Annotated in this window: 107 protein-coding genes, 3 pseudogenes and 1 riboswitch (1 of these 111 running past the window's edge); of the genes and pseudogenes, 59 read left to right on the forward strand and 51 right to left on the reverse strand. The window is 61.8% G+C overall.

Annotated features, from left to right (window positions below):
- Positions 1-452: 452 nt before the first annotated feature.
- The gene (locus tag HV770_RS30070; RefSeq protein ID WP_175165181.1) at positions 453-2144 is read left to right on the forward strand and encodes a Na/Pi cotransporter family protein; all 1692 of its coding nucleotides are present in this window, start codon (positions 453-455) and stop codon (positions 2142-2144) included.
- A gap of 290 nt (positions 2145-2434) precedes the next feature.
- Positions 2435-2671: a hypothetical protein gene (locus HV770_RS30075; protein ID WP_175165182.1), complete on the forward strand. Its 237-nt coding sequence runs from the start codon at positions 2435-2437 to the stop codon at positions 2669-2671.
- Between the two features lie 94 nt (positions 2672-2765).
- Here the strand turns inward: HV770_RS30075 and HV770_RS30080 are convergent, their stop codons facing one another.
- The 4 genes from HV770_RS30080 to HV770_RS30095 all read right to left on the reverse strand — a co-directional run bounded on the left by HV770_RS30080 (position 2766) and on the right by HV770_RS30095 (position 7169).
- The gene (locus tag HV770_RS30080) at positions 2766-3722 is read right to left on the reverse strand and encodes an AraC family transcriptional regulator (RefSeq protein WP_175165294.1); all 957 of its coding nucleotides are present in this window, start codon (positions 3720-3722) and stop codon (positions 2766-2768) included.
- 70 nt (positions 3723-3792) lie between these two features.
- On the reverse strand, positions 3793-4908 hold the full coding sequence (locus tag HV770_RS30085) for a porin (RefSeq protein WP_175165183.1): 1116 nt from the start codon (positions 4906-4908) through the stop codon (positions 3793-3795).
- Between the two features lie 329 nt (positions 4909-5237).
- A complete protein-coding gene (locus tag HV770_RS30090) occupies positions 5238-6023 on the reverse strand; it encodes an IclR family transcriptional regulator (protein ID WP_175165184.1) in 786 nt (261 codons plus the stop codon).
- A 27-nt stretch (positions 6024-6050) separates the two neighbouring features.
- Positions 6051-7169 (reverse strand): FAD-dependent monooxygenase, encoded by a 1119-nt coding sequence (locus tag HV770_RS30095; RefSeq protein WP_175165185.1) that lies wholly within the window; start codon positions 7167-7169, stop codon positions 6051-6053.
- A gap of 277 nt (positions 7170-7446) precedes the next feature.
- Here HV770_RS30095 and HV770_RS30100 point away from each other — a divergent pair, with 277 nt between their 5' ends.
- From HV770_RS30100 to HV770_RS30110, 3 genes are all read left to right on the forward strand, one after another.
- A complete protein-coding gene (locus HV770_RS30100) occupies positions 7447-8769 on the forward strand; it encodes an aromatic ring-hydroxylating oxygenase subunit alpha (protein WP_175165186.1) in 1323 nt (440 codons plus the stop codon).
- Between the two features lie 47 nt (positions 8770-8816).
- The gene (locus HV770_RS30105; protein WP_175165187.1) at positions 8817-9809 is read left to right on the forward strand and encodes a PDR/VanB family oxidoreductase; all 993 of its coding nucleotides are present in this window, start codon (positions 8817-8819) and stop codon (positions 9807-9809) included.
- Positions 9810-9906: 97 nt separating this feature from the next.
- Positions 9907-11346 carry an MFS transporter gene (locus tag HV770_RS30110; protein ID WP_175165188.1) on the forward strand — a complete coding sequence of 480 codons (1440 nt, stop codon included), beginning with the start codon at positions 9907-9909 and terminating at the stop codon, positions 11344-11346.
- Positions 11347-11375: 29 nt separating this feature from the next.
- Here HV770_RS30110 and HV770_RS30115 read toward each other — a convergent pair whose 3' ends face one another.
- The 9 genes and pseudogenes from HV770_RS30115 to HV770_RS38975 form a co-directional block, all read right to left on the reverse strand.
- Entirely contained in the window at positions 11376-14471 is a 3096-nt protein-coding gene (locus HV770_RS30115; protein WP_175165189.1) for a complex I subunit 5 family protein, read from the reverse strand.
- Entirely contained in the window at positions 14465-14839 is a 375-nt protein-coding gene (locus HV770_RS30120) for a sodium:proton antiporter (RefSeq protein WP_175165190.1), read from the reverse strand. The genes HV770_RS30115 and HV770_RS30120 overlap by 7 nt, the downstream gene beginning before the upstream one ends.
- Before the next feature lie 16 nt (positions 14840-14855).
- Positions 14856-15575, reverse strand: a complete 720-nt coding sequence (locus HV770_RS30125; RefSeq protein WP_175165191.1) for a Na(+)/H(+) antiporter subunit B — start codon at positions 15573-15575, stop codon at positions 14856-14858.
- A complete protein-coding gene (mnhG, locus tag HV770_RS30130) occupies positions 15575-15919 on the reverse strand; it encodes a monovalent cation/H(+) antiporter subunit G (protein WP_175165192.1) in 345 nt (114 codons plus the stop codon). Before mnhG ends, HV770_RS30125 begins: the two co-directional genes overlap by 1 nt.
- Positions 15920-15922: 3 nt before the next feature.
- The gene (locus tag HV770_RS30135; RefSeq protein ID WP_121324550.1) at positions 15923-16165 is read right to left on the reverse strand and encodes a hydrogenase subunit MbhD domain-containing protein; all 243 of its coding nucleotides are present in this window, start codon (positions 16163-16165) and stop codon (positions 15923-15925) included.
- 3 nt (positions 16166-16168) lie between these two features.
- Positions 16169-16429, reverse strand: coding sequence for an MrpF/PhaF family protein (locus tag HV770_RS30140; RefSeq protein ID WP_121324549.1), 261 nt, complete (start codon positions 16427-16429; stop codon positions 16169-16171).
- Entirely contained in the window at positions 16422-16949 is a 528-nt protein-coding gene (locus HV770_RS30145) for a Na+/H+ antiporter subunit E (protein WP_175165193.1), read from the reverse strand. The genes HV770_RS30140 and HV770_RS30145 overlap by 8 nt, the downstream gene beginning before the upstream one ends.
- Before the next feature lie 224 nt (positions 16950-17173).
- Positions 17174-18082 carry a cation diffusion facilitator family transporter gene (locus tag HV770_RS30150; RefSeq protein ID WP_281366242.1) on the reverse strand — a complete coding sequence of 303 codons (909 nt, stop codon included), beginning with the start codon at positions 18080-18082 and terminating at the stop codon, positions 17174-17176.
- Positions 18083-18213: 131 nt separating this feature from the next.
- Positions 18214-18390: pseudogene (locus HV770_RS38975) on the reverse strand (type VI secretion system baseplate subunit TssE); the annotation flags it as partial.
- Between the two features lie 48 nt (positions 18391-18438).
- Between HV770_RS38975 and HV770_RS30155 the strand changes: the two are divergent.
- Positions 18439-18789: a type VI secretion system baseplate subunit TssG gene (locus HV770_RS30155; protein ID WP_343048350.1), complete on the forward strand. Its 351-nt coding sequence runs from the start codon at positions 18439-18441 to the stop codon at positions 18787-18789.
- Positions 18790-18995: 206 nt separating this feature from the next.
- Here HV770_RS30155 and HV770_RS30160 read toward each other — a convergent pair whose 3' ends face one another.
- Complete coding sequence (locus HV770_RS30160; protein WP_121324547.1) at positions 18996-20096, reverse strand: NAD(P)-dependent alcohol dehydrogenase; 1101 nt, start codon at positions 20094-20096, stop codon at positions 18996-18998.
- An 873-nt stretch (positions 20097-20969) separates the two neighbouring features.
- Between HV770_RS30160 and HV770_RS30165 the strand changes: the two genes are divergently transcribed.
- Complete coding sequence (locus HV770_RS30165; protein WP_175165195.1) at positions 20970-21443, forward strand: hypothetical protein; 474 nt, start codon at positions 20970-20972, stop codon at positions 21441-21443.
- Positions 21444-21540: 97 nt separating this feature from the next.
- Here the strand turns inward: HV770_RS30165 and HV770_RS30170 are convergent, their stop codons facing one another.
- Positions 21541-22242 (reverse strand): protein-L-isoaspartate(D-aspartate) O-methyltransferase, encoded by a 702-nt coding sequence (locus tag HV770_RS30170; protein WP_175165196.1) that lies wholly within the window; start codon positions 22240-22242, stop codon positions 21541-21543.
- Between the two features lie 196 nt (positions 22243-22438).
- Here HV770_RS30170 and HV770_RS30175 point away from each other — a divergent pair, with 196 nt between their 5' ends.
- The 4 genes from HV770_RS30175 (at position 22439) to HV770_RS30190 (ending at position 26201) form a co-directional block, all read left to right on the forward strand.
- Positions 22439-22732 (forward strand): GYD domain-containing protein, encoded by a 294-nt coding sequence (locus HV770_RS30175; protein ID WP_121324544.1) that lies wholly within the window; start codon positions 22439-22441, stop codon positions 22730-22732.
- A 69-nt stretch (positions 22733-22801) separates the two neighbouring features.
- Entirely contained in the window at positions 22802-23005 is a 204-nt protein-coding gene (locus tag HV770_RS30180) for a hypothetical protein (protein WP_175165197.1), read from the forward strand.
- Between the two features lie 90 nt (positions 23006-23095).
- Complete coding sequence (locus tag HV770_RS30185) at positions 23096-24250, forward strand: FUSC family protein (RefSeq protein ID WP_425497495.1); 1155 nt, start codon at positions 23096-23098, stop codon at positions 24248-24250.
- A 298-nt stretch (positions 24251-24548) separates the two neighbouring features.
- On the forward strand, positions 24549-26201 hold the full coding sequence (locus HV770_RS30190) for an FAD-dependent oxidoreductase (protein WP_175165199.1): 1653 nt from the start codon (positions 24549-24551) through the stop codon (positions 26199-26201).
- A 57-nt stretch (positions 26202-26258) separates the two neighbouring features.
- Here the strand turns inward: HV770_RS30190 and HV770_RS30195 are convergent, their stop codons facing one another.
- A complete protein-coding gene (locus tag HV770_RS30195; RefSeq protein ID WP_175165200.1) occupies positions 26259-26528 on the reverse strand; it encodes a hypothetical protein in 270 nt (89 codons plus the stop codon).
- Positions 26529-26904: 376 nt separating this feature from the next.
- On the opposite strand from HV770_RS30195, the gene HV770_RS30200 reads away from it, so the two are divergent.
- Both HV770_RS30200 and HV770_RS30205 read left to right on the forward strand, forming a co-directional pair.
- Positions 26905-27324, forward strand: a complete 420-nt coding sequence (locus HV770_RS30200; RefSeq protein WP_246291319.1) for an SHOCT domain-containing protein — start codon at positions 26905-26907, stop codon at positions 27322-27324.
- Between the two features lie 200 nt (positions 27325-27524).
- Positions 27525-28028: a hypothetical protein gene (locus tag HV770_RS30205; RefSeq protein WP_175165201.1), complete on the forward strand. Its 504-nt coding sequence runs from the start codon at positions 27525-27527 to the stop codon at positions 28026-28028.
- A 68-nt stretch (positions 28029-28096) separates the two neighbouring features.
- Here the strand turns inward: HV770_RS30205 and HV770_RS30210 are convergent, their stop codons facing one another.
- Positions 28097-29563: a metal-dependent hydrolase family protein gene (locus tag HV770_RS30210; RefSeq protein WP_175165202.1), complete on the reverse strand. Its 1467-nt coding sequence runs from the start codon at positions 29561-29563 to the stop codon at positions 28097-28099.
- A gap of 206 nt (positions 29564-29769) precedes the next feature.
- Positions 29770-31356: a phospholipase D family protein gene (locus tag HV770_RS30215; protein ID WP_175165203.1), complete on the reverse strand. Its 1587-nt coding sequence runs from the start codon at positions 31354-31356 to the stop codon at positions 29770-29772.
- A gap of 356 nt (positions 31357-31712) precedes the next feature.
- Here HV770_RS30215 and HV770_RS30220 point away from each other — a divergent pair, with 356 nt between their 5' ends.
- Positions 31713-32468: a hypothetical protein gene (locus HV770_RS30220; protein WP_175165204.1), complete on the forward strand. Its 756-nt coding sequence runs from the start codon at positions 31713-31715 to the stop codon at positions 32466-32468.
- A gap of 358 nt (positions 32469-32826) precedes the next feature.
- Here the strand turns inward: HV770_RS30220 and HV770_RS30225 are convergent, their stop codons facing one another.
- The 3 genes from HV770_RS30225 to HV770_RS39460 all read right to left on the reverse strand — a co-directional run bounded on the left by HV770_RS30225 (position 32827) and on the right by HV770_RS39460 (position 36282).
- A complete protein-coding gene (locus HV770_RS30225; protein ID WP_175165205.1) occupies positions 32827-34380 on the reverse strand; it encodes a phospholipase D family protein in 1554 nt (517 codons plus the stop codon).
- Positions 34381-34404: 24 nt separating this feature from the next.
- Positions 34405-35817: a DUF2252 domain-containing protein gene (locus HV770_RS30230; protein ID WP_175165206.1), complete on the reverse strand. Its 1413-nt coding sequence runs from the start codon at positions 35815-35817 to the stop codon at positions 34405-34407.
- Between the two features lie 339 nt (positions 35818-36156).
- A complete protein-coding gene (locus tag HV770_RS39460; RefSeq protein WP_281366240.1) occupies positions 36157-36282 on the reverse strand; it encodes a hypothetical protein in 126 nt (41 codons plus the stop codon).
- A gap of 26 nt (positions 36283-36308) precedes the next feature.
- On the opposite strand from HV770_RS39460, the gene HV770_RS30235 reads away from it, so the two are divergent.
- Complete coding sequence (locus tag HV770_RS30235) at positions 36309-36692, forward strand: hypothetical protein (RefSeq protein ID WP_246291321.1); 384 nt, start codon at positions 36309-36311, stop codon at positions 36690-36692.
- Positions 36693-36963: 271 nt separating this feature from the next.
- Here HV770_RS30235 and HV770_RS30240 read toward each other — a convergent pair whose 3' ends face one another.
- The 3 genes from HV770_RS30240 to HV770_RS30250 form a co-directional block, all read right to left on the reverse strand.
- On the reverse strand, positions 36964-37329 hold the full coding sequence (locus tag HV770_RS30240) for a BON domain-containing protein (RefSeq protein ID WP_175165207.1): 366 nt from the start codon (positions 37327-37329) through the stop codon (positions 36964-36966).
- A 148-nt stretch (positions 37330-37477) separates the two neighbouring features.
- Positions 37478-38662, reverse strand: a complete 1185-nt coding sequence (locus HV770_RS30245; protein WP_175165208.1) for a porin — start codon at positions 38660-38662, stop codon at positions 37478-37480.
- A gap of 399 nt (positions 38663-39061) precedes the next feature.
- On the reverse strand, positions 39062-39496 hold the full coding sequence (locus HV770_RS30250) for a low affinity iron permease family protein (protein WP_175165209.1): 435 nt from the start codon (positions 39494-39496) through the stop codon (positions 39062-39064).
- 359 nt (positions 39497-39855) lie between these two features.
- On the opposite strand from HV770_RS30250, the gene HV770_RS30255 reads away from it, so the two are divergent.
- Positions 39856-40470, forward strand: coding sequence for a uracil-DNA glycosylase family protein (locus HV770_RS30255; protein ID WP_425497496.1), 615 nt, complete (start codon positions 39856-39858; stop codon positions 40468-40470).
- Between the two features lie 34 nt (positions 40471-40504).
- The gene (locus HV770_RS30260) at positions 40505-40891 is read left to right on the forward strand and encodes a DUF488 domain-containing protein (protein WP_175165210.1); all 387 of its coding nucleotides are present in this window, start codon (positions 40505-40507) and stop codon (positions 40889-40891) included.
- Positions 40892-41082: 191 nt separating this feature from the next.
- On the opposite strand, the gene HV770_RS30265 is transcribed toward HV770_RS30260, so the two are convergent.
- The 3 genes and pseudogenes from HV770_RS30265 to HV770_RS39855 all read right to left on the reverse strand — a co-directional run.
- A complete protein-coding gene (locus HV770_RS30265) occupies positions 41083-41505 on the reverse strand; it encodes an RcnB family protein (RefSeq protein ID WP_175165211.1) in 423 nt (140 codons plus the stop codon).
- A 193-nt stretch (positions 41506-41698) separates the two neighbouring features.
- Complete coding sequence (locus tag HV770_RS38980; RefSeq protein ID WP_246291323.1) at positions 41699-42115, reverse strand: OmpA family protein; 417 nt, start codon at positions 42113-42115, stop codon at positions 41699-41701.
- A gap of 66 nt (positions 42116-42181) precedes the next feature.
- A pseudogene (locus HV770_RS39855) lies at positions 42182-42436 on the reverse strand (YXWGXW repeat-containing protein); the annotation flags it as partial.
- Positions 42437-42605: 169 nt separating this feature from the next.
- Here HV770_RS39855 and HV770_RS30275 point away from each other — a divergent pair.
- Positions 42606-42755 (forward strand): hypothetical protein, encoded by a 150-nt coding sequence (locus HV770_RS30275; RefSeq protein ID WP_175165213.1) that lies wholly within the window; start codon positions 42606-42608, stop codon positions 42753-42755.
- 59 nt (positions 42756-42814) lie between these two features.
- On the opposite strand, the gene HV770_RS30280 is transcribed toward HV770_RS30275, so the two are convergent.
- The gene (locus tag HV770_RS30280; protein ID WP_175165179.1) at positions 42815-42979 is read right to left on the reverse strand and encodes a hypothetical protein; all 165 of its coding nucleotides are present in this window, start codon (positions 42977-42979) and stop codon (positions 42815-42817) included.
- 444 nt (positions 42980-43423) lie between these two features.
- Between HV770_RS30280 and HV770_RS30285 the strand changes: the two genes are divergently transcribed.
- The 3 genes from HV770_RS30285 (at position 43424) to HV770_RS30295 (ending at position 46474) form a co-directional block, all read left to right on the forward strand.
- A complete protein-coding gene (locus HV770_RS30285; protein WP_175165214.1) occupies positions 43424-44434 on the forward strand; it encodes an AraC family transcriptional regulator in 1011 nt (336 codons plus the stop codon).
- 377 nt (positions 44435-44811) lie between these two features.
- A complete protein-coding gene (locus HV770_RS30290; RefSeq protein WP_175165215.1) occupies positions 44812-45807 on the forward strand; it encodes an aldo/keto reductase in 996 nt (331 codons plus the stop codon).
- Positions 45808-46141: 334 nt separating this feature from the next.
- Positions 46142-46474, forward strand: a complete 333-nt coding sequence (locus HV770_RS30295) for a hypothetical protein (protein ID WP_175165216.1) — start codon at positions 46142-46144, stop codon at positions 46472-46474.
- 179 nt (positions 46475-46653) lie between these two features.
- On the opposite strand, the gene HV770_RS30300 is transcribed toward HV770_RS30295, so the two are convergent.
- Both HV770_RS30300 and HV770_RS30305 read right to left on the reverse strand, forming a co-directional pair.
- Positions 46654-47391, reverse strand: a complete 738-nt coding sequence (locus HV770_RS30300; protein ID WP_246291325.1) for an FkbM family methyltransferase — start codon at positions 47389-47391, stop codon at positions 46654-46656.
- An 80-nt stretch (positions 47392-47471) separates the two neighbouring features.
- Positions 47472-48383, reverse strand: a complete 912-nt coding sequence (locus tag HV770_RS30305; protein WP_175165298.1) for an AraC family transcriptional regulator — start codon at positions 48381-48383, stop codon at positions 47472-47474.
- 167 nt (positions 48384-48550) lie between these two features.
- Here HV770_RS30305 and HV770_RS30310 point away from each other — a divergent pair, with 167 nt between their 5' ends.
- The 10 genes from HV770_RS30310 to HV770_RS30355 all read left to right on the forward strand — a co-directional run bounded on the left by HV770_RS30310 (position 48551) and on the right by HV770_RS30355 (position 59319).
- Positions 48551-49384 carry an oxidoreductase gene (locus HV770_RS30310; protein ID WP_175165217.1) on the forward strand — a complete coding sequence of 278 codons (834 nt, stop codon included), beginning with the start codon at positions 48551-48553 and terminating at the stop codon, positions 49382-49384.
- A 345-nt stretch (positions 49385-49729) separates the two neighbouring features.
- On the forward strand, positions 49730-50662 hold the full coding sequence (locus tag HV770_RS30315) for a hypothetical protein (protein ID WP_175165218.1): 933 nt from the start codon (positions 49730-49732) through the stop codon (positions 50660-50662).
- A 78-nt stretch (positions 50663-50740) separates the two neighbouring features.
- Entirely contained in the window at positions 50741-51070 is a 330-nt protein-coding gene (locus tag HV770_RS30320; protein WP_175165219.1) for a DUF190 domain-containing protein, read from the forward strand.
- Positions 51071-51308: 238 nt separating this feature from the next.
- On the forward strand, positions 51309-51677 hold the full coding sequence (locus tag HV770_RS30325; RefSeq protein WP_175165220.1) for a DUF190 domain-containing protein: 369 nt from the start codon (positions 51309-51311) through the stop codon (positions 51675-51677).
- A 300-nt stretch (positions 51678-51977) separates the two neighbouring features.
- Complete coding sequence (locus HV770_RS30330) at positions 51978-52376, forward strand: hypothetical protein (protein ID WP_175165221.1); 399 nt, start codon at positions 51978-51980, stop codon at positions 52374-52376.
- Positions 52377-52872: 496 nt separating this feature from the next.
- Complete coding sequence (locus HV770_RS30335; protein WP_175165222.1) at positions 52873-54387, forward strand: sugar ABC transporter ATP-binding protein; 1515 nt, start codon at positions 52873-52875, stop codon at positions 54385-54387.
- Positions 54388-54404: 17 nt separating this feature from the next.
- Entirely contained in the window at positions 54405-55430 is a 1026-nt protein-coding gene (locus tag HV770_RS30340; RefSeq protein ID WP_175165223.1) for an ABC transporter permease, read from the forward strand.
- A gap of 90 nt (positions 55431-55520) precedes the next feature.
- A complete protein-coding gene (locus HV770_RS30345; protein WP_175165224.1) occupies positions 55521-56459 on the forward strand; it encodes an ABC transporter substrate-binding protein in 939 nt (312 codons plus the stop codon).
- A 204-nt stretch (positions 56460-56663) separates the two neighbouring features.
- Entirely contained in the window at positions 56664-57965 is a 1302-nt protein-coding gene (locus HV770_RS30350; protein WP_175165225.1) for an L-fuconate dehydratase, read from the forward strand.
- Positions 57966-58302: 337 nt separating this feature from the next.
- On the forward strand, positions 58303-59319 hold the full coding sequence (locus tag HV770_RS30355) for an alcohol dehydrogenase (RefSeq protein WP_175165226.1): 1017 nt from the start codon (positions 58303-58305) through the stop codon (positions 59317-59319).
- A gap of 86 nt (positions 59320-59405) precedes the next feature.
- Here the strand turns inward: HV770_RS30355 and HV770_RS30360 are convergent, their stop codons facing one another.
- Entirely contained in the window at positions 59406-60110 is a 705-nt protein-coding gene (locus HV770_RS30360) for a GNAT family N-acetyltransferase (protein ID WP_175165227.1), read from the reverse strand.
- 413 nt (positions 60111-60523) lie between these two features.
- Here HV770_RS30360 and HV770_RS30365 point away from each other — a divergent pair, with 413 nt between their 5' ends.
- The 6 genes from HV770_RS30365 (at position 60524) to HV770_RS30390 (ending at position 67345) form a co-directional block, all read left to right on the forward strand.
- The gene (locus HV770_RS30365; RefSeq protein WP_175165228.1) at positions 60524-60808 is read left to right on the forward strand and encodes a hypothetical protein; all 285 of its coding nucleotides are present in this window, start codon (positions 60524-60526) and stop codon (positions 60806-60808) included.
- A 25-nt stretch (positions 60809-60833) separates the two neighbouring features.
- Complete coding sequence (locus HV770_RS30370) at positions 60834-61163, forward strand: hypothetical protein (RefSeq protein ID WP_175165229.1); 330 nt, start codon at positions 60834-60836, stop codon at positions 61161-61163.
- 146 nt (positions 61164-61309) lie between these two features.
- Positions 61310-61510: a hypothetical protein gene (locus tag HV770_RS30375; protein WP_121325089.1), complete on the forward strand. Its 201-nt coding sequence runs from the start codon at positions 61310-61312 to the stop codon at positions 61508-61510.
- Between the two features lie 294 nt (positions 61511-61804).
- Positions 61805-64474, forward strand: a complete 2670-nt coding sequence (locus HV770_RS30380) for an excinuclease ABC subunit UvrA (RefSeq protein WP_175165230.1) — start codon at positions 61805-61807, stop codon at positions 64472-64474.
- Between the two features lie 400 nt (positions 64475-64874).
- A complete protein-coding gene (locus HV770_RS30385; RefSeq protein ID WP_175165299.1) occupies positions 64875-65795 on the forward strand; it encodes a LysR substrate-binding domain-containing protein in 921 nt (306 codons plus the stop codon).
- Between the two features lie 557 nt (positions 65796-66352).
- Positions 66353-67345 (forward strand): TRAP transporter substrate-binding protein, encoded by a 993-nt coding sequence (locus HV770_RS30390; RefSeq protein WP_175165300.1) that lies wholly within the window; start codon positions 66353-66355, stop codon positions 67343-67345.
- Between the two features lie 273 nt (positions 67346-67618).
- On the opposite strand, the gene HV770_RS30395 is transcribed toward HV770_RS30390, so the two are convergent.
- Positions 67619-67828: a hypothetical protein gene (locus tag HV770_RS30395; protein WP_175165231.1), complete on the reverse strand. Its 210-nt coding sequence runs from the start codon at positions 67826-67828 to the stop codon at positions 67619-67621.
- 34 nt (positions 67829-67862) lie between these two features.
- Between HV770_RS30395 and HV770_RS30400 the strand changes: the two genes are divergently transcribed.
- Complete coding sequence (locus HV770_RS30400) at positions 67863-69125, forward strand: multidrug effflux MFS transporter (protein ID WP_175165232.1); 1263 nt, start codon at positions 67863-67865, stop codon at positions 69123-69125.
- A 111-nt stretch (positions 69126-69236) separates the two neighbouring features.
- Here the strand turns inward: HV770_RS30400 and HV770_RS39860 are convergent.
- A pseudogene (locus tag HV770_RS39860) lies at positions 69237-69329 on the reverse strand (SAM-dependent methyltransferase); the annotation flags it as partial.
- A gap of 557 nt (positions 69330-69886) precedes the next feature.
- Between HV770_RS39860 and HV770_RS30405 the strand changes: the two are divergent.
- The 6 genes from HV770_RS30405 to katG all read left to right on the forward strand — a co-directional run bounded on the left by HV770_RS30405 (position 69887) and on the right by katG (position 77921).
- On the forward strand, positions 69887-70429 hold the full coding sequence (locus HV770_RS30405) for a (2Fe-2S)-binding protein (protein ID WP_175165233.1): 543 nt from the start codon (positions 69887-69889) through the stop codon (positions 70427-70429).
- 11 nt (positions 70430-70440) lie between these two features.
- A complete protein-coding gene (locus HV770_RS30410) occupies positions 70441-71445 on the forward strand; it encodes an FAD binding domain-containing protein (RefSeq protein ID WP_175165234.1) in 1005 nt (334 codons plus the stop codon).
- Positions 71446-71469: 24 nt separating this feature from the next.
- Positions 71470-73707 (forward strand): xanthine dehydrogenase family protein molybdopterin-binding subunit, encoded by a 2238-nt coding sequence (locus HV770_RS30415; RefSeq protein WP_175165235.1) that lies wholly within the window; start codon positions 71470-71472, stop codon positions 73705-73707.
- A 72-nt stretch (positions 73708-73779) separates the two neighbouring features.
- Positions 73780-74583 carry a hypothetical protein gene (locus HV770_RS30420; protein WP_175165236.1) on the forward strand — a complete coding sequence of 268 codons (804 nt, stop codon included), beginning with the start codon at positions 73780-73782 and terminating at the stop codon, positions 74581-74583.
- Between the two features lie 75 nt (positions 74584-74658).
- Positions 74659-75156 (forward strand): MFS transporter, encoded by a 498-nt coding sequence (locus tag HV770_RS30425; protein ID WP_246291328.1) that lies wholly within the window; start codon positions 74659-74661, stop codon positions 75154-75156.
- Between the two features lie 494 nt (positions 75157-75650).
- Positions 75651-77921, forward strand: coding sequence for a catalase/peroxidase HPI (gene katG / locus HV770_RS30430; RefSeq protein ID WP_175165237.1), 2271 nt, complete (start codon positions 75651-75653; stop codon positions 77919-77921).
- A gap of 355 nt (positions 77922-78276) precedes the next feature.
- Here katG and HV770_RS30435 read toward each other — a convergent pair whose 3' ends face one another.
- The gene (locus HV770_RS30435) at positions 78277-79056 is read right to left on the reverse strand and encodes a SapC family protein (protein ID WP_175165238.1); all 780 of its coding nucleotides are present in this window, start codon (positions 79054-79056) and stop codon (positions 78277-78279) included.
- 930 nt (positions 79057-79986) lie between these two features.
- Here HV770_RS30435 and HV770_RS30440 point away from each other — a divergent pair.
- Positions 79987-80874, forward strand: coding sequence for a response regulator transcription factor (locus HV770_RS30440; RefSeq protein ID WP_175165239.1), 888 nt, complete (start codon positions 79987-79989; stop codon positions 80872-80874).
- On the opposite strand, the gene HV770_RS30445 is transcribed toward HV770_RS30440, so the two are convergent.
- The 3 genes from HV770_RS30445 to HV770_RS30455 all read right to left on the reverse strand — a co-directional run bounded on the left by HV770_RS30445 (position 80852) and on the right by HV770_RS30455 (position 83339).
- Positions 80852-81511: a hypothetical protein gene (locus HV770_RS30445; RefSeq protein ID WP_175165180.1), complete on the reverse strand. Its 660-nt coding sequence runs from the start codon at positions 81509-81511 to the stop codon at positions 80852-80854. The two genes, HV770_RS30440 and HV770_RS30445, sit on opposite strands and share 23 nt — an antisense overlap.
- Positions 81427-82002, reverse strand: coding sequence for a response regulator transcription factor (locus HV770_RS30450; protein ID WP_175165240.1), 576 nt, complete (start codon positions 82000-82002; stop codon positions 81427-81429). The genes HV770_RS30445 and HV770_RS30450 overlap by 85 nt, the downstream gene beginning before the upstream one ends.
- 494 nt (positions 82003-82496) lie before the next feature.
- On the reverse strand, positions 82497-83339 hold the full coding sequence (locus tag HV770_RS30455) for a helix-turn-helix transcriptional regulator (protein ID WP_175165241.1): 843 nt from the start codon (positions 83337-83339) through the stop codon (positions 82497-82499).
- A gap of 99 nt (positions 83340-83438) precedes the next feature.
- Here HV770_RS30455 and HV770_RS30460 point away from each other — a divergent pair, with 99 nt between their 5' ends.
- From HV770_RS30460 to HV770_RS30470, 3 genes are all read left to right on the forward strand, one after another.
- The gene (locus tag HV770_RS30460) at positions 83439-84338 is read left to right on the forward strand and encodes an SDR family oxidoreductase (protein WP_175165242.1); all 900 of its coding nucleotides are present in this window, start codon (positions 83439-83441) and stop codon (positions 84336-84338) included.
- An 825-nt stretch (positions 84339-85163) separates the two neighbouring features.
- Complete coding sequence (locus tag HV770_RS30465) at positions 85164-85619, forward strand: ribonuclease (protein WP_175165243.1); 456 nt, start codon at positions 85164-85166, stop codon at positions 85617-85619.
- Between the two features lie 289 nt (positions 85620-85908).
- Positions 85909-86373 (forward strand): VOC family protein, encoded by a 465-nt coding sequence (locus HV770_RS30470; RefSeq protein WP_175165244.1) that lies wholly within the window; start codon positions 85909-85911, stop codon positions 86371-86373.
- Between the two features lie 310 nt (positions 86374-86683).
- On the opposite strand, the gene hydA is transcribed toward HV770_RS30470, so the two are convergent.
- From hydA to HV770_RS30505, 7 genes are all read right to left on the reverse strand, one after another.
- Complete coding sequence (gene hydA, locus HV770_RS30475) at positions 86684-88123, reverse strand: dihydropyrimidinase (protein ID WP_175165245.1); 1440 nt, start codon at positions 88121-88123, stop codon at positions 86684-86686.
- A 1-nt stretch (position 88124) separates the two neighbouring features.
- On the reverse strand, positions 88125-88850 hold the full coding sequence (locus tag HV770_RS30480) for a maleate cis-trans isomerase family protein (RefSeq protein WP_175165246.1): 726 nt from the start codon (positions 88848-88850) through the stop codon (positions 88125-88127).
- On the reverse strand, positions 88847-89398 hold the full coding sequence (locus HV770_RS30485; RefSeq protein WP_246291329.1) for an SDR family NAD(P)-dependent oxidoreductase: 552 nt from the start codon (positions 89396-89398) through the stop codon (positions 88847-88849). Before HV770_RS30485 ends, HV770_RS30480 begins: the two co-directional genes overlap by 4 nt.
- A 31-nt stretch (positions 89399-89429) precedes the next feature.
- Positions 89430-90407, reverse strand: a complete 978-nt coding sequence (locus tag HV770_RS30490) for an NAD-dependent epimerase/dehydratase family protein (protein ID WP_175165247.1) — start codon at positions 90405-90407, stop codon at positions 89430-89432.
- A 1-nt stretch (position 90408) separates the two neighbouring features.
- Positions 90409-91179: an ABC transporter ATP-binding protein gene (locus HV770_RS30495; protein ID WP_175165248.1), complete on the reverse strand. Its 771-nt coding sequence runs from the start codon at positions 91177-91179 to the stop codon at positions 90409-90411.
- A 4-nt stretch (positions 91180-91183) separates the two neighbouring features.
- On the reverse strand, positions 91184-91954 hold the full coding sequence (locus tag HV770_RS30500) for an ABC transporter permease (protein ID WP_246291331.1): 771 nt from the start codon (positions 91952-91954) through the stop codon (positions 91184-91186).
- A gap of 130 nt (positions 91955-92084) precedes the next feature.
- Entirely contained in the window at positions 92085-93059 is a 975-nt protein-coding gene (locus HV770_RS30505) for an ABC transporter substrate-binding protein (protein WP_246291333.1), read from the reverse strand.
- A 363-nt stretch (positions 93060-93422) separates the two neighbouring features.
- On the opposite strand from HV770_RS30505, the gene HV770_RS30510 reads away from it, so the two are divergent.
- The 5 genes from HV770_RS30510 (at position 93423) to HV770_RS30530 (ending at position 98302) form a co-directional block, all read left to right on the forward strand.
- The gene (locus HV770_RS30510) at positions 93423-94151 is read left to right on the forward strand and encodes a GntR family transcriptional regulator (RefSeq protein ID WP_175165249.1); all 729 of its coding nucleotides are present in this window, start codon (positions 93423-93425) and stop codon (positions 94149-94151) included.
- 97 nt (positions 94152-94248) lie between these two features.
- Positions 94249-94992 carry an aspartate/glutamate racemase family protein gene (locus HV770_RS30515; protein WP_175165250.1) on the forward strand — a complete coding sequence of 248 codons (744 nt, stop codon included), beginning with the start codon at positions 94249-94251 and terminating at the stop codon, positions 94990-94992.
- A gap of 112 nt (positions 94993-95104) precedes the next feature.
- A riboswitch (glycine riboswitch) is annotated at positions 95105-95198 on the forward strand.
- A 167-nt stretch (positions 95199-95365) separates the two neighbouring features.
- Entirely contained in the window at positions 95366-96574 is a 1209-nt protein-coding gene (locus HV770_RS30520; RefSeq protein WP_175165251.1) for a D-amino acid dehydrogenase, read from the forward strand.
- Positions 96575-97336: 762 nt separating this feature from the next.
- Complete coding sequence (locus HV770_RS30525; protein WP_175165252.1) at positions 97337-97786, forward strand: hypothetical protein; 450 nt, start codon at positions 97337-97339, stop codon at positions 97784-97786.
- Positions 97787-98080: 294 nt separating this feature from the next.
- On the forward strand, positions 98081-98302 hold the full coding sequence (locus tag HV770_RS30530; RefSeq protein ID WP_175165253.1) for a hypothetical protein: 222 nt from the start codon (positions 98081-98083) through the stop codon (positions 98300-98302).
- 165 nt (positions 98303-98467) lie between these two features.
- Here HV770_RS30530 and HV770_RS30535 read toward each other — a convergent pair whose 3' ends face one another.
- The gene (locus tag HV770_RS30535) at positions 98468-100678 is read right to left on the reverse strand and encodes a xanthine dehydrogenase family protein molybdopterin-binding subunit (protein WP_175165254.1); all 2211 of its coding nucleotides are present in this window, start codon (positions 100676-100678) and stop codon (positions 98468-98470) included.
- 2 nt (positions 100679-100680) lie between these two features.
- Positions 100681-101142, reverse strand: coding sequence for a (2Fe-2S)-binding protein (locus tag HV770_RS30540; RefSeq protein WP_175165255.1), 462 nt, complete (start codon positions 101140-101142; stop codon positions 100681-100683).
- Between the two features lie 179 nt (positions 101143-101321).
- Between HV770_RS30540 and HV770_RS30545 the strand changes: the two genes are divergently transcribed.
- Positions 101322-102272 (forward strand): AraC family transcriptional regulator, encoded by a 951-nt coding sequence (locus HV770_RS30545; RefSeq protein ID WP_425497498.1) that lies wholly within the window; start codon positions 101322-101324, stop codon positions 102270-102272.
- Positions 102273-102565: 293 nt separating this feature from the next.
- On the opposite strand, the gene HV770_RS30550 is transcribed toward HV770_RS30545, so the two are convergent.
- Positions 102566-103507, reverse strand: a complete 942-nt coding sequence (locus tag HV770_RS30550; RefSeq protein ID WP_175165257.1) for a LysR substrate-binding domain-containing protein — start codon at positions 103505-103507, stop codon at positions 102566-102568.
- Positions 103508-103532: 25 nt separating this feature from the next.
- Positions 103533-104861: an MFS transporter gene (locus HV770_RS30555; protein ID WP_175165258.1), complete on the reverse strand. Its 1329-nt coding sequence runs from the start codon at positions 104859-104861 to the stop codon at positions 103533-103535.
- A 243-nt stretch (positions 104862-105104) separates the two neighbouring features.
- On the opposite strand from HV770_RS30555, the gene HV770_RS30560 reads away from it, so the two are divergent.
- On the forward strand, positions 105105-105923 hold the full coding sequence (locus tag HV770_RS30560) for a class II aldolase/adducin family protein (RefSeq protein ID WP_175165259.1): 819 nt from the start codon (positions 105105-105107) through the stop codon (positions 105921-105923).
- Between the two features lie 95 nt (positions 105924-106018).
- On the opposite strand, the gene HV770_RS30565 is transcribed toward HV770_RS30560, so the two are convergent.
- From HV770_RS30565 to pcaB, 3 genes are all read right to left on the reverse strand, one after another.
- Positions 106019-107425, reverse strand: coding sequence for a class II fumarate hydratase (locus HV770_RS30565; RefSeq protein ID WP_175165260.1), 1407 nt, complete (start codon positions 107423-107425; stop codon positions 106019-106021).
- Between the two features lie 72 nt (positions 107426-107497).
- On the reverse strand, positions 107498-108910 hold the full coding sequence (locus tag HV770_RS30570; RefSeq protein WP_175165261.1) for a cation:dicarboxylate symporter family transporter: 1413 nt from the start codon (positions 108908-108910) through the stop codon (positions 107498-107500).
- 27 nt (positions 108911-108937) lie between these two features.
- Positions 108938-110308, reverse strand: a complete 1371-nt coding sequence (gene pcaB / locus HV770_RS30575) for a 3-carboxy-cis,cis-muconate cycloisomerase (protein ID WP_175165262.1) — start codon at positions 110306-110308, stop codon at positions 108938-108940.
- Positions 110309-110465: 157 nt separating this feature from the next.
- Here pcaB and HV770_RS30580 point away from each other — a divergent pair, with 157 nt between their 5' ends.
- The 4 genes from HV770_RS30580 to HV770_RS30595 form a co-directional block, all read left to right on the forward strand.
- A complete protein-coding gene (locus HV770_RS30580) occupies positions 110466-111197 on the forward strand; it encodes a GntR family transcriptional regulator (protein WP_175165303.1) in 732 nt (243 codons plus the stop codon).
- Between the two features lie 736 nt (positions 111198-111933).
- Entirely contained in the window at positions 111934-113436 is a 1503-nt protein-coding gene (locus tag HV770_RS30585) for an amidase (protein ID WP_175165263.1), read from the forward strand.
- A gap of 69 nt (positions 113437-113505) precedes the next feature.
- Positions 113506-114828, forward strand: a complete 1323-nt coding sequence (locus HV770_RS30590) for an MFS transporter (protein WP_175165264.1) — start codon at positions 113506-113508, stop codon at positions 114826-114828.
- 168 nt (positions 114829-114996) lie between these two features.
- Positions 114997-115343, forward strand: the 5' end (the start) of a protein-coding gene (locus HV770_RS30595; RefSeq protein WP_175165265.1) for a porin. It continues 748 nt past the right edge of the window; only the first 347 of its 1095 coding nucleotides appear in the window; its start codon is at positions 114997-114999; its stop codon lies off the right edge, out of view.

Genomic DNA, 115343 nt, shown 5'->3' on the forward strand with positions numbered 1-115343 from the left:
AGGTGGGGTTTCTGCGTTTACGGGCCTTAATCTGACTTGAACGAACAAGCGGGCTCCATCGCGAAGCGCGAGGGCCTCATATCGCTGACCTGTACTGCGATACGCATCTCAAAGTCCTTCAGCGACTCTCATCACCGCACATCCGATCGCACCCATTCGACCTGGTGCCTCAGGCGCAAGCAAGCCGGAATAAGCGCATCCCCTCGGGGGTGTGTGAAAATGCCCCTGCAACTCGCGAACGCTTCGTTGCGCGGCATCGCTTTACCGGGTTGGGACCGAATCCATCCACTTACCAGGTAAGTCCGCCTCGTCCGTGCTCTTGCGCCTTTGGCAAAACGCCTGGAACCGCAAGCAACGATCCTGTCGTGTAAGCCGAAAGTCAGGACGGACAGGGAAGCCGTCCGCCAGTGGTTCTTTGCATGAATGTGCGTCATGGCAAAAGGAACAGCAAGATGACTCCTTACACTGCGGGAATGGATTCCAATAGCCTGAATCTCGTGCAGATATTCGGACTGTTGATCGGAGGTCTTGCTCTTTTCCTTCTCGGTCTCGAGTTCATGACGGGCGGCCTGAAAGCGATCGCCGGATCGAGACTGCAGGCGCTGCTGGGTATGCTGACCGCGAGCCGCATTCGCGGCGTGCTGGCCGGCGCCGTCGTCACCGCGCTGCTGAATTCGTCGACCATCACCACGGTCCTCATGGTCGGCTTCGTTTCTTCCGGCCTGATGACGCTGACCCAATCCGTGCCGATGATCATGGGCGCCAATATCGGCTCGACAGTCACCGCGCAGATCATCGCTTTCGACGTATCGAAGCTAACGTCGTTCATGCTCGCGATCGGCTTTGTCCTGCATGCATTCGGCCAGCGTGAACTGCTGCGCCAGATTGGCCGCGTGGTCCTCGGACTGGGCCTGCTGTTCCTTGGGATCCAGTTGATGGGTGACGCGACGCGTCCGCTGCGCACGTTCCAGCCATTCATCGACGCGATGCAGGACATGGAGAACCCGCTGGTCGGCATTCTTGTGGGCGCGATCTTTACCGCGATCGTTCAAAGCTCCGCAGCAACCCTCGCTATCGTGATCGCTCTGGGAGCCCAAGGGCTGATGCCGCTCGAAGTTGGCATCGCGGTGATTCTGGGCGCAAAAGTGGGCACATGCGGAACGGCGCTGCTCGCATCGATCGGAAAAAATCCCGAGGCGGTCCAGGTCGGCATGGTGCATCTGATCTTCAATATTCTGGGCGTGCTGATCTGGGTTTTCTTCATCCCCCAGATGGCGGACATGGTGCGGCACGTGTCACCGTCCTATCCCGAGTTGCAGGGCGTGGCGAGACTGGCCGCCGAGACGCCGCGTCAGGTTGCCAACGCTCATACGATATTCAGTGTGGCAAGCACGTTGATCCTGATCTGGTTCACCGGCCCGATTGCGCGGCTTGCCGAGTTCCTCGTGCCGAAGCGGGCGCAGGAGGTCAAACGGGCAGGGGACCCGCTTTATCTCGACAAATCGTCGCTGACGGTGCCGTCGGTCGGCTTGCAACGGGTGCGCATCGAATTGACGCGGTTGGGGCAGGAGGTGCTGGACATCGTTCGACGCGGCACCCAGGTCGTCTCGAACGGGACGATCGAAGAGATCAACCTTCTGCTGGACCGGGACAAGGAAGCCGACCGGTTGGCATCGGAGATTCTTCACTATATTGGCCACCTGTCGCAGGTGGAACACTCGGAGGACGAAGGTCAGCGGATGGTCGCATTCACGCAGATCGTGTCCACTCTGGAAAGCATCAGTGGGATTGTCGGGACCAATCTGGTGTCGGTCAGCCAGCAAAGGTTGACGCATCAGATCGACCTCACGCGTTTGCGCGATCCGGCCACGACGCAATTTACCGACACCGTGATGCACCATCTCGTCCAAGCGGTCCGCTCGATCGACGAGTCCTACACGAGCGAAGCAGCGGAGGTCATCGCGGCGAGGGCCGAGATCGAACAGATGGCAGCAGCGGCGCGCCAGGTCGTGCTTGCCAAGCTGCAACTGGCGGACAAAACCGATGTACTGGCGTTCCGGCTGGCGATGGACCTGATCGAACACGGCAGACAGATTGCGCAGTTCGCAAGAGCGTTGGCGAAGAGCGCAGAAGAGTGCAGGTAGCGTGTCGGGAGATAGAGTCGCGCCCAACTAGGGCGCAAACTCTTGCCATACACTCTTGGTGGGCTAAGCGAGAGCCGATTGTGATGCAGAAAACGACACCGCTATCGCTGCGCTAAAGCGCATCTTGGCCTGAGGTCCAATTTTATTCGGCATCCTATTGATTGCTCGCGATTTGGGGACCGTCCGCGATTGAAATTGCGCGCCCGTCAGCGTCAACGCGTCGCGTGCGCTTCGCAGGCAGTTGCGCGCAAGACAGCAGAAAAGGCCGCCGGATCTTCCGCGCAGGACGTATGCCCTGGATCCAGTACGTGCAGCGTGGCATCGGAAATGCCGCTAGCCATTTCCCGCGCATGAGCCAGCGTACGTGCGGCGTCGTGCCGTCCATGAACAATGGCGACCGGTACGCTCGGCAGCGTCGACAAAACGGAAACGAAATCCATCGAGTGCTGGCTGCGAAGCGCTTCGACCACCGCACTTTGCCGCAACCGGGCAGGATAGCCGCGTACGTGTTCCAGCAGGAAAATTGAAAGACGAGACGCCGCGCGCGAAATTCAGCGCGCCGCGATCACGCAGACTATCAACGAAAGCACGGAACAGAGAGCTAAAACGCTCGGCATCATCCTATTCTTCAAGACTATGAAGTTCGCGCGGACAGCGTGCATAACGCCGTGGCGCCATTCCCGACCAGCGATGAAACGCGCGCGAAAATGCCTTCTCCGACGAATAGCCGACCCGTTCGGCAATCTCGATCAGCTTGCGTTTGCCCTCCGTCAATTCACCGCTCGCGAGGTACATGCGATACGCGGTCAAGTGACCTATCGGCGTATCGCCGACCAGTTCGACGAAACGCGCGCTGAATCGCGAGCGCGACATGCCGGCCGCCGTCGCGAGACTCGCGACGCTCCATTCACGACGCGGATCGCGATGGATCAGCGCCATGGCACGGCCGATCTGTGGATCGGCAAGGCCGCGTAACCAGCCCGTATGATTCGCCGTCGATTGCAGATGCGCGCGCAGCAGTTGCACGAACAGCACGTCCGCGAGGCGAGCGGCGGCGATCGCCCAGCCGGGTTGGCAGATCATCGATTCCTGAATGAAGCTTTGCAGTGTGCTCGCTAGCCACGGCGCGACGGCAGGATCATTCGCGCGAACGTGGATCAACGGCGGCAACACCGAAAACAACGGGCTACGCATGATGTCCCGATACACGACGATGCCGGTGTACAGGTCGCTGGTCTCGCCGCCGCCGCCCGCGGTGAATTCGAGCGGCGTGTCGAAGCGCGGATGGATGCCCTTGTCGGCCATCAGCGAATCGAACGGTACCGGCCGCTCATCGAGCGACGAAGCCATCACATGCTCATGGCCGTGCGGCAACAGGACGAAGTCACCCGGTTCGACATACACGGCGGGTGCCCCCGCGACGCACAGGTAGAACGGGCTGCCCGAGCCCATCCGGAAGGGCGCGCCAGACACGGCGGGTTTGCGAATCGCCCACGGCGCGCTCAAGGTGAAACGGCCGGTAACGACCGCGTCCGCGCGTAAGTCGGCCAGGATGTCGCTGAGAAGATCGGTCGCCATCATGTGACTCCGTGAATCGTGGGGTGGATTGATCGGCGAACCGCGTTCTCGCGTCCGGCACTGCGCTGCCTCAGAAACGCTGCTGGATGCCGGCCATTACGCCAAGCTGGTTTTGTCCAACGCCGACCGATCCGCCGGCCGCAACCGCCGCCGCGCCGCGTGAACTGTTTTCCATGAATCCGACCGACGTATACACCGTCGTGCGTTTTGACAGCAGGTAATTCACGCGGCCGACGAACAGCGTCGAACTCGACGTCTCGCGCAGCAGATAGCGCAGCACCTGTGTATCGAATGATAGCGCCGGGCTCGCGTGATACGTCGCGCCGACAAAATAGATGTCGGACTGGCTATGCACGGCGGCCGAGGTATTGCGGCGAATCCAGCCGCCGCCGATTTTCGTCGGACCGAAGATCGCATACGCGTCGACGATGGTGCGCGTGTCGGTGTACCCGGGATTCGACAGCGGCGCCGACGCGCCGACACCGCCGCGCATCACGTCGTACGAAGCGGCCACGCCGAATTGCGACGCGTCGTACGCGAGCATCATCGTGTATTGACGGCACGCAACCGGATCGCCCGCGACGTTGCCGCCGCAATTGGTCGCCGACGGCCCGGCCGGGCCCGCCGCGTCGCGTCCGCTGCTATACGTGCCGCCGACCGTGACGCCGTTGAACTTGCCGAGATAGCCCGCCGCATTATCGCTGCGCGCATTCGGCAGATAGCCGTCAAAACTCGCCATGGAGTGGATCGACGGGCCGATCACGTCAGCGTTGAGCAGCACGTACATCGACATGTTCATCTGCCGCCCGAGCGTGAGCGACCCGTACGGCGAACTTACGCCGACATTGGCCTGGCGGCCGAACAGACGTCCACCGTAATTGAGCGCACCGCTATTCATCGCAAACCCGTTCTCGAGGACGAAGAACGTCTTGAAGCCGCCGCCGAGATCTTCGCTGCCACGCAGCCCGAAACGCGACGGCACTTCGCCGGTCAGCGTCGGCATGCCGACCACCGAGCCGCCACCCGCCGCATTGTTGTAGTACTGCACGCCCGTATCGACGATGCCGTATAGCGTCACGCTGCTCTGTGCGCGGGCGTCGACGGTGGCGAGCGCCGTGGTGGCGCCGATCACGGCGAGAAGCGCGGTGGAGGCAGCCGTTCGTTTGACGTTCCGTTTGACCTTCATGTTTCTCCAAGCCTTGTATGCAGCACTGCTTTTTTTGTGGGTTCGGAGTCGGTCATGGCGACCGGGCTCCCCAGGCGGCGTGCGGCGAACGGTTCTGATGCCGTCTCGCACGGTGCGCATCGCCCCTCGCAATTCAGCGAATTCAGCGGAATAGAGCGGGCGAATAGGGAGATTCTTGGTGACGCAAAAAACGCCGCCAAGGACCGTAGGTCTCTGAAAAGTAGCCGATCGTCCCGTTGTCGCGCGGCGCGAGCCACCGGCGAAACAACGGCAAAACAACGGCGATTTGCGGAAGGAAAGGTCTATCGCAAGGCAACTGGCGGCGAGATCTACAGGCTGGAACGCGACAGTTCCCCAGCGGCCGCTTTGACACTGGCTTCGACAGTAGCGCGCAGCGTGCCGTCGTTCGTGAACGCGGTATTCGGCCCGGCCACGCTCAACGCCGCGAGCACGTTGCCGCGGCTATCGATCACAGCGGCCGCGCACGAATCGATGCCTGCTTCGAGACCTGAAAAGCTCCACGCGCAACCGTTCGCGCGCGCGGTATCGAGCGCGGCTTTCAACGTGTCCCAATCCGGCTGGTCGTCATTCGTGTCGGCGTTCGGCTGGTTTGCGTATAGCGCGGCCAGTTCCGACGGGTCGAGCTGCGCCAGCATCGCGAGTCCCGGCGTCGCGCGATGCGCGGGAATGCGGCTGCCGACGCGAATGCGGCTGACGAGCGGCGTGTCCGGCGTCTCGCACAGCAGATAGATCAGCTCGGTTCCTTCGCGCACCGCCAGATACGCGGACAAGCCGGTTTGACTGACCAGTCCCGGCAACACCTGACGCGCGCGCGAGGTCAGATCGGACGAGCCGAGCGCGCTTGCGGCCAGCGTCAGAAACGGCATGCCGAGCCGATGCGAGCCGCCTGGCGCAATGACTTCGATCAGCCCAACGGATTTCAGCGATTCGAGCAGGCGCATCACCGTCACGCGATTCACGTCGATCCGTCGTGCGACGTCGCTGAGGTTCGCCGTCGAGCCGCCGTCCGCGATAAAACGCAGCAGGCGGAACGCACGTTCCACCGGTGAGGCCGACGCGTCGGCGGCCTTCGAATTGTCGGGTGTGTCGGTCATCTTCAAGGTGTTCCGGTTAGACGAGGATCACGCCAGCGGCACGGTCCACGCATCGTAAGCGTAGACCCAGTCGGCATTGCCGCCGGTTTTCAGCCAGTTGTTGCCACGCGAGCCGATCTGTATTTTGGCGGTGCGTTCCTGGCGCGCGCGTCCGTATTGCGCCAGCGCCGCGCCGAGCGTGTCCGCTTCGACGCCGGTCAGCGCACGCGACAACACGATCGCATCTTCGATGGCCATGCCCGCGCCTTGCGCCATGAACGGCATCATCGGATGGCAGGCGTCGCCGAGCAGCGCCATGCGCGTGCCAGTCCACTTCGGCAACGGATCGCGAATATACAACGCCGACGCGAGCACGGTGTCGCACGCCTCGAGCAACTTGCGCGCTTCTGGATGGAAGCTCGCATACGCGCGGCGCAAGGCATCCGGATCGCCGGGCGTGGTCCAGGACTCGTGCGTCCAGTCGCTCTGCGACGTCGTCGCGAAGATGAACACGTCACGGCCACGATTCAGCGGGAAGGTGACGATCTGCAGGTCGTCGGTCGGCCCCCACCATTTGACGAACGCGCCGAGGTCGCCACCGCTCAGCCGCTCGGCCGGCACCACCGCGCGATACGACACGATGCCGGTGAACTGAGGCCGCTCGTCGCCGAACAGATATTTGCGCACGCCGGAGTGAATGCCGTCCGCGCCGAGCAGCAGATCGAACGCGTGCGTCGAACCGTCGGCCAGGGTGAGCGTCGCCTGATCGTCCGTTTGATGGAATTCGACGGTGCATTTGCCGAGTTGCAGTTCGTCGGGACGAAGCGCCTGTTCCAGCGCGGTCATCACGTCCGCGCGGTGCATCGTCAACTGCGGTGCACCGTATTTGCGTTCCGCATCGTCCGACATGGCGAGACGTGAGGTTTCCTCGCCGGTGTCCCACATCCGGCTGATGCGCGCATTCGGGCGAGCCGCCGTTTCACGCAACTGCGCGCCGACGCCAAGGCCGTCGAGCGCGCGAACCGCGTTCGGCGTCAGGTTGATATCCGCGCCCACGCGCCCGAAGCGCTCCGCCTGCTCGAACACGGTGACGCGATGCCCCGCCTCGCGCAGCGCAATTGCTGCCGCCAATCCGCCAATCCCACCACCGACAATCCCGACTTTCATGCTTTCCCCGCGTTGGGTCTGTATTGTTCAAAAATGAACACATAGAACATAAATGAACAATCATTTTGGGTCGGATTATTTTTGACGGCAAGGGAAAACCGCTTCGGTTAAACCCTGGTTCGCGCGCCCGCAATGCTAATGGCCGTGAGACGAACGGCAACCTTTCTGGATTTTGGAGAGGTTGTGCGGCCCGGCCACGTCGCCAAGAATTCGCTCATCGCTCGCGCTGCGCGCTGGCCGCGGCGGGCGGCGTTTCCATTATTCGAGGACACAAAACATGCTGAGTCAGGAAAAGAACCGGCTGCTCACCGAAGTGGGTCCGGGCACGCCGATGGGCAACTATCTTCGCCGCTATTGGCATCCGGTGGCGGGTGTCGCCGAGTTCGACCAGAAGTCCGTGCGCCCGATCCGCCTGTTCGGTGAAGACCTGGTGCTGTTCAAGGATCTGGGTGGCAAGTTCGGGCTCGTGCAGCGACGTTGTCCGCATCGGAACGCGGACCTCGCGTTCGGCTTCGTCGAACAATGCGGTTTGCGCTGCGCATATCACGGCTGGGAATTCGATGCGAGTGGGCAGTGCACGCATCAGCCGTTTGAAGAGATCGTGGATACGGAAGCACGCCTGCGCCAGAAAACAAAAATCACCGCGTATGAAGTGCGCGCGAAGGCCGGCATGGTGTGGGCCTATATGGGACCGTCGCCCGCGCCGGAATTGCCCGACTGGGAACCGTTCAACTACACGAACGGTTTCGCGCAGGTCGTGATGGCCGAGATTCCGTGCAACTGGTTTCAATGCCAGGAAAACTCGATCGATCCAATTCATTTCGAGTGGACGCATAACAACTGGACAGAACGTCAACAGGACAGCCAATCCGAACACGTGCCGACGCATCTGAGCACGAAGTACGAAGAGTTCGATTTCGGCTTCGTCTACAAGCGATTGCGGGCCCACGAAACCGAGCAGAACCCGATGTGGACGACGGGCCGCGTGACGCTGTGGCCGAACGGCTTTTATCTCGGGCATCACTTCGAATGGCGCGTTCCTATCGACGATGAAAACACGCTCAGTCTGCTGTGGGTGTTCAACAAGGTGCCGAAGGAACAGGAGCCCTACGTGCAGGAGCACATTCCGGCCTGGTACGGTCCGCTGCGCGATGAAAACGGCGACTGGATCACCACTCACGTTGCCAATCAGGACTTCGCCGCATGGGTCGGGCAAGGTGCGATCACCGATCGCACGCGCGAAACCCTGGGGGCAAGCGATCGCGGCATCGTGATGCTGCGCCGGCGCTTTTTCGAGGAACTCGACGCGGTGGCTGCTGGCGCACAACCGAAAGGCCTGATTACGGATAGCGTCCGCAACCACAACGTATTTCTGCCATCGGCATGCCGTGACGAAATGCTCAACGGCATGACGCGCGCCGAACTGGCCGCGCATCCATTGCTCGGCGCGTACCTGCGCGATTTCATCGGTCAGTACGGACAGCCCGACAGCGTGCGCGACGCTTACGAAGCGGCAATCGGCCAGAAGGTGAATCGTGCGCGTTTCTTCTCGGTGCACGGCGTGCGTCAATCGGATGCGGAAGTGGCCGAGTCGTCGTAAGCGCGCACGTTGTCAGTGTGTCGTCAATTCATGGAGAGTCGGGAAACATGCACGAGCAAACAGGCGGCGAAGTCGTGAACCGCGCACAGACACGCATCCGCGCGCGGGTCCGGACGATTCGCCACGAAGCGGAGCGTGTGTTGAGCGTGGAACTCGTTCCGGTGGACAGTGGCGGGTTTCCGCGTTTCACGGCGGGCGCGCATATCGACTTGCATCTTCCGAACGGCATCACGCGCAGCTATTCGCTAGTGAATTCGCCGGATGACGCAAGGCGCTATGTGGTCGCCATTCTCGACGACGTCAATAGCCGTGGCGGCTCGCGCTTCGTGCACGAGCAGCTTCGTTGTGGCGCGGTTCTGTCGATCGGCGTACCGCGGAACAATTTCGCACTCGACGAAGACGCGATGTCGACGGTGCTGATTGCCGGTGGCATCGGCATTACGCCGATGTTGTGCATGTACCGCCGATTGCGCGAAAAAGGCCGTGACGTGCGCCTGATTTACTGCTCGCGCGACCGCTCGCAAGCCGCGTTTCTCGACGAACTCGGCGCTTTCGGAGGCGGCGTGCATCTGCATTTCGACGCCGAGAACGACGGTCGCCCGCTTGATCTCGCCGCGTTGCTCTCCCGACAACCCGCTGACGTTCACGCCTACTGCTGTGGTCCGAACGCGATGCTGAACGCGTTCGAAACCGCCTGTGAAAAAGCAGGTATCGGCAACGTCCATATCGAACGCTTCGCCGCCGACGCGACGGCAGTCGATGCGCAAGCGAGCGGCTATACCGTGGAACTCGCAAAGAGCGGCCGCCGTCTTGCCGTTCCAGCCGGCGCGAGGTTGCTCGACGTGCTGCTCGAAGCAGGTGTCGATGTCGACTACAGCTGTCGCGAAGGCCTGTGCGGCGCGTGCGAGACGCGCGTGCTCGGTGGCTGTCCGGATCACCGCGACGCCGTGCTGACGCAGTCCGACAAGGCCGCCAACAACGTAATGATGATCTGCGTATCCGGCGCAAAAAGCGAAACGCTGGTCCTCGATCTCGCGTGACCCCGGTTTTCATGCATTGAAGCTGCTCACTTCGAAGCAGCGCATTTGCCTTCCGGACGGCCAGTTTCGCGTCCCCCGCAATCACCCCTTTGAGGACATGATGGATCTCTCGAGCACAGTGAAACATGGCGACGCCCGCGCCGTTGCGCCCGCAGGCAATCTGCACGACGCGGCGACGATTTCCGCGCGCATCGAGCGCTTGCCGTTCACGCGCTGGCACGCGCGCGTGTTGAGCGTGGTCGGCGTCGTTCATATGACCGACGCTTTCGACGCGTTGACGATTGCCTACGTGCTGCCGGTGCTGATCGGCTTGTGGCACCTGTCGCCGGGCGAAGCGGGCTTGCTCGTGTCGGGTGGCTACGTCGGGCAGACGATCGGCGCATTGCTATTCAGCGCGGCCGCCGAACGTTTCGGACGACTACGCGTGTTGCGCTGGCTTCTCGTGATTCTCGCGCTGGGTAGTCTCGCCTCGGCCTATGCGCCGAGCTATGCGGTGTTTATCGCGTTGCGCCTGTTTCAGGGTATTGGCCTTGGCGGTGAATCGCCAGTGTCGGCCACCTACATGAACGAACTGTGTCCCGCGAAGATTCGCGGCCGGCTGATTTTCGTGCTGCAATCGACCTTCGCGGTCGGCAACCTGATTGCCGCGATTGCGGCGATGTGGCTGATTCCCACGTACGGCTGGCAGGTGATGTTCCTGGTGGGCGCGCTGCCGATCGTGCTCGCCGCGATCTTGCCGCGTACCGCGCCGGAGTCGCCGCGCTGGCTGGCGATCAACGGACGCGCCGCTGAAGCAAACCGGATCGTCGAGAAGATCGAGCAATCGGTGCCGCGCGATCAATACGCGCAGTTGCCCGCACCGCGCGTCGTGCAGACGCCTGCGGATCACAAGAAGGAATCGTTTGGTGCGCTATTTCAGCGGGGCTTCGCCGCGCGTACGCTGGTGGTCTGGTTGATGGCCTGTTGCGGCAGCCTGACCACGTACGGCATTCTGGTGTGGCTACCCTCTCTCTATCGGACCGTGTATCACTTGCCGTTGAACGTCGCATTGCGCTACGGGATGCTGAGCATGATCGCGACGCTGATCGGCACGCTCGTGGGCATCTTCGTGATTGACCGGCTCGGCCGCAAGAAGACCTTTGCGATTGCGTTTCTGGGCGCCGCGATTCCGATGCTGTATCTCGCGTTCGCCGGCACGCGCGTGCCGGCTGAACAGGTGTCGGTGCTGGCATCGATCAGCGTCGCGCTGATCGCGATCGTGCAATGCGGGATCTATGTCTATGCGCCCGAGGTCTATCCGACCCGGATCCGCGCCCGGGGGGCCGGTGCGGCTTCGGCGGTGACGCGGGTCTCGTCGGTGATCGGGCCGATGGTTATCGGCGCGCTGCTGACGTATCTGAGTGTCGAGGCGGTGTTCGGCTACTTCGCGTTCGTCTCGTTGGCCGGCTCGATAGTGATCGCCGCATTCGCGATGGAAACGGGCGGCAAAACGCTCGACGAGATTGCGACCGAAACGACAGCCACCGCCGACGCGTGAGCCGCGACGCGCGCGGTACGTCACCACCGCTACCGCGCCAACCCCGCCCCGAACCCCGTACTCGCGAAATAAAGCACGAGAAAATACCCAAGCACATAGAGCGCGTAAGTCTGCCCGTTGCCGGTATAGACCCGCCGTATCCTTCCCGCTGCCGCGAGCGCGACATGCGAGACGCCGCGCCAGAACATCATCGCGAACGGCGGCACCGTGCGTGCGAGTATCGGCCGATAGAACCTGAAGAACCCTGGGACGTTGTCGTTCGCCCGCTGCCGGCTGCGATAGAACAGCACGAAAAGCGCGAACAGCACGGCGGCCACGGCGAGCACCACGAGGACGACGGGCGTCGGGTTCCAGAAGCCGTAGATGCTCTCCAACGACATGCCTTCCCACACCAGCGTCGACGCGAACTGTGGATCGATCGCCGCCGACACGGGTTCGATCAGGAGCTTCGGGAAGAAGGACAGCACCACGATGCCGATCACCAGAACGAACTGCGGCACGAGCAGCATGAGCGGCGCTTCGCTGACGCTCGCCTGCTCCGAGCGTCGCGGCCCGAGGAACAGGCCGCTGACGAAGCGGATCATGTAGAGAAAGCCGACGAACGTCGCCATCAGCCCGCAGATGGCCAGTCCGTACCAGCCCTTGTCCGTCATCGCGCTCAGCAGCAACCATTTGCCGCCGAAGCCCATCAGCGGCGGCAAGCCCGACATCGAGACCAGCGCGATCACCACCATCGTGAACGTGAACGGCATCGCGCGGGCGAGACCGCCCGCCTCGGCGAAGTTGTGCGTGTCGATGCGCAGGATGACGCCCGCCAGCGCGAGGAACAGAATGCCCTTCACCAGCATGTGGTTGGCGACCAGATAGAGCGCCGTGACCCAGCCGAGGTGGCTCATCAACGCAATCGCGGTGACGATATAGCCGAGCTGGCTCATGCTGGAAAACGCGAGCAGGCGCTTGAAATCATTCTGGCGCAGCGCCATCAGCGCGCCCGCGAGCGTCGTCAGCATGCCGATCCACGCCATCACGTGCGCGAGTTCCAGTCCGACCTCAGAGCGTATCGTCAGATAGGTGCCGACCAGCAGGCCGAACATCGCCACCTTGCTGACGACGGCCGACAGCATCGCGGTGACGTCGTCCTCGGCTTCCGTGTATGCGCCCGGCAGCCACACATGCACGCCGAGCGCGCCCGCCTTGATGAGAAAGCCGGTTGCCAGCAGCACGAACGCGCGGCTTGCGTCCGGGCCCGATCTGACGAGCGCGGCGAGTTCAATACTGCCGTCGAGCGCGGCAACGGCGGCGAAACCGGCCAGCAGAAAGAACGCCGACAGCAGCGAAAACAGCAGGAAGGCCAGCACATGCGGTCCTGCGCTGCGGCATTTCGCGATCAGGAAGCAGGACGACAGCGTCACGATCTCCCAGCTATAAAAGAATTCGAGCGTCGTCGTGGCGCGCAGCAGCGCCGGAATCGACAGCAGCAGCACCACCAGCATCGGATAGAAGCCGGCGCGCACATCGCTGCGATAGAGGCTCGCGGCCGCGATGACCAGGCTGCCGCCCAGCAGCAGCCATGCAAACAGCGCCGCAATGCCGTGCGCGTCTTCGGCGAGCCACGAGCCCACCAGCGCAACGGCAATCAGCGTCAACACGCCCTTGAGCCGGCCCGGCAGACGATCGCCGGCATAGAACAACGCGCCCGTAAGCAACGGCGAGAACAGCCATGCCGATCCAGCGCCCGCGAACGAAGCGCCGGCGTAACCCGCGGCAATCAGCAGAACGGCAACGCCGAACAGGGGCAGCAGCGCGACCAGATCGGGGCCGTCCGCGGTCTCGACTTCGGATGGGCGCAACGCACGTACGAACCAGTGAAACATGTAGGCCGCTTCGAGCAGCGAGCCGGTCAGGATCAGCACGATCCAGTAGGGCTTGCCGGCGATGGTCAACTGCATGACCAGTTCCCATTTCGCCCAGCAGCCGGGGAAGGGCGGCAGGCCGGCGATCGCCACCATGAAGAGGCCGAGCAGACCGATCAGCAGCGGACTGCGCGAGAGGATCGCGCGTGCGTCGGTGCCGTGCCGCCGGAGAATGCCGATGAGCCAGAACAATCCCGCCTTGGCGAACAGATGATTGATGAACAGGCCGCCGACCACCAGCGGGATCGACCTGTCGGCGCCGACCTGGCGCAGCAGCGCGAGTGCGAGCATCAACAGTCCCATCTGTCCGATCGACGAATAGCCGAGCACCCGCTGCGGCTTCTTCTGTCTGAGCGCCAGCAGATTGGAAAACAGGAACGTGACGCCGCCGGACACGGCAATCAGGTCGATCTGCTTTTCGAAGAGCGGCAATAGTTTGAGCAGCGCGAAGAACACGCCGGCCGAGACGCCGACCGAAATCATCGCGGCGATGCCGCTTGGCGCGGTCTCGTAGACGTCGAGCCCCCAGCCGTTCGCCGGAAACGGCTTGAGTTCGATGATGAGGCAGGCGAACACGAGCAGCAACGCCGCGACGGCGATCGGGCCGTTGAGATCGGCGCGCAGCGCGATCAGGTCGTCGATGTTCAGCGTGCCGGCGACGTAGTAGAGCAGCACCGTACCGAGCAGGAAGAAGGTCGATGCGATGACCGTCGCGATGATGTACTTGAACGCGGCGGCCAGCGCGACGGGCGTACGCTCGAGTCCGAGCAGCCCGTAGGTGGCTATGGAAACGATCTCGAGAAATACGAAGAGATTGAACAGGTCGCGGGTCATCACCATGCCGTCGATGCCCATCACGAGGATCAGATATAGCAGCAGCGCCGCGTAGTCGCCGCGCAGACGATCCCACAACTGCAGCGCGCCGAGCAGCGCCACCACGTTGACGCTGAGCGTGAAGAAGCCTTCCCATACACCGAAGCGCAGGTTGATCGACACCGGCGGCAATGCGCCCGCCGTGAGCACATCGATCGTCTGGCCGCCGTCGAGCAGGCCGAAGAACGACACGCCGCTCACCAACACGATGCCGCCGAGCGCGACGAAGAAGCCGCCGCTCAACCACGGCTTGCCGAGCCGGTAGAGCAACGGAATGACGAAGCCGCCGCCCAGGCCGAGAATGAAGATGTGCAGCGGATGAAACAGCGCGGCTACCATTTCGACTCGGTGAAGGCGTCGATGGAGAGCGTCTTTTTGGCTGCGTAGAGGCGGATCGCGAACGCCAGCATGATGGCCGTGACAGACAGGCCGATCACGATCGCGGTGACCACGAGCGCCGACGGAATCGGATCGATCGCGCGCCGTGCGGCGTCGGCCTTGCTCAACGCCGCGTCGATGATCGGCGCGGTGCCGCCCGTGACATAGCCGGTCGCGACCATCACGATGTGCAGACCCGTGTCGATCAGCGCGAAGCCGATGATGATGCGCAAAATGTTGCGCTGGGTCAGCATCCCCCACATGCCGATCAGCGAGAGACAGAATCCCGTGATCAGCAGGATGGTCGAAACCGGTAGGCCGGTGGTCATGTGCTGCTCTCCTTGCTCAGCTTCTGAACCGGTCGATGATGACGCTCAGCTCCGCGCCGACCTTGACGCCGAGCAACGCGGAGATCAGCGGAATGGCGCCGGCGCTGAAGAAGGCGCCGAACTCGCCGCGCGGCAGGAAGCGGGGGTCGAGAAAACCGCCCGCCAGCATCAGACCCAGAATACCGATGAACACGTAGATCACGCCCGCAAACGACTCGACGACGCTCAGCAGCGCGACATTCAGCGCGGCGCCCGGCCGCGCGAGCAGCATGAGCATGACGCCGGACGCGACGATGGCGCCGCCCTGAAAGCCGCCGCCGGCGGAAAGGTGGCCATTGACGATGACGTAGGCGCCGAAAGTGAGGATCATCGGCAGCAGGACCTGGGTGCCGGTGCGCACGATCTCGCCGGCTGGCCGGCGCGGGGCGTCGTGCTCTTCATCGGATGCGGGTCCGGGTTCTGCGGCGGCTTGCGCGTGAGTGCTTTCGCCTTTCAGAAGCAAGCCGACGCTTGCCGCGACCATGAACAGTACGGCCACTTCGCCGAGCGTATCGAAGCCGCGGTACGTGATCAGAATGCCAGTGACGATGTTCGGCGCGCCGAGTTCGATCGGCCCCTGCACGACATAGTGTTCGGCCAGCGGCCGAAGCGCCTGCAACTCGCTATAGCCGCCGACGATGCGCCAGAAGATCAGCGCGAACAGCGCGACCGTCAACAGGGCGAACACGCGGCGCATCACGCTTCCTTTTCCCCGCCGTCGCGCTGTTCATCTGCGGCGAGCGCGTCGGTTATCGTGGACGAACTCATCGGCGTGCGAATCAGCCACGCCGCGCGCGACAACGCGTGCGAAGACACCGGGTTGGTCACCAGCACGAAATAGGCGACGAGGATCAGCCTGAAGGTCCAGCCTGGGTGATAGAAGGCGAGCCCGAGCAGCACCAGCATGTTGCCGAGCGTCGATGCCTTGGTGCCGGCCTGGATGCGGGTATAGGCATCCGGCATGCGCAGCAGGCCGAGACCGGCGGAGAACAGGAAGACAGCGCCCGCCAGAATGAGCGCGCTGCCGATCAGTTCGATCATGCGTCAGCCCTTCTCATAGCCGGTTTTGCGAATCGCGTAGAGGAAGATGAACGTCGCGAGCCCCGAGCCGATCGCGGCTTCGGCCATCGCCACGTCGGGCGCGGCGAGCAGCAGGAAGGCCACCGCGGCGAACAGGCTCGCCAGTCCCGAGCTCACCATCGCGGCCATGAGATTCTTCAGGCAGACAGCCAGCACACCGCTTACGAGAATGCTCGCGCATACCAGCAGGACGAGCAGTTCGAGCACGGTTCACAGCCCCCTTTCCAGAAAGCGAGCAATCGCGAGAACGGCCAGAAAGCTCAGCAACCCGTAGACGAGCGCGACATCGATATAGACGAAACGGCCGGACACCTGCGCATATAGCGCGATCAGCGAGATCGAGATGACGGTGAGCATGTCGATGGCGACGACCCGGTCGACGAGCGTCTTGCCCAGCACGAGGCGAATCACGCCGAACAGGATCGCGAAGAAGATCAGTACCGTGGCGATCTGGAGCATGATCTCAGCCAAAGACCTTCTCCAGATGCTTTTCGAAAGGCGTGACCAGTGCCTGAGTGGCCTCGTCGATATCGGTGGTCTTGACGTCGAGCCAGTGGACGAACAGTACGTCGTCCCGAATATCCATGACGAGCGAACCGGGCGTGAGCGCGATCGAATTGGTCAGCGCGAGGCGGCCCAACGGCGTTTGCAGACGGGTGCGAACCTTGACGATGCCGGGCTTGATGTCGATATGCTGGGAGTACACATACGCCATCATGTTGAGATTGGCGCGCACCAGTTCGACGAAGAAGGTGCCGCTATACGCGAGAAAGTGATAGAGCGCGCGAGGTGTCAGGCGCAGCCGGCTCCAGGCTTCGCTGGATGAGGCAAAGGCGTGGGCCACGACGAAGGTGATCGCGGCGCCGACGAGTGCCGGCTCGACGGCAAGCGACGCATTGGCGATCATCCAGATGACGAACAGGACGACCCACAGGCCGACCGTGCCCTGAGGAACAAACGACGACACCGGTTTTCCGCTGTTCGAAGCCACGTCTTCAGGTTCCAAAGAGGGCGCTAGCAAAAATTCTAGGTGACAACCTGGGGCAAAGCAACTGGGGTGCGCGCCGCGCCCGGGTTTTTGGCCTGGGTGGCATGGTTTCGATGTGGGATGGGCAAGTCTAGCGCTCCAAAAAGACGGTTTGACGTCTTTAGGGGCGCGCCCACGGAGCAGATGGGCGCTTTCACGCCGTCGATGAAAAGCGCGCGGGCGAGCGCTTAAAGCCAGCGTGGGTCGCGGGTGAACGCCACGGTCGGCCAGCGGTCGGGGCCCGATTCGCCGATCGCGTGCGAGATACTGTCCCGGATACGGTCGAGTTGACGGATGGCCGCGTGTTCCATGGTCTCGGGCAGCACGACGTGAACCTCGACGAACTGGCCTCGGCCAACGCGCGTCGCATAGTGCGAGTACGACACGAAGCCATAGCCCGACGTTAGTTTTTGCATCAGCTCCCGCAGCGTGAGGTCCAGGTCTTGCGGGGTAATGAGCAGTACTTCCTTGACCGCGCCGATTACCGTAACGATAGGCATGGGTATCAGGATCAGCGTCAGGAGAGCCAGCACACCCGTGTCGGTATACGGCGTGATATGCCGGTAACGCGTGCCTTCGAGAATCCATGCAATCGAGAAGGCGAGCAACAGCGCGGCGCTGATGCTCGCCGACATCAGCCAGCTCTTGGTGTCGAGGCCGATCGGTTCGGATTCGATGGTGCGGTTCAGGCGGCGCTGTCTGAAGAACATGAAGAAGCAGAAGATGCTGACCACTACGGCGTAGAACATGCCCCACCCGAACTCCAGCTCATGGCCGCCTTCGAGCATGCCCTTGAGCGCATTGAAGAACGCGTAAAAGCACAGGACCGCTAACAGGCTGCCGTTGAAGGTCAGCGCCAGCGGTTCGATATGCCAGAAGCCGTGCCGGAAACGCCGGCTGGCCTGCTGCGTGAGCAGGCGGGTCACGAGCAGGGAGAGACTGCACATGGCCGCGTCGAGTGCGGAGAACATCCCGTCGAAGATGATCGACAGGGAGCCGCTGAGGATGCCGACCGCGATGCCGAGGCCCGCAATCATCGCGGTGCAAAGCAGCGATCGTTTGAGTATGCGCTGTTCGAGGTCCGGGGGTGGGTGCAGGGTCCGGGTCTCCTGTGGGTGAGAGACGAGGAGGGGACGGCATGGCAAGTATTACGGCGTGTGATGTCGTCCTTGTTGGATGCCGCGTTGCCTGGGGGCACCTGTCCTGTTTGCGGGTAGTCCATTAGCCCTCAATCCCGATTCAATCGCCCCTTAGGCCTATCGAGCCGCGTCCGTCCATCAGGCGTGAAGTGCGTACCGAACCTCACCAACCCCTCCCGATGCAGATAGCAAACCATCGTGAAACTCACCAGCATGCGCGGCTCCGTATTCCTGATGTCGATCTCGGTTCTTCTCACGCGGGGCTCGGCTTCCGCGCGCCGGAGATCGCGCGGGCGGTCGGCTCGCGCAAGCTGCTGTCGATGCTCGGGCTCGCGGGCCAGAAAACGCGCCCGGCGGAAGGACTGACAATCATACTTCAGCACGCGATGCAGGACGCACGGGTCGCGGTCGGGGAGTTCCATCCGGTCTGGATCACCGCTGACGGCTGCACGCCGGGCGCGCCAGGCGAAGGCTGCCTGCTTGGCCGCGGTTTCTACGATGGGGCGAATACGGTGCGCGTAGTCATCACGCCGCACGCGCGTGAAGCGGTGCTCGGGCTGATGCCCGGGCACGGCCATCATCGCGAACTGATGGGGCGTTGCTGCGCTTTTACCTCGGCTACGAAGCGCGCGCGCATCTGGAAATGCACGTTAGCCCGGAACTGATGCCGGCACAGCAATTGAATTCCGCTCAGGTCAGTCTGGGTTTTACGACGCAGTTACCGCGCCGAAGCCGAAGCCCGCGGCGGTCATGGGGTATGGGACGCAGGCGGGCTGAGCGGGGCGGATCGCTCGAGTGCGGATTGCGCAGCGGGTCGTGACGTGGCTCCCTGCCGCGCGGCGCCACAACCCTGCATGCGCCCGCGCTCCGCTCAATGCGGCTTGATAGCCACCTTCAGCACCCCGTCCCGCTGATTCGCAAACAGATCGTACGCCGCGACGATATCGTCCAGCTTGTAGTGGTGGGTGACCAGCGGGCCGAGCTCGACACGTCCGGACTCCACCACGTTCATCAGACGTCTCATGCGCTCTTTTCCGCCAGGGCAAAGCGCGGTGTTGATCTTGTGGTCGCCGAGACCGGCCGCGAAGGCGCCGAGCGGAATCGTCAGGTCGGATGAGTACACGCCAAGACTCGACAGCGTACCGCCCGGCTTGAGAATACGCAGCGAAGATTCGAACGTGCCCTGCGTCCCCAGTGCTTCGATCGACGAATCGACGCCGCGCCCGCCCGTGAGCTTCATGATCTCGTCCACCACATCGCAATTCTTGAAGTTCAGCGTGACGTCGGCGCCCATCCTGCGGGCCATGTCGAGACGGTGATCGTTGCCGTCCACCGCGATGATGGTGGTGGCACCGAGTAGCCGCGCGCCCGCCGTGGCGCACAGGCCGATGGGACCCTGCGCGAATACGGCCACCGTATCGCCGATCCGAATGTTGGCGTTCTCCGCGCCCTTGAAGCCGGTGGACATGATGTCGGGACACATCAACACCTGCTCGTCGGTCAAGCCGTCGGGGATCGGCGCGAGGTTGGCTTGCGCGTCGGGCACGAGCACGTATTCGGCTTGGGTGCCGTCGATCATGTTGCCAAAACGCCACCCCGCCGTCGCCTTGTAACCGTGGCAACCGCACAGGCCTGCGGCGATCAGGTAGCTGCCGTCTTGCGATGCGACGCCGTCTTGCGCCGCGTATGAGTTGAAGTTGGGGCAAATGGCGCCGGCAATCACGCGCTGGCCTTCCTGATAGCCCCGCACCGCACTGCCGAGTTTTTCGATCACGCCGACTGGCTCGTGGCCGACCGTCAGCCCCTTGGCGACCGGATATTCGCCCTTCAGAATGTGCACGTCGGTGCCGCAGATCGTGGTGGTGGTGATGCGCACGAGCGCGTCGTTGGCGCCCACGTCGGGCATGGGTTTGTCGGCGAGTTCGATACGGCCCGGTTCGACGAATACGGCGGCTTTCATCATGGCAGTCATGAATGTCTCCTTCCGGTTGGGGCAACAGCATCTCAAGGGTGCTCGCACTTTGGCACTTGTTTGAACGCATGGATGCGACTTGCGAACACGGCGCAGCTATTCGGTACTTTTCCATCGACGTAGCCGCGATTGCATCTTACTCCGGCAGGAATAGTGCCTGCTTTGCGTGGCGAAGAGCACGACGAAGAGTGAAATGCTTGCGCCAGATCAAGGGACGCGTGAACGCATTGTCTGGTGCTTCTTTCGTTCGCCGGTGCGCTGATCGAGCGTCGGCAGCGGGCATCGGCACGCGATCGGAGAAACAGGAATCCACTTGGCATGATCACCCATTGACGTCGATAAAGCATAACTGGTGACCTCGATTCTTTTGCCTATCCTTCATGCGGCACGGCGGAATCGCACGCACGATGGTCCGCTGTCCTGAATGTCAATGCCCCGAATTGTCGAGACGACGGAACGGCTTTCGCGATCTCGGAGAAGCCGTATTCCCTTTATGCCAAAGAGATAATTCTTTGCCCATGGCCCTCCCGACGACGCAATATCACCTCGACGATACGAGTGAACGCCGCCGCGTCGGCCTTGAGCGCGGCGCACTGAAACGCTCCAGTGAGGAGGCGCCAGATGATCGAGTTCGACGCAGGTCCACCGACCGCCCTTGCGCAGCAATTCGCCGCCTGTCCCGATCTGGGCGAGGCTCCCAACACTTCTGGCACGACTGGGGGCGGATTTTCTACCGGGGCCGGCTGGACGGATCGGCGAAAGTGCTATGCATCGCGTCCGACCCAGGTCCGACCGAGCGCATCGCCGGTCATACGCTCGTCGTAGACGCCGGGCAGCGCGTGCAGGGTTTTCTCGCGAAACTCGGCATCATGCGTGCCTATCGAACTGGTCGTGATCGACGGCGTGCGCTGCTGCGGCGCGTCTTCACTGATGTCGGATAAAACCGGTACGCTGGCGTCGTGGAAGGTTGCCGGCGAGACACGGCTGCTCGATCTGTCCGGCACGGATGTCGACCCGCTCGTCGCGGGACTGATGCTGCGCGATGCAGCCGATCGTCTCGCGGAAGGTCTCAAGAACTTGATCGTCTCGCGAAGACGTTGGAGCAACCGCATCGTGTCACGCACGGCGTGGCGGCGGCAGCCGAAACCGAATGGTTTCTCGCGCTGGATCAACGAGGAACCGGCGGGCATGTCGATCAGGCCGCGGTTCGACGAAGAGCCGGATGCGCCCGCGCGGATTCAAAGTCTGCTTGCCGCTGCGGCCGCCGCACCGCCGTTGTCGCAATTTCCGGGGCCGCTGAAGCTCGACCCGATAACCGCCGTGGACGACGCGAACTTCCTAAGGTGAAAGCCGTCGAGAAGGGTTTTCTGGAGGCCGGAATTGTTTGACCGGTCGGGCTGGGAGCGTCATTGCGGGACAGGAATCCGCGGTAGCTGACGCCGGGTCATCTATTTTTCCCTGGCAGTATTTCGTCCCCCGCACGCGCCCCGCAATCGTCCACTGGCCACCCATCCTCACCGACCAGCGGCACGAACCTGACTTCGCCGAGCCAGCTTCTTTCATAGTCCTGTTCACTGCGCCGCACGACTTTGATCAGCCGCTGACAATGCGGATCGCGCCCGACAGGCATGACGATCCGTCCGCCGACCGCAAGTTGCCCGCACCACGCCTGAGGGACATGCGGGCCGCCCGCCGCCGCAATGATCGCGTCATACGGTGCATATTCGGCGAGTCCCATCGTGCCGTCGCCCTGATGCACGGTCACATTCGAAATCCCCAGTCTGCGCAGGATTTCCCGAGCCGATTCGACCAGTCCGGCATGGCGTTCGATCGAGTACACCTGGCCGGCGATCACCGCGGCGACCGCGGCGGCATAGCCCGAACCGGTGCCGACATCGAGAACCCGCTCGCCGGGGCGCAGGTCGACGGCCTCGATCATCGCCGCGACGATGGCCGGCTGCGAGATGGTCTGCTCGTTGCCGATGGGCAGCGGCGTGTCTTCGTACGCGAATTCCCGCAACTCGGCGGCGACGAATTCTTCGCGAGGCACACGCCGCATCGCCGCCAGGACACGGGGATTGCAAATGCCGCGGCGGGCGATCTGCCATTCGACCATCCGCTCGCGGGCCTCGTTGAAGTCGGTCATAGCCACCTCCGTATTGCAGCAGGCGCGCATCGCATGCCGGCACCTCGTCGAATACAGACAAATGGCGCGTGGCAGGCAACGGGATTGCCTAGAATCAGTTTACGCGCAGAACGGCACGACAAAAACCGAACGTGGCGTTTGCGGTGCCGCTCGCGCGTCCGAGTCCCAGCACGTGTCAATCGTAAGGGGAATCATCATGCTGAAATACGTGGTTCTGGCGCAGTTTACGGATCAAGGCATCCGCGCGATCAAGAACAGCCCGCAGCGGGCTGCGCAGGTGGCGGAAATGGCGAAAGGCTTTGGCTGCGAAATGAAAGAGATCTACTGGACGTTGGGCGAATATGACATTGTCACGGTCATCGATGCCGCCGACGAACAGGGCTTCACCGCTTTCGGCCTGGCGTTGGGCTCGGCGGGCAATGTCCGCACGCAGACAATGCGCGCCTTCACCAAAGACGAAATCGGTTCGATTATTGGTAGGCTCCCATAATTAGCCGGCTGGCACAGGGATTGGCGTTCTGTGCAATCTGTTCTCGCGTGACCCTCTTCGGAGATCAAGATGAATGCGGACAACAAAAGCGACGTGCAGGCTTTCGTACAAACAGCCGAGCAGACTGGCGCGTATGTGTGGGTGATTACACTGGTCGACTTCAAGAGCCGTGAGGTGAAACGCTCGCTCGTATCGGACGGCACATACGAAACGCGGGCCGCCGCGAAAGACGCGGGCGAGGCCCGGCTGAAAGCGCTGGCTGTGGATCATTAGGCTCGCGAGCCGCTTTCGCCTGACGGCTGAAGCGCGTATCACGCGGACGGCGGGCCGCGCGAGTCCTTCCATTCGATGCACACGCCTGCCGTGAGTCAAAAATTGATCCCCGAGGATAACGAACGACCGGGCAGCGCCGACCACCCCAACAGCACGTCGTGCGATTGCATCCCGGCCGAACCGGCTCATACCGGCCGCAAATTCACGGCCTTCGGATCGGCCGTCACGTGGCTGGAACAGATCGATCCCGGTACGCATCGCCGGATCAAGGGGCTGCGGCTCGTCACCGCCTACGGCATTGCGGCGGCGCTCGGGACGTTACAGGACATCATGCACAATCTGCCCGGCGCGATGTCCGTCGGTTCGCTGGCCGCCGGTTTCGCGTTGTGGGCAAGCGTGTCGGAGGCGAGGGTCACGCGGCCTGAATCGAGCAGGGATCTGACGCTTCTGTGCGCCGCGGCCGCACTGGGCGCGGCAATGTTCATCGGCTTTGCGCCGCTCCTGCAGGCCATCGCGAGCGCGGGCCCCGAACTGACGCTCGTGACGGGAGCGTTCCTCGTCGGTTATCTGAAGCGTTTCGGCATTCTCGGCGCGGGAATCGGCTCGCAGATCTACATCGGGCAGTTGCTTGCCTACGGTGCGCAACTGACACCCGCCGACCTGCCGGCGGTCTTCGTCGCTGCACTGATCGCGATGCTGGCATCGATCGTTCCGCGCATGCTCAGCGGCCCGGCCGAGCGTCCGGTGACCACCGTGCTGTCACCCGTCGATATACCGAGCCGTTGGGGACTCGCGCCCGAACTCATCATGGGCTTGCAGGCGGCAAGCGGCGCGCTGATCGTGGTGGCCTTGAACGAGGCGATCGGCCTCAAGGAATCGGCGTGGGCGATCACCGCGTGCACCTATGTCGTTGCGGGCTCGGCGAGCGGCACGGCGGCGCGGGTACGTCGGCGGATCATCGGCACCTTGATTGGCGTTCCGCTAGGTCTGGTGTGTCTGCCGCTCGTCGAACACGCGCCGTTGCTGGCCTGGGCCGCCGCCGCGCTCGCGATGATCGTCTACGCGATGGCGCTGCCCGAGCGCTACGACATCGCCTCCGGCGCATTCGCCTTCACGCTGATCGTGACGTTGGCGATCGGCGGTGAGCATTCGATTCCGCTGCTTGCCGCACGCGCATGGGAGACGCTCCTTGGCGGCGCGCTCGGGCTGGCAGCGGCGAAACTGATCTTTCCTTTGCGATCCTGACGAGTTGGCGCGAAGGTAGCGATGGTTTGTGGCGATCGGCCAGGGTCTGTCGCGCCGTCGGACACGCGGTGAATCTCGAAATCCCGCGTGCATTGAAAAATACCGGCAACGCTATTGCGTGGCGGACGATGCTCGTTCGAACGTTCTATACTGCGCCGGTCTGCCGCGCGACGTTGCTTGCGGTGTGCGGTCACACAATGAGTCCAGCAGTATCGGTAGGGGAGTTTTACGGCGTCGTGCCCGCTGCGGACCCATCACCAGGTCCGGGCTTCACTTCACTTGCCCGTTGGACGAAACCATGCTGACCCTCGACGACATCCGCACCGTGCCTCTGTTCGCCACCCTCGACGACGAAGAACTGGCGCATCTCGCGCACACGTGCGCCGATCTCCATCTGTGCGCGGGCGAGTTCGCGGTTCATGAAGGCGGCGAGCGCGCGCTGTATGTCGTTCTCGCGGGCAAGATGGAAGTCATCAAGACTTTCGACGGCGTCGAGCGCACGCTCGGCTGGCGCTTGCCGGGCACCCTCTTCGGCGAAGTGCCGCTCGCGCTGAGTTCGCCGTTTCCGGGCGCCTATCGGGCAGCGGAGCCCTCGCGTGTGATGCGTGTGGACGCGCAGCGCTACTATCAGCTAGCCGCCGCGTCGCCCGACGTTGCGCTGAAGATGGGCGCGCTCGCGCGCGAGCGCATCGGCGGTTTGCAGGGTCTTTCGGCCGAACCGCCCAAGATCCGCGTGACGATGGTCGGCAGCCGCTGGGACGGCACCTGCACGGCGCTGCGTCAGTTTCTTGCCCGCAACCAGATCAGCTACGACTGGATCGCGATGGACGCGCCCGAGCTGGCGGCGCGCTGGCCGGGGCCCATTCCGGCAGAAGAGGACAGTCCTGCGCTGCGGCTGGTCGACGGAACCGTGCTGAAGCGGCCCGCTACGCGCGAGCTGGCGGAGTTGCTGGGCCTGCAAACGCAGCCCCGCCTCGCCGAATACGACACGATGATCATCGGCGGCGGGCCGGCCGGTCTTGCCGCGGCGGTGTACGGCGCGTCCGAGGGCCTGCGCACGGTGGTGCTGGAGCGCGAAGCGCCGGGCGGGCAGGCGGGGACGTCGTCGCGTATCGAGAATTACCTGGGTTTTCCGAATGGCGTGTCCGGCGACGAACTCGCAAGCCGTGCATTGCAGCAGGCGAGGCGTCTCGGCGCCGAGATTCTGGTGACGCGCTCGGTGGCCCGAATCGATGTCGACAATCGACACGTTCATCTCGACGGCGGCGACGTGATTCGCGCGAAGACGATCATTCTCGCGACCGGCGTGACGTGGCGGCGTCTGATGATCGATGGCTTTGACCGTTTCATCGGCAAAGGCATTTACTACGGTGCGTCACGCAGCGAAGCGAGCGCTACGCACGGGCTCCACGTTTATCTGATTGGCGGGGGCAACTCGGCCGGCCAGGCCGCTTTGTATTTCGCCAATCACGCGCGCATGGTGACGCTGGTCCTGCGCGGCGATTCGCTCGAGAAGAGCATGTCGCGCTACCTTGTCGAGCAGCTTCGCGGCAAGTCCAACGTGAAGGTGCAATTGCGGTCGGAAGTTGTCGGCGCGTACGGCGATACGCATCTGGCGGCGATCGATGTGCGCGATGCGCTCAGCACAGAAGTGAGCCGGCACGATTGCGGCGGGCTGTTCGTGTTCATCGGCGCAGATGCGCAGACCGATTGGTTGCCCGACGGAATCGCACGCGATGCGCGCGGCTATGTGCTCACCGGCGACGATGTCGTGAAGGCCGGACGCTGGACTCAAAGCCGCGATCCCTATTTGCTCGAATCGAGTGTGCCGGGTGTGTTTGCCTGCGGCGACGTGCGGCTGAGTCCGGTTAAACGCGTTGCGTCCGCGGTGGGTGAGGGCAGTATGGCGATTGCGTTCGCTCATAAGTATCTGCAGAACGACGCTGGATAGTGGCGAGTCGGCATTTTCAGTGCAACGGCTATGCGCTACGAGCCTGTTTGCTGTGTGTTATTCCGAACGCCGATTAAACGCCCGGGCCGATGAGCGCTTTTTCGACGTTGTCATCTCAGACAGCAACGGCCATTCGAACTCCTGATTTACTTGCCCAAAATTCTCGCTGCTGAGATCGTCGATCGCCTGAGCCGACACGCTCGCGTCCACGATCACGCCGAAAAACAGGTTCGATGAGCAGTAGGCGGTGTCGCTTCGATAGGGAAAACGTACGCGATCGAAGATATGATTACGACAGTCGACCTTCTGTACATCGAAGATGTTCATTGATAGCGGCTCGCAGGGTGACCCAATGTATTCGTGCCTCTGAAAAAATTATCGCGTCATCATACCGATATAAGTTATAAAGTTTAAACGGGTAGGCATCAAACCGAGAGAACCGGAGGACGAATATGAAACGCGCATATCGTTACGCCGCGTCGACCCAGTGCGCCGTAATGCTTCCCGGCTGTTCCCGCTCCATCTCCATGGAATACCTGCTGAAAGACCAGCGAGAGGCTTCCACCTGTTGTCCCCCCCGCAGTTCATACCCACTCGTCGAGAAAGACCTGAACAATTGACCTGCTCTCATGGTAAATTGCCAGCGCTACTGTGCCGACCGCGTAAGCCGTCCATAGGGAGCGACCATACGTGGATAGCTGTTATGCCTTTCAATCGTAATCGAATGACTGGAGAACGCGAAATGCTCTTTAACGGTGGTTTTACATTCCCGAATTTTCTGGCCGACGTCTTTTCCGTTTTCATGTTTATCCTGTGGTTCTGGTTGCTCATCACGGTATCGGGCGATCTGTTCCGCCGCAGTGATGTCTCCGGTTTAGGGAAAGTCGGCTGGGTCATCCTGCTTATCATCTTGCCTTATATCGGCATATTCGCTTATCTGTTGACACAAGGCCGGGGCATGGCCGAGCGCGATCAGGCGCGGGCCAAACAGGCTCGCGAAGACCTGCGTCAGGTGGTGGGTTTCAGCGCCGCGGACGAACTGGAAAAACTCGACCGGCTGAAAGTGGCGGGATCGATTTCGGCAGAGGAGCACGCGCGCCTGCGAGCGCGGCTGGTGCAGTAATCGGCGATACCCCAGGCTTCGAGCTTTGCCAATGGCGCCACCTCGAAACACGAGTACGGCGTGAAGGTGACGTGCGAATGAAATCGGCGACGCTGAGATTTCAGGTGCATTCAATGCACTACGCGACGTAACTGGAGGAATCCATGCTCACACGCTCAGCTCGCGTTGTCGATTGCGTCGCCCTGACGGCGCGGCGATCCATGCCCTTGCGTCGCGCGGCGGTGATCTGCGCCGCCGCGCTGACGTTGACGCTGGCAGGGTGCGTACAGCCGTGGCGGCAATTTCATGCGGGCCAGGATCAGTCTGCGATCATTGCCCGCATGGGACCGCCGCGCGAAATCCATCAATTGCCGGACGGCGGCCGCCGTCTCATGTGGCCGACCCAACCGATGGGTACGACGACAGTCGCTGCCGACATCGATTCAGCCGGCCAGATCGTGAACGTGCGCCAGGTACTGCAGATCAGTGAATTCAATCGCGCAGTGATCGGCAAATGGACACGTGAAGACGTACTGATCAATTTCGGCCAGCCCGCGCAGACCGCATTTTTCCGTCTGTCACAACGGGAAGTGTGGTCGTATCGCTACGTGGAGAACAACATCACGCATCTGATGTTCAACTTCTCGTTCGACACCGGCGGCGTGTTGCGTGAAACGCTACGCACGCCAGATCCTTTGCGTGACCGGGACTTCCGGCGGTTCTGATCACTGATTGCTTCGGTAAAGCAGATCTCGCCAATTACGCCAAAGACTGCCGCGCAATTGGCGAGTTCTCACGCGTTGAGGGTGTTCTTATAGATTTTCCCGTCCTTCATGATGACGAGCAGGTTCCTGGCCGGATCGGCGACGAGCGCCAGGTTCTCGACCGGATTGCCGTCGACCAGCAGCAGATCGGCAAACGCGCCTTCTTCGATCACCCCCAGCTTGCCCGGATACGGATTGCGTGGACCGGAGAGTTCGAGCAACTGGCCATTGGCCCCCGTGGCCATTTTCAACGCTTCCGCGGCGCTGTACCAGCGCAGCAGGTGCGTCAACATCGTGCCCTGACGCGTGGCGAGTGCCGCTGAGAACAGCAGGTCCGAGCCGAATGCCGTTTTGATTCCGTGCTTCTTGGCAAGCGTATAGGCATTGTTCGTGCCTGCGAAAACGGCGAGCATCTTCTCCCGGCTAGGACCGCTCAGAGGCACCGTGTCTTCTTCGCTGACGAATGGCTGAATGCTCAACCAGGTGCCGTTCTTCGCCATCAGACTCGCCGTCGCATCGTCCATCAGATGGGCGTGCTCGATACACTGGGCACCCGCCGCGATTGCTCGTTGGACTGCATGCGACACATACGCATGCACCATCACATAGGTGCCCCAATCCGCGGCGGTCTCCACGGCCGCGCGCAATTGAGGCTCCGTGAAAGTGAGCATGTCCAGCGGACTGCGAGGGGTGGAGACGCCGCCACTGCCCACCAGCTTGATCTGCGATGCGCCTTGCAGGAACTGCTCGCGCACGCGCAGGCGAACTTCATCGGCGCTATCTGCGACGATGCTGCCCCCCGTCTGCTCGGAGCTGCTGATCCTGGCGCCCGATCTCGGCAGGTCCGTGAGCGAGCGGAAATCGCCGTGACCGCCGGTGGTGGTGATCATCGCGCCGGAAGGATAAATGCGCGGACCCGAGATGAGGCCCTCGTCGATGGCCTGTTTCAACGCAAACGCCGGGCCGCCCGCATCGCGCACCGTGGTGAAGCCGCGCATCAGCGTACGCTCGGCTTCGGCGCTTGCGGCGAGATGCACGTAGGCGATATCGGCGGTCAGCACGACCGGCAGCGGCAATGCGGCGATGATCGTATGCCAGTGCATGTCGATCAGGCCCGGCATCACGACCCGGCCGCCGCAGTCGATCACCTGGGTGCCGTCGGGAACGGCAGGTTTGCTCTGAGTCAGCGTGCGAATGCGATTGCCGTCCACGAGCAGAAAGAGCCCCTCACGCAATGTGGCGGATTTTCCGTCGAATAGCCGGAAATTCGTGAAGAGAATAGGGTGTGTTGGATTGGCAGGTGGAGGCGCGGTCTGCGCACTCGCGAGTTTCGGCAAAATGAGCATCAGCGCGGAGGCGGCCATGCCGGTGACAAAGCCACGCCGCGTAAGACCTGCGCTGATGCGGTTATTCAGAAATTCAATCTCCGACTTTTGACAGAAGCAGGCAAACGGATGATTCGCGCCTTCTTTATCGCCAGGTTTGCGAGAGAACATCGATCCCCCTTCAGAAAGTTTTAATTTCTGTACGTCGGCCAGTGGGCAGTATAGACAGAGGGGATCAAAAGAGAAATGCAAGTTTTGCCCCCCGGGGTAACGTCGAACGCCCGCTGCCATTTGCAAGGCATCCAGATGCTAACTGAAAGCCCGATCATCAGAACCCATTATTGGAGGCCCCCCCATTGCCCCCTACCATTAAAGGCTTATAGAAGCGACTCGATTGGAAGAATCGACAGCATCCAGATACCCATCCGCCCGTACCATGTCGTATTGGGTTCGGTGTCGTGCCGGATTTCCGTGTCGCCGTTTCGCTCGATCCAGAAGATCTTGCCATTCGGATCGAGCTGCACCGAATAGGCAACTTGCGGGACATACGCGAGGAAAGTCGCCTCGATCTGGCTGGCCAGTTCCGGACTGTCGATCACGAGGCCCAATTCCGTGTTCAGATAGGCGGAGCGCGGGTCGAAGTTGAACGACCCCACGAACACCCGCTGCGCGTCCACCACGAAAGTCTTCGCGTGCAGACTCGACCCGGAACTGCCGAACGGACCCGGCGACTGCTCCTTCTTGTGATGACTGCCCGGCAAACGACGCAATTCATACAGGCGAACCCCGCCTTTAAGCAACTCGACGCGCCGCTTCACGTAGCCGGAGTGAACCGCGGCGACGTCGGTCGCTTCGAGCGCATTCGTCAGCACGCGCACGGTGATGCCCTTCTCGGCGAGGCCGGTCAGGTACTGCGTGCCGGTCGTGGCCGGCACGAAATAGGGCGACACGACGTCGATTTCCCGGGTGGGATCGCCGAGCACTTCCCGCATCTGATGCGAAATGAGCGCTTCCGGCGGCGCGTTGCGCAGGCCTTTCGCCGGGTCGTCGCTGATCATGTGCGTCGTGGCCCAGTCGAACGGCAACGTGTTGTCCAGCATCTTCTGTATGACGTGCGGACCGCGCAACGCTTCCATATAGGCTTCGGCCGCGGGGTCTCGCTCGATGGCCTGCGCTTTGCTCGCGAGCACGTCGAGCTGATCGCCGCCGGCCCGCGGCAGAATCCGCTCGACGGGATAGGATGAGCCGCTGGCCCAATAGCGGTCGAAGTCCCGCGCGACGTCGGCGGCGGCGGGTCCGACCGCCAATACGTCGAGGTCGGAGAAGACGATGCCGTCGGTGGCATCGAAGTACTCGTCGCCGATATTGCGGCCGCCGAGTATCGTCGCCGTACTGTCCGCGGTCAGTGACTTGTTGTGCATGCGTCGATTGGCGCGCGGAAAATCCGTCAGGAAGCCGATGAATTTGGGCTTGCGCACGACGAACGGATTGAACAGGCGGACCTCGATGTTCGGGTGCGCTTCGAGCGCCGCGAGCGTCGGGTCGAGCGAAGAGGCAATGCCGAGATCATCGAGCAGCAGCCGCACGCGCACGCCACGGTCGGCGGCCCCGTGGATTTCTTCGAGCAGCAGTGTGCCGGTCAGGTCATTGCGCCAGATGTAGTACTGAATATCCAGCGTGCGTTGTGCCGAACGGATGAGGTCCATACGCGCGGCAAACGCCACATGCGCATCGGAGAGTGGGTAGATGCCCGCCAGGCCGGCGTGTGTCGCGAGCGCGGGCCCGACCGCGCGGCCGAGATCGGTGGAGGCGGCCTGCGCGGGCGTCAACGAAGTCGACTCGGTACGGTTCTCGAGCGATGGCAACGCGCAGCCGGTCAGCAGGCTTGCGCATAGCAGCAACGCTGAAATCCCGCCAATCGATCGACGAATTGCGTGAAACGGGTGGTGTCTCAGCGCTCGCATACGATCCATAGTGTCCTTCAGGCCATTGTCGTCCGTCTGGTCTTACAATCAGGCAAGCCATTACGTGAGCCGTGCAAACATGGCAATATCGTAACGACGATTTACCGCTGATCACCGGCCGATGCGGGGACGGTTATGAAGGCTCGAGGCGAACCCCGTGCGTTGCATTGTGCAATCAGAATACTATGTCTGGAAGATTACCGACATTCGCGCGGCAGTCTTCCGGTTGCGGAAATCGGTTTGCCTGATGGTATCGGCGGGTCACGAAAATTCGAACGGGGAGCAACCCTGGCTCCGCCCGGGCGCCGCGTGGCGGGAGATCAATCGAGCGGTTTGCACAATCAGGAGTCGCGCAAGTGAAGGTATCCCGATTGCTGTTTGGCAGTGTTCTGCTGTTCGCGATTGGCACGGCGCTGCAGGCCGTGTGGCCTCTGTCGCAGCCGGCTTCTTACCATCACTTCGCCGACGAGCGCTCGATAGGCGTGCTTCACAACGCGTCGGACGTGCTGTCGAACCTCGTCATTCTGGTAGCCGGTCTGCTCAATCTTCTCTGGGTGATCCGGCATGCGTCGCGTCAGCCCGCGCAATTTCCCGGAATGCTGGTGGCGTCCCTCGGGCTGATCCTGACGGCATTCGGCTCGGCCTATTATCACGAGATGCCGACGGACGCGACCCTCGTGTGGGATCGTTTTCCGATGACGATCGTCTTCGCCGGCATTCTGGCGATGCTGTGGACGTCGGCCACCAAACAGCGCGTGGGCTGGGTGCAGATGCTGATACTCGTCGCCGTCTCGGTGGGCACGGTGGTTTACTGGCAGGCATTCGACAGCCTGTGGCCCTATGCGATCTTGCAGTTCGGCGGACTCGCCCTCGTCATCGGCATGACCCTCACACGGAAAGTCGATGCGCTGTCCGGCTGGTGGCTGGTGATCATTTTTTACGCGATCGCGAAGGTCTTTGAAACACTCGACTGGCAGGTGTGGGCGCTATCCGATCATCTGGTCGCCGGACATGCGCTCAAGCATGTCGCAAGCGGCTTTGCGGGCGCGGCACTGCTGCTGATCGCAAACGCGTCGCTGCGATCCGGCGGCTGGCGTGCCGGATCGTGGTGACCGTGGTGACGCGCGGCGCCGGAGATCGACCCCGCACCGTCTGGTCGTCGAACGGCCGGTAGATCGGATGGCCGAGCCATTGCCGCGTTTCGTGCATCACCTTGCGGGCAGCTACCACCTTGTTGCACGGCGAATTGACAACCCACGTGCCGTAGCCGACGAAATCAATCCTTCAGATGCAGCCGCGCGGCATGATGGCCGCGCAGGCGTTCGTTTTACCGTTAAGGTCGGTGTGCTTGCGGCGACGCATTGGTATCGCCGCGTTCGGGCGCGATTCAACCGCGCCGGTTATCTACGCGAGCGCGGCCTCCAGCCTCGGGCGCTCGCACCGTCCCCGGCAATAGCCCATAAACGTTCCTCAAAGCTGCGATTCGATCGGCAATAGCCCAAGGAACCAGATCTCCACGCGTTTCAAACCCGACACGCCCGGCTCGTCGCCCTCCGTCTGCGTACCGTCCGCCTTCGTGTCGATCCAGACGATCCGCACCGTGCCATTGGCGTTGGTGCGCGCTTCGAGCCGCCACGCAATCTGATTGAGCTTTGGTTCGACTCCGTTCACCACCTCCGAGGCGAGCGCATCGCTTTCGCAATAGAGTCCGATCTCCGTATTCAGCGTGATCGAGCGCGGATCGAGATTCATCGAGCCGATGAAGATGCTGGACTTGTCGAACACATAGGTCTTGGCATGCAGCGAGGCTTTCGACGACCCAAGCATCGACTTCTTTTTATGCCGCGGGTCTTCGGACGCCGCGGGCTTCAACTCGTAGAGATGCACGCCCGCCTCGAGCAAGTCCTTGCGATAGCGCTGATATCCGGCGTGAACGGCGGCGACGTCCGTGGCCGCCAGCGAATTGGTGAGGACGGTCACGCGAACGCCGCGGCCGGCCTCCTTGCGCAGCCACGCGACGCCTTTCTTTCCAGGCACGAAGTACGGCGAAATGATGAGCATCTCCTTCTGCGGTTCAATGCTCAGGGTCCTGAACTGCGACAGCAGATGCCCGGTCGGATCGTTCGGTGAGCGGGTGATTTTCGCCGGATCGTCGTAGAGCAGGGTCGCCTTGCCCCAGGACACGTCGATTTCGCGCATGGCGATAATTTCGGCGTAGCGGCGCGTGGCCTGGGTCACGTAGGGCGTGTCGCGTTGCGAAGCGACGAACGCCGCCAGCTTCGCGCGATACGCGGCGAGCGCGCTGGGGTCGGCCGGATGACCCGTCAGCCGCTCGATCGGATACGCCGCGTCCGAGTTCCAGAACTGGTCGAACGCGCTGGAGATGTCGCGGACCACGACGCCATACGTCAGCACGTCGAGGTCGCCGAACGAGACGTCGCTCGACGCGCCGAAGTACTCGTCGCCGATGTTGCGGCCGCCGACGATCGCAGCTTCGTTGTCGGCGATGATCGACTTGTTGTGCATGCGCCGGTTCACCCGGCTGAATTCCATGGCGGAGCCGAGCATCTTGAAGCGGCGGTTTGCGACCGGATTGAACAGCCGTACATGGATGTTCGGATGGGACGCGATGGCGAGCAGCACCTGGTCGTCCGCGCCGGTGCCTAGATCGTCCAGCAGCACTCTCACTCTGACGCCGCGATCCGCCGCGCGCAGCACCGCGTTCGCCAGATGCCGGCCAGTCAGGTCGTCGTGCCAGATGTAGTACTGCAGATCGAGCGTGCGGTCAGCCGCATCGGCGAGCGCGACGCGGCTGAGCAACGCGTCGACGCCATCGGGGAGCAGATGGAACGCCGTCTGGTCCGGATGCTGGCGCTCCTGAGGCAGGAAGGCCGCGCCAAGACGCGTGCTGTCCGACGGTTCGATCGCATGCGTTTCGACGCGCCCGCTTTGCGGCGGCAGACTCGCGCAAGCCGACAGCAGCGCCAGAAGCAGAACCGCGAGGGCGGCGCGAAACGTTGCCATGGCTAGACCTCCGGGTCCTGGGCTTTATGCTGCGAAATCGGCGGCCATGTCGGCATCGGTACGCGCTTGAAGCTGGCCGTTGCGGCACGCGTCGCGGAATTTCTCGTAGTCCTGCTCGACCTGATCGGCATAAGCACGTGAATAGCAGACGAGCGCTTCCGCCATCTGGTCGCCGTTGCCGAGGTAGCCGGCTACCTCGGTCGCCTGGCCGCCGGCTTTCGCGTGGGCTCGTGCGAGCACCCAGCCGCACAGGCTCGCATACTCGCGAAACGTCTCCTTCGAAAACAGTTCGAGCGTGGCCGAGACCTTCATGTCGCGCAACTGTCGTCCGTAGATGTGCCGTCCGTACGGGCCCGACGTCCAGCCGAGAAACGGATCGCTCGCGCCCTGCATGAGGCGCTGGCCGTTGACCACCCGCTCGCCGTGGTGCCGTGGAGAGCGGGCGTCGAAATACCGCGAGACGACGGAAGTGGAGGCTTCCTTGAACTGGATGAACAGCGGCTTCTCGTGCGGATCGACCATCAGCAGGATCAGGCATCGCGTGCCCACGCTGCCGACGCCGACCACCTTGAACGCCACGTCCTGCATCGAGAAGTGCGCGAGCAGATTGCCGCGCACCACGCCGAGGGACTTCAGGTAATGCCGGTAGATCGGCGCCATCAGACTGCGCCAGTCGCCGAGCCCGAGCCAGTCGTCGTCGTGGGTGAAAAGCGTGGTCTTGCCGTGCACGTGGAACACGCCAGGCGGTGCGTCGCGAATCTGCCAGACGCCGTCGCGGTGGCTGGCGAGTTTGGGAAGCATGGTTTCGTGCGTGCGGCGCGATGCGCGTTCGACGCTGTTGCGAACGTGCTGGCGTGCATCGTCCGAGGTCACGGTCCGTTCGAGACGATCGAACGTGATGAGTTCGTACCAGAGTTCGAGCGGGCTCAGCGCCGAATAATTTTCGGTCCATCGCTGATAGCTTTGCACGACGAGTGCGACGACTTCGTCGGCCAGTTTGTCACCGTGCCCGAGATGCCTCACCGCGATGTAGAAGCTGGCGGTCAAGCGTTTGAGGTCCCACTCCCAGGGCCCGGGCGCGGTTTCGTCGAAATCGTTGATGTCGAAAGCCAGCGCTCGCTCTGGCGTCGCGAAACCGCCGAAGTTCATCAGGTGGCAGTCGCCGCAGATCTGGAAGTGAAAGCCGCTGTTGGCGGTGGCGTGGAGATCATGCGCCTGAATGATCGCGCTGCCTCGATAGAACGTGAACGGCGAGGCGAGCATGCGGCCATAGCGCAGTGGAATGAGTGCCTCGACGCGTCCCTCGCTGCTCTCGCGCAACAACGCGACCGGATCGCGATCGGTGTCGCCAATCTTCGTGTGCGCACTGCGTGGGGTGTTCTTGCGCGCCTGGCGGCCGAGCGCGCGGCGTTCCGCGAGCGAGTCGAATAGCGTCATCGTTTTCTCCTTCGGTAGCGCAAATCGGATCGGCGTGTCGAGTTCTTGTCGGGATGCGCCGCGACGGCCAGGGCGGGCGGGAGGGCGATCGTCCCGGTGACTGTTTGCACAGCCACGCGCTGTCTTGCCCGGAAAACCAGTCAGTTGCTTGGGCCTCCGTGCCGCGGCGTAGGCGTGCCGCCGGTTGGTGAAATGCGATTGACGAGTGCCACGAGAAAGCGGACTGATAAAAGACGGCGTAACGGACGAGTCCGTTTGCCTGTTCAAACTCTAACTGGTCTATCCGATTATTTCCATAGTGCCCGCCCCGCGTGCCGCGTCTGTCTTGCGCCGGCTGTCTCAATCCGCGCCGTCGAGCACGTCGTCCCGCCCGGAAGATTGCTGATCGGCAGCGTCCTTGCGCGCGCTTTCCTCACGCGGCAAGCGCGCGCCGATGGCGCCACGTCTCTCTACCGACAACGACAACTATGGCTTCCATCACACCGACCACCGTGAGCACCGCCTCCAAAGCGCAGAACCGCTGGCTGCTCGTCTTCATCCTCGGCTACATGGCGCTATTGGCCGATGGCGCCGGCGTGATGATGGACGGCTTGACGCTCACGCGAATCAAAAACGAATTCGGACTCACCAATGTCGAGTCCGGCGCGTTGGGAAGTTTGACGCTGGTGGGGATGACGATCGGCGGGATTCTGAGGGGCTGGGCGAGCGATCGGCTGGGCCGCGTGCGGGTCGTGGCGTGGGCCTGGCGCTCTTTTCGCTGGGCGCGGGGCTGCTGGGGCTCACCCATAACTTCCTGTAATCCGCTGCTATGCGGTTTATCAGTTCGCTCTGCCGGCCATCATCTTCTGGCATACACGGGAGAACATTGTTTCTGATGCTGCTCTTCGGCTTTCTGGTGGTTGGCCGGGGTTTTCTTTTTGAGCGGCATCACGGCGCTGTTCGTTCCCGATCGCCTGTATGACGCGCAACACTAGAAGGCTGCGGCGCGCATAACGGGCGCAACGTTGCACGCCGCGGTTGAAAAGCCGCGTCACGCTCAACTTGATGATCTCTAGCGCGGGATGCCTTAGCGCTCGTTATGGCAAGCGCCAACGCATCCCCGGCTTAAATCACGGTCACTCAAAGCAAAGCGTCTGCCGATGGCGATTACGTCCCCGCAGGGCGAATCGACAGCGCGTTCTTGACCGACTCGACGCCCGCCACACCCTTCGCAATCTCTTCCGCTTTTTGACTGTCGGCCGCTTCGGGCACCGTGCCCTGCAGCGTGATCGCGCCGCCGGCTGAGCGAACAGTGATGTGAGACGCGCTAACACCCATCGCCTTCGACAATGCGTTGCGCACCTTGCGTCCCAGTGAACGGTTGGCGGCGCGGTCTGCCTTGTGCTGACTCTTGGCGCTCTGCGCGCTCGTGTCGGCGGGAGGCGCCGCGTCGCTCGTCTGCGCGTTGGCCTGGAACGAAACCGCCACGAACAGCGCTGTGCCTGCCAGCTTGATTGCGTGAATTGCGTTCATTGCATTTCTCCTTTCATCACCATTCGCGACGGCCCCGGAGGGGACCTTGCACCGAGTCACTGAGATGTTGCTGGAACTGAATGAAACGTTACCGGGGGGCAGCCAAGGCTTCTGGCGCTGCAGCAGGCCTGCGTATCGTAATGCTTGGTCAGAACCGGTGACGGATACCGAGCGCCACGATCGCTTGCGAGTTGGTGTTCGACTGGTTGCCGTACGAGCCGATCGAGGCGGTCGCTTCGCCAAGACCGCCGTTGGTGCCGTCGGCGTTGGTGTCGCGCTGATCGCCCCTCGCATGCTGGTAAGCCGCGACGAGATAGAAGTCTGTGCGCTTCGACACCGCGTAGTCGGCGCCTAACGAAAACTGATTGTACGTCGCGGAGGCGTCGCCGGTTCCCCGCGTGTATGCATAGCCCGCACCTAGCATCGTCGCCGACGTGAGTTGATAGCCGAGATAGACGCGCCCCACGTTATATTTCTGGGTCGTCAGGAAAGCCGATGCGGCGTCGGGCTTGTATTGCGCATTGCTGTAGCTGAGATTGATCGTGAACAATGCGATTTGATACTGCGCGGCGACCGAAGCGATACCAACCGATTTCGCCGTGCGATACGCGTTGTTGATCGACAGGCCGGTCGCTCCGCCGTCGAACATGCCATCGGACGTGCTGGTCCAGCCGGTGCGCAGTACGTCGGATGCCTGATTGTCCATGTGGATGTAGCCCGCTGCGATGTCGAACGATCCCGCGCTGTAGCTGGCGGCAGCCGCCCATGTCTGGCCCGACCCCGTCGCACCCGCGACCCCGCCCAGCGCGTACATCCCTGCGAACTGGAAGCCGGCGAACACCGGCGAGAGGTATTTGATCGAGCTGTTCGTGCGCGAGCTGTTGTCGTTGTTGTCGACGTCGCCCGGGGTGGCAAATGTGCTGCCCCAGTAGCCACCGCCGGTCAGCGGCTGGACCATGTCGACGACCGGGTCGAATTGACGGCCCGCCGTAACGGTACCCCATGAGTCGCCGGTCAGGCCGACGAAGGCCTGACGACCGAACATGCGGCCGCCTTGCCCCAGGCGCCCATTATTGATGTCGAAGCCGTTTTCCAACGTGAAGATCGCTTTCAGGCCGCCGCCCAGATCTTCGGCGCCTCTCAAACCGAAGCGGTTACCTTGAAGATTACCGCCGAACATGCGCCATAGATTGCCGCCTTCGGGAGTGGCGTTGTGCACGAACTGAATCGACTGATCGAGCAAACCATACAGTGTCACGCTACTTTCGGCGTGAGCGGTGCCGGCTGCCCCAAGAAGTGCCAGGGAGAAAGCAGAAAGCGCAAATCGTTTCATTGTGCCTCCACGCAGCAACTCGTTTGTGGTGGTTGCGACATGGAGAGTAGTTCACAGGCGCCGAATGGGGAAACTGAAAGCGATGAGTGTGTGAAAAAAGTAACGGGAAGGGACTGGGATGCAAAATACGACGCAACGCTATTGCCAGATTTTAGGAGTTGGCGTATTACGTCGACACATTTGACTTAATGAATGATTCCGGATTTTAATTGTTCTCTACGGGCGTCACTGGCTGACGCGCTGCACAATTGCACTGGCGCAAACTGCCAGTGCTCCTGGTCGGCCGTGTACGCTCGTATCGCGCCTTCGTTGAAAAACTTAAATAAGACATGCGTTACGTATTGCGGGGGAGTACCCAGCGCTAACGCTCTATATCGGCGACGAAAGTTCGCAAAAAGATCATTTTCTATCTCCTTCATCGCGATTATCGACAAACGGCGAATCGGTGTCGCTGCCGCCGGCGCGCAACGCCGTGCGCGCTTCTTCGGCCAATTTTTCATAATGTTTGCGAAACCGGCTCAGGTCTTTTTCCTCGAGTTCTTCGAGATCGAGCAGTGCATTGTGTGCGCCTTCGATGGCGCGAATCAGCTCGTCGAGCTTGATCTGCATCGCGGCAGTATCGCGATTTTGAGTGTTCTGGATCAGGAACACCATCAGGAATGTGACGATCGTGGTCGACGTATTAATCACGAGTTGCCACGTGTCGCTGTAATGAAAGAGTGGGCCCGTAATCGCCCACAGAAGCACTAGAGCGGCCGCCAGCACGAAAGTGGAAGGCCTGCCCGCCATCGTGGAAAGGTAGCTGGAGAAGCGCGAGAACCATTTGCCGGTCATGATGATCTCCTGTATTCAGGGCGATGTTCGGGACGATCTTGCGCCGGTATGGCGCGGCATTTTTCACTACTTTGCGATGGCAGTCGGTCTGCGTGCTGCCACGCATGAGATGTGCCTTGCACATTTCGGGCCCGGTGGCTTCTTAGGCATATAACTGGTGCTCGTTAGTCGCGGTTGTAGAATGAGTGATGGCGCGGTGAGCGCAGGGCGGCACATTCCGGACAATGCCCGGGGGCGATGTCCTTTGCCCCGCAACTGGTCTTCCGCGAGAACTGGCCGCGAGCCGCAATGCATCGCTCGTCAGGACTTTGCGCGGCATGGCCGCGACCCGCATGCCTCGTCACAACCCGATACCCCGAGTGAACAAGTCCGCACCACTTACCCTTGAAGCCCTTCTCGCCGATGTGCGTGCCTGTCGCGTCTGCCAGCACGATCTGCCGCTGGGTCCGCGGCCCATCGTGCGCGCCGCGGTCGACTCCCGCATTCTGATTGTCGGCCAGGCGCCCGGTGCGAAAGTTCATACCTCAGGCATTCCCTGGAACGATGCCAGCGGTGAGCGCCTGCGTAGGTGGCTCGGCGTCGATGCCGCGTCGTTTTACGACGAGACGCGGTTCGCCATCATTCCCATGGGTTTCTGCTATCCCGGGCGAGGAACCAGCGGCGACAAGCCGCCGCGTCGCGAATGCGCGCAGTTGTGGCTGGATAGCCTGCTGGAGAGGTTGAATAAAATCGAGCTGACGTTGTTGATCGGCCAATACGCGCAACGTCATTTTCTCGGTGAACGCCGCAAGCCGTCGCTAACGGAAACAGTGAGGGCATGGGCGGACTATGCACCGGCTTTCATTCCGTTGCCTCATCCGTCGCCGCGCAATCAGGCGTGGTTCAAGCATCATCCGTGGTTCGACAACGAAGTGGTGCCGATGCTTCGTACAACGGTGGCAGCGCTTACGGCTGAAGCAAATCAGGTGATATAAGCCTTATAGAACATTCTGTTGAGCGGAGATGCAAATGCCGCATGCGAGCACCAGGAATCTGAAGATTGTCATCCAGCGCGCCTATGAAGATCCGGGCCCGGCGGACGGTTATCGTGTTCTCGTCGACCGGGTATGGCCGCGCGGACGCAGCAAGGGGACGCTCAAACTGAACCAGTGGGCGCGTGAACTCGCCCCGAGTTCGGCGTTGCGCGAATGGTTCGGGCATGATCCGAAACGATGGAGCGTCTTTCAGCAACGCTATCGCGACGAACTTGGCAGTGACGAGATGTGCGAGCGGATGCGGCAACTTCTAAGCGATTCTGCTGGTCAGCAAATCACGCTCGTCTATGGCGCCAAAGATGAGGAACATAATCAGGCGATTGTTTTGCGGGACGTGCTTTTGCAACTGCACGACAAGTAAGCTCGACGGTTCGGTGGCGAGCGCCGACGGAATTAGATGGCGGTTCCATTCGCGGCGAAAAAGACAAGAAGAAGCGGAGCCGGCTTTCGAATCGGGCTATTCGGAACTAAAACCGGCGCGGTTGCATCCGCGCCGATCGTGGCGGACGCGCCGACCGGAGCGCGTTCCCATTTCTCCATCGAATCAACGACTCAGCGGCTAAGAACGATCTGTGCAATCACGCCGGTTGCGACGGCGGCAAGGACATAGTCCCCGTTGATACCCACCCAGCGATAGCCGCGCGGCGGCGCCTGCAGGTTATGTTCATGCCAGTTGTCGATGACGTACTGGTGGTCGCGGTAATCGGATGGCAGATGATCGCCACGATGCCATCCGCGCGGGCCACCGTGATCGTCGAAACGGTCGTTGTTTGCGTGCGGAGGTTGCCGGTCGGGACCCGGACGATGGTCTGGTCCGCCATGATTGGCGTTGTCGAAGTGCCGGGTGTTTTGTTGTTGAGCGGCATACGGACCGTGATTATCGGGGCCGCCTCGCGAGTTGTTTTGTGCGAACGCGCCGGACGAAATGCCCGTGGCTGCGCAGAGCGTGAGGATAACGAATTGCTTTGCTTTCATAGGAGGTAGTGTGCTGGTTTATTGACCGGATTGAAGATGCGCGGCTGAAGCGAGAGTCGAGCAGTGTATCGAATCCGTCGCCACGCAGGAGTAAATAATTGTTAATTGCGCCGTGTCGACGGCAACAGTGTTGACGACAAACAGACGTTGGCCGCAGGTTCATCCGGCGAGTGACCGAACATTGATGCGCGAATTACTGGTATCGGTCGGCCCAGCGCCGATCGTCCGCAACGAAGCTCACCAATTCGACGCGCCGATTCGGTTGCAGACATTGCACGAGGCCGGGCCCCGATGGACGAGTGCACTGGACGATCGGATCCTGCGCGCCCAAACCAACGGCTCTGATCTTTGCTGCGGGAACGCCTTGAGCGACCAGCGCCGACTTGACAGCGTTCGCGCGTTGCTGCGAAAGATTCATGTTGTAGCTATCCGAGCCCAATCTGTCCGTGTATCCGCGAACCTCGACGTGGCTCGCACGGCTGCTGCGCAGACGAGCCGCGATCTGGGGGAGATCGGAACGCCCGGACGCGCTGATGTCGCCGACATTGCCCCGGTCGAACGGAAACAGAGCGTCAGCCGAGAGACGTTCCACGCGCGGCGCAGGCGCCATCGATGCACGCTCGATTCGGCCCGGGTATCCATGGCGCACGTGCACGTCCGCCGCAGTCCAACTGCCGGGTATCCACGCGTATCTGCCATGTTCCCATTGCCAGTAGCCTTGCTGCCACTCAAAGCCGGGCCGTGGCGCGGGTGCCTGCTCGTAGCGTGGCGCAGGCGCGGGAACGAGCACGACCTGGGCGAACGCGGCGGGCGCAATTGCGCCAAAGAGCAATACGGGGGCGAGGAATCGAATCACGCTCTGCCGACGCGATATCGATGTCCGCGAAAGGGGCGTTTGTTTTGCGCGTTCAGATGAGGTCCTGTTTGTCATGTGCGTATTCCAGTGATTGGATGAAGGGGCTCGTGTCGTATGCCCTTCTCTGCACTGTATGGGTATTGGATATGACAAGCCTTATCGGAGTGTAACGAGAGATGTGTCTCGTAATGATGGCGTGGTGGTCGCGTAGTCCCTCGATGAGGTTCGCGCGCTGCACGCGCAAATGCTCGCCGCGGGCGTCGTGATGAGAACCGACGTGTTCAAGCATGAGCGCGGCTCGCGATTTTTCTGTGAAGTGCCCGATGCGGTGCTCGTTGAGATCAAAACCCGAGTGGATGCCGATAAAAAGTATCGCGGTACATTCGACCTGTGACGGCGTCGCGGCAGAAGCGCAGTTGACTATGCTAAGGCATCCGGAAGATCGGCGCGGCGCTATCCCTTGTTGAACAGACTCAATAGACGGGACGTCGATTTCGCTGCCAGAACGAGCAATGCGCCGGACAGGCTGTAGTCGACGTTGCACATCAGGTTGGTCAAATAGAACACGGACAGGGCGACGAACGGGTGGTACATCGCGAGGCTGATCAGACGTTTCATCGGCATCTCACACTATCTCGTTTGCGCGGATCCTGTAGGTCATCGCGTGAAGCGGTCAGCACAAATCGGGTGACACAGCAGCAAAAGAATCGCTGCGAAGGGACTGACGCTGATCCGTCCCGTCCTGCGATGAACTTTGCCTTTCGCAAGGAGCTGCCGTCCTGCCTGCGCGTCGATGTTTTTTGCCCGAACGTCCATGTATTGCTGGCGTTCTGCCCAGTCGTTGCCGGACGTCCGGAATCGTTGTCCGATCCTCTTATGCAAGCGTGTGATTTATATGAGCAAGCAAGGGCATCGAGCGCCATCCGGGAGGTGTAGTGAAAACCCCGTAAGGGATGTGTCGGCGACGCCGCCGGGTATAGTATTGGCACCTCGACCAGGTTGAAAAAACGACCACCTGTCCTGGTCTCCTGTTCGGGGAACCGCACTTCACGCGAGCTACTTATGGATGCAGTTTCTGACGTGCTGCGCGTCGTTCGCCTGAGCGGCGCGGTGTACCTGAACGGCACTTTCACATCTCCGTGGTGCGTGCTAGGCCGCACCGATGCTGCGCTCTGCGCGGCCTATCTGCCCCGCTCCGAGCGAGTCATCTCGTATCACCTGATCACCGAGGGAAGCTGCTGGGCGCAGTTGCCGGGCGTGCCTGCGTCGGCCCTTCATCTGAATGCCGGCGAACTGCTGGTCGTGCCGCAAGGCGAAGCGCACCTGCTGGGCAGCGCGCTGGATCTTCCGCCGACGCAGGCTGACACGCTGCTGGGCGGGCAAATGGAAGCCGCGCCCGGCGACGTGATGACGCTGTCCCACGGCGGGGGCGGCGCGCCCACCCGCATCGTTTGCGGCTTCCTCGCTTGCGACGATACGCTCTCTAACCCCTTGCTCTCGTCGCTGCCGCGGCTCTTCAAGATCGACATGCGCAATGACCCTCGCGGCGCGTGGCTCGAGTCGTCGCTCAGGTTCGCGGCGGCCGAGGCGGCGGATTCGCGGGCGGGCGGGACGATCGTCCTTGCGAGACTGTCGGAGCTGTTGTTTGTCGAAGCGGTACGAAGCTGTATTGAAGCACTTCCTGCTGACCAGAAAGGATGGCTGGCCGGCGTGCGCGATCGCTTCGTGGGGCGTGCGCTTGCGTTGCTCCATGCTCAGCCGGTCCGCCCCTGGACCGTCGACGAACTCGCGCGCAAGGTCGGGCTGTCGCGTTCCGCGCTGGCGCAACGCTTCACGGATCTGCTCGGACAACCGCCCATGCAATACCTCGCGCGGTGGCGGATGCAGATTGCCGCGCAGGAATTGCTGAGCGGCGGCAAATCGCTCGCGGCCGTGGCGGAGCAGATTGGCTACGAATCGGAGGCGGCCTTCAGCCGGGCTTTCAAGCGAGAGTTTGGTATGCCGCCGGCGGGCTGGCGCAAACACCAGGGGAAGATGGACGGCGCTGCCCACTATGCGGGGCAATCATCTTGAAGATCGGCTATCCAAACTACATGGGGCTGCTGCCAACGAAGTGCCTTGGCGTTGCTTCGTCGAGACTCCGCGCAGCCGCTGTGGAATGGAGTCGCGCGCTCCCTACAGTCCTGGCTCGCCGATCTCATCTTGACGGGGCATGAGCGACTCAATGATCTCTGACGCCGACTTCGCACTGTCTTGCGGAAGTCCCCAACGAGCCCCTTCCCGTTTGTTTGACAGATCCAGTCAGCGCGACCTGAATTCGAACGATACACCGCGCCTGCATCTTGCCCTTGCTTGCTACACTACGAATAAATAAGCCGCCGGTATGAATACAGCGCGGCGCATTGAAATGCCAACGACGTAACTTCGCAAAACACAGGACGAGCACTGACATGACGCTTTCGAAAAGAAAATTTGGTCGTACCGGTTGGAATGTTTCGGAAATCGGTTTTGGGGCATGGGCGATTGGCGGCTCGTGGGGCGGTGTCGCCGAAGATGACGCCAAGGCCGCGCTAAACGCCGCGCTCGATAGCGGTGTGACTTTCATCGATACGGCGGACGTCTACGGCGACGGCCGGTCGGAACGGATCATCCGTGACGTGTTGCGGCAACGCGGCGGCGAACGTCCCATCGTGGCCACCAAGCTTGGCCGCCGGCTCGACCCGCATGTGACGGCTGGCTATACGAATAAGCGTGAACTTGAGGGTTTCATCGACCGGAGCCTGTCGAACCTGGGTGTCGATACGCTCGACCTGGTGCAATTGCATTGTCCGCCGACGGAGGTTTACTACCATCCCGAGGTGTTCGCCGCGATGGATGACTTTGTCGCTGCCGGCAAGATCCGCTTCTATGGCGTATCGGTCGAGAAGGTCGAGGAAGCGTTGAAGGCGATCGAGTATCCCAACGTGGTGTCGGTGCAGATCATCTACAACATGTTCCGGCAACGCCCAGCCGAACTGTTTTTCAGGCAGGCGCAAAAGAAGAACGTTGCGGTCATCGCGCGGGTGCCTCTGGCGAGCGGCATGCTGACGGGCAAGCTGTCCGCGGATTCTGTTTTCCCGTCGGATGACCATCGAGCTTTCAATCGCCATGGTGAGGCGTTCGACCTCGGTGAAACGTTCTCCGGCGTGCCTTATGACATCGCGTTGAAAGCGGTCGACGAGTTGCGCGGACTTGTACCGGTGGACGCATCGATGGCGCAACTGGCCCTTCGCTGGATTCTCATGGAAGAGGCCGTTTCCGTCATCATCCCAGGCAGTAAGAACGCGGCGCAGGCGGCGTCGAACGTTTCGGCTGCGAACCTCGCACCGCTGTCCGGTGAGGCAATGCAACGTGTGCGTGAAGTCTATGAGCGCTATATAGCGCCTGAGGTCCACCAGCGCTGGTAACAAGACTCGAACCTGTGGGCGGGCGCCGCGCAGTAAGAGGAGGCGGCGCTCCGACTGCTCCGGCAGCACCACCGACGTTGACCACGCTATCGCCGCGCGGTTCAGTGAAATCCAGCATGGCGATCGAATAGAGCTTTTGCGATGCCGGTGGCGAGAGCTGTTTTGGGAAGCGAAGTACAGCCCGTCAGCAGTGCGGTGACAACGATAACGCCCGTGAGTGCGGATTTGAAACTGTTTTGTTAAGTACGGGCGGCACAGGGTTTGCTGCACTTTTGGTCAAGCAGACGGTGATCGTCTGCGTCTCTATTCCATTTCGATCAAGGAGGGACGGATCATGAGAAAGGCAAGCAGCGCAGTACTCGCGGCCGTCGCCGCACTCACCCTGTCGGGCGGCGTTTATGCACAGACCGCCGGCGGTTCGAGCGGCAGCGGCTCGGCAGGCAGCACGGCTGGCCCGGCGAACCAGACAAACCAGGTGAATCCCATGAACGGTGCAACAGGCGGCTACGGCACGCCAGGTGCCACCAACTCGGACAGTGGCATGTCCGCCCGGTCGCCGAATTCGGGCCTGCCGAGTGGCACGAACAGCGACTCGACGTCCAGCGCTCCAAAGAGCAACAATACGCTGGCGACCCCGAGCGTCGTGTCGCCTGCCGCTGGCAAGTAACAGCGGGTAAAGATGACAACCAGCCGCGAATATGCGCAAAGCGAGCAGGTACTTCAAGCGCGTGGGCAGCCGGAATCATTGCGACCGGCCCCCCGTTTCGCGGCTGGCAGGCGCTAGTCAATGCGTTCCACCTGCATGGTCACAGAGCGCGAGGACTAGTAAGGACTCAAAATCCGGATCTATAACCGATGCCGGAATATCGCGGATTGGTTCACCCTGAAAATCAGCGAAAGATGGGTCCAGCTGACTAGCCGGTAGCCCTGCTGCTCAAGATAGTTATAGGTCGCTGATTCTATGACGTCTCTTATCGAGCGTGACGATGATTCGATGACAATGATTTTTGGTTTGTATTTGAACAGATCAAGCGATTTCAATACATGATAATCGTGGCCTTCCGCGTCGATCGACAACAAATCAATCTCATGGTCCGAATAACGACTACGTCCGAGGACATCGTCCAACGTCGTAGTTTCGACACTACGAATCGATGTCGGAGCCATAGCTCCGGCAGCTGCTACGTCTGGGTCGAGCGTGGAAGTCAGTCCATAAGTGGAAAAATTGTAGATCTGTTTGACGGCCTTTTCATTTGAAATTGCCGCGCACACATTAATATCGGAAGCCCGGGCAAGCTTGAATGCTTCGATTTTGACCGGATCCATATCGATATTGATGCCTCGCCATCCGCGCTTATATAGCGCGTATGTGTTCGAAAATTTTATCGGGTGATAGGCGCCCACATCGACATAAACACCCTTGGCACATGTCGGGCTGATTATCTCGCGCAGTACGGCGTCTTCGCCAAACTGTGAATAATACAGGCGCGCCCCTCTGGTCAGCCAGGTTTTACGCACGAGCCAGAGAAAGTGGCCAAAATTCTTTAGCGAATTCATAATAATTCTCGCCTTGAAGGTCTTCACGATTTCGAAAGGCTACTCAATATCAATCGACTTGCAAGGACATTATCAAGAATCGTATCGATGGGCCGCCGCCCCTGCTCTCAATGCGACGAGACGAACTTTGACTCTGGAAAGGCTGGAGGCAGCGCGAAGCTTTCGCGAAGACGTTTCGTCTCTGCAGCCGGCGTGCGGCCAAAAAGTCGCTTGAATTCCCGATTGAATTGCGAGGGGCTGGCATAGCCGACAGCATGACATGCCGTCTCAGCCGTCATGCCTTGGCGCACCATTAGCAGGCGAGCCTGATGCAATCGGGTGGATTTCACGTACTGCATCGGCGACGTACTCGTGATCGCCTTGAAGTGGCTATGGAACGTAGGCACGCTCATCCCGGCCTGCCTGGCCAGACCAGGAAGGTCGAGCGGTTCTGCATAGGTCGCATGGATACGCTCCAGCGCTTTGCCGATCTTGCCGAATTGCCCTTGCATCGCTAAAGCCGCGCGCATGGCGTTGCCTTGCGCGCCGGTGAGAACTCGGAAGTACAGTTCACGTACCAGTCCCGGGCCGAGGATCGCGGCTTCAAGTGGCTGGTTCATTGCCTCCAGGAAGCGCAGTACGGACGCTCGCATCGACGCATCCATTGGACTGGACATCATGGTTTGCGGCACGTCGCCCGAGCCCGGCAAGCCATGTTGATCTATCTGGATCATGAGTTCGGCCGCCACCTGAAAGTCCAGATGGAGGTACAGGGCCAGAAGGGGACACTCGGGCGTCGCGTCGGTCTCCATCGTGAAGGGGACCGGCACCGCGACGGCGAGATAGTGCTGTTCGTCGTACACATAGACCTGATCACCCAGAAATCCCCGCTTCCTGCCCTGGCAGACGATCACGATGCCGGGATCGTATAGCACCGGTGTGCGCGACAGCGCCCGGTCCGACCGCAGGATACGCACATCGCGCAACGCAGTCAGGTTGTAGCCTTCCTGCGGGGCCAGCGCGGTCAGCAGGGTTACCATCCGGCGTTGTTCACGTGCGCTGGTCGAGGAAACAGATCGGCTAATGCTCTTCTTGGGGGCCGCCTTGCTCATAGGAATAGGCAATAAAAGTAGAGAAATGGATCTGATTTTCCAAGAAGTGTCAGAATAACATGCAACCTTCCAAACCAGTTCAGGGAGTGTTCGCAATGTCATCAAGCAGAACCATGCTCATCACGGGTGTCAGCAGCGGTTTCGGACGCGCGCTGGCCCAGGAAGCGCTCGCCGCAGGGTATCGGGTCGTTGGCACGGTACGCAGCGAGCAGGCAAAGCAGAGCTTCGAGGCGCTTAACGCCGCAAGCGCGTTCGGCCGGATACTTGACGTAACCGACTTCGATTCAATCGGAAATGTCGTCAACGAAATCGAGGCAAACGTGGGCCCACTAGACGTGCTGGTGAACAACGCCGGTTACGGCCATGAAGGCGTCATGGAAGAGTCGTCGCTAGTTGAAATGCGTCGGCAGTTCGACGTCAACGTGTTCGGCGCGGTTGCCGTCATGAAGAGTGTGTTGCCGTTTATGCGTGAGCGACGACGCGGTCATATTCTCAACATCACATCGATGGGCGGCTTTATCACCATGCCGGGCATCGCCTATTACTGCGGCAGTAAATTCGCATTGGAGGGGATTTCCGAGGTCCTCGGTAAAGAAGTCAAACCGTTCGGCATCCGCGTGACCGCAGTGGCGCCTGGTTCTTTCCGTACTGAATGGGCGGGTCGATCGATGGTGCGAACGCCGCGCTCAATCCCGGACTACGATTCCCTGTTCGATCCGATCAGAAAGGGACGCGAAGAGAAAAGCGGCAGGCAGCTCGGCGACCCCGCGAAAGCTGCACGTGCCATGCTGTCCATTATCGAGAGCGACGCGCCGCCATCGCATCTTCTGCTGGGAAGTGACGCACTCGGTTTAGTCCGGGAAAAGCTCTCGTCGCTCAGTGCAGAATTCGACACGTGGGAAAGCATCACCAGATCGACCGACGGATGAGCACACGTGACGTGTGAGAGGCGCCGGCGGATTGGCCGCCATAGGAGAAGTCTGTGTCATCGCGGGCGAGATGCTTGCTGTGCCAAACAGAATGTTCAGCACGGCCATCGTAAAGTTCTTTGACGGCTCCTCCCAGGAAGTGGAGCGGTTCCTTACTGATCCTAGACTTCATTTTTTCTATTCTTCCACCCCAGTGACTTTCCTACGTGGTACGGGTTTGCAGGTCGGCGGTGATTACGGATGTACAAACCACGCCGCCGCCTGCAAGAATAGAAGCGAAGACGACAACGCGCCATGATCCGCGCCCGGCGCCCCGCGATCCGAGCCAAAAAGAGGAGAACGTCCATGAGCAGGCTTGCCAGATCTTCAGCAGGCACACGGAGCGTGCGGCAGTGGCTGACGGCCGCGATGCTGGCGGTGTTCTGCTGCCTGTGCCAAAGCGCCTTCGCGCAAGCGGCCGACCGAGCGGCGAGCCTGCGCGAAAAATACGAGAGTCTGACGCAGCAGCTTGCACACAATCAGTTTCAGCGACCGCTGTACCTCGAATCGCAGGAGTTGCCTTCGGCACTCAAGGGCGAGATTTACGGTGTGCTCGACCATCCTTTCGCGACGCTCAACGCTACGCTCAACGACCCGGCTCAGGGTCCGGCCAACTGGTGCGACGTGCTGATCCTGCACCTCAACACGAAGTACTGCCATGCATCGACGGGCGCCAACGGGACGGTCCTCGCGGTGAACATCGGCAAGAAAACGGCGGAGTCGCTTTCCTCGTCCTACCGCGTGCAATTCAACTACCGCTCGGCAGCGAGCAGTCCCGATTATCTTCGCGTGGAGCTCAGTGCCGCTACGGGTCCGCTGAGCACGAAAGACTATCGTATCGTGCTGGAGGCGATACCCGTGGGCGATAGCCGGACCTTCATCCACCTGACCTACGCCTACGGTTACGGCACGGCGGGACGGCTTGCGATGAAAACCTACCTGGCGACGATCGGCAGCGACAAGGTCGGCTTTTCCGCCGCGCCCGATTCGTCGGCGGGCGAGACGCGCTACGTCGGCGGCGTGCGCGGTCTGGTGGAGCGCAATACCATGCGCTATTACCTCGCCATCGATGCCTATCTGGATGCGCTTTCCAGCCCGCCCAACGCGCGCCTCGACAAGCGCCTCGCCGGCTGGTTCGATGCGACCGAACAGTATCCGCGGCAATTGCACGAAGTCAGCCGCACTGACTACATGCAAATGAAGCACGACGAGTATCAACGTCAACAGACCGCCCAGTAGGCCGCGCTGCACGCGCACCGCGTCGTGTTCCGGAAAGTGTATTCATGGCGAGAGTCGCGCGGACCGCGGGAAGGGATCATGACTGGTAGCCAACTGACAATCTATGCAACCGACCAGCGGCAACGGATCAGGCACATGTCGATCGTCGAATGGATTCTCGATGAGGCGAGGCGCATAGGCATCCAGGGCGCGACGGTCGTCGAAGTTGCCGAAAGCGTCGACGCGAAGGGCAAGTATCACGCGGCCCGCTTTTTCGAGCTCGCAGAACAGTCGGTCGCCGTGACGATCATTGCCGTCGATGCCGACATCGATGCGCTGCTCGCGAAACTCGACGACGGCGGCGTGCGCCTCTTCTACACGCGCGCGCCGGTCGAGTACGGCGCGCTCGGAACGGACGGAGCGAGTTGATCGACTTCAGCACCATCCCGCCACAGACGACATCCCGCTCGAAGCAGGCGCAATCAAGCCGGTGTAATGGCACGCGCACAAGCAACACGGCATCCCGCGAATGGCGCAACGCAACATGCAACGATGCCTGGTCGACGCACTAAAATGACTGATAGGCTCCGTTGGTCGTGAACCGACCAGTCCTGCCTCGCCGCAACGGCCATGCGGCGGCCCGGAGCCGAGTATGGCGGAGGAAGATATGAACGGTTACCAACTGACGTTCTATACGGAACAGAACCGCCATCACGGCCACCGCACGGTGTGCGAATGGCTTCTTCATGAAGCGAAGCAGCTCGGCATTCACGGCGCGACCGTCATCAATTGCGCGGAAGGCACGGGCCATGCGGGTGCGCATCATGCCGCCCATATGCTCAAGCTCGCAGATCAGCCCCTGCAGGTCATCCTCGCTGTCACCGAAGATGAGGCGCAGCGCATGCTCGACACCGTCAAGACCGGGCGAGTGCACGTGTTCTATACGCGCTCGCCCATCGAGTTCGGGGTGCTGGGTGAAAAAGCGCAGCCTGGCGAGCAGCGTCACTGCTCACTATTCGGATGCAAGCCACGTTAAGCGGCTCCTGTCGCCCAGACCGGATCGCAATGAGATGCTTCGGCTGCAGGGTGATTGATTTCGATGCGTATCCGTCGGCGGAATTCGAGGCGCTCGGTCTGATCCATGCAAAGCTGGGCGAGATTGGGGAGGATGCCGGCATCATTTCACTGCATTGTCCGCTCACCCGGAGTAAATTGTGTTTGCACCAGATATCGCCGCTCAGTGGTCGTCGCAGTGATGGCCGGCGTTGCGTTCGGTTTGTTCGACGACGCGGCCGCCACAGTTCGCTAACCAGTCACCTCGACTCCGGAGAACTTCATGACAGATATCGCACTTGCACGCAAAGATGCTTGCCTCGCAGTGGTTCACGCGGTATTGACGGACCTGATTGACGACAGCAATCTGATCGACGCGGCTCTACAGATTGCGGACTACGACGCAGATGATCTCGAAGGCAAGATCACCGAGACGGATGCCGTACTGCTTGCTGTCGCGGCGCTCACCAAAATCAATCGCGCGATTCGTGAGTGGTCCGACGTGGACGGCAATTCGATGGACGCGATGAGAGTCGCGGACTTTGTCATCGATGAACAAATGAACGGGTACGACCGCGCAGCCAATCCGCATAAAACGACTTCGTCCGCGGCAAGAATCCAGGCGCGAGAGGCTGCAGTGATTCGGCCAGTCGGGTCCCCGGCACGGCCCGTTCACCACTGACGCGCAAGCCTTGCCGATGTGGGCAGGCGTTTCGCGGCTGGAAACCTATACAGTATTTGCAGCACGAAATTGCGTCATCGCGGTGACGGATAGTCGAATGTTTAAAGAATTTATCACGCAGCGAAACGCGTTCGGCGGCGGGCAATAGAAAAAACAAGGGGAGGAACCGGGAGCCGAAAAGGGAGGATACCTGACGGGACACTTTCATTTTCGGATTCTATTGGATAGCCTCGTCACGCTATTCCCGGAGTCTATCGCCGATTTCTTCGAGTCCATTGGGCAGGGACAAAGCCCCCCGACACTGGGGAATGCCTGGGCTTGAGCCCCCGATCTGCCGCGTCGTAAAATCGTGGCACATCGGTTCCGGGGGCCCAGCAATGTGTCTGGCTTCTCTTTGCTATTTCATTCATGTAAGCGGGGAGCGCCCGGCGCTCCGGCCGTCGGGCCTTCGCATTGAGGCACGCGGCCGCAGTGGAATTGTCGTCCGATCCGCGCCGTGACCCCGCTGATTTCAGTCAAAAGGCTCAACAAGAGCTTCCCCGGCGTGAGGGCGCTTCACGAAGTTCAGTTCGAGCTCATGGCGGGGGAAGTCCATGCGCTGATGGGCGAGAACGGCGCCGGCAAGTCGACGCTGATGAAAATCCTCGCCGGCGTCTACACCCGCGATTCGGGTGAAATCCTCTATGACGGCCGGCCGGTCGAGTTCCAGAGCCCGCGCGACGCGCAGGCCGTGGGCGTCGGCATCATTCATCAGGAACTGCAACTGATGAATCACCTGAGCGTCGCGCAGAACATGTTCGTCGGCCGCGAGCCGCGCGGGCGTCTCGGCCTGTTTCTCGACGAAGACAAGCTCAATGCGCAGGCGCGCGACATCCTTGCCCGCATGCATGTGAATCTCGACCCGCGCGCCGTGGTCGGCACCCTCACGGTCGCCCGTCAGCAGATGGTCGAGATCGCCAAGGCCTTGTCCTTCGATTCACGTGTCCTGATCATGGACGAGCCCACCTCGGCGCTCAACGACGCCGAGATTGCCGAACTGTTTCGCATCATCCGCGAGCTGAAGAGCCGGGGCGTCGGCATCATCTACATCTCGCACAAGATGGATGAATTGAAGCAGATCGCCGATCGCGTCACCGTGATGCGCGACGGCGAATACGTGGCCACCGTCGCCGCCCAGGACACCAGCGTCGAAGCGATTATCGGCATGATGGTCGGGCGCACCTTGACCGATATCGAACCGTCGCACAGTACCGGGGAGAAGGGCGAGCTTGCACTCGAAGTCAAAAACCTCAACGCCGGTCCGTTGGTCAGGGACGTGAGCTTCACGCTGCGCAAGGGCGAGATTTTAGGCTTTGCCGGATTGATGGGCGCGGGCCGCACCGAAGTCGCCCGCGCGGTGTTCGGCGCCGATCCGATCGAATCCGGCGAGATCGTCGTGAAAGGCGCCAGGGCAATCATCCGTAGTCCACGCGACGCGGTGAAGCGCGGCATCGGCTATCTGTCGGAAGACCGCAAGCGCTTCGGCCTCGCGACCGGCATGGATGTCGAATCGAACATCGTCATGTCGAATTTGAGCAAATTTCTGACGTTCAACTTTTTTCTGCGGCGCGCGCAGATACGCAGGACAGCCAGCCATTTCATCAATCTGCTTGCGATACGCACGCCCTCCGCGGCGCAGGAAGTGCGGCTGCTGTCGGGCGGCAATCAGCAGAAGATCGTGATTGCGAAATGGCTGGAGCGCGACTGCGACGTGCTCTTTTTCGACGAGCCGACACGGGGTATCGACGTCGGCGCGAAGAATGAAATCTACAAGCTGCTGCGTGCGCTCGCCAGCGAAGGCAAGGCGGTCGTGATGATCTCGTCGGAGCTGCCGGAAATCTTGCGCATGAGCGACCGCGTCATCGTGATGTGCGAGGGCCGCATTACCGGCGAGCTCTGCGCCGCGGAGGCTACGCAGGAGCGCATCATGCATCTGGCGACGCAGCGCGAAACCCTGAAAACGGCGGCATGAACCGCCAGAGGCCCCCTATGACATTGCCATCGGACACATCGGCGCTCGCGAGAGAAGGACGTTATTCCGGCCTGCGTGCCCGCGTCTTTTCGCCGACTGCGCTACAGAAGCTGCTCGCGTTCGCGAGTCTGATCCTGATGCTGGTTTTCTTCAGCTTCGCTTCGCCGGCGTTCATGCAGATGGACAACATGCTCGGCATTCTGCAGGCGACGGCGGTCAACGGCGTGCTGGCGATTGCCTGCACGTTCGTGATCATTACGGGCGGCATCGATTTGTCGGTCGGCACGTTGATGACTTTCACGGCGGTCATCTGCGGCGTATTTCTCACCTACTGGCATCTGCCGATGGGGGTCGGCGTTCTCGCCGCGATCTTCACCGGCGCAATCTGCGGCACCGTTTCGGGGACGCTCACGGCGAAGATGAAAATCCCGCCGTTCATCGCGACGTTGGGCATGATGATGCTGTTGAAAGGCCTCTCCCTCGTCGTCTCGGCCGACAAGCCGATCTATTTCACCGACACCGAAAACTTCTACCGCATCTCGCAGGATTCGTTCATCGGCTATCTGCTGCCGAGCCTGCCCATTCCGAACGCGGTGCTGATCCTGTTTTTTCTTGCGATCGCCAGTTCGATCACGCTCAATCGCACGGCGCTTGGCCGCTACACGTTTGCGCTCGGCAGCAACGAAGAAGCGGTGCGTCTTTCCGGCGTGAACGTCGATCGCTGGAAAATCGCCATTTATGGGCTGAGCGGAGCGATCTGCGGCATTGCCGGGTTGCTCATCGCGTCGCGCCTGAATTCGGCGCAGCCGGCGCTCGGCCAAGGCTATGAACTCGAAGCGATCGCCGCGGTGGTGATCGGCGGCACGTCGCTGAGCGGCGGCTCGGGCACGATTCTCGGCACGATCATCGGGGCGTTCATCATGAGCGTGCTGACCAACGGCCTGCGCATCATGTCGGTCGCTCAGGAATGGCAGATCGTCGTGACAGGCCTCATCATCATTCTCGCGGTCTATGCCGACATCCTGCGTCGCAGGAAGAGCTGACGCTGAGCCGGACAATTTCAAAGAAGGGAAGCGCAAAAAGGCTTCCTCAGCGGCTGAAGGTTGATGGTCCACCTTAGGAGGAGAAATTCCATGTTGAATCGAAAAATATTCGGGGTCGTGGTCGGCCTGGGCACTTTGCTTGGCGGGGCGAATATCGCGTATGCGGATGACGTCTATATCCCGCTAATTTCGAAGGGCTTCCAGCATCAGTTCTGGCAGGCCGTCAAATCCGGCGCCGAGCAATCGGCGAAGGAGCACAAAGTCAGGATCACGTTCGAGGGCCCGGAAACCGAAGCGATGGTGGACAAGCAGATCGACATGCTCTCGGCGGCGCTCGCGAAGAAGCCGCAGGCGCTCGGCATCGCCGCGCTCGACAGCAAGGCGGCCATTCCGCTGCTCAAGCGCGCACAGGCCGCGAAAATACCGGTGATCGCGTTCGACTCCGGCGTAGACAGCGACATTCCGCTGACCACCTGCGCGACGGACAACGTGGCCGCAGCCGCGCTCGCGGCCGACAAGATGGCCGAGGCGATCGGCAATGCCGGCGAAGTCGGCGTGATCGTGCACGACCAGACCAGCCGCACGGGGGTCGATCGGCGCGACGGTTTCCTGAATCAGATGAAAAAGCATCCGAACGTCAAGATCGTCTCCGTGCAGTATGGCGGCGGCGACCATTTGAAGTCGGCGGAAATCGCCAAGGCGATGATTCAGGCCAATCCGAATCTGAAGGGCATTTTCGGCGCGAATGAAGGCTCGGCGGAAGGCGCGGCGATTGGCATCAAGGAAGCGGGCAAGAAGCTCGTGCTGATCGGCTTCGACTCCGGCAAGGAGCAGAAAGCGAACATCACCTCGGGCCTGATGCTCGGCGCGATCACACAGAACCCGGTCGGCATCGGCAAGTGCACGGTCGACTCCGCGGTGAAGGCGCTCAAGGGCGAGAAGCTGCCGCCGAAGATCGATACGGGCTTCTTCTGGTACGACAAGACCAATATGAGCGATCCGAAGATCGCCGCCGTGCTCTACGATTGAGCGCGGTGCGTTGACGCGCGCCGATGCGCGATGCGCGATGAGCGGGGGAGGGCGTGCCGTCCTTCTTCCCTTCTGGCCTTCGTGGCCCGCGCATCGCGCGCAAAAAGACCGTACGTTGACCTTGCAGCGCACCCATTCGTGCCGCTTGCGCTCATAGAAGGTGTATGGGCGAAGCCGATCGCAGTGACCCAGGAGCGTGTTCAGATGACGACGATCACCAAGCTGTCCGTGCGGGACATCCGCTTTCCGACCTCGCGTTCGCTCGACGGCTCCGATGCGATGAACGCCGCGCCGGACTACTCCGCGACCTACGTGACGCTCGAAACGGATTCGCCGGCCTCGCTCACCGGCCATGGCCTCACGTTCACGATCGGACGCGGCAACGAAATCTGCGTGAGCGCGGTACAGGCACTGGCGCCGCTGATCGTCGGCAAAACGCTCGAAGATATCGCCGCGAACATGGGCGCGTTCTGGCGTGAGCTGACCTCCGATAGCCAATTGCGCTGGATCGGCCCGGACAAGGGCGCGATTCACCTCGCGACGGCAGGCGTCGTGAACGCGACCTGGGACCTCTGGGCAAAAGCGGAAGGCAAGCCGGTGTGGAAGCTGCTCGTCGACATGAGTCCGGAAGAACTCGTACGCTGCCTCGACTTCCGCTATGTGACCGATGCGATCACGCCGCAGGAAGCCATCGCGATGTTGCATCGTCATGCGAAAACGCGCGGCGAACGCGAAAAGGAGATGCGCGCGCACGGCTATCCCGCCTACACGACGTCGGCCGGCTGGCTCGGCTACGACGACGACAAGATTCGCCGGCTCGCGCGTGAAGGCGTCGCGCAGGGCTGGACCCATTTCAAGCAGAAGGTGGGCGGCAACCTCGAAGAAGACATGCGCCGGGCGCGCATTCTGCGCGAAGAAATCGGCGAAAAGCGGAAACTGATGATGGACGCCAACCAGGTGTGGGACGTCGATGAAGCGGTCTCGAACATGCGGCGGCTCGCGCAATTCGATCCGTGGTGGATCGAGGAGCCCACGAGTCCCGACGACATTCTCGGGCACGCGGCGATCCGCCGGCGGTTAAAGCCGATGATCGGCGTGGCGACCGGCGAACACTGCCATAACCGCGTGATGTTCAAGCAACTGCTGCAGGCGCAGGCCATCGACTTCTGCCAGGTGGACAGCTGCCGCCTTGGCGGTCTGAACGAAGTGATCGTCGTGCTACTGATGGCGGCGAAATTCGGGGTGCCGGTGTGTCCGCACGCGGGCGGCGTCGGTTTGTGCGAGTACGTCCAGCATATTTCGCTGTTCGACTATATCTGCGTGTCGGCGTCGCTGGAAAACCGGGTGCTCGAATACGTGGATCACCTGCACGAGCATTTCGTCGATCCCGTTGTGATTCGCAACGGCCGCTACATGCCGCCGGAACGGCCCGGCTACAGCATCGAGATGCACGCGGCGTCGCTCGATCAGCATGATTTTCCTGCGGGAGCGGCCTGGCAGGCGTGACGGCGAACGCATCGGGTGGTGAATTTTGACTCGGCGTCTGATTCACTGGACGCGCTCGCTTCAGTCTTGCCGGACGGCCTCGTGTCCTCTCAATGTCGGCGGCTCCGCATTTCGCGATCATGCTCATGGAGCGACGCCGCGAGGGGGACCATATGGCCCGGCAAGTTGGATTCCGCAGGATTTTCAACTATGGTCAATGAGTTCATGCTCTCGCGCCGAGGGCAGTGATCCCGCGCCTCACGCCGGGAGAACGCAGAGTGTTCATTTGACGCCGAGGGCTGTCAAAGCAGACCGCCCCTCGGCATGCCGACACATCGATGACACCGAGGTGAAGCTCATGTCCAGAATGAAGGCTGTACAAGTGGAAACAGCAGGCGGCCCATTGAAGCTTGTGGAGCTGGATGTTCGTGAACCGGCCGAGGGCCAGGTCCGCATCAAGGTCCAGGCGTGCGGAATTTGCCACAGTGATTCGTTGACCAAGGAGGGCCAGTGGCCGGGTCTGCAATTTCCACGGGTTCCAGGCCATGAAATAGCCGGCGTGATCGACGCCGTCGGAAGCGGCGTGGACGGATGGCGCGTCGGGCAGCGGGTCGGCGTGGGTTGGCATGGCGGCCATTGCGGCCGATGCACCCGTTGCCGCCAGGGCGACTTCGTCCTGTGCGAAAAAGCGCAGGTGCCGGGCATCAGCTACGACGGTGGTTATGCCGAATTCGTCGTAGCGCCGGTGGAAGCACTCGCGAGCATTCCGGACGACCTGTCCGATGCGGATGCCGCGCCGTTGCTCTGCGCGGGCATTACGACTTTCAATGCATTGCGCAATAGCGGCGCGCGGGCCGGCGATGTGGTCGCCATTCTCGGTATCGGCGGGCTGGGACATCTCGGCGTGCAGTTCGCCCGGAAGATGGGCTTCAACACGGTGGCCATCGCTCGCGGACAGGACAAGGCCGCATTGGCGAAAGAACTCGGGGCGCACCACTACATCGACAGCACGACGCAGAGCATTCCGGAAAAGCTCAACGAACTCGGCGGCGCGAAGGTCATTCTTGCGACGGTCACGAGCGGAAAAGCAATGAGCGCGGCGATCGGCGGGCTGGGGCTGAACGGCAAGATGATCATGGTCGGCATTTCGGAGGAGCCCGTCGAGGTCCCCGTCGCCCAGTTCATCATGGGCCGCCATTCGGTTCAGGGTTGGCCCTCGGGCACGTCCGCCGACTCGCAGGATACGCTCGCTTTCAGCGCGCTCTCCGGCGTCAAGCCGATGATCGAGGTGTTTCCGCTCGAACGTGCGGCCGAAGCGTATGACCGGATGATGAGCGGCGCGGCGCGCTTCAGGGTGGTGCTGAAGGTCGCTTGATGTCCGGCGTGTTGCGTACGCTCATGCCACACCTGCCCTGCGATGCGGGCAGGGCAGGTGTGAGCGAACGCTGTTCCGCCTTCCCCTCACGCCGCGACCGGATCGCTGCCTTTGATCCGGTAGAGGAGGAACGTCTGCCGCGTCTCGAATCCGAGGCGCTCGTACAAGGCGATCGCCGGGTGGTTGTCGTCGAACACATGCAGGAACGGAATGTCCCCGCGTTGCCTGATTTCCCGACGCAGGATGTTCATGAGGCGAGCGGCGAGACCCTTGCCGCGATATTCGTCATCCACGCAAACCGCGCTTATCTCGATGTAGCCATCGAGCCGCATGCGTTCGCCCGCCATCGCAATCAGACGGCCGCCGTCGCGAATCCCGATGTAATGGCCCATCTGATGGGTTCGTTTGCCGAATGGACCTGGCTTGGTCTTTTGAACCAGCTCGAGCATGTCCGCGGCATCGAGGTCGGTGAGGCGGATCACCTGATCGTTGGTGCCGCCGGCCGGATCGCCGGTCGCCACCATCTGACGCACGACGCCGATGCGCTCGGATCGCATGGCCTCCATGTGCGGCAAAGGGGCGAGGCTCAACAGGGCCACCTGTTCCGGCGGCGGCAGCAGCGCGCCGAGTTCATGAAAAGCCGCTTCGGTTTCGCTTTCGACGCCTGCAAACGGCGCGATATCCGGGTGGTAGCGGCAAGCGGGCCGGTTGCCCTCGCGCAGATGCGCCTGTTTGGTCGTCAGGGCAGACCAGACGGGGTTGTCGAGGATAAGTTGCGTTGGGCGATTCATGTCTATCCTTGTGCTTGTGCGACCAGGCTGTGGTGCCGTCAGGCGGCGTTCATCAGCATGCGGGTACCCGTTGCCGTCCCTTTCATGGTTTGCGCCTGCGATAAGCGCGCATGACGTTCGGACTGACGTCACTGTAGACGGAAGGCGGGCTCTGCGTTAGTGTCGTAAATGACAAATTTGGCATCATTTGCGCCATTAAGCCTGACGGTCCTCGTTGTTGGTGGCGTGTTCGATGCTGCGCTTTCGGTCCAGCTCGACACGTTCACACCGCGACTCAGTGGGCGATGTGCCAGCAGCCCGGCACCGGCCACCCGGTGCCCGCGCAGTTCCCATTTGCGAAAATACCTGTATGGATGTACAGTATCTTGCGCAGAGCGTCGAGACGGCGAATCAGCTTTTTTCGGGGGCAACGAATGGATATGCGTGTGCGGATGCCGGTTGACCATCCAATGCCGGAGATAGCTGCGTTCGTTGCCGAGATGAAATCCGCGTTTGGCGAGCCGGAGATCGACGAAGCGATTCGTCGCGGGAAAGCCGGCGAGCAGACGTTTTATGCCAGCGAAAACGGGCACTCGGTGGGAACGCCCACGGCGGCCGCAACGAATAACTGGCCGGTGGACCGGGCGGTGCGCGACCGGCATTACTGCGATGGGTGTGATGGCTCGTGCATTGGCGCCGCGAAGTCGTGCCATCCTTAATCGCACGCAAACTGACGGAGAAGACATGTTTCGATTGCTCGGTGCCGGTGTACTTCTGCTGACTATCGCGTCGACCGTAACAGCGGGCGAGCGTTACGTGGAAATCTGGAATCCGCCTGAGGCGCGTATGGGTGGTGCGGGCGCTGCCGCCAGCAAGTGCTCGCCGAAATCTCACAGTGCCGCCAGCTCCCGCCGCAACGCGACAAAGGTTCTGCCGCGGCGCGTGGCTGATCCGATGCCGCGATCCGCTCCGTCCAAACGCACGCCGGTCGTCACGGTGAAGAAGCCGGCCGCCCCGCCTTCCCTCGACATACCCAGACTGATTACGCCGGAAGGCAACGTGCTGCGCGTCTGAAGCGACAGCAGCTGTCATCGCTGATTAAAGATCACGCGCGACGTAGCTGCTGCAATTGGCTGCACGTGGTTGAAAAGCCCACTCCACGTCGCCGCGTTGCGGTACCTGGTGAATGAAGCGACCGCTCGTCAATGCAGAGACCGAAAGTGGAACCTGAAATCTACAAGGGCTATTCCGTCTGGGGCCATGCCATTCTTCAGGATGGCGGATATGCGGCGGGCGGCACTATCATGCGCGCAGGCAAGCTGGTCGAAGGTTCGGGCGTGCTCGGCACGTTTGAAACCGACGAGGGAGCGCGCCTCGCTGGGCTCGAGTGGTGCCGGGCATGGATCGATAGCCATGGTTGAACGGGTTTTGCAAGCTGCGTTACACCGCCTTGCCCGCTCAAGGTGACTTTGGCTGGCTCCGCTGGCAGTGCCGCTGAATATTGCTGGCGAGCAACACGGACCGCACTTCACGCATACCGAAGCAGGGCGCCGAAAACCAGCGCTCAAGCGACTGAGCCATGGCGTGTCCGTGATTCACTTCGGCTACCTCTGCTGTCCCATCCCACCCTCTCGCGCCGGATCTGGCATGCTCCGTGCAATCTCACCTGCGTTCGCACAGCCAGCAGGCACCTCGCTCATCCGCTATCGATCGACATGGACGCCATCCGCGGCAAACCCGGTTCGCCCCGCACGCCCTCCGGCGCCCCGACCGGCTTCGTCCGTGTGCGGGGCGCTCGCGAGCACAATCTGAAAAACGTCGACGTGCAGATTCCGCGCGACGCACTCGTCGTGTTCACCGGCGTGTCGGGCTCGGGGAAATCCTCGCTCGCGTTCGGGACGTTGTACGCGGAGGCGCAGCGGCGCTACTTCGAATCGGTTGCGCCGTACGCGAGGCGCCTGATCGAACAGGTCGGCGTGCCCGAAGTCGACGCGATCGAAGGGCTGCCGCCCGCAGTCGCCTTGCAACAGCAGCGCGGCACGCCGAGCGCGCGCTCATCGGTGGGCAGTGTCACCACGCTGTCGAGCCTCGTACGCATGCTCTATTCGCGTACGGGCGACTATCCGCCGAAGCAGCCGATGCTGTTCGCCGAGGACTTCTCGCCGAACACGGTGCAAGGCGCCTGTCCGACATGCCATGGGCTTGGGCGCGTGTACGAAGTCACCGAAAAATCGATGGTGCCCGACGACTCACTGACCATCCGCGAGCGCGCGATTGCCGCGTGGCCGCCTGCGTGGCACGGCCAGAATCTGCGCGACATACTGGTGACGCTCGGCTACGACGTCGATACACCATGGCGCGACTTGCCGAAAAAAGATCGCGACTGGATTCTCTTCACCGACGAACAGCCGACCGTGCCCGTCTACGCCGGCTTGACGCCGAAGGAAACCCGCGCCGCGCTCAGACGCAAGGACGAGCCGAGCTATCAAGGCACGTTCACCGGCGCACGCCGGTACGTGCTGCACACCTTTGCGAACACCCAAAGCGCGCTGATGAAAAAGCGCGTGTCGCAGTACATGGTCGGCAGCGGCTGTCCGAGTTGCCACGGCAAACGGCTCAAGAAAGAAGCGCTCTCGGTGAAATTCGCCGGGCTCGATATCGGCGAATTGTCGCAGTTGCCGCTCGCGGGGCTGGCCGCGCTTCTGGAACCGATCGCACGCGGCGAATGGCCGGAGCCCGCCACGGTGACCACGGTTAAAGGCGGCGTGCTCAGCAAAAGCGCGATGCGCGAGGCCGTCGACAAGCGGGTGGCGGCGGGCGGTTCCGCGCACAAAGCTTCACCCGACGTGCGGCGCACGCCGAACCTTTCGGAAGAAAAACGCGTGGCCGCGCAGCGCATTGCCGCCGAATTGCTGGAACGTCTGAGGACGCTGGTCGACCTCGGTCTCGGCTACCTTGCGCTGGAGCGCAGCACACCCACGCTGTCGTCGGGTGAATTGCAGCGCTTGCGGCTGGCCACGCAACTGTCGTCGCAACTCTTCGGGGTCGTGTATGTGCTCGACGAGCCATCGGCCGGCCTGCATCCCGCCGACGGCGAAGCGCTCTTCAGCGCGTTGCAAGGACTCAAAGCCGCAGGCAATTCGCTGTTCGTCGTCGAGCACGATCTGCAGATGATGCGGCGCGCCGACTGGCTGGTCGACGTTGGGCCGGCGGCGGGCGAGGCGGGCGGTCATGTGGTCTATAGCGGGCCGCCCGAGGGACTCGCGAAGGTCGAAGCATCGCAGACGCGCCGCCATCTTTTCGCGCCGCCCGCCCCCGTCGAGCGCACACCGCGCGACGCGGCGGGCTGGCTGCAACTCGTCAATATCACGCGCAATAATCTGCGCGGGCTGAATGTCGCGTTCCCGCTCGGCTGCCTGACGACCGTCACCGGGGTGTCGGGCTCGGGCAAATCTAGCCTCGTGAGCCAGGCGCTGCCCGAACTGGTCGCGAGCCGCTTGGGACGGATCATCGAAAGCCCGGACGAAGACGAACAGGACCCGCTGCTCGCCAGCGCGACGCTGCCCACGAGCGGACACATCGCCGACGGCATGGACGCGCTGCGGCGACTCGTGCGTGTCGACCAGAAGCCGATCGGGCGCACGCCGCGCTCCAATCTCGCCACCTACACGGGCTTGTTCGACCACGTGCGCAGGCTGTTCGCGGACACCCCCACTGCCCGCAAGCGCCGCTACAGCGCGGGGCGCTTCTCGTTCAACGTCGCGCAGGGCCGTTGCCCGACGTGCGAAGGCGAAGGCTTCGTCAGCGTCGAGTTGCTGTTTCTGCCGAGCGTGTATGCGCCTTGCTCGACCTGCCATGGCACCCGCTACAACACGTCGACGTTGGAAATCACGTGGCGCGATAAAAATATTGCGGAGGTGCTGGACCTGACGGTCGATGCCGCGTGCAGATTCTTTGCCGAGCAAGCGAGCGCGATGCGCGCGCTAAAAGTACTGCGCGACATCGGGCTCGGCTATCTGCGCCTCGGTCAGCCGGCCACAGAGCTATCGGGCGGCGAGGCACAGCGCATCAAGCTCGCGACCGAACTGCAGCGGGCGCAGCGCGGTGACACGTTGTACATCCTCGACGAGCCGACTACCGGCCTGCATCCCGCCGACGTCGACCGGCTCATGGTGCAGTTGCAGGGCCTCGTCGACGCGGGCAATACCGTGGTGGTGGTCGAGCACGATATGCGGGTGGCCGCGCAAAGCGACTGGTTGATCGACGTCGGTCCGGGAGCCGGCGACGCCGGCGGGACGATCGTGGCGAGCGGCATCCCGGCTGACGTCGCGCGCGCGAAGGAGAGCCGCACGGCTGCGTATCTGCAGCCGCTGGTTGTGGCGTGAACCTGGGTGGAGCGCGTTGACGCTGGCGGGAGTTCCATCAAGGACACCGGCATTTGCTGGAGCCGGAAAGCCCTGAAGATTTGAGAAGGGCGAGGACTTAAGCAGAGGTGCCTTCGATCGATGCGCGGCATTCATGGCTTGCGCACGATCGAGTGCCTTTTCAGCGACCGCTCTGAAAGACGATGCCTGCAAGAACGAACCGATACGCGGCGAAAATCAGCTTCGACGGAATGTCGATTTGCGTGATACCCAGCAAAGCGTAGCCAATTTTGATAGTCGACTGCCGCCGACTGCGTGGAGCACCAGTCGTCCATTCTGGCGAGCTGAGGCGACGTGTGCTTTGTTTACTTTTGCGGAGAAACTGGTCTATAAACGAAACACTTTTGATTTCAAATCAAAGATGAAAGTTACCCTCGACGAATTGCAGACCTTTGCCACCGTGGTAGACACCGGTTCGATCACCGCCGCGGCCGAGCAGTTGAACCAGACCGTGTCGGGCGCGAGCCGGACGCTGGGAAGGCTCGAAGAAAAGCTGAAAACCACGCTGTTGCGCCGGACGACGCGGCGCCTGGAGTTGACTGAAGAGGGCAAGGCTTTCCTGCAGAATGCCCGCGAGATCATCGATGCCGTGGAGAGTGCTGAAGAACAACTCGCGGTTCGCCGGGAGCGGCCTTCCGGGCGGCTGCGCGTCGATGCTGCGACGCCGTTCATGCTCCATGTGATCGTGCCGCTGGTGGCGGGCTACCGCGCGCTGTATCCGCAGATCGAACTCGAATTGAACAGCAACGAAGGCATCATCGATCTGCTTGAACGCCGTACCGATGTCGCCATCCGTATCGGCAAGCTGAAGGATTCGACGCTGCACAGCCGCCCAGTCGGCAGCAGCCGGATACGGGTCCTGGCAGCGCCGGACTATCTGAAGAAGCACGCACACCCGAAACGTGTCGACGAACTCGCCGGGCATTCGCTGCTAGGGTTTACTCAACCCGAATCGCTTAACGTCTGGCCGATCGTCGGGGCCGACAACGAGCTTTACCGGATCGAGCCGGGCATCGCGTCGTCCAGCGGCGAAACGCTGCGGCAGCTGGCGCTGGAGGGCGCGGGCATCGTCTGCCTGTCCGACTTCATGACGGGACGGGACCGTCGCGAGGGCAAGCTCGTCCAGCTTTTCGCGCGGCAGACCCAGGAAGTCCGGCAACCCATCCACGCCGTCTACTATCGCAACACCGCGATATCGGCGCGGATCGCGTCCTTCGTCGACTATCTGGCCGAAGCCGTGAAGGAAACGGAGTTCGCTCGCACGCCGGTGGCCCGATCGTGATAAAGGTTAGCTTCGCTCTTTGGCAGTGAAGCTTCGGCGCGAACCCGAAGAGCGCCGATGTAATCGAACACGGTATTTGCATAGCCGCTAATGCCTGTTATCGCGGCTTTGGCCGCGTTGAAATCTATGGTTATCCTCTCCCGCGAATCTTGCCGCTTCTGGTTTGCCGCCTATCCATTACCGCGTAGACGGGGATAAATTGGCTCGGCGAATTGCTCCATTTACCCGCCCCCGAATTTCGATGCGTTACCGCTTTTCAGTAGAGCGCAGTCATCGTATAACTTGAGCGAGGTGGCTTGGATCTCAGTCTATGTGGGCCCGGAGGCATCGAGGTGACAAACGATCACCCGTCCACGGCTATTCGCGTCTTTCAACGGGTAAACACGGTCTGTACAAGCGAAACCGCGCTTTATAGACTTTGTAAGTTGTCGTACAACATGCAGGCCGTTCAAGGATGCGATTGAAAAAATCTCGCGTCTTTTCCGCCGTGCGGCGTCTTAAAACCATGTCGTCGAATTCGCAATCCGTTGGCTGATCTATTTTAAGAAAATGTCATGATGAAAATGAAATTTGTCTCTTCCCGTTTCCCGATGATTATCGCGGCCTCTTTACTGGCATTCAGCACCGGTTCGGCACAAGCACGGGTCTTTCGCGTAGCGGATGTCCATAGCGACACCTATCCGACCAACATGGCCGTGAAGTACATGGGCGAGCAGATCAGCAAGGCGACGGGCGGCAAGGATTCCGTGAAGGTCTTCGGCAACAGCGCGCTGGGTTCGGAAAACGACACGATCGATCAGGTGCGCATCGGCGCGCTCGACATGACCCGCGCCAATGGCGCGGCGTTCAACGAGATCGTCCCCGAGTCGATGATCCCGTCGCTGCCGTTCCTGTTCCGCGACATCGACCATTTCCGCAAAGTGATGTACGGCCCGGAAGGCCAGAAGATTCTCGACGCCTTCAAGGCGAAAGGCATGATCGCGCTGACGTTCTACGAGAGCGGTGCACGTTCGATGTACGCCAAGCGCGCCATCCATTCGCCGGCTGACATGAAGGGCCTGAAGGTGCGCGTGCAGCCGTCCGATCTGATGGTCGACGAAATCCGCGCGATGGGCGGCACGCCCACGCCGATGCCGACCGCCGAGGTGTACACGGGCCTGAAGACGGGTCTGGTGGATGCCGCGGAAAACAACCTGCCGACTTATGAAGAGGGCAAGCACTTCGAAGTCGCACAGGTCTATTCCGAAACCCAGCACTCGATGACGCCGGAAGTGCTGGTGTTCTCGAAGAAGATCTGGGATACGTTGTCGCCGCAGGAACAGGACATCATCAAGAAGGCCGCGGCTGACTCGGTGCCTTACTACCAGAAGCTGTGGACCGCGCGCGAGGCCGACGCGGGCAAGCTGGTGACCAAGGGCGGGGCGACGATCGTCACCGCATCGCAGATCGACCGGCCGGCTTTCGTGAAGGCGATGCAGCCGGTATGGGCGAAATACGAAAAGACCCCGCAAATGAAGCAACTCGCCGACGAAATCCAGGCAGTCAAGTAAGTTCAAAGGCGGCGTAGCGCACGCGGCGCGGCGGCGCAAGTCTTGCAGGAAGGTCTGCGGGCTTGCGCCGCCGCGCCGTTTTTTTGGTCCGCACCTCTTGCTCGATCACAATCCAATCGAATCGAAATAAGAGAAGTGTCGACCCGGGTCCGGGCGTCTTGCTCTGCCATGGTGTCTCCTGATTTGAATATGTACTCTGAACCGGTAGCCGCGATAAACGGCACCGGCCTCTGAGCCGGTTATTCACATTCTGGTCACCCAGCGGCGAAGCATCTATGCCTTGCCAAATAGATCGATTGGATTTTTGGAAGAATGCCGGGCATGCGCTGGTTGATGACCGTGTCCGAGCGCGATATCAACCACCTCGCGCCATCCAGCATCCCATTCCCCCACCAGGGAAATCCCGTGTCTGAACGCAACCACAGGCACAATAGCGGGCAATAACACCGCGCGCACGTCGGTTCGGGTTTCGAACCAGCCCATGCCGCGCCATCGGCATTGCCCCCTTGATGCAGTCATGACCCACGATAACGCCAACCACGCCGGCACTTCCGTCCCGGCACCGAATTCGCCGCGCTTCCTGCTGATTCTGATCTGCCTGTTCGCTTCCGCCGGACAACTCGCGATCGATATCTACGTGCCTGCGCTGCCCGCCATGGCGCGTTTCTTCGCCACGTCGCCGCAGGCCATCCAGACGAGCGTGACCGGCTATATGGTCGCCTACGCGCTCGGCCAGCTGATCTTCGGACCAGTCGCCGATGCATATGGCCGCAAGCCTGTGCTGGCGTTCGGACTCGTCATCTACACGATCGGCTGCCTGCTGTCGCTGGCAGCGCCGAACCTGGAGACGTTCATCCTTGCACGCTGCCTGCAGGGCTTCGGCATCGCCACCACCAACCTGCTTGCGAAGGCGATCATCACCGATTCGTTCAAGGGACAGGCGCTGATGCACGCGTTCACCTACATGTCGATTGCGTGGGGGCTCGCGCCGATCGTTGCGCCGGTGATCGGCGCCCATCTGCAGACGTGGTTCGGCTGGCGGGCCTGTCTTGTCTTCCTGCTGGTCTATTCGCTCGTGATGTGGGCGCTGTTGTGGCGCTATCGGGAAACATTGCCGCGGCCCGTGCACCTCGAACCGCGCACGCTGGTCACGAATGCGCGCAAGGTGCTCGCGAGTCCGGTGTTCCAGAGCTGCTTTCTTGCGCAGGGTCTGTGCTACAGCATCCTGCTCGTGTTCAACATCATCGGACCGTTCATGGTGCAGAACACGCTGCATAAGCCACCGACTTTCTTCGGCTATCTCGCGCTCGGCATCGGCATGATGTATTTTCTCGGCGGCCTCTCGAACCGCTTGCATGGTCCGCGTCTGCCGAGCGCGGAAGAGCGGCTGCGCATCGGTGCGCGCCTGATGGCGGCCGCTGCGGTAGCGATGCTCGTGCTTGCGCTGACGATCGGCCTGCGCGTGTGGACGCTCGCTACGCCGGTGCTCGTGATGGGCTTGTGCGCCGGCGCGATGTATCCGACGCTGATGGCCAAGGGCAATTCGCTGTTTCCGCACATCGCGGGGCTGACGAGCGCAATTCTCGGGTGCGCGCTGCTGCTCGTCTCGTCGGCGATGATGGGGCTGGCCGGCTTCGTGTCGGTGCAAATCCTGACGCCGCTCGCGGTGTTTTTCGTGATCCTCGCGGGCATCGTGGTCGTGATGGTGACCAAGCTGCTGCGCCATCTGGCGCTGGCGCAGCCTGTCGCGGTGGCGCCCGCGGCGGGTGAGGTGGTGTAAGAAACATGGAGTCGGAGAGTTTGCGGCTTCGAACTTCGGGTCGTTGACACGCCGATCGGCGCGCTGACTTCGCCGTGCTCGCGGACGCGGCGAAGCACCTGACTTATCTCATCACCGCTCGATCACGACTTCGAGGTACTCGCTCGGCAGGACGAGCGTCGAGTCACCCGACCGGTTGCGGCTGCGGATCAATGTCATCAGGTTGATCTGCGAAATACGCGGGCAATCAGCCGCCGCAGTCTCCTTGCGATGCCGGCACGTTCGGCGGTTCGTTGTGGAATTTCGTGAGTGCTAGTATTGGGAGGCAAAGCGTATTAATGAATGACCAGGCGTCCGGATGTTTTTGCGCAGGACGCCGAAATTGATCGGCGCTGCAGGGATGCCTTTTCGGGTGTGCTTCGCCGCGTGACTCTGCGGACGGCGGTTATCTAAACGCCGAATTCACTGTCCGTGTGGGGCGCCGGCCAGGTGACCCGTGAGCGGTGATTTGCCTTCTGCCGCATGTGGCTTCCTTGACGCATGCGGTCGACCACCCGGTCTGTCGGTTGCTGCGGCACACAAAGCGCTTTAATTTTTGACCCCGACTCGCGCAGGCACTACGCTTGCTGCACCACCCCTTGCGCTCGCGGGACGCGACTCCGCTGCGCAGCCCCTGAACGTCCCACAATCCGCAATCGATCTACAACGGCCCCCGATTTCCGCGCTCGTTCACCGCGAGAGACGCCGATTCCGGCCCGCTCTTCCCACGAGGAGAAAGCACGATGCAACAGACCGCCTCCAACACCGACACCCCGCAACAAAGCACTGCGAACCGAACCAGCCGCCGGTCTTCCGCCGACACGGCGATGCCCGTCGAGTTGAACGTCAACGGCAACATCTACAAGCTGTCGCTCGATCCGCGCACCACGCTGCTCGACGCGCTGCGCGAACGTCTGCACCTGACCGGCACCAAAAAGGGTTGCGATCACGGTCAATGCGGCGCGTGCACCGTGCACGTGAACGGACGGCGAGTGAATGCGTGCCTGTCGCTGGCGGGCACTCACGCCGGCGACGAAATCGCGACCATCGAAGGTATCGGCCAGCCCGATGCGCTGCATCCGATGCAGACCGCGTTTGTAGAATGCGACGGCTACCAGTGCGGCTACTGCACGTCGGGCCAGATCATGTCCGCGGTTGCCTTGCTCGATGAAGCGGTCGGGCCCGGCAACGCCGAGGTGCGCGAAGCGATGAGCGGCAATCTGTGCCGCTGCGGCGCCTATCAGAACATCGTCGCGGCGATCCAGCGCGTGCGCGGCCAGTCCTGAGGAGCGCCATCATGGACATGTTCCAGTTATCGCGCGCCAACGGCGTATCCGACGCGATTGCCGCAGCCGCGGCCTCGGCGACGGCCCAGCAAGGCGCACAAGTCCGCTTTCTCGCCGGCGGCACGACATTGCTCGATCTCATGAAGCTGAACGTCGAGCGGCCCACGCGTGTCATCGACATCAGCCGTCTGCCGCTAGATCGCATCGAAGCGTTGCCCGACGGCGGCGTGAAGATCGGGTCGATGGCGCGCAACGCGGACCTGGCGTTGCATCCGCTGATTCGCGAGTCTTACGCCGTGCTGTCGCAGGCGTTGCTGGCGGGCGCGTCAGCCCAATTGCGAAACATGGCGACGACCGGCGGCAACCTGTTGCAACGCACGCGCTGTGTCTACTTCCGCGACACCGCAATGCCGTGCAACAAGCGCGATCCGGGCTCGGGATGTCCCGCGATCCAGGGATTCAATCGCACGCTCGCGATTCTCGGCACCAGCGACGCGTGCATCGCCACGAACCCGTCGGACATGAATGTCGCGCTGACCGCGCTCGACGCGACCATTCATATCGAAGGGACCGACGGTGCGCGCAGTATCGCGATCGACGACTTCTTCCTGTTGCCCGGCGCAACGCCGCAGCGGGAGAACGTGCTCGAACCGGGCGACCTCATCACGCACGTGACACTGCCGCCTCTGCCAGAGGGTGCGCGTTCGGCTTACTTGAAGCTGCGCGATCGTGCGTCGTACGAGTTTGCGTTGGCGTCGGCTGCGGTCGTGGCGACGCTCGACGGCGGACGCATCGCGCATGCGCGCGTCGCGCTCGGCGGCGTCGGCACGAGACCGTGGCATGCGATCGAAGCTGAGGCGGTATTGCAAGGCGCGACGCCCGACGCTGCAACCTTCCGCAAGGCCGCGGACGCCGCGCTCGCAAACGCGAAGCCGCAAAGCCAGAACGGCTTCAAGGTCGAACTGGCGCGGCGCTGCATCGTCCACGCGCTGACCCAGGCCACGGCCACGTCCTGAACCGCCGATCAAGAGGAACGCACCATGTCTACTTTGCCCGACTCCGTGCTGTCCGTGATCGGACGGCCCCATGCGCGCGTCGAAGGTCCGCTGAAGGTCAGCGGCGGCGCAACCTATACATCCGATGTCGATCTGCCCGGCTTGCTGATTGCGGTGCCGGTGTGCAGCACGATCGCGAGCGGCCGGCTTACGTCGCTCGACGTCGCGGGCGCCGAGGCGATGCCAGACGTGCACGCGGTGCTGCATCGGGGCAATATCGGCCGCTTCTACCGGATCTCCGGCAATTCGATGGAGACCGGCTACGTCGACGAAGCGCGGCCGCCCTTCGAAGACGACATCATCCGCTACTACGGCCAGTACGTCGCGCTCGTGATCGCCGACACCTTCGAGGCCGCGAGCGCTGCAGCGGCGGCGATCGAGGCGCGCTACGAACTCACGCCGCATGACGTGCGCGATGACCTCGAGCCCGACGACAAGCCCAAGGTCGAGAACGAGCGCGGCGATCCGGATTCCGCATTCGACACGGCGGCAGCGACCATCGATGCAACTTACGTCACGCCGACCGAAACGCACAACCCGATCGAACTGCATGCGTCGATCGCGCAGTGGGACGGCGAAAACTATACGTTCTACGAGACGACGCAGTCCATTTCGATTCACCTCGGCACGCTCTCGCAGATGCTCGGCGTGCCAAAGGAAAAGATCCGCGTGATCTCGCGCTACCTGGGATCCGGCTTCGGCGGAAAGCTATGGGTGTGGCCGCACACGCTGCTGGCGGCAGCCGCGACGCGTCAGACAGGTCGCCCGGTGAAGCTGGTCGTGAGCCGCAAGATGATGTTCCAGAACGTCGGCCATCGTCCGGTCACGCAGCAGCGCGTGCGCCTTTCGGCCGAACGCGACGGCAAGCTCACGTCGTTGCGGCACGACTACGTCAATCACACGGCCATCGCCGACGAATACCAGGAAAGCTGCGGCGAAGTCACGCCGGTCATCTATAGCACGCCGAACCTGCGCGTGACCGCGGGCCTCGCGCGCCGCAACGTCGGCTCGCCTACGGCAATGCGTGGCCCCGGCGCCGTGCCTGGGCTATACGCCATCGAATCGGCGATGAACGAACTGGCGCGCGAGCTCAATCTCGATCCTGTCGAGCTGAGGCTGCGCAACGAACCGCACGCCGACGAAAGCACCGGGTTGCCGTTCTCGTCGCGGCATCTCGTCGAGTGTTTCCGCACTGGCGCTGAGCGGTTCGGCTGGTCGCAGCGTAAGCCGGGCATCGGATCGATGCAGCGTGACGGCCTGACGCTAGGCTGGGGCGTCGGCGCCTGCGTCTGGCCGGGCGTGCGCTTTTCCGCTGCGGCCAACGTCGATCTTCGGGAGGACGGCAGCGCCCGGGTGGTGTGCGGCACCCAGGACATCGGCACCGGCACGTACACGGTGCTCGCGCAACTGGTCGCGGAAGAGACCGGCATTCCACTCGAGCGCATCGAGGTCGGTCTAGGCGATTCGATGTTGCCATCGGGACCGGTTTCGGGTGGTAGTGCGGTGACGGCATCGGTGGTCCCAGCGGTGTTCGACGCGGTGCGTTCGGCAATCAAGCTGTTGCTATCGCGCGCCGCGGCAGTCGACGGTTCGCCATTCAAAGGCGCGGCAGAAGATACGCTCGCGTTCAGCGCGGGACGTGTGCATCGGAAGGAAGATGCTCCTGAGCGCGGCGTGCCGTTCGTCCAGATTCTCGAAGCAGCGAAAATGCGCGCGGCGTCGGGTAGCGGCAGCGCCACGGGCGGCTTCGACGATCCGCTGAAAAAGCGCTTCTCCATTTATTCCTACGGCGCGCACTTCGCCGAGGTCACGTGGCAGCCGGAGATCGCGCGGTTACGCGTGAGCCGCGTCGTCACGGTGATCGATGGAGGACGCATCGTCAATCCGCGCGCAGCCCGCAATCAGATCGAAGGCGCAGTCGTGATGGGCGTCGGGATGGCCCTGTTCGAGCACACGATGTACGACGCTCGGACGGGCGCACCGATCAATAGCAACCTGGCCGACTACATCATCGCGTCGAATGCGGATACGCCCGAACTCGACGTGACCTTTCTCGATCATCCGGACACCGTGTTCAATGAACTCGGCGTCCGCGGCATTGCGGAAATCGGTCTTGCGGGCATCGCGGCCGCGATTACCGATGCAACTCATCATGCGACGGGTGTGCGCGTGCGCAAGTTGCCGATCATGATCGAAGATCTGCTCGCGGCGGAAAGTGCTTGAGGCAGTCGGTCATGGAAGTCTCCAGAGAACGATCGACGACCAGGAACTATACTGGGGCACCTGGAGGCTTCAATGACCGATCAAGACAAACTGCATCCGCTACGTCCGTTTCTGAAGAATTGGGTTTGGGAGCATGGCCACATCGGCACTCGCTATCTGGATTGCGTTGATGGTCAGCTCAAGTTTGATGAAGGCAAGAAATCGCGGTTCGCAGCCGAAAAATATATCTACGTGTCGCTTGATAAGGACGTTGCAGACGATGCATCCGTGGACGGTCCCGCTATCCAGGAGGCGGGACTCGCGCGGTTTTTGCGGGCTGCGCAGTTGGGCAAGCCAGAGGAGGCCGGCTCTGTCGCGGAGGTTCAGCGCGCGGTGCAGGACTGCGTGGAACTCGGGCTGTTCAGCGCATATCAATCGCAAGCTCGGGAAGCGTTGGCCCGCTACCAGCAGGAGCCAATGTTCGACGACGAAATCCGCGCGGCGGTTGTCGACGACATCCGGCGTATTTACTCCGGTATGCGGGACCAGCTGGCGTTGTACGATTTCAGTGTGCTGTATGGGTTGTCCATGCCGCTGTTTATCAGCGATACGCCGTTCATCGACTGGCGAGCAGGCGCGAGTCCGGCACTTCCGTTCGTATCGCTGCCACTGGGGCCTTACTGCCTGCTGGTAGGCGCGCCGTCGGGCAGGAGTAGTCGAGTTGGTCCGGTGGTTTGGAAGGCTGCCAGCGCAATGGGCCCGCTGAAGGACCACAATCGGCTTATCGCGGAGCACGCGCGTTTGTGGCTCGTGGCGACCACTGACGATCAACTCGTTGCGGTACAAAGCCGCCTTGCTGTGACAGCGGACGCGAAGAGACAGGGCGCGAAGCCTTGACGGACATGCGCGAAGTGCGGTCTGAAACGGGTAATTTGATCTTCTCTCGGTTTTTCGCCTTCCACAGGTCCCAAGTTGCGCAGCGGCATTCTTGAGCTGACCGCGCGGGTCGGCTCCATCACTGCCCAGCAGACGATGCTGCTTGCAGTCAGCCGGCACATGTATGACCCGACCTCCAGTGCATGGGATCTCGGCCTTGTCGGGCTCTTTCAGTTCATGCCCGGGCTTGCCACGACCTCCGTCGCAGGGCACTGCGCCGATCGCATGCATCGTGGCCGGATTGTCGCAGCCCGTCTTGCGGCCCACTCCGTCACCGCCGCATTGCTCGTCGTAGCGGCCACGACGCTCATCCTCCGCGCTGTCCGGCCATTCCAGATGTCGGGGCAGCAGGCGCTGTTGCCGATGCTCGTTCGCAGACAATGTGACGGTCGGCCGGTGACCTACGTTTGCTCGAACTGGAAAAGCGTTTTCGGGGAAATTTCGGAGTGCAATGCTGATTGGCAAATTTCTTTCTCTGCTGTTCTGTGGAAGGAGTGGGAGGAAATTCTTGAGCGAGGCGAGATTGAGCGTTGAAGTCAGTTGTCGCGTACGGGTCGCACTACGAATACGACAATGCACGGTTCTCGACGCGATCGGCACCGAGGGGCGCAACGTCTTCGGCGGGTTGATGTTTTGCGGCGCCACGCGCGTGACACATTCGTGAATTCAAATGGGCTCAATGCCAATGACGACTCGCGGGCACAACATAGGTTGCGCATCGGCGACGATTCACACCGCCACGCGCGCCCGTGCCCGCAGTTCAGAAAACGTCAGCCTGTGTCCATGCACTTCAGTGCAGAACCTGACACGCTGCAGCGTCAGTTCAATGCCGATTGCCAGACCGCGTGCCCCAACCGCGATTGGCGGTTTCTAACATGCCGATCAACTTTATCTAACGCGCCGATCAACTTTAACGATTGGCGGTTGCCACAATCCTCTACATTATTCCCTTATCACCTGTGCGCTACCGAGGTCTGGGTGATAGACCGACGAAAGAGCATAATTTGTAGACCTTCAGGAGGATATCCATGTCTGACAAAGGGAAGTGTCCATTCCAACACGCCGCCGGCGGCGGCACGACGAACCGTGACTGGTGGCCGGAACAGCTGAGGCTGGATTTGCTGAGCCAGCACTCCAGCAAGTCCAACCCGCTAGATCCGGACTTCAACTACGCCGAAGCTTTCAAAACGCTCGATCTCGCGGCTGTCAAGAAAGATCTCGCCGCGCTCATGACCGACTCGCAGGACTGGTGGCCGGCCGACTTCGGCCATTACGGTCCGCTTTTCATCCGTATGGCGTGGCACAGCGCCGGCACCTATCGCATCGGCGACGGCCGCGGCGGCGCCGGACGCGGCCAGCAGCGTTTCGCGCCGCTCAACAGCTGGCCCGACAACGTGAGCCTCGACAAGGCCCGCCGTCTACTCTGGCCAATCAAGCAGAAATACGGCCAGAAGATTTCCTGGGCCGACCTGCTGATCCTCACCGGCAACGTCGCGCTGGAAACCATGGGCTTCAAGACCTTCGGCTTCGGCGGCGGTCGCGAAGACACGTGGGAGCCGGATCAGGATGTCTACTGGGGCAACGAAAAAACCTGGCTGGGCGGCGACGTCCGCTACGGCAAGGGCGCAGCCGGCAACGAAGACGACGACCAAGGCGTAATCGTCGCTGATGAAGAAATCCACGGCACCGAACAAAGCCGCACCGACCCGGGGCGCAATCTGGAGAACCCGCTTGGTGCAGTGCAGATGGGCCTGATCTACGTGAACCCGGAAGGCCCGGACGGCAACCCCGACCCGCTTGCGGCAGCGCATGATATCCGCGAGACCTTTGGACGGATGGCGATGAACGACGAGGAAACCGTCGCACTGATCGCCGGTGGGCACACCTTCGGCAAGACGCACGGCGCCGGTCCTTCCGACAACGTCGGCGCCGAGCCCGAATCGGCCGGTCTCGAGCATCAGGGCCTCGGCTGGACGAACAGCTTCGGCAGCGGCAAGGGCGCCGACACGATCACGAGCGGTCTGGAAGTGACGTGGAGCAGCACGCCGACGCAATGGGGCATGGGCTTCTTCCAGAACCTGTTCGGCTTCGAATGGGAACCGACGAAGAGCCCGGCGGGCGCGAATCAGTGGGTCGCGAAAAATGGCGGCGAGACGATTCCGCACGCGCACGACCCGTCGAAGAAAATCCGCCCGACGATGCTGACCACGGACCTGTCGCTGCGGCTCGATCCGGTGTACGAGAAGATCTCGCGCCGCTTCATGGAAAACCCCGACGAGTTTGCCGACGCCTTTGCACGCGCCTGGTTCAAGCTGACGCACCGCGACATGGGTCCGCGTGCGCGTTACCTCGGTCCTGAAGTCCCCACCGAGGAACTGGTCTGGCAGGACCCGATTCCGGCCGTCGACCATCCTCTCGTCAGCGACGCTGACGTCGCCACGCTCAAGCAGAAGATCGCGGCTTCGGGACTTTCGGTTGCCGAACTGGTGTCGACCGCGTGGGCGTCGGCCTCCACTTTCCGTGGCTCGGACAAGCGCGGTGGCGCCAACGGCGCGCGCATTCGTCTCGCGCCGCAGAAGGACTGGGCGGTCAATCAGCCGGAACAGCTCGCCAAGGTGCTCAAGACGCTCGAAGGCATTCAGAGCGAGTTCAATGGTGCGCAGTCGGGCGGCAAGAAGGTGTCGCTTGCCGATCTGATTGTGCTGGCGGGCGGCGTGGGCATCGAGCAGGCCGCGGAGAAGAGCGGCCACAAGGTGACGGTGCCATTCTCGCCGGGCCGCATGGACGCATCGCAGGAACAGACCGACGTGCAATCGGTTGGCGCGCTCGAACCATTGGCGGACGGCTTCCGCAACTACCTCCAGCGCAAGTTCCCTGCGTCGGCTGAAGCGTTGCTGATCGACAAGGCGCAACTCCTCACGCTCACCGCACCGGAAATGACCGTGCTGGTCGGTGGCTTACGGGTGTTGGGTGTTCAGGCGGGCAAGGAAGCTCATGGGGTGTTCACGGATCGACCGGGTGTGCTGAGCAACGACTTCTTCCGCAATTTGCTCGACATGGGCACCCAATGGAAGCCGCAGTCCGAGGCGAATGACCTGTTCCAGGCAAGCGACCGCGCAACCGGCAAGGCGAAGTGGACGGGCACGCGCGTGGATCTGCTTTTCGGTTCCCACTCTGTATTGCGTGCGCTGGGCGAGGTCTATGCAAGCGCGGACGGTCAGGAGAAGTTCGTGCGCGACTTCGTCGCTGCATGGGTGAAGGTAATGAATCTGGACCGTTTCGATCTGGCTTCGGTCTGAAGCACCACGCTCCCGCCGGTGATGTTTGGTAGGGGCGTGAGATCGAGTTGCTTGCTGTTGTCAAAGCTGCGCCGCGGGGTGATCCGCGGCGCAAAATTTATTGTGGTGTGGCATGTTGCGAACGTTAGAGTGGCGCGCTGTTCACTTGCGTGAATACGGTTGCATCTATCACCTGCGCTGACGCCACCATTTGCGTTGTTCATGCTCCATAAGCAGGAGCGCCGCGAATACGCCAATCGTCCGATGCCGACGTGTCTTGCATTGTCGCATTGCTTTGCTCCGTGCCACAGACTGTCCTGATTTCGGTCGGCAACCTGCCTCGCCAGGAAATATTGCCGACTACATCGGTAAGAAGTCAGTCTTGTCGCTGCAGACCTTCGCTGGCGGCCGCAGACAACCCCAGCTTGTCGTGGAGCAGCCTCTGCATACGTTGGAGCGAAAAGAGGTGCAGATAAGCTCGGGACAGCCAGCCGTTTCGGTGCCATTCCATCACAGTCTCCTCTCCAAGTTGGGCGAGTCTGCCTTCGTTGATCCCCAAAAAGCCCGACACGTTCCAGCTTTTCTTATCCGCTTGCGTGAACGTGGCTGTCAACGGATCAAGTAGTTTGAGTTCAACCAGACGCTTGCAAAAAGCGCTAGTCCTTTCGAGGTCAGCTTGGTACTCGCGCAGAAACGTTTCAACCTTCTGCCACTCCTGAGTTGCCTTGCCATCGTCGTCGAGAAGTCGCCGATAGCCGTCTCTCGCTTCACCGATGACATAGTCTTTCTCGACACACACCAGCAGATTAGGATCGGTCTGTTCGCTCGCAGATACCTTTGCTATGCAGAATGGAAAACGCCGGATATAGGCTGGCTGGTACGCATCCGTCTTCCAACCCGAGGCGGTATAAAACAGGTTCTCGCCTGTAGCAAGACCCAGCATGGCAACCAGCCCAACGCGATCATGCAGCGAATCGTGCACAAATACCAGCGGGTAATGCGCTGACGCCGACACCATCTCGCCGATGCTCAGGGGCACGATGGCCGTATCCTTCACGAACGGTGGCACTTCTCCCTGGGCTGGAAAGCGCACGTAGTCGATACGATTGAGTGCCTTGACATCCCGGTAACCAAAAGGAGGGCTAATATCCATCATTAAACTCCGTCAATACGAGCATGAATTTTGCGGACAGACATCAAGGACCGTGCCGCGCAGCTACAACCACCACCGGGTTTCACGCCGAGAGAAGAAACTGGTATTGAACCGTGCGCCAGCGTTCTCGCCATGACTTACCTTCTACGAAATTTCATTATTTCGTTTTCCGAAATAAACTGCGCGCGCGGATCATTTGTTGTTCATATCGTACCTCCCATGTCTTCATGGAAAAAGTTGCTGCGCAACGGACCCAGCGTTCGGAAGATCGATCGCGAAGGCCCGGTAAACGCGCTACATACCATCGCCCACGCCAACGCTCAATCGAGCGGATAGTACCGGCGCTTTGCGATATTTTCCAAACCAGCGACCCAGTTCCTGCGTTCAATGCTCCTCTTCACGATACGGCTTACCCTTTGTCTGCGGCTCGATCTTACCTTGCGATTGTTAGCGCGACAAACCCCCCAATCAAATGGCTAGCGTCCTCCCCGACTGGGGGGCTTATTAATGTTTGACACTTAGTACTCTCCATCTACGACGTCACGCAACGGCTTGCGGCGGGGTCGAGCGTGAAGATCAACGGTGGGATTTGCGTCTGGAAACTCTCGGAGATTGACTTGCTGAGACAAGGGATGTGGCGAAGACCTAGGCTAGCGATTGGAAGGCGTGAGTGGCGCGAGTTCGGTCGCCGGCTATGGCGCGGAGCTGGCTCTGATAGGCCGAAAGATCGGTGCTTTTGGGTAGGGGCCGGCGCAGAAATACGTTGGTGTTTTCGCAGGCGTCGTATTGCCATGGGCTGGATAGGTAGCGGAAATACCTCTTCACGCCGGTTGCGGCAATGAACTCTTTGTACCGCTATGTTTGAGTGTCATGGTCATAATCAGTTGCGCGGAGAATTTTCGTCATAACCTTGGTTCCAGGAAGGAGAAGATTATGAGTATCCTGCTGGTAGACGACGAGCCGGCACGAGTCGACGTAATCGAAAGAGTACCTCATTCGCTCGGAAAGGATGTAATTCAGGTAAGCCGTGGAGAAAATGCAGTTAAATTTTTGGAATCCGAACCAATTGACCTGGTCATGCTTGACTGGCAATTGTCAGGTATGAAAGCATTGGATGTATTGCGTCGGATACGTTCGCATTTTGGAAACGAACTGCCGGTTCTGTTTATGACGAGCCAGCTTTTCGAGGTCGACATTGTCCATGCGCTCGAAGCAGGAGCTAATGATTATGTATTAAAGCCATTCAGTCCGGCCGAACTCGGTACGGGAGTGAGCGCGCTTCTGCTTGAGGCCCAGCGAAACGCAGTGGCCTCACATTCGAAAACTATCGGCGCGTACAGTCTGGACGTCGCTCAGCGCAGAATTTCTTTCGAAGGCAAAGCCGTCAAGCTGACGGAAAAAGAATTCGACATCATAGCCTACCTTTTTAACAATGTGGGTCGAATCGTTTCACGAGATCTCCTGGTGAAGTTGGCGTGGGGTAGAGAGCTGGATAGCTCATCTCGCACGGTAGACACGCATATCTACCGCCTTCGCCGCAAACTGTTACTGAGTCCGGAAAACGGCATACGTCTAACTGCGATTTATACCCATGGGTACCGCCTGGATAATATTGGAAAGCCTGCTACGGTGGCAAGGTCAGATAGAGCGAATGATCGTGTAGCTCAATGTATCTCAACCGCCTCTCCGAATCGAGTCTTCTCCGCGTCGGCTCCCGGTGGACAACACCCGCGTGGTCTCCGGTTGGCATCGATGTCGAGCAAACACAATGCGGAGCCAACATATAAGAACAGGTGCTCTACTCCCTCGTATCGGCTTTAACGCGGATGATCAGTTCACCACGCTCAAGTCTGCGGGCGTACCTAGCCGGCAAATTCCCACGCACTGCGCCACCGGTCACGATGGCAGGATAACGGCAAATGAATGGCGCATTCTCCGGAGACGCGGCAACGAGTTCCCAATGAACGGGCGTGCCATCTGCCAAATCGGTCAGAACATCGAAGAACGGCGATCCTTCCGAGTAGCCAACGTGCGAATCCGTTGGCACGGCTTCACTCGGAAATGGCCGGGCATCCATGAAGCCGAACACCGAATCGTGCTGTAGCAGACTCTGGTGAGCGTACGGCCAGACGAACTCGCGCAGAAAGTATTGGTCGGCGAAATGCGTTGACTGGAGCGGCCGCGACATAAAGCGTTCGGCCAGCTGTTGCATCGGTGGCAATGCGCCGGCGCTGACGCCCCACATGCCGGCGAGCAACAGCTCGGTATGAGTTGCATTGTCGCGCATGTGATGAAAGTGCATGCCGCTCGCAACCCATTCCGCGACGGCTTCGGCTTCTCGTTCGCCGACGACAGAGTCAGCATCGCGGAAAATTACGCGGTGCAGGCAGGGCACATCGTAAGCGAAGAACCGCCATAGTTGGCCGGGCCAGCGGCTACGCGCCGCATCGACTGACACGACCTCCGCGCCCGCCTTATGCAGCCGCTCGACGATGCCTGTCGGGACTGTTTCGTCGACGTAAAAACGGCAGATCCAGTGTGGATATATGACCCAACCGACACTGCCTTTGCTGTGTTCTCATTGCGTGTGGTCCGGTGCAATAATGCGCCAGCTCTGGCAGCTAACTCGTCCGCTCGAAACGGCTTGACGACGTAGTCGTCCGCACCTGCTTCAAGCGCCTGCACAATGTCGGCCTCCGAGAGTCGGGCAGTAAGGAATAGCACCGCTTGTTCGCGGCCCAGATTGCCACGTATCCATTGGAGTACCTCGAGCCCAGTTGTTCCTCGTAATTGCCAGTCGAGCGTCACGAGATCGACTTCATTACTTCTGAGAAAGCGCATCGCGCTATCGCCGCAGTTGACCTTACTTATTCTGTGCCCCGATTCCTGCATGGCATTCTCGACAGCGGCAGCTTGCGCAGTATTGTCTTCCACTAACAATATGTTCATATATGACCTCTTTCATCCGAATCAGCAGATCGGCGAATGGAGAACCCGGCAGAAGAAATGGGAGGAGTGCGAAATTGGAACCTTGACCGTATCAATGGAGTAATTGGAAAGGCGCCAAAATCCCCGTGTAAACCTCATGCTGGGCACATGAAGGCCTGTGCCCTCGGCACTGTCGAGCCACATAACTTGCGAGGTTCGTAAAATCAAGATAGGCGCTGTCATGCGTCAAAACAGCCCCCCATATGAGGGGCGCTCCCACATCGAATGGGTTGGCAATTGTTCCGTCGAGTGCAGGGCCGGGAAAAGCATGGCGGCGGGGGCGACGCCAGCTCTGGTTGAATAGACGCTGTACAACCGGATGAAGGCTACCGGCGGGAGCAGGCACGAAGCCGTGGGCCCGGAGCAGGCGGAACTGGCGCGGCTGCGTGCCGAAGTGGGCCGCCATCAAGATGGAGCGGGATATCTTATGCCGGCCCCGAACTGTTAGCCCGGCGTCACGCCGCCATCAATCGATGTTGCGCAACGGCAGCGCGAATGCGCTCTGCCATCTGTGCGTCGAGCGGTGTGTACACGAGCATGCTGAGATCCGGCCGACCATCGACAGCGAACAGTGAATACTCCATCTCGATGGAGCCCAGCTTGGGATGCAGGATGTGTTTTACGTTCTCGCCCTCGCCGTGGCTCAGCACCCGGTTTTCCCGCCACAGGCGGTCGAAGTCAGAACTGGTGCGGCACAGGTCGTCGACGAGATCACCCACTCCGGAAGTAAGCCCGGCACGCGCCACGTCCGCCCGGAATGCCGCCACGACGAAGTGCGCGACGCTCTCCCAGTCGTGCTGCTTCGCGCGGACGTTCGGGTCACCGAACAGAAAGCGCAGGATGTTGCGCTGGCCCGGCGCCAGCGTGCCGTAGTCGGTGAGCACGACCGCGGCGGCACGATTCCAGGCAATGACGTCCCACATCGCGGTCTTGATGATCGCCGGGCTGGCGTCGAGAGAATCGAGCACGCGCTGAAGCCGCGGGTTCACACCGTCGACGTAGCGGTAGCGCACTTCCGGTGGTCGCCCGAGGCCCAGTATGAAGAGATGTTCGCGCTCGGTGTCCGTCAGCATCAGCGCTGCACAGATGCGTTCGAGCACTTGCGCCGAGGGTGCGCCGCCGCGACCCTGTTCGAGCCACGTGTACCAGGTCGAGCTGATGTTCGCGCGCTGGGCCACTTCTTCCCTGCGCAGTCCCGGCGTGCGCCTGCGACCCGAGAAGCCAAAGCTGGCCGGGTCGAGCCGCGTGCGGCAACTGCGCAAGAAATCCCCGAGCGTTTGAGCGGCGTTCGCTGACATGAGGAGCCTGTTAGTCGTTTTACCGGGATAAAGTCACTACTTCAACAGGATAGCGGATGATCGCATAGTGCACAGGGTGACCACCCTGGAGACTTCTCAATGCGTATCTTTCTAACGGGCGCCACCGGCTTCATTGGCTCGGCGCTGGTTCCCGAACTTATCGAAGCCGGTCATCAAGTGATCGGCATGACACGATCCGACGCGGGCGCGCAGGCGCTGGCTGCAGCTGGCGCCGAAGTCCATCGCGGCACGCTCGAAGACACCGCGACCCTGCGTAGCGGCGCCGAGAAGGCGGACGCCGTTATTCACCTCGCGTTCGACCACGATTTCTCCCGCTTCGTGGAAAACTGCGAGAAAGACAAGCGTGTGATCGCGGCACTCGGCGCCGCGCTTGCCGGCTCCGATCGTCCGCTTCTCATCACATCCGGCACGGGTATCGGCAGCCGCGCCGACGGGCAACCGGCCACCGAGGATGTGTTCAACACCCAGCACCCGAACCCGCGCATCGGATCGGAACTGGCCGGCCATGCGCTGCTCGACTCGGGGATCAACGTGTCGGTGATGCGCCTGCCGCAAGTCCACAACCCGTCCCGGCAGGGCCTCATTACACCGCTTATCCAGCTGGTGCGAGAGAAAGGCGTTTGCGCATACGTGGAGGAGGGGCAAAACCGCTGGCCGGCGGCGCATCTTTCGGACGTCGTGCGGCTGTACCGGCTCGCGATCGAAAAGGGTGAAACCGGTGCGCGCTATCACGCGGTCGCTGAAGAGGGCGTCAGTGTCCGCGAGATTGCACAGGCGTTGGGGCGCGGCCTGAGTGTGCCGGTCGTATCGATCACCCGTGAGGAGGCGCCGGCGCACTTCGGATGGATGGCGATGTTCGCCACGCTCGATATGCCGGCATCGAGTGCGCAGACGCGGGCGCGCCTGGGCTGGCAACCGGAGGGCCCGACGCTGATCTCTGATCTCAACGAAGCGCGCTACGTTCAGGGATTGACGTAATCTTCGCGGTCGCGGTCGATTTGTCCCATCGGCGAAGGGCGATCGGTCGTCGGTCTTCGCCGACGGCCGTTGCGCGTTGAAGACTGCGCTCATGACAGCAGCGTGGTCCGACGGGATGAGTGTATCGACCGCCAGGCTTGCGCCAACTCGCTGACCACTCGCGCCAGATGGGTTTGCATCGCCTCGCGAGGCGCGGCCGGATCACACGGGCCATGATGGCGGCGAAGATCCGCTGATGGTCTTCCTGCGAAGCCTCCCACATCTCGCGATCGCTCGAGCCTTGGGTGACGAAGCGCAGGATCGAGCATTGATTTTCCGCTGGCACTTCATGTTCCGTTTTGCCGCTCCTCAGACAACTGCCGAGTCTGGACGGAACTGGCTTGCGCTCGATCGGGATGCAGACCGTCGAGCGCAAGACGTGGGTCAATTCTGGAAGCGATTAAATCGTCCGACGATGGCCTTCGCGTTGTTTGGGGAGTTTGTTGCCGTTCCGCCCAACCGAAAACTACGAACTCTCGTGGCACGGCGGCGCGGTGTCGTCGATTCGAGGTGAAGTCAGAACGATATGCTGATCGATTGGACGATAGCGGGTGAATCCGGCAGTTTTTACGGCCTTGCCGATTGGGTCGTTTGCGCCGCTGTGTGCAAGCGCGGCCCTCGTGCCCGTTATGGTCGCGACCATTGCGCCGTGATCGGCTCAAGCGAATAAGACTGCTGCAACATCACTTTTCTATTTCCGGCCGGACATTGATTCACTCTGCCGTTGGAGATACCCTTAGACCGTTCATGGTCCGCCAACGCTGGTCAACTTGGAGACATCGTTTCATGAAGCGAGCGTGGGCTTTTTCCTGCATCCTCGCCTTGAGCGCGATCCTCGGGGCATGCGGCAAGGAAGGATCGCAAAACGCTACTCCGGAAGCCGGCGCATCCGCGGGCGAGGCGCCGGCTCAGTCCGGGCAGGCCGCGAGCGCAACCCCTTCGGCATCGGGCGCGCAGGCCACCATTACCAAGGCGCAGTTGCCTGGGGAAGCAGCCGAAACATTGCGTCTGATCAAGGCGGGCGGCCCTTACCCCTTTGGCGAAGACGGCGTCTTGTTCCGCAACAGCGCGGCATTGCTACCGCAGCATGAGCGCGGCTATTACCACACATACACAGTTCGCACGCCCGGCTCGACGGATCGCGGACAGCGGCGCATCGTCTGTGGTGGACCGCGCAAGCAGACCGGCGACTGCTACTACACCGACGATTACTACGTCAGTTTCAAACGCATTGCAGGGTAACTTGAGCAATGAACACGCCCCAGGGTCTCCGACAAGCGAGACGCCGGGGCGTTGTGGTATTCACCGCAGGATCCCGAGAAGACGCCTTGGGTGCGCGCGTTGTAACGGACAAGGCAGCGCTTCGTCTCAACCAGTTGCCACGGATCGCAAATGGCTTCTCCGATCCGATCCTTGAACCGAAGTGAAACTTTCATTCTCGCCGTGTCGATTGTGATGGTCTTCCTTCGTCGTCCCGGTAGCGGCACGCGGCCTGCGCTTCGCCTTGGCCGACACTGACAGGAGATTTGCCATGACGATTCAAAAGATCACTCCCTTTCTTTGGTACTCCACGCAAGCCGAGGAGGCCGCCGCTTTCTACGTGGCAATCTTTCCGGACTCGCGCATTACTCGGGTCACGCCGGTGCCGAGCGGCGGCTCCACAAAGGTCGTCGAGTTCGTTCTCTTTGGGCAGCCCTTCATCGCGATGAGCGCAGACGGATCCGACGCGTTCAACCACTCGGTATCCCTCATGGTCAACTGTGATGATCAGGAGGAACTCGACCGTTACTGGGATGCGCTTCTCGAGGGAGGCGGCTCGCCCGAGGCATGTGGTTGGCTGAAAGACCGCTTCGGCGTTTCGTGGCAGCTCACGCCAACCGATCAACTCAGGATGATTGCCGACCCGGACCCCGAAAAGGCCAGGCGCGTTTTCGACGCTATGTTGAAAATGGTGAAGCTCGACATTGCCACGTTGAAAGCCGCCTATGCGGGATGACGGATAACAGAAGCCCCCTGTATTGCCTGCTTCATCGCGCGATAGGGCACAATGATCAGACCCACGGGCGCCTGCACCGCAGGTGTGAAGGTGCGCATCACTCGCCAGCGTATGGTCGGAACAATCGCCCGACACAGTGGCGCGGACATAGCAGCCGAAGTAACGCCCGGCCGCCCGTGGCATCCCGCTCCTGCGCCGGTCATCGGCCCTGCAAGGCCGGCCTTGGCCGCGCGCACGACGCAATCCAATCGGTTCTGCGCTTGCCGGCTGAATTGCACCGGCAAGTTTCGAGAGTACCTGTACACCTGTACTACACCGGCAGTTCGGTCTTGCGGCGGCGGGGCTTGGCCGGATCGGGTCGTGCGCATGGCAGAAACTTGCCGCGGCCGGCCTCGCCACATGGCTTCTCACCGTCCCACACCACGTCGCCCCGCGACACGGTAAGCGCAGGCCACGCGCCCAGATTCATGCCTTCATACGGTGTGTAGTCAACGTTGTGATGCAGCCTGGCATTCTCCACCAGGAACGTGCGACTTTCGTCCCAGATGACGAGATCGGCATCCGCGCCGATCGCGATGCTGCCCTTGCGCGGGTAAAGCCCGTACAGCTTCGCCGCATTGGTCGAGGTCAGCGCAACGAAGGTTTGCGGCGTGATGCGGCCGGTGCGCACGCCTTCGGACCATAAGAGAGCCATACGTGTCTCCACGCCGGGAATGCCGTTGGCAATCCTGTCGAACGAGACCGCTTCTCCATGCGCTTTTTTGCCGTCGGGACCGTCGTAGCGAAATGGCGCGTGATCGGACGAGAACACTTCGAACGAGCCGTTTTCGAGCCCGTCCCATATCACCTGCTGGTTGGCCCTGTCGCGCGGCGGCGGGCTGCAGATACACTTTGCACCTTCGAAGCTGTCGTCGCAGCCGAGAGAATCGGCGGTCAGAAACAGGTATTGCGGACAGGTTTCGCCGTACACCTTGAGACCGTGGCTTTGCGCCCAGCGTATCTGTTCGACCGCCTCGCGCCCCGATACGTGCACGATCAGAATCGGCACGTCGACCAGTTCGGCAAACGCGATCGCCCGATGCGTTGCTTCGCGTTCCACGAGCATGGGCCGCGACGTCGCATGGTAGCGGGGCGCGGTGTGACCGGCGGCAAGCAGGCGCTCGGTCAGCCATGAGATGCAGTCGGCATTTTCCGCGTGGATCATCACCATCGCGCCCTCGCTGCGCGCGACCGACAGTGTGTCGAGAATCTCGCGATCGCTCAGTTTCAGCGCATCGTAAGTCATATAGATCTTGAACGACGTGTAGCCTTCGGCGATCAGCGCGGGCAATTCATCACGCAGAATCTCGGGCGTCGGATCGGTGACGATGAGGTGGAACGCGTAGTCGATCACGGGCTTCCTGCCCGCGCGCCGATGGTAGTCGTCGATTGCCTCGCGAAGCGTATGGCCTTTTTGCTGGCACGCGAACGGGATCACCGTCGTCGTGCCGCCGCAGGCCGCGGACGTGGTGCCGGAGAGGAAGTCATCGGCCATGACCGAGCCGTCGCCGGTCGGCTGGTCGAAATGGACGTGGCTGTCGATGCCGCCCGGCGTCACGTGTCGTCCGGCCGCGTCGATTTCGCGCGCGCCGGGGCCGAGCTGCAGTCCGAGCGCTGCGATGCGGCCGTCGCGAATGCCGATGTCGCTGGTGAAGATGTCCGCGGCCGTGACTACTCGGGCGTGGCGGATGACGGTATCGAAGTCTTGCATTTTAAATTTCCTGAACGAGCCGGCCCCAGCCGGCAAGACGTTGCGTATCGATGCCGCAGCGGCGCAGCATGTCCCACACGACCGTGGTCACGGTGTCGAACACGGGCACGCCGTACTGCGCTTCCCAGTGTGCAACGCGATGCGCGGCGTACAGGTTGGTGCAGAAGGTCGCCACCGCCTGCGCGCCGCGCATGACGACGTTGGCCACCTGACGGTCGAGCGTCGCTTCGTCGACCAGTGCGAAAGCAAAGTTTTCCTGAAGATCGAGGTGGCTTTCGCAACCCGCATCGATGCCAAGCGCCGCATAGTTCGCCATGATCTTTTGCTGGACGCTCGCGAGGTACGGCGAGACAAGGCCGAGCCGTTGGATGCCGAACGTCTTGAGCGCACGATTGAGCGCGAGTACGGACGTGCTCGCGGGAATGCCCGTCGTTTCCGTGATCGCGGCGCACAGCACTTCGTCCTGATCGAAGCCGAGCCAGCCGGCGGACGTGCCGCTCCAACCGATCATGTCGACGTGCGCATCGGCGAGCAGACGTGCGGCATCGAGAATGCGTTCGTGCTGGAACTGGCCTAGCGCATCGGCACTGAGCGCGATCTGCGTGACGGAAAAGCGCGAGAAATGGACGGAGACTTCAGGCAAACCCGCGACCATCGCCTGAGTCAGCGGTTCGAGAGAAGTGTTGGAGGAGGGCGTCAGAATGCCTAGGCGGATGCGTCGACTCATAGACTGTTATCGAAATGTGAGAGTAGGGAAGAAGCGAACCCGGGACTGTGCTCGATCATGCCGTGCTGCGACGACAGATTGACGATGCGTCCGCGCACGTCGCCTTTGGGCGCCTGCTGCATCATCTGCCAGACGGCGGCGCGGCAGCAGCGCAGAAGGCCCGTCAGATTGAGGTCGAGAAGACGTCGCCAGTGCGCGTCATCGAGTCCCAGCAGTGGCCGTGCATGACGGATGCAGGCGTTGTTGAGCAGCACGTCGAGTCGCCCGAAACGTTCCACGGTGTGCGCCACCAGCGCTTCGACCTGGGCCGTGACGCCGACGTCGGTTGCGATGAAGTGCGCATGGCCGCCATCGCGCGTGATCAATGCGGCGGTCGGTTCGCTGCCTTCGAACACGCCAGTCGTGATGTCGGCAATCATGACTGTCGCGCCGTTCGCGGCGAGCTGCCGCGCAATCGCCCGGCCAATGCCCGACGCGGCGCCAGTGACGATGCAGATCTTGCCGGCCATGTTCAGGCGCGCGGCCGGGTAGGGAGAGGGTAGCGTCATGACGTTACTGGAACGGTGGGCGCGCAGACGCTCATGCGCCGAGCGAGGTTGTCCAGTGATGGAAGTCGGCTTCTGCTTCGGTCAGATCGAATCGCGGCGCAAAGCCGGTATCGGCGATGAGCCGTGCGTTGTCCATCGACGCGCGGTCGTAATCGGCGAAGTATTCGATATTCGGCGCTTCGTCTTGCTTCGCGACGCGCCAGGCGAACGCCGGATAACGCTGCGCGAGCCGTTCGCACCAGTCGGCGACGCTCCATTCGAAACCCGCCGCAAGGTTGTAGATGCTGTGAGACCAGCGCGGTGCTTCGAGCAATGCAATGAGCGCCGCGACCGCATCGCGCACATAGAGCCAGTCGCGGCGGCCCGCGCGCGGCAGCACGGCGGTTTCGCCGCACCGCGCTTTCGACAGCACCTGCAGCGGCGCGCTCAAGGTGTCGCGCACGCCTGAGTCGGCTTCCCATGGACCAAAGCATGTGCCGAGCCGCCCGATCACGAGCGGCACGCCGTGCAATGCGCAAAGACGCATCGCGGCGTCTTCGGCGGCGCGTTTGGAGATGCCGTACAGACCTTCGGGCAACAGCAACGTGACGTCTTCGAGAAGCGGGTGCGGCGCGCGGCCGCTCGATCCGTACGCCGAGCCGGAACTGCCATGCAGGATGCGTTCGACGCCCGCATCGGCCGCTGCGGTGATGGCAGCGAGCACGCCGCCCACGTTCACCTCGAAGATGGACTGCGGCATTTGCCGTTCGCGCGGTGCATCCGCGGTGATCGCGGCTAGCGTGACGAGCCGCGAAGGCCGATGCGTGTGCATCGCCTCGCGCAATGCGTCGGCGTCGCGTACGTCGCCGCTCAGTGCAACGAAACGCCCTGGCAGCGCAGCGAACGCCTGCGACGCTTGCGTGCGCGGCGCGCTGCGATCGAAGCCGATCACCGTTTCGCCGCTGGCGAGCAGGCGCTCGGCAAGCGCAAGACCGACGAATCCGCTGCTGCCGGTGATGAAGGTCGTCATCTCACGCAAACTCCGCCACCGTTTCCGGACGCAGCAGCGCGAGGATGTGGCGCTTGTAGTCGTTGAATTCGGCACTTGTCGGATCCCGTGGGCGGCCGAGTTCGATCGGCAGCAGTTCGCGAATGCGGCCCGGACGCGCCGACATCACCGCGACATGCGTGCCGAGCGCCAGCGATTCGTCGATCCCGTGCGTGACGAACACGATCGTGCTGCGACTCTCTCGCCAGATACGGATCAGCTCGGCGTGCATGTCCATCTTGGTCTGTTCGTCGAGTGCGCCGAACGGCTCGTCCATCAGAATCACCTCCGGGTTCATCAGCAGTGCGCGGGCGATACCCACGCGCTGATTCATGCCGCCGGAGAGTTCGCTCGGGAAGTGATTTTCGAAACCCTTGAGGCCGACCATTTCGATGTAGCGCTGGGCGCGTTCGCGACGCTCCGGCTTGGGGACGTTCCGCATCTTCAGATGGAATGCGACGTTCTCCCACACCGGCAGCCACGGCATCAGGTTCGCTTGCTGGAAGACCACGCCGCGATCCGCGCCCGGTTCAGTGACGAGCGAGCCGCCGACGCTCACGGTGCCCGACGAAGGTTTGTCGAAACCGGCGATCATGTTCAGCAGCGTGGACTTGCCACAGCCGCTCGGGCCGAGCAGACACAGGAATTCGTTGCGTTCGACCTTGAGGCTCACGTTCTCGAGCGCGGTGACCACCTGTTTGCGCTTGCTGTCTTCGAACGTGCGCGAGACGTTGTCGATTGTGATGAGGGCCATGCCGTCAACCTTCCCTTGCTTGCAGAGTGGAACCGCGTTGCCAGCGCAGAACGCGCCCGCCGATCCGCTTGATGACGTAGTCGCTCACGAACCCGAGCAGACCGATGCTTACCATCGACGCAATCACGATGTCGTAGCGCAGGAAGTAGTACGAATCCCACAGTACGTAGCCCACGCCGCTCTTCACCGCGACCATCTCGGCCGTGACGGTCAGCATCCATGCGGAGCCGATCGCGATGCGCAGCCCGGAGAAGATGCTCGGCAATGCGGCGGGGAACACGATGTGACGCAGCAGCATCGACGAGCTGCCGCCCGTCATCGCGCCGGCGCGCAGCAGATTGCGGTCGCACGTTTTCACGCCGTGAATCGTGCTGAGCAGCACGGGAAAGAACGACCCCATGAAGACCAGAAAGATCGCCGGCTTGTTGGCGATCCCGAACCAGATGATCGCGAGCGGAATCCAAGAGACGGGCGGCACGGGGCGCAGCGTTTGCAGCGTCGGCTCGACCAGCGATTCGATCGAACGCGACCAGCCGATCGCCATGCCGATCGCGACACCGAGCACCGTGGCTATCGCAAAGCCCGCGAACACGCGCCCGGAGCTGGCCGCGATATCGAAGAGCCAGTGGCCGGAGTAGGTCTGCGTGTTGCCGTCGGTGCTGAAAATCCAGTCGGCCCAGGCGAGCACGACCTGCGACGGCGCCGGCAGCAACGCGGCGGGCAGGATGCCCGAGCGGGAAAACGCCTCCCACCCGGCCAGCAGCAGCACCGGCACGATGCCACGCTCGATCCGCGTGTAGAAACGTAGGAAAACAGGGATGACATGGCGGGTGTTCCGATCAGTAACCGAGTTCGGTCTTGGGTTTGCCGGTCACCTTCTCGAGGAAGCTGTAGTCGAGATTCTTCTACACGGCATCGCTGACGTCCGAATTCACGTACTTCAGGTCGTGCATCATCTTCGCAATCGACATGGCGGACGCGCGATACATCCTGTAGTCCGGATAGAGGTTGTCGACCGCACCGGCTGCAATGGTCTTGTCGAGCCCCGTCACCTTCTGGATCGTGTCGACGAAAAGCGGTTTGTTAGCGGCCATCATGTCGTCCACCTTGACGATCGCGCGAACCGTTTCGAGCACGCCTTGCGGATTGCTCTCGATCACATCCGGGCGCGTGACGATCAGGTTGGTCAGCTTGCCGGCCGCCTGGTCATATGGAAACGCAAAGAATTTGGCCGCCTTGACCTCACGGATTTGCGTGGCGAACGGCTCGACCGACGTAATCAGTTCGACTTCGCCACGGCGTAGCGCCTGAACGTGATCCGAAGGATTCGGGATGTTGATGAACTGCACATCCTTGTTGATGTCGATGCCATGCGTAAGGAACGCGCCGCGCATATGAATGTCCTGCGCATTGCCGCGCGACGCGGCGACGCGGAACGGCTTGCCGTCCTTCTTGTACTGCATGATGAGTTTCTTCAAGCCGTCCCAGTCGCCCGCTTGCACGGGTAAATCGTTGGCGATCAGCACCTGCGAGCCGCCGTTGATCTGGCCGGCCACGCCGACCACCTTGAAGCCCTTGTCGAGTGCCGTGACATAGTGCAGATAGGTGACCTGCGCGATATCGATGCTTTTCGAGAGCAACGCCGTCAGCGCGTCGTTGCCGGTGTTGAACGAGGTCGCCGTCAGTTTGACGCCGGTGGCGTACTGCGGGGTCAGCGACAATGGCGTGCAGTGCGCGCACTTGGCGTAGCCGAGGTTGATCGGTTCGGCATCCTTGGCATGGCCCACCGTGGGCGCAAGCGCGGCGGCGACCAGTAGAGGTGCTAACAGCGCGCGCGCAGCGTTTTTCAGGGCGGCGAGAGAGGAGCGGGCAAATCGCATCAGGTGAACTCCGTTTTGTCGCAAATTGAAGTGGGTTTGTGACAAAACTAAGCAACAGCTGTGCCAATGAATCAGCCCGAGACCATCGGCGAGCCTTGGCGCGGGGCATGTATGGCGCTCAAAGCCATGTGCAGCGGCGCGCATGGGATAGGCGAAGGGAACTGGCACAATCCGTTCGTTGATTGGTCGTGCGGGTAAGACAGCGTTATATCGCTGCGTTGCGCACCGATTGCGTGCGGGCGGAGTTCACCGCTAGTGCCCCGAGACACTGATGGTGCAAGTTTCCACAATCCATTTTATTTTTGTCACAATGTAGAATCACAATCACACGAAACCATCGTTGGTCAGTGGAGAACACTCAGCGTGCTAACCAACAAAGAATCCCCCGGCTCGCGTAAGGCGCGGCCGACCGCTCAGATCCTCGATGCGCAAGACAACTCCGATGCGATCTATGAGCGCATCCTCACCGCGGTGATGGAGCACCGGCTGATTCCGGGCACCAAACTCGTCGAGGAGAAACTCGCCAGCGTGTTCAAGGTCAACCGCACGCAAATTCGCAAGGTACTAACGCGGCTCACGCATGAAGGCATCGTCACCACGATCCCGAATCGCGGGGCGTTCATCGCAAGCCCGTCGGTGCAGGACGCTCGCCATATTTTCCAGGCGCGGCGCATTCTCGAACCGGCGCTGATCCGCAGCCTCGTCGAACGTGGCAAGGCGGACGATTTTCGACGTCTCCATGCCCACGTCGCCAAGGAACGTGCGGCCCGCGAGAAAGGCGACAAGCATGCGGTGATTCGCCTCTCCGGGGAATTTCATCTGCTGATCGCCGAAATGGTGGCGAGTCCGCCGCTGACCAAGCTGATGCGCGAACTCGCGTCGCTGACCTGTCTCATCATCCTGTTGTTCGATTCACCCAGCGTGCCTGCGTGTCCGAATCACGAGCACACGGAAATCGTCGGGCTGATGGAGAAGGGCGAACTCGAGTCGGCGATAGCGGCGGCGGTCGGGCACCTCGATCACATCGAAGCGACGCTCGATCTCTCGCTGCCCGAGGACACCGAGGTCGATCTGCAGGCCATCTTCGGATGAGTGCGCTTTGCGTCTGCCCGCTCCTTGATACTGCTAACGCACCATTACCGTTGCTGTTGCCGATATCGCCGCGCGGCGACCCCTGGCTGGAGCCATCATGAAACTGCTGATCGTCAACCCGAACATTTCAAGCGGCGTCACCGATCTGATCGAAGCCGAAGCTCGCCGCGTCGCGTCAAGCGGCGTGCAGATCGAGATGGCGACAGCGGCGAGCGGTGTGGCCTACATCGAAACCCGCTTCGAGGCGCTGCTCGGGGCACACGCCGTGGCGGCCATCGCAGGGGAACGCAAAGGCCAATACGATGCGCTGCTGATTGCGGCATTCGGCGACCCCGGTCTGCACGAATTGCGGGAAGTACTCGACGTGCCGGTTGTCGGCATGACCGAAGCCGCGCTGATGACCGCGGCGCAACTCGGTCAGCGGATCGGTATCATTGCGATTTCGCGGCGCATCACCGCCTGGTATCGGGAATGCGTTGACCGTTACGGCATGCTGAGCCGGCTCGCGGGAATCCGTCATCTGGATCGCCCTCTGCGTGACCCCGCCACGGTCCGCGAAGATCACGGCGACTATCTGGTCGAATTGAGCCGTCGCGCGGTGGAAGAAGACGGCGCGGACGTGTTGATTCTGGCTGGGGCGCCGCTCGCAGGATTGGCGCGCAGTGTGGCGGACCTGTTGCCGGTGCCGGTTGTCGACGGTGTATCGAGTGGCGTCTGTCAGGCGCAAGTATTGACCCGTCTCGCAACGATGCGCGCACCGAGCGGCAGTTTTGCCAAACCGCCGCTCAAGCTCAACGTCGGACTCTCGAAGAGTCTTTCCGAATTACTGGCGCGTGAATAAGAGATCTCGCTTGCTCACTCGCTAAGAGCCGTGACGGATTGATCCATGCTGCGGACCATTGCACGAAAGACTTGCGGTAATTTTTTTTGCCCGGTATTGTCGAGCCGTTCTGCGATGCAGCGCGGGAGAGATCGTCAAGAATTCGCGACGACGCCGACGGAGCAACCGCCCCGGAAACTCTCAGGCAAAAGGACCGCGCAGCAGGAACATCTGGAGAGCGGCGCACGCGCGCCCACCGAAGGGGATTCCCCGCCTGTTTGCCTGGCACGGGAAGAAACTCTCAGGTACATGGACAGATGGGGCATCGACGCCGATTTCGAATAAGTCAACACGAAATCGACATCGGCGATGCTCAACTACTCTGGACCATGTCATGTCACGAATCGCCATCATCGGCGCCGGCATTACCGGCGTCACGACTGCTCACGCGCTCGTCCAGCGCGGCCATCACGTCACCGTGTTCGAACGCCACCGCTACGCGGCCATGGAGACCTCGTTCGCCAATGGCGGCCAGCTTTCCGCGAGCAATGCCGAAGTCTGGAATAGCGCGGCAACCGTGCTCAAGGGCCTGCGCTGGATGCTCACGCGCGATGCCCCGCTGTTGCTCAATCCGCTGCCTACGTGGCACAAATATTCGTGGATGGGCGAGTTCCTGCGGCAGATTCCGCACTATCGCGCGAATACGGTCGAAACCGTGCGGCTCGCGCTTGCCGCGCGCGAGCATCTCTTTTCGATCGCTGAAAAAGAACATATCGACTTCGATCTGGAACGGCGCGGCATTCTGCATATCTACAAGACCAGCAAGGAATTCGACGCCGCGAGCAAGGTGAACGACCTGCTGCGCGAAGGCGGCCTCGAGCGCAACCCGGTCAGTGCAGGCGAATTGCAGCGCATCGAACCCACGTTACATGGCGACTTTTATGGCGGCTTTTTTACGCCGTCCGATTCGACCGGCGACATCCACAAGTTCACGCGCGGACTTGCTCAGGCATGCGAACGGCACGGCGTCGAATTCCACTACGACGCGCAGATCACGTCGATCGAACAGCCTGCCGAAGGCCGATTTTCGCTGCTGGTCAATCTCGAAGGCGAAACGCAGCCGTTCACGTTCGAGCGCATCGTCGTCTGCGCCGGCGTGAAAAGCCGTGACTTCGCGGCGATGCTCGGCGATCACGTGAATATCTATCCTGTGAAGGGCTATTCGATCACCGTCTGTCTCGACGACAACACCAGCCAGCAGCACGCGCCGTGGGTCAGCCTGCTCGACGACAGTGCGAAGATCGTGACGAGCCGTCTCGGCGTGGATCGTTTCCGCGTGGCCGGTACCGCGGAAATCAACGGCTTTAACCGCGATATCCGTTCGGACCGCATCGCACCGCTAGTGGATTGGACGCGGCGATATTTTCCCGAGGTATCGACTTCGCGCGTGATTCCCTGGGCTGGTTTGCGGCCGATGCTTCCGAGCATGCTGCCCAAGGTCGGCCGTGGAAAACGGCGGGGGGTGTTCTACAACACGGGGCACGGTCATCTCGGCTGGACGTTGTCGGCGGCAACGGCGCAAGCTGTTGCGAGCGCGATGTAGCATCGACTTGTCACCTCGCTGTCGGATCATGTCTCGCGCTATGCGCGTGAGAGATGATTCCGGCACGTGCACTCGCGAACGCCAACCGCAACGCGCGTGTCGCTGTAGCGCATGCCGGCGGGCATGCGTCCCTCGTCGTCGCCGTCCAGTTTGGATCGCAGGCGCCGGATGAAATCCTGAGCGGTGGCGGTCAGCAGTGCCTCGCTGGAGCTCTGTCAGGTTCAGCAATTTGAGCGTCCCGTCATCCACGCGCTGGGGCAAGCAGCGGCATCGCCAGCGACGTAAATATGATGACCGCCTCCATCTGCATCGCGAGGTCCAGATAGAGATTCATCGCGGAGCAGCGGGTCGTGCGCGCCGGTGTTGGCATACCGTGCGCCCGAACAGCGTTGCGACCAGGCCGGGTTCGTCGTTAGGGGAATCCGGCAGGAGCCATGGAGGCGCGTGGCAAGTGTGGGTCGACGGCCGCGTCAATCCTCGGGCATCGGATCGGCGTACCCGCGCAGTTGTGGGTCGGCCGTCCGCAAGTGGCTGTTCTGCGCGAACACAATCTCGCACCGGCATCGTCAGCTATCGAAGGGAGGCGCAAGGAAGCGCGTCCATCTCGAGCCGTTTAAGATATGAGGCGGTGACAGGCGCGAGTGGCACGGGAGATGCTTGAGAGTGCGTCAGCGCAAGGAGTGCCCGATCTTGGGGCTCTCCCGTCCGGAGGGGTGAAACGCGGTGAGCGTTTCCAGGATCACATTAAGGAAGAATGTGCAAATGCGACCGCTCTCGAAGTTGTTGGCAATCGTTGCTATGGTCCCAGCGCCGGCATTCAGCCACGCCCTGGATGAACAATTGACATGCGGAGAAACTGCGCACGAATTCGTTACCAGTCTCGTCGATACGCAAGCTATCGCGGTCCCTGCCATGCGGGTCGAGGCAAACTCGGTGAACGCGTTTCGCCCGACGAGCGGAGCGGGATTGACGGCATTTGGCCTCCGCGTTCATGCCGTTTTCGGCTACCAGCCGGATGATCCTCTTTTCAAAGCTGGCGACGGGAATCCTCCGTCAGACGCAGTCTACGGTGTGGTGGTGCTCGGGTCGGCGGACTCGGTCAAGCATCTTCTCACGGGCGCTGGGAGCACGGCCGCTGTTCATTCGGTTATTCCAATGGTGCTGACGGCTATCGTGTGCAGGCAGCCAGCGGGTGAGCGCGCCGAACAGTGAGTCCGGATGGTGCGAACCACGTTTCGGCTGTCGGGGGCGAGGTACTGTGTGCCGCATTAGCGATGGTGCCCGACCCGTCTGCGGCATGACCTGGCGGAGTTCGCGCGTGAGTGGCCGACAGCAGACCGACCGCAGTGAACGAGGCGCCGAAGGTGTTCCCTGGCGCCCGAACTGAGCGAGTTAGGGGGACGTTTCTTCGCTGGATCAGGGGCGTCTGAGTGTTTTAGGGGCGATCCTCCAATATGCCAGGCGTCGAACCTGTAAAGATTGGTCTCGCCGCGCCGTTACTCACTGATGATTGATCAACACGACCGCTTCCCCGACGAAGCTTTCCCACCCGAATTGGAAGCCTTCGCTTTTTGCGCGATGGTCGACGCGATCCGCAAAGCCCAAGGGCGCGAAGACCCCGCGGCATTTGAGGCAGGGTCGCTGGAAAGAGCGTGGGCGGAGATCGACCTGATCCGAGACACGCTGCGAATGATCGGCATCGATCCTGATGACGACAGCCGGCACTGAGGCCGGTGGGGAGGCGAGCGGGCTCGACGGCACTGTCAGGTTGGATGGGCGAAGAATCCTCCCACGACCCTATCTGTGCCGTCGTACTCGACTTGGCTCGCGTTCAGGTCTCGGTATTTTGATTTGTAGCCGAAAACGACCTCCCGCAGCCGGCAGAAACGACCGTCAGGCGCTCTTTCCTGCAGCGCCCGGAAACGGCAAGCTGTGAAGCCGTTTGCCCGTGGCTGCGAAAATCGCGTTCGCCACCGCCGGCCCGACCGGCGCGACCCCGGGCTCGCCGACGCCGGTCGGCGCTTCGCCGGACTGCACGATATGTACGTCGACCTTCGGCATTTCGGCAATCCGCAGCACCTGGTAGCCGTCGAAGTTGTTCTGCTCGACCTTGCCGTCCTTCAGCGTGATCGCGCTGTGCAACGCCGCGCCGAGACCGAAGCCGATGCCGCCTTCCATCTGTGCGGCGATGACGTCGGGATTGATCGGTGTGCCGCAATCCACCGCACAGACGACGCGCTCCACTTTCACGTTACCCTCGTTGTCGACGGAGACTTCCGCGACCTGCGCGACGAACGTCTTGAACGCCTCGGCCACCGCGATGCCGCGCCCGCGGCCTTTCGGCAACGGTTTGGCCGGATCCCAGCCCGCTTTCTGCGCGGCGAGTTCGAGCACGGCGCGCATGCGCGGTTCGTGGGCGAGCAGATCGCGACGGAAGACGAATGGGTCCTTGCCCGCGGCATGTGCGGCTTCGTCGATGAACGCCTCGACCGCGAATGCCGTGTGCGAGCTGCCCACTACCCGCCACCACAACACCGGCACGCCGGTCTGCGTGGTCGTCAGTTCGACCGAGATGTTCGGAATCGCGTAGGCCACGTTAGCGGCCCCCTCGACGGACGTCCCGTCGATCCCGTTTTTGACCATCGCGCTCGCGAACGGCGTGCCTGCAAGAATCGACTGACCGACGATGCGATGTCGCCAGGCGATGAGCTTGCCGTCGGCGCTCAGACCCGCGTCGAGCTTGTGGAAGTACATCGGCCGGTAGAGGCCGCCGTGGATATCGTCCTCGCGGGTCCACTGCAGTTTGACCGGTGTGCCATTCGCACCCAGCGCCTTCGCGATCGACACGGCCTCGACGATATAGTCCGACTGCGTATTCGCGCGCCGCCCGAAGCTGCCGCCCGCATACAGCGTGTGAATCTTTACCTGCTGCGGATCGAGCCCGGCCGTGCGCGCGGCGTTGCCCTGGTCGACCGTCTGGAACTGGTCGCCAGCCCAGATCTCGCAGCTATCGGCAGTGAGCTTGACGACGGCGTCGAGCGGCTCCATCGGCGCATGAGCGAGATACGGGAACGCGTAAGTAGCGGAAACCTTCTGCGCCGCGCCCGCGAGTGCCTGTGTTGCATTGCCTTCCTTGCGGGCAGATGCGCCGGACTGCTCGGCGAGTCGCCGGTACTCGGTCATGATCGCGTCCGAGCTACGCTTTTCGGCCTTCGAATCTTCCCAGTCGACCTTCAGCGCATCGCGGCCCTGCTTCGCCGCCCAGAAGCCCTTCGCGACCACGGCAACGCCGCCCGGCACTTGCACGACCGAGACGACGCCCGGCACGGCTTTCGCGGCCGACGCATCGAATGACTTGACGGTCGCACCGAAAAGCGGCGGACGCTGCAACAGCGCGACCAGCATGCCGGGAAACGTCACGTCGAGCGTGAACTGCGCTGTGCCGTCGGTTTTCGGCGGCACGTCGACGCGCGGCAACGGATGGCCGATCAAACGAAAATCCTTTGGCGATTTGAGTGTGACCTTCTCCGGCACCGGCAAGCGGGCGGCGGCCGACGCGAGCGAGCCGTAGGTCGCGGTCCGGTTCGTGGCCGCATGATGAACGCTGCCGTCACGCGTCGTCAGATCGGACGCGGGCACCTGCCACTGCGCAGCGGCGGCGGAGACCAGCATCGCGCGCGCTTTCGCGCCGGCTTCGCGCAATTGCATCCACGAGTTGGCCATCGCCGAACTGCCGCCCGTGCCTTGGATCGTACCGAACGCGAGATTCGCGTAGCGCTTCGCATCGGCGGGCGCGCTTTCGACACGCACGTCCTGCCAGTCCGCATCCAACTCTTCCGCGACGATCGTCGCGATGCCGGTGTACGCGCCCTGGCCCATCTCGACATGTTTGGCGATGACCGTGACGCTGTTGTCGGGTGCGACGCGCAGGAACGCATTGGGTGCGAACGTCGCCTCGGGCATCGTGGCAGCGAGCGCACGGCGGCCCGTGCCCGCCCACTCGAAGCCGACGGTGAGCCCGACTGCCGCGACGGAGCCGGCTGCTTTCAGAAAGGCCCGGCGGGATGGGCGTACCGCACCTGTAAGATCGAAATCGGTCGTCATGGTCAGGCCTTCAGGGTGGCAGCGGCTTCGTGGATGGCTGCGCGAATGCGGACATAGGTCGCACAGCGGCAGAGATTGCCGTTCATTGCGGCGTCGATGTCGGCGTCGGTGGGCGTGGCGTTATGTTCGAGCAAGGCCGTCGCGGACATGATCTGTCCGGACTGACAGTAGCCGCACTGCGGGACCTGCAGCTTGACCCATGCGGCCTGAATGGCTTTGGCGGACCGGCTTTCGATGCCTTCGATGGTCGTGATGCGCTTGCCCGCGACGGCGGCGAGCGGCAGCACGCACGAACGGGTGGCTTCGCCTTCCAGATGAACCGTGCAGGCGCCGCATTGCGCCATGCCGCAGCCGAACTTCGTGCCGTGCAGGCCCGCGTTTTCGCGGATCGCCCAGAGGAGCGGCGTAGTAGGATCGGCATCGAGCGTAATGTTCTTGCCGTTGAGGACAAACGATGTGGACATGGAACCTCTCCGTGGGGAAAGCCCGAACTTGGCGCTGGGTGTACGCGGCAGTGTGAACGACCGGCTGCCGTTGCGCTTACACGATCCTGCAAAAATATTGAACAATCCTGCAAATCGAGCAGGCCGGCGGTGGCTACCCGGCTGCGGCTCGGTATGCTCGATTCCGTCAACGGGGTTCAATGCACATGAAACAGAAACCTTCCAGGCTCGATCCTTCGGCGTCGCACGAAACGGCACGCCGCGAACTCGCCGCGCTCATCAGCCGCTTCGCGCCGGTGGACGGCGCGCATCAGACGGCGATTCCGTCGCTGACCTTCTACCGGTACGCGGCACCCGCGGATCTCGGTTGCGGCGTGACGAGCCCCGCGTTCGTGTTCGCGGCGCAAGGCGCCAAGCGGGTCGTGGTCGCGGGGCAGGCATACGAATACGATCATCTGCATTGCCTCGTGACGTCCGTCGACTTGCCCGTGATGTCGCGGGTGACACGGGCGTCGCCCGACGCGCCTTATCTATGTGTGAAGTTCACGCTCGATCCGCAGCGCATCGTCGAACTGGCGACGCAGGTGCAACTGCCGGAACCGGATACCGCGTCGGCGGGCGAAGGCATCGCCGTAGGCTTGCTGTCGGCGCCGGTTTTCGATGCGGCGCTGCGGCTCGTGCGATTGCTCGATACTCCGGATGACATCCCTGTTCTCGCGCCGCTCATCGAGAAGGAATTGCTCTATCGGCTGATGACAGGCGAACAGGGGAAGCGACTGCGACAGATCGCCGTCAACGGGAGCCAGACGTACCGGATCGCGCGGGCGATCGAGTGGATCCAGAATCACTACACCGAACTGTTGCGGGTGGAGATGCTGGCGCAGCAGGTGAATATGAGCGTGTCGTCGCTCCATCATCATTTCAAGACCGTTACGACGCTGAGTCCGCTGCAGTATCAGAAGCAACTGCGGCTGCAGGAGGCCCGGAAATTGTTACTCGGACAGCTCGGGGATGTCGGGTCGGTGGCGATCAGGGTCGGGTATGACAGCCCGTCGCAGTTCAGCCGTGAATATAGCCGGCTGTTTGGGGCGCCTCCGCTTCGCGACGTGGTGCAGCTAAGGCGCCGGAACGTGGTGGGGTTTGAAGAGTAGGGCTGGCGATACCCAGAACCGGAATTTCATGGAGTCGAAGCGACCGCCTCACGGCCCGATCAGGAAGAGAGCCCCCTATCATGCGGGCAAAGATGGTTGCTCGCGATTCACTTTAGTAACTTGACGACGAGCGGACCAGGAAATACATAAGCTTTGCGTCACTTTTGGCGACGTCGTCGCTGCCGCTCGCTGCTCCGGCTTTTGTTAAACCGCTTCGAGTTGTCGTGCCATCGCTCGCGCCGGGGATAGCACGCCTTCGCCTATTCGCACCGACAGCGTTGCTCGACTCGAAGTTAGCGTTGCAGCGCTTCTTCCGGCAATGCGCGACGTTGCGCGCGATAACGCGTCATCTCCTCGTCCAGCCATGCGGCGAAGGCGACGAATGGCGCCCAGTCGCGCCGCTGCTCCGGGAACATCAGATAAGTCTTCTGCGCGTTAATGGCTGCATACCCGCCGATGCGCACCAACTGGCCCAACGCTAGCTCCTGCTCGATCAGCACGCGCGGCAATAGCGCGAGGCCCAGGCCCGCGACTGCTGCTCGAATCGCCATGATGAAGAAATCGAAGGAATGGTCACTGCCTTCGCGCGGCGTGTGTTCCGTGGCTTCATGCGCGGCGGCTTCGCTCCACGTCATCCACGCGGCGGGCAGATCGCGCGTGTGGATCCACGGCATCGCGACGATGTTCTGCGTGGCGAGTTCATCGGCCATCGATGGCGAGGCGACCATCCACACTTCGTCATCCGCCATCAGCACCTTGCTCGCGAGTCCCGGCAGCGGCGACTGCTCGAAGTGAATGGCGGCGTCGAAGTTGAGGTCATGGAAGTACGTGGGTTGATCGCGGCCCGTGAGCCGCACCTGGATATTCGGCTGCGCACGATGAAAACCCGGTAGCCGCGGCACCAGCCATTGCGCGCCGAAGGTGACGCCGACCGCGACGCGCAGAGTTGAGCGTTCGCGATCAGCTACGAGTTGCTGCGTGTCCTGACGAATCTGCTCGAGATTCACGCGGATGCGATGCGCGTAATCGGCGCCCGCATCGGTGAGCACCAGACGCTGGCTGACGCGCCGGAATAGTTCCACGCCGAGGCTGGCTTCGAGCTCGTTGACCTTCTTGCAGATGGCGCCGTGCGTCTGCTGCAGTTCAGCGGCGGCCTTCGAGAAGCTTTGATGACGCGCCGACGCCTCGAAGGCCTGTAACGCCGTTAGGCTGGGAATTCCTCGACGCAATGACACGGGCGGATCTCCATGGGAAGTCCACTCATTTTAGCGCCATACTTGCGGCGGGCTCGCGGCGACGTTCGGGGTCGAGCGCGATCGCGAGCGCGGCGCCGATGGCCATTGCCACGGCGATGCCGATGAATGCGAGCTGAAACGTGCCGGTCGTATCGCGCACCCAGCCGATGAAATACGGCATCACAAAGCCCGACGATACGCCGATGCTCGTGATGAGCGCGATGCCCGCCGCCGCTGCGCGATCGGTGAGGATGTTTCGCGGCAACTGCCAGAACGTGCTGATGCTGCAGAAGCACGCGGACGTACCGATCGCCAGCACCGCGATAGTCGCGAGCGGCGACGGGAGATAAAGTGCACTGGCGAGCGCGACTGCCGACAGCAACATCGGTCCGGCGACGTCGCGCGCATGAATGCGCTTGTGACTTACGATGCGTCCCCACACGATCACGCTGACTACCGCGACCGCGAACGGCGCGGACGTGATCAGGCCGATCTGTGTGAGCGAGTACTGGGCGCTGCCTTTGAAGGTCTTCACGACTTGCGGCAGGAAATATAGCAGCCCGATAATGCCCGAGTTGATGCCGAAATAAACCAGGCCCAAGCCCCAGACCTTGGGATTGGTGAGCGCGCGGCGCGCACTGCCAGGCTGCACGGCGGCGGACGCGGCCTGCTCTTCGCCCGCGAGCGCTGTGCGGATCGTCTGGCGCTCTTTCTCGCTCAGGCCGCGCCAAGCGTGCGGACCGTCCGGCAGATAGAACCAGGCAACCACGCCGAGTACGATGGCGGGAAGGCCTTCGAGCAGAATCATTGCGCGCCAGCCGGTGACTCCGAACACGTTCGCATGCTCCATGATCCACGTCGACACGGGCGCGCCGATCATGCCGGTTAGTGGAATCGACATCGTGAAGAGCGACATCATCCAGACGCGATTGCGCGCGGGCATCCACAGCGTCAGGTAATAGACCATGCCGGGATACAGCCCCGCCTCGAACACGCCCAGTGTGAAGCGCGCAACATACAGCCATTGCGCGTTCGGCACGAAGCTCGTGAGCGACGACAGCAGACCCCAGGTCACGAGTATGCGCGCCATCCAGCGCCGCGCGCCGAAGCGATGCATGCACAGGTTGCTCGGCACTTCGCACAGGATGTAGCCCAGAAAGAACAGGCTCGCGGACAGTCCGTATTGCGCGGCGCTCATGCCGAGCTCGGCGTTCATCGTCAATGCCGCGTAGCCGACATTGGCGCGATCGAGCTGGTTGGCGACGTACATCAGCACCATCAGCGGCGCGAGCCGCCACACGATGCGCTTCATCAGTTCGGGCGGCAACGCGCTCTGGGTATCGATGGTCTGCATGTGGGTTGTCCGGGCATGGGTGTTGTCGTAGCCTCATTTAGCACTAGTCGAATTTCCATGACTATCCACGAAAAGTATTTGTCCTGTGACGCTTCGGCATAACCTCGCCCGAAGCCATGCGCGACCGGCCTTCGTGGCTCATGGTGCCGAAATTTCACATGGCATTGCGCAAACCGCCATGGACGGCGGCACTTTTGGCGCACCAGAATGAGCATGTCCCGTTCCTTTCATCGAGAGTGCCGCATGTGCCTGGCCGACTCCAACGAGTACCAGATTCCCACTCCCATCGGCGGGGCGCTGCCCGTTCCGCGTGTCTATGAAGACCTCGAGACCGAGCGGCGGCATCGCAAGCTCAAACTCGCGGCGGCGTTCCGGCTGCTGGCGCGCTTCGGGCTGACGGAAGGTATCGCAGGCCACGTGACCATGCGCGATCCCGAGCATCACGACCGCTACTGGGTCAATCAATATGCGCAGCACTTCTCGACCATCCATCCCGACGATCTCATGTGCATCGACGACAAGGGCGCGGTGCACCACGGCAGTGGGCCGGTCAATGCGGCGGCGGTCGCGATTCATTGCGGGCTGCATCGCGTGAATCATGCGGCGGCGGCCGCCGTGCACACGCATACGACCTATGGACGTGCATTCGCCGCGCGCGAAAGGCTGCTTGCGCCGATCAATCAGGAAGCGTGTCTGTTCTTTGAAAACCACGTAGTGTTTCGCGGCGATATCGTTGTGCTCGCCACCGACGAGGGCGAGCGGATTGCGCAGACGATGGGCGACTGCAAGGCCGCGATCCTGTTGAATCATGGCTTGCTGACGGTGGGATCGAACGTGGATTCGGCCGTGTATCGCTTCATCGCGATGGAGCGATGTGCGCAGGTGCAGTTGCTGGCCGAGGCGGCCGGCCCGCTCGAGCCGCTGAGCGCGGAGGAGGCGCGCGCGACGCGCCGGCATCTGGCGTCCGACTACGTCGCCTGGCTCGGCTTTCAAGGTTTATACAAGCAGATGCTGCGTGAACATGCGGACCTTAGTGACTATGCGCGCACGCTCGATGCGTAGTCGCTCATCGATGCGACGCGCCGCCCGACTTATGTCCGCAGTGGCGCCAAGCTTCGATGCGGCCTGGGACCGTGTGTTGTCCCTGGGGCGAAGACCTATCGTTTTGAAATGTTAACCGCGACGAGCTTGGCGGGGTCGACGAGGCGGCCGTATTCATCGCCGTCGAGAAAGCCGAGCGCAATCGCTGCCGCGCGAGGTGTGATGCGCTCGCGCAACGCCGTCGCCGTAATCTGCGCAACGCGGTCGTAACCGAGTACCGGATTGAGCGCAGTTACAGCGAGCAGTGACCGGTCGAGGTTAGTCGCAAGCTGTTCACGATCCACCTCGATGCCGCGGACAAAGCGCCTTGCAAAAAGGGCGGAGGAATCGGCAAGAACACGCAACGACTGAAGCAGGTTGTAGACGAGTACTGGTTTAGCGACGTTCAGCTCGAAGTTCCCGGATGCATTGGCTATGGTGATCGTTTGGTGGTTGCCGATGACCTGGAAGCACGCCTGCACGAGAACTTCCGCAATCGTCGGGTTGCGTTTGCCCGGCATGATCGAAGACGTCAGTCCGTCATCGGGAATCAGCAATTCTCCGAGACCACAGCGAGGGCCGGAAGCGAGGAACCTCATGTCGTTCGCGATTTTCAGAAGCGACGTCGCGATTGTGTTCAATGCACCTGACAATTCCACCAGCGCGTCATGTGCCGCCATGCCTTCGAATTTATGTGCATTAGGGACAAACGATAAACCCGTAGTCTCCGTGAGCGTCGCACAGAAGAAACTGTCGAAGCCCGCGGGAGCGTTCAGTCCAGTGCCCGCAGCGGTGCCGCCTTGAGGCAGAATCAGGAGCCGGGGCAGCGCATCGTCGATGCGAGCGAGCGCATGCGCCAGTTGGCGCTCGAAGGTGCCGAACGTCTGCCCCATCGTCATCGGCACGGCGTCCATCAGATGGGTGCGGGCGACTTTCAATACGTCGGCGAAGGCATGGCTGCGCTCGGCAAGCGCAGACCGGAGTTCATCCAGCGCTGGGCGCAAACGCCCGTTGACCTCGATCGCGGCTGCCACGTGCATCACCGTCGGAAAGCTGTCGTTCGATGATTGCGAGCGGTTGACGTGATCGTTGGGATGCACCGGCGCCCTGGTCCCAAGCGGTTGTCCGAGTAACTCGTTTGCCCGGTTTGCGATGACCTCGTTTGCGTTCATATTGGTCTGCGTACCGGACCCCGTCTGCCAGATCGTCAAGGGAAAATGGTCGTTCCATTTCCCCTCGTGCAGTTCAATCGCGGCCTTCTCGATCGCCGGGGCAAGCTCCGGCGCGAGCGCTCCACACTGCACGTTTGCGCGTGCGGCCGCGTGCTTCTGCAAGCCGAATGCGCGTATCAGTACAGTCGGGAAGCGCTCTTCACCGACTTCGAACAGACCGAGGGCGCGCTGCGTCTGGGCTCCCCAGTATCGATCCGACGGAATCTCCACGGGACCGAATGCGTCATGTTCGATTCGCGATGGTGCGGTCATAGTTCGTAGCACAGTCTCATGATTAAGTTGAGCGGGGCACAGGCCCGCGCACTGCTGCGATGCGACATTCGATCACCGCGTGTGTCGCGCGCCTTTGAGCGAAACGCCGTGAGGATGCTTTGCATCGTCCATGTCTTCGGGCATCAGATTGCCGCCGGCAAGGCTTTCATCGGCCCGCGCAATTTCAGGGTAACGTTCAGGATGCAAATGTCGCTGCGCGATCGTCTCATCAAGGGTCCGCGACCACTTGGCGACGACTACCGTCGCCAGGCTGTTGCCGATCGTATTGCACGTGGCGATCGCCATCGACATGAAGCGGTACACGCCGAAGATCAACGCAAGGCCTTCGACGGGAAGGATGCCAGTCGACGTGACCGTCGCTGCGAATACGACGAATGAGCCCCCGGACACCGTGGCGGCGCCCTTCGACGTCAGCAGCATCAGCAGCAGAATGCCGATCTGATGATCCAGTGGGATGGGCACGCCGTACGCGTGAGCGATGAACATCACGCCCATCGACATGAAGATCGACGTACCGTCGAGATTGAACGCATAGCCGGTAGGCAACACGAGCCCGACCGTTTGCTTCGCGCAACCGAGCCGCTCGAGTTTAATTAGAAGACGCGGCAGGACGCTTTCGGATGAAGCCGTACCGAGCACAATGAAAATTTCGTCCTTGATATAGCGGAGAAAGCGCCACAGACTGAAACCCGAGAGTTTCGCGATCACGCCCATCACAACGACGATGAACAGCACGATCACTGCATAGAAGCTCAACACGAGCTGCGCGAGCGCGATCAGCACCGCCGTGCCGTTGCTTCCCACCGAGAAGGCGATCGCGCCGAGCGTGCCGAGCGGCGCGAGCTTCATCACGAGATTGATGAACGAGAAGAGCACTTCGGAGATAAGATCCAGCCCTTCGTTAACGCGCACGCGGCGGTGCGCCGGAATCGCGAGAATGCCGACGCCGACCATCACCGCGAGCACGACAACTTGCAATAGCTCGCCCTTCGCAAACGCGCCGATGAAGTTGTCCGGCACGATATGCATGACGAACCCGGTAAAACTCTGCGGTGCAGCTTTGGTCGCGATCGCGGGCACGGCGCCGGCGGTGACGGACGTCATCGCCTTGCCCGTCTGCAGCAGATTGCCGGCGAGCAGCCCGAACGCGAGCGCGATTGTCGAGACGACTTCGAAGTAGACGATCGAGCGCCAGCCCACACGTCCCGCGCTTTTCACGTCGCCCGCCGAAGCGATGCCATGCACGATCGTGAGAAACACGAGCGGCGCGACCCCTGCCTTGATGAGTGCGAGAAAGATATCGCCGAGCACCTTGAGTTGCGTGCCGAACTTCGGGAACAACAACCCGACCGCAATGCCGATCACGAGCGCCAGCAGCACCTGCATGCCGAGCTTGCGGTACCACGGCAGCCTCTTCGTCGTGGCGACGGTCGCGTCGCCGTGTGATACGTGTTCGTTATGCATCGCGTGTTCCTTCTTGATTCTATAGGTTCAGATGTCGCGCGACAGTGCGATGGCCTGGTCCACCATCTGGGGTGCAAGACCGAGATAGTTCGCGGGATCGGTCATGCGGTCGATTGCGGCGCGGTCGAAGTGCTTCGTGACTTCGGGCAGCGCAGCAAGCGCTTGCGCAAGCGTGCCGCCATGCTCGTTCACCGTGCGGCATGCGTCGTACACGATGTCATGCGCCTGCTGACGTCCGGTGTAGGGCGCCATGCCCATCATCACGGCTTCCGCGACGATCAAACCCTTGCTGATGCCGAGGTTGTGCTTCATGCGCGCTTCATCGACGATAAGGCCGCCTAGCGCGAACTTCGCTTGATGCAACGCGCCAGAGGTGAGAATGAAGCTTTCGGGAATTGCGATCCACTCAGCATGCCACGGGCCGGTGGCGCGCTCGAAGTCCTGAATCATCGCGTCGACCATCAGGCCCGCATGCTGGCGCACTGCCTTCGCCGCCGCCAGCATGAGTTCGCTGGAAATCGGATTGCGCTTCTGCGGCATGGTGCTGCTCGCGCCGCGTCCCTTCACGAACGGCTCGTAGACTTCCGCGAACTCAGTGGACGCCATGATCATGACGTCGAGCGCGATCTTGCCGAGCGAGCCCGTTATCAGCGCGAGCAGGTTCACGGCTTCGGCGAAACCGTCGCGCGCGACGTGCCATGTCGTTGCAGGCACGCCGAGTTTCAGTTCCTCGGCGAGCGCCTTCTGCACTTCGAAGCCCTTGTCGCCAAGCGATGCAAGGGTGCCCGCCGCGCCGCCGAATTCGACCACGGCCACGCGTTCGCGCATCTCCTTAAGCCGTACCTGATGACGATCGAACATCGCAAGCCAGATCGCAACCTTGTAGCCGAACGTCACCGGCAGCGCTTGCTGCAGGTGCGTGCGGCCGGCCATCGGCGTGTCGCGATGCTTCTTCGCCAGATCCGCGAGAATCGTGCGCAACTCCCGGATATCGTCATCGATCGAATCGAGTGCGTCGCGCACCTGCAGCGCGACCGCGGTGTCCATGATGTCCTGCGTCGTCGCACCCCAGTGAACGTAGCGGCCGGCGTCCCCACACATCTCGACCAGTTGATGCACTAGCGGCAGGATCGGATAGCCGACGATATCGGTCTCTTCGCGCATGTGATCGAAATCGATGCGTTCGATCGTCGACTCACGCGCGATCACTTCGGCTGCATCGCTGGGAATCACGCCTGTGCGCGCTTCTGCTTTAGCCAACGCAACCTCGACGTCGATGTAGCGTTGGATCAGCGCGTGATCGGAAAACACCGCGCGCATCCGGGCGGTGCCGAAAGCGTCGCGAAACAGAATGGAATCGACGACGGTGCTGGCCATCGGAACGGTGACATGTGTCATTGCGACCTTGAGAATTCGAACTGAGAGAGGGGCGGGACAGGGAAAAGCGGCAGCCTATAAGTCCGGACATATTTAGATTAATATGTTCGGACATATCGAGGCAAGTTATGATTTACCCGTAGCAGGCAAGAACGAAGACATTCCCAAAGACGACAAGATGAATCGACCCCATTACGCGGAAATCGCGCGCGAACTCACCGAAGCGATTGCTTCCGGGCAATATCCCGTCGGCACCGTCCTGCCGACCGAGCTGGAATTGCGGGATCACTACCGCACGAGCCGCCATACCGTGCGCGCAGCGTTGCATGAACTCCAGCAGTTGGGTCTGGTTTCACGTCGCAAGAACGCGGGAACTCGCGTCGAGTCGTCGCGCCCGAGGACTGAATTCCGGCCGACGCTTGCCTCCGTCGAAGACCTGGCCCAGTTTGGCTCGGAGCATCTGCGGCTCGTGCAATCGACAGAGATGGTCGTCGCGGACCGCGATCTGGCCAAGACGCTGCAATGTGCCGAAGGGGCGCGGTTCCTGCGCATTTCAAGCCTGCGCATCGATGGAGGAAAAGGCCGCGCGCCGGTCGGATGGACAGACGTGTACACCGCGCCCGAATATGCTGACGTGGCGGATGTTGCACGGGAGCAGCCCGACCAGTTGATCAGCTCCTTGATCGAGGAGCGGTACGGGCACAGCATTACGGAGATCCAGCAGGCGATTCAGGCGGTGTTGATTTCGGAGGAGATGGCAAAGCGGCTGCGCGTGGAACACGGAGCCGCGGCGCTCAGGATCGTCCGGCGCTATCTGAACTCGGCGGGCGATTGTTTCGAGACGTCAGTCAGCATCCATCCCGCCGAACGTTTCTCAATCGCGATGCGGCTTAAGCGCTCAAGTACCTGACGCATTTCATCATCCACTCGAATGTGCCGCCATTCGAACACTGCTCGATGCGGGAACCAACTACGACGGAAATCGACGACGTCCGGCGATGCACGTTGCGCCGCGTGGATCGCATGAGCAGTACTTGGCGGGCAGTTGTTAGCGCTCGGCTTATGCACAAAAACATCGATCGAAGGCTCGTCCACATCCGGTATCGGCCGTTCAACTCTGCGGATGCGGCCGGCGGGAGAGGGTCGATTCGAGCCTGGCGTCGTCGGGCTCAGTTCGGGCCAGGAAGTGACGTCGCCCTACCGGGTTCCGGACGTTGAGGCGTCGGTCGAGCACCAACAAGCGGGCATTCAACCGCCCCGTCCGCTGCCGTTAAGCTGACGCCGACTCAATCGCCGACGTGAATCGCGTCCCACTGATCCCTGCATGGCGAGCTCCGTCGGAACCCGCCCAATAGCGCGGCATCGCACATACGCGTCGTTTATTTGTATGGACGCTCCTTCCGTTGATCAAGACGGAAGGTACCCGTAATCATTGGCCTCCAACCCCGCCCGACCCCGCGGCGCAAAGACTGCATGGCGCACGCAGCGCCAGTAGATGGCCACGCGGCCTGACCGCCTCGCGCGGCCGCACCGAAGCCGTTTCCGGCGGCAGCTGCATGCCGGCGTGCCGCAGCGCCCATCCGCGAGCACTTGACAACGCAAATTTGTCCTGCGACGGTATACAAAATACTGAAAAGTGAACGCCCATGTCAGATCTCGCAGAGAACGTCGCCCGCGTCGGAACGGGACAGGCCGCTGAAGCCTGGCGCTATGCGTCGGCTGCGCGCGCAGCGGCCGCGCTGCGCCGCCGCGAAGTCAGTTCCCGGGAGCTCGTTGCCGCGTGCGAAGCGGCTTGGCGCGAGGCTAACCCGCGGGTCAACGCCCTCGTGCTAAGCGACTTCGAGCGCGCGCACGCCATCGCGAGGCAGCGCGACGAAGAACTCGCGACGGGCCGCCCGCGCGGTCCGTTGCACGGCGTGCCGTTCACGATCAAGGAGTCCTTCGACGTCGCCGGCTGGCCGACCACCGTGGGCGATCCCGCGTTCCGCGACAACATCGCCGCGCGCGATGCCGCCGTCGTGCAGCGTCTGAGCGATGCCGGCGCAGTGCTGCTCGGCAAGACCAACGTGCCGTTATGGCTGCGCGACTGGCAAAGCTACAACGACATCTACGGCACCACGCGCAATCCGCATGATCTCGCGCGCACGCCGGGCGGTTCGTCGGGCGGCAGCGCGGCGGCGGTGAGTACCGGCTTGGCGTTTTTCGATGTGGGCTCCGACATCGGCTCGTCGATCCGCAACCCCGCGCACTATTGCGGCATCTACTCGCATAAGAGCACGCACGGCCTCGTGTCGCTCGACGGACATGGCCTGCCGGGCGGCGTCGCGTGTCCCGACATCAACGTTGCCGGACCGCTTGCACGCAGCGCGAACGATCTCGCGCTCGTGCTCGAAGCGATCATGGGCCCGCCGCCCGATGCCGCGTGCGCGGTGCGTTTCGAGCTGCCGCGCTGCGATGCGAAGAATCTCGATCAGATCCGCTTCGGCGTATTGAGCAACCATCTGGTAGCGCCGGTGGATGCCGAAGTCGAGCGCTGCATCGTCGAGCTTGGCCGCGCGCTGGAGCGGCGCGGCGCGCAAGTGCTGTGGGATGCGCGTCCGCAACTAGACGCCGCGGAGTTGCTGCGCACGTACACGCTGCTGCTGCGCGCATCGACGTGCGGCTATCTCGGCGACGAAGCCTTCGCGAGTGCGCTCGCCGCCGCGGACGCCGCTAATCCCGCCGACACGACCTACGCGTCGCTGCAATACACGGGCGCGGCGATGCGTCATCGCGACTGGCTGAAATTGCAGCCGCTGCGCGAGAAATATGCGGCGGCGTGGCGCATGCTTTTCACGCGCGTCGATGTGTTGCTATGTCCGGTAGCGGCGACGGCAGCGTTCACGCTCAACGAAGAGGGCGCGCCGTGGCAGCGCACGCTCGACGTGAACGGCGAGCCGCAGCCGCTCACCACTCAGTTGTTCTGGGCCGGGCACTCGGGTCTGTGCGGTTTGCCGTCGACGGTCGCGCCAGCTGGACACACCGCGAGCGGCTTGCCGGTGGGCGTGCAGATCGTCGCGCCGCTGTATCACGACCTACGCTCGATTCAGGTGGCAAGCCTGCTCGAAGCCGAAGGCTACGCCGCATATGCACCGCCCGGTGCACTGTGAACAAACCCGTTAAGCGCTTTTCCCGCGCGCCCAACCCGACTCACTCGATCGCATACGGAGCCCACGCTCATGTCCTGGTTCACCTCACTGTCGAAAAACGAAAAGAAGGCGTTTGCCGGCGCGTTCGTCGGTCACGCGGTGGACGTCTACGACTTCATGATCTATTCGTTCCTCATTCCCGTTCTGATGCAGACCTGGCACATGAGCAAGGCGACGGCGGGCAGCATCGTCACGTGGACCTTGGTCGCGTCGCTGGTCGGCGCGATCGGCGCCGGTCTGCTCGCCGACCGATACGGCCGCGTGCGCATCCTGCGCTGGACCATCGCGCTGTTCGCGCTGTCGTGCTTCGCGTGCGGGTTCGCGAATTCGCCGACCCAGCTCGCGGTACTGCGCGCGGTGCAGGGGCTCGGGTTCGGCGGCGAGTCGTCGCTGTGCATGGTGCTGGTCACGGAGATGATCCGCAATCCCGCGCATCGCGGGAAATTCTCGGGCTTCACGGCGAGCAGCTATTCGTTCGGCTGGGCCGGCGCCGCGCTCGCGTATAGCGTGCTGTTCAACTGGTTGCCGCCGGAGTGGGCGTGGCGCGTGTGTCTGTTCGTCGGCATTCTGCCCGCGCTGCTGGTGGTGTGGCTGCGGCGCAATCTGCGCGAGCCGGAATCGTTCCACCGCACGCTCGCTGCGCGCCGCAACACCAGCGCGGGCGAGGCGTTGCGCGCGGTGTTCAGCGGCCGGCTCGCCGCGCGCACGTTGTGGTGCAGCCTGTTGTCGGGCGGCATGCTCGGCTCCTACTACGCGATCGCGACGTGGATGCCGATGTGGCTCAAGTCGGAGCGCGGCCTTTCAGTGACGGGCACCGGCGTGTGGCTCGCTGTGACGATCGGCGGCTCGCTGGCCGGTTACGCACTGGGCGCATGGGCCACGGACCGCTTCGGACGACGCCTTACGTACATCCTGTTTGCGGCGGGCGCGTTCGTGATGAGCATCGCGTACATGCTGATCGACGCGCCGACGCCGGTCATGCTGCTGCTCGGCTTTCTGCTCGGCGTGCTGATGCAGGGGACGTTTTCCGGCGTGGCCGCGACCATCGCCGAGACCTATCCGAACGCCATCCGCGCGACCGGCTATGGCGTCGCGTACAACGTGGGACGCGTGATCGGCTCGGTGTTCCCGTTCGCGGCGGGCTGGCTCGCGAACGGCCATTTCACGCTGACGCTCGCGATTCCGCTCGTGGCTGGCGTCGGCTATTGCTTCGTGGTGCTCGCCGCGCTGATGTTGCCGGAGACCAATGGCATCGCGCTCGACGCCGTCGAAGCTGATGCAGCCGCGACCGACGCGCCCGCGCATTCCGCCCCTGCGGGTCAAGCAATCACCTCGACGGGCACTTCGCATTGATCCAACATCAACGAAGCACGGCAATAAACCTCGAAATTTTTATTGTCCATTTGTTTTCGTCATTACAGTATACAGAATACAAAAACGAACGGTGCGGCAGGAGAGGGTCACGAGAGCACCGTCCCCGGAGCGGCAGGTCTTTCAATGAAAAAATCAAGGAACCCCTGGATGAACAAGACTTTCTGGAGCGCGGCAGGCCTTGCATGCCTTTCGGTCACGGCGCACGCGCAAAGCAGCGTCACGCTGTACGGCCTGATCGACGCAGCGGTGATCTACACGAGCAATCAGGACGGTGGCCGCTCGTATGCGATGGCGAGCGGCTCGACGCGCGGCAGCCGGGTCGGCTTTCTGGGCTCGGAAGATTTCGGCGGCGGCTCGCGCGCGATTTTCCGGCTTGAAAACGGCTTCGACGTGACGGACGGCTCGCTCGGTCAGGGCGGCCTGATGTTCGGCCGCCAAGCCTACGTGGGCCTCGAAAACGACCGCTGGGGCCGCATCACGCTCGGCCGCCAGTA

The sequence above is a fragment of the Paraburkholderia fynbosensis genome, from assembly GCF_902859935.1.
GTDB classification, from domain to species: Bacteria; Pseudomonadota; Gammaproteobacteria; order Burkholderiales; family Burkholderiaceae; genus Paraburkholderia; species Paraburkholderia fynbosensis.

Coding starts and splice junctions, on each gene's coding strand:
- HV770_RS30240 (WP_175165207.1), bottom strand. CDS start 37,329: ATGAACGCAATTCACGCAATCAAGCTGGCAGGCACAGCGCTGTTCGTG.
- HV770_RS38980 (WP_246291323.1), bottom strand. CDS start 42,115: ATGGCGCCTGCGCCGCGCGTGGAACGTCTCTCGGCTGACGCTCTGTTT.
- HV770_RS30285 (WP_175165214.1), top strand. CDS start 43,424: ATGGATGCAGTTTCTGACGTGCTGCGCGTCGTTCGCCTGAGCGGCGCG.
- HV770_RS30230 (WP_175165206.1), bottom strand. CDS start 35,817: ATGACGCTATTCGACTCGCTCGCGGAACGCCGCGCGCTCGGCCGCCAG.
- HV770_RS30440 (WP_175165239.1), top strand. CDS start 79,987: ATGAGTATCCTGCTGGTAGACGACGAGCCGGCACGAGTCGACGTAATC.
- HV770_RS30400 (WP_175165232.1), top strand. CDS start 67,863: ATGACCCACGATAACGCCAACCACGCCGGCACTTCCGTCCCGGCACCG.
- HV770_RS30455 (WP_175165241.1), bottom strand. CDS start 83,339: ATGTCAGCGAACGCCGCTCAAACGCTCGGGGATTTCTTGCGCAGTTGC.
- HV770_RS30570 (WP_175165261.1), bottom strand. CDS start 108,910: ATGCATAACGAACACGTATCACACGGCGACGCGACCGTCGCCACGACG.
- HV770_RS30380 (WP_175165230.1), top strand. CDS start 61,805: ATGGACGCCATCCGCGGCAAACCCGGTTCGCCCCGCACGCCCTCCGGC.
- HV770_RS30370 (WP_175165229.1), top strand. CDS start 60,834: ATGTTTCGATTGCTCGGTGCCGGTGTACTTCTGCTGACTATCGCGTCG.
- HV770_RS30505 (WP_246291333.1), bottom strand. CDS start 93,059: ATGCGATTTGCCCGCTCCTCTCTCGCCGCCCTGAAAAACGCTGCGCGC.
- HV770_RS30515 (WP_175165250.1), top strand. CDS start 94,249: ATGAAACTGCTGATCGTCAACCCGAACATTTCAAGCGGCGTCACCGAT.
- HV770_RS30465 (WP_175165243.1), top strand. CDS start 85,164: ATGAAGCGAGCGTGGGCTTTTTCCTGCATCCTCGCCTTGAGCGCGATC.
- HV770_RS30410 (WP_175165234.1), top strand. CDS start 70,441: ATGGACATGTTCCAGTTATCGCGCGCCAACGGCGTATCCGACGCGATT.
- HV770_RS30555 (WP_175165258.1), bottom strand. CDS start 104,861: ATGCAGACCATCGATACCCAGAGCGCGTTGCCGCCCGAACTGATGAAG.
- HV770_RS30170 (WP_175165196.1), bottom strand. CDS start 22,242: ATGACCGACTTCAACGAGGCCCGCGAGCGGATGGTCGAATGGCAGATC.
- pcaB (WP_175165262.1), bottom strand. CDS start 110,308: ATGACACATGTCACCGTTCCGATGGCCAGCACCGTCGTCGATTCCATT.
- HV770_RS30075 (WP_175165182.1), top strand. CDS start 2,435: ATGCCCTGGATCCAGTACGTGCAGCGTGGCATCGGAAATGCCGCTAGC.
- HV770_RS30450 (WP_175165240.1), bottom strand. CDS start 82,002: ATGAACATATTGTTAGTGGAAGACAATACTGCGCAAGCTGCCGCTGTC.
- HV770_RS30360 (WP_175165227.1), bottom strand. CDS start 60,110: ATGAATCGCCCAACGCAACTTATCCTCGACAACCCCGTCTGGTCTGCC.
- HV770_RS30080 (WP_175165294.1), bottom strand. CDS start 3,722: ATGGCGACCGATCTTCTCAGCGACATCCTGGCCGACTTACGCGCGGAC.
- HV770_RS30495 (WP_175165248.1), bottom strand. CDS start 91,179: ATGGCCCTCATCACAATCGACAACGTCTCGCGCACGTTCGAAGACAGC.
- HV770_RS30275 (WP_175165213.1), top strand. CDS start 42,606: ATGCTCGCCGCGGGCGTCGTGATGAGAACCGACGTGTTCAAGCATGAG.
- HV770_RS30105 (WP_175165187.1), top strand. CDS start 8,817: ATGCACGAGCAAACAGGCGGCGAAGTCGTGAACCGCGCACAGACACGC.
- HV770_RS30545 (WP_425497498.1), top strand. CDS start 101,322: ATGCACATGAAACAGAAACCTTCCAGGCTCGATCCTTCGGCGTCGCAC.
- HV770_RS30345 (WP_175165224.1), top strand. CDS start 55,521: ATGTTGAATCGAAAAATATTCGGGGTCGTGGTCGGCCTGGGCACTTTG.
- HV770_RS30250 (WP_175165209.1), bottom strand. CDS start 39,496: ATGACCGGCAAATGGTTCTCGCGCTTCTCCAGCTACCTTTCCACGATG.
- HV770_RS30390 (WP_175165300.1), top strand. CDS start 66,353: ATGAAAATGAAATTTGTCTCTTCCCGTTTCCCGATGATTATCGCGGCC.
- HV770_RS30580 (WP_175165303.1), top strand. CDS start 110,466: ATGAATCGACCCCATTACGCGGAAATCGCGCGCGAACTCACCGAAGCG.
- HV770_RS30525 (WP_175165252.1), top strand. CDS start 97,337: ATGCGACCGCTCTCGAAGTTGTTGGCAATCGTTGCTATGGTCCCAGCG.
- HV770_RS30590 (WP_175165264.1), top strand. CDS start 113,506: ATGTCCTGGTTCACCTCACTGTCGAAAAACGAAAAGAAGGCGTTTGCC.
- HV770_RS30260 (WP_175165210.1), top strand. CDS start 40,505: ATGCCGCATGCGAGCACCAGGAATCTGAAGATTGTCATCCAGCGCGCC.
- HV770_RS30310 (WP_175165217.1), top strand. CDS start 48,551: ATGTCATCAAGCAGAACCATGCTCATCACGGGTGTCAGCAGCGGTTTC.
- HV770_RS30085 (WP_175165183.1), bottom strand. CDS start 4,908: ATGAAGGTCAAACGGAACGTCAAACGAACGGCTGCCTCCACCGCGCTT.
- HV770_RS30520 (WP_175165251.1), top strand. CDS start 95,366: ATGTCACGAATCGCCATCATCGGCGCCGGCATTACCGGCGTCACGACT.
- HV770_RS30195 (WP_175165200.1), bottom strand. CDS start 26,528: ATGAACATCTTCGATGTACAGAAGGTCGACTGTCGTAATCATATCTTC.
- HV770_RS30460 (WP_175165242.1), top strand. CDS start 83,439: ATGCGTATCTTTCTAACGGGCGCCACCGGCTTCATTGGCTCGGCGCTG.
- HV770_RS30110 (WP_175165188.1), top strand. CDS start 9,907: ATGATGGATCTCTCGAGCACAGTGAAACATGGCGACGCCCGCGCCGTT.
- HV770_RS30530 (WP_175165253.1), top strand. CDS start 98,081: ATGATTGATCAACACGACCGCTTCCCCGACGAAGCTTTCCCACCCGAA.
- HV770_RS30265 (WP_175165211.1), bottom strand. CDS start 41,505: ATGAAAGCAAAGCAATTCGTTATCCTCACGCTCTGCGCAGCCACGGGC.
- HV770_RS30180 (WP_175165197.1), top strand. CDS start 22,802: ATGAATGCGGACAACAAAAGCGACGTGCAGGCTTTCGTACAAACAGCC.
- mnhG (WP_175165192.1), bottom strand. CDS start 15,919: ATGATCGAACTGATCGGCAGCGCGCTCATTCTGGCGGGCGCTGTCTTC.
- HV770_RS30405 (WP_175165233.1), top strand. CDS start 69,887: ATGCAACAGACCGCCTCCAACACCGACACCCCGCAACAAAGCACTGCG.
- HV770_RS30535 (WP_175165254.1), bottom strand. CDS start 100,678: ATGACGACCGATTTCGATCTTACAGGTGCGGTACGCCCATCCCGCCGG.
- HV770_RS30365 (WP_175165228.1), top strand. CDS start 60,524: ATGGATATGCGTGTGCGGATGCCGGTTGACCATCCAATGCCGGAGATA.
- HV770_RS30290 (WP_175165215.1), top strand. CDS start 44,812: ATGACGCTTTCGAAAAGAAAATTTGGTCGTACCGGTTGGAATGTTTCG.
- HV770_RS30585 (WP_175165263.1), top strand. CDS start 111,934: ATGTCAGATCTCGCAGAGAACGTCGCCCGCGTCGGAACGGGACAGGCC.
- HV770_RS30095 (WP_175165185.1), bottom strand. CDS start 7,169: ATGAAAGTCGGGATTGTCGGTGGTGGGATTGGCGGATTGGCGGCAGCA.
- HV770_RS30350 (WP_175165225.1), top strand. CDS start 56,664: ATGACGACGATCACCAAGCTGTCCGTGCGGGACATCCGCTTTCCGACC.
- HV770_RS30315 (WP_175165218.1), top strand. CDS start 49,730: ATGAGCAGGCTTGCCAGATCTTCAGCAGGCACACGGAGCGTGCGGCAG.
- HV770_RS30325 (WP_175165220.1), top strand. CDS start 51,309: ATGAACGGTTACCAACTGACGTTCTATACGGAACAGAACCGCCATCAC.
- katG (WP_175165237.1), top strand. CDS start 75,651: ATGTCTGACAAAGGGAAGTGTCCATTCCAACACGCCGCCGGCGGCGGC.
- HV770_RS30295 (WP_175165216.1), top strand. CDS start 46,142: ATGAGAAAGGCAAGCAGCGCAGTACTCGCGGCCGTCGCCGCACTCACC.
- HV770_RS30340 (WP_175165223.1), top strand. CDS start 54,405: ATGACATTGCCATCGGACACATCGGCGCTCGCGAGAGAAGGACGTTAT.
- HV770_RS30490 (WP_175165247.1), bottom strand. CDS start 90,407: ATGACGACCTTCATCACCGGCAGCAGCGGATTCGTCGGTCTTGCGCTT.
- HV770_RS30125 (WP_175165191.1), bottom strand. CDS start 15,575: ATGCGCCGCGTGTTCGCCCTGTTGACGGTCGCGCTGTTCGCGCTGATC.
- HV770_RS30470 (WP_175165244.1), top strand. CDS start 85,909: ATGACGATTCAAAAGATCACTCCCTTTCTTTGGTACTCCACGCAAGCC.
- HV770_RS30355 (WP_175165226.1), top strand. CDS start 58,303: ATGTCCAGAATGAAGGCTGTACAAGTGGAAACAGCAGGCGGCCCATTG.
- HV770_RS30190 (WP_175165199.1), top strand. CDS start 24,549: ATGCTGACCCTCGACGACATCCGCACCGTGCCTCTGTTCGCCACCCTC.
- HV770_RS30435 (WP_175165238.1), bottom strand. CDS start 79,056: ATGATGGATATTAGCCCTCCTTTTGGTTACCGGGATGTCAAGGCACTC.
- HV770_RS30160 (WP_121324547.1), bottom strand. CDS start 20,096: ATGACTGCCATGATGAAAGCCGCCGTATTCGTCGAACCGGGCCGTATC.
- HV770_RS30420 (WP_175165236.1), top strand. CDS start 73,780: ATGACCGATCAAGACAAACTGCATCCGCTACGTCCGTTTCTGAAGAAT.
- HV770_RS30320 (WP_175165219.1), top strand. CDS start 50,741: ATGACTGGTAGCCAACTGACAATCTATGCAACCGACCAGCGGCAACGG.
- HV770_RS30565 (WP_175165260.1), bottom strand. CDS start 107,425: ATGACCGCACCATCGCGAATCGAACATGACGCATTCGGTCCCGTGGAG.
- HV770_RS30090 (WP_175165184.1), bottom strand. CDS start 6,023: ATGACCGACACACCCGACAATTCGAAGGCCGCCGACGCGTCGGCCTCA.
- HV770_RS30280 (WP_175165179.1), bottom strand. CDS start 42,979: ATGAAACGTCTGATCAGCCTCGCGATGTACCACCCGTTCGTCGCCCTG.
- HV770_RS30245 (WP_175165208.1), bottom strand. CDS start 38,662: ATGAAACGATTTGCGCTTTCTGCTTTCTCCCTGGCACTTCTTGGGGCA.
- HV770_RS30205 (WP_175165201.1), top strand. CDS start 27,525: ATGCCCTTGCGTCGCGCGGCGGTGATCTGCGCCGCCGCGCTGACGTTG.
- HV770_RS30200 (WP_246291319.1), top strand. CDS start 26,905: ATGCCTTTCAATCGTAATCGAATGACTGGAGAACGCGAAATGCTCTTT.
- HV770_RS30175 (WP_121324544.1), top strand. CDS start 22,439: ATGCTGAAATACGTGGTTCTGGCGCAGTTTACGGATCAAGGCATCCGC.
- HV770_RS30480 (WP_175165246.1), bottom strand. CDS start 88,850: ATGAGTCGACGCATCCGCCTAGGCATTCTGACGCCCTCCTCCAACACT.
- HV770_RS30395 (WP_175165231.1), bottom strand. CDS start 67,828: ATGGGCTGGTTCGAAACCCGAACCGACGTGCGCGCGGTGTTATTGCCC.
- HV770_RS30225 (WP_175165205.1), bottom strand. CDS start 34,380: ATGGCAACGTTTCGCGCCGCCCTCGCGGTTCTGCTTCTGGCGCTGCTG.
- HV770_RS30415 (WP_175165235.1), top strand. CDS start 71,470: ATGTCTACTTTGCCCGACTCCGTGCTGTCCGTGATCGGACGGCCCCAT.
- HV770_RS30485 (WP_246291329.1), bottom strand. CDS start 89,398: ATGACGCTACCCTCTCCCTACCCGGCCGCGCGCCTGAACATGGCCGGC.
- hydA (WP_175165245.1), bottom strand. CDS start 88,123: ATGCAAGACTTCGATACCGTCATCCGCCACGCCCGAGTAGTCACGGCC.
- HV770_RS30100 (WP_175165186.1), top strand. CDS start 7,447: ATGCTGAGTCAGGAAAAGAACCGGCTGCTCACCGAAGTGGGTCCGGGC.
- HV770_RS30560 (WP_175165259.1), top strand. CDS start 105,105: ATGTGCCTGGCCGACTCCAACGAGTACCAGATTCCCACTCCCATCGGC.
- HV770_RS30305 (WP_175165298.1), bottom strand. CDS start 48,383: ATGGTAACCCTGCTGACCGCGCTGGCCCCGCAGGAAGGCTACAACCTG.
- HV770_RS30115 (WP_175165189.1), bottom strand. CDS start 14,471: ATGGTAGCCGCGCTGTTTCATCCGCTGCACATCTTCATTCTCGGCCTG.
- HV770_RS30215 (WP_175165203.1), bottom strand. CDS start 31,356: ATGCGAGCGCTGAGACACCACCCGTTTCACGCAATTCGTCGATCGATT.
- HV770_RS30540 (WP_175165255.1), bottom strand. CDS start 101,142: ATGTCCACATCGTTTGTCCTCAACGGCAAGAACATTACGCTCGATGCC.
- HV770_RS30070 (WP_175165181.1), top strand. CDS start 453: ATGACTCCTTACACTGCGGGAATGGATTCCAATAGCCTGAATCTCGTG.
- HV770_RS30330 (WP_175165221.1), top strand. CDS start 51,978: ATGACAGATATCGCACTTGCACGCAAAGATGCTTGCCTCGCAGTGGTT.
- HV770_RS30210 (WP_175165202.1), bottom strand. CDS start 29,563: ATGTTCTCTCGCAAACCTGGCGATAAAGAAGGCGCGAATCATCCGTTT.
- HV770_RS30120 (WP_175165190.1), bottom strand. CDS start 14,839: ATGACCACCGGCCTACCGGTTTCGACCATCCTGCTGATCACGGGATTC.
- HV770_RS30385 (WP_175165299.1), top strand. CDS start 64,875: ATGAAAGTTACCCTCGACGAATTGCAGACCTTTGCCACCGTGGTAGAC.